This is a genomic window from Halovenus carboxidivorans (genome assembly GCF_009831575.1).
Taxonomy (GTDB): Archaea; Halobacteriota; Halobacteria; order Halobacteriales; family Haloarculaceae; genus Halovenus; species Halovenus carboxidivorans.
Window position 1 is genome coordinate 166,972 of record NZ_WUUT01000001.1, and the last position, 111,037, is coordinate 278,008.

117 protein-coding genes and 1 tRNA gene (2 of these 118 running past the window's edge) are annotated in these 111,037 nt (G+C 63.2%); 56 read left to right on the top strand and 62 right to left on the bottom strand.

The window, feature by feature from the left end:
- On the bottom strand, window positions 1-222 hold the 5' end (the start) of the coding sequence (gene pan1, locus GRX03_RS00815) for a proteasome-activating nucleotidase Pan1 (RefSeq protein ID WP_159762308.1). Its footprint begins 993 nt before the window's first position; 222 of the gene's 1,215 nt are visible here — the first part of the coding sequence; its start codon is at window positions 220-222; the stop codon falls past the left edge of the window.
- A 174-nt stretch (window positions 223-396) separates the two neighbouring features.
- Here pan1 and GRX03_RS00820 point away from each other — a divergent pair, with 174 nt between their 5' ends.
- Window positions 397-675, top strand: a complete 279-nt coding sequence (locus GRX03_RS00820; RefSeq protein ID WP_159762309.1) for a winged helix-turn-helix transcriptional regulator — start codon at window positions 397-399, stop codon at window positions 673-675.
- Here the strand turns inward: GRX03_RS00820 and GRX03_RS00825 are convergent.
- Window positions 669-1,121: a hypothetical protein gene (locus GRX03_RS00825; RefSeq protein WP_159762310.1), complete on the bottom strand. Its 453-nt coding sequence runs from the start codon at window positions 1,119-1,121 to the stop codon at window positions 669-671. The two genes, GRX03_RS00820 and GRX03_RS00825, sit on opposite strands and share 7 nt — an antisense overlap.
- A gap of 113 nt (window positions 1,122-1,234) precedes the next feature.
- On the opposite strand from GRX03_RS00825, the gene GRX03_RS00830 reads away from it, so the two are divergent.
- From GRX03_RS00830 to GRX03_RS00845, 4 genes are read left to right on the top strand one after another with little or no spacing between them, the layout of a single operon-like run.
- Window positions 1,235-1,477, top strand: a complete 243-nt coding sequence (locus GRX03_RS00830; protein ID WP_159762311.1) for a hypothetical protein — start codon at window positions 1,235-1,237, stop codon at window positions 1,475-1,477.
- A gap of 35 nt (window positions 1,478-1,512) precedes the next feature.
- The gene (locus tag GRX03_RS00835) at window positions 1,513-2,637 is read left to right on the top strand and encodes a pyridoxal phosphate-dependent aminotransferase (RefSeq protein ID WP_159762312.1); all 1,125 of its coding nucleotides are present in this window, start codon (window positions 1,513-1,515) and stop codon (window positions 2,635-2,637) included.
- A 54-nt stretch (window positions 2,638-2,691) separates the two neighbouring features.
- Window positions 2,692-3,660 carry an immunoglobulin-like domain-containing protein gene (locus tag GRX03_RS00840; RefSeq protein ID WP_159762313.1) on the top strand — a complete coding sequence of 323 codons (969 nt, stop codon included), beginning with the start codon at window positions 2,692-2,694 and terminating at the stop codon, window positions 3,658-3,660.
- Window positions 3,661-3,707: 47 nt separating this feature from the next.
- Window positions 3,708-6,104 carry an ATP-dependent DNA helicase gene (locus tag GRX03_RS00845; RefSeq protein WP_159762314.1) on the top strand — a complete coding sequence of 799 codons (2,397 nt, stop codon included), beginning with the start codon at window positions 3,708-3,710 and terminating at the stop codon, window positions 6,102-6,104.
- A gap of 1 nt (window position 6,105) precedes the next feature.
- On the opposite strand, the gene GRX03_RS00850 is transcribed toward GRX03_RS00845, so the two are convergent.
- Window positions 6,106-8,331 carry a twin-arginine translocase subunit TatC gene (locus GRX03_RS00850; protein ID WP_159762315.1) on the bottom strand — a complete coding sequence of 742 codons (2,226 nt, stop codon included), beginning with the start codon at window positions 8,329-8,331 and terminating at the stop codon, window positions 6,106-6,108.
- Window positions 8,332-8,431: 100 nt separating this feature from the next.
- Between GRX03_RS00850 and tatC the strand changes: the two genes are divergently transcribed.
- A complete protein-coding gene (gene tatC, locus GRX03_RS00855; RefSeq protein ID WP_159762316.1) occupies window positions 8,432-9,289 on the top strand; it encodes a twin-arginine translocase subunit TatC in 858 nt (285 codons plus the stop codon).
- A gap of 47 nt (window positions 9,290-9,336) precedes the next feature.
- Here the strand turns inward: tatC and GRX03_RS00860 are convergent, their stop codons facing one another.
- The gene (locus GRX03_RS00860; protein ID WP_159762317.1) at window positions 9,337-9,618 is read right to left on the bottom strand and encodes a DUF357 domain-containing protein; all 282 of its coding nucleotides are present in this window, start codon (window positions 9,616-9,618) and stop codon (window positions 9,337-9,339) included.
- 44 nt (window positions 9,619-9,662) lie between these two features.
- On the opposite strand from GRX03_RS00860, the gene GRX03_RS00865 reads away from it, so the two are divergent.
- Window positions 9,663-10,778 (top strand): NAD(P)/FAD-dependent oxidoreductase, encoded by a 1,116-nt coding sequence (locus GRX03_RS00865; RefSeq protein WP_394351726.1) that lies wholly within the window; start codon window positions 9,663-9,665, stop codon window positions 10,776-10,778.
- Window positions 10,779-10,782: 4 nt separating this feature from the next.
- On the opposite strand, the gene GRX03_RS00870 is transcribed toward GRX03_RS00865, so the two are convergent.
- From GRX03_RS00870 to GRX03_RS00885, 4 genes are read right to left on the bottom strand one after another with little or no spacing between them, the layout of a single operon-like run.
- A complete protein-coding gene (locus tag GRX03_RS00870) occupies window positions 10,783-11,790 on the bottom strand; it encodes an amino acid ABC transporter permease (RefSeq protein ID WP_159762319.1) in 1,008 nt (335 codons plus the stop codon).
- Window positions 11,790-12,521: an amino acid ABC transporter ATP-binding protein gene (locus tag GRX03_RS00875; protein ID WP_159762320.1), complete on the bottom strand. Its 732-nt coding sequence runs from the start codon at window positions 12,519-12,521 to the stop codon at window positions 11,790-11,792. Before GRX03_RS00875 ends, GRX03_RS00870 begins: the two co-directional genes overlap by 1 nt.
- Complete coding sequence (locus GRX03_RS00880) at window positions 12,518-13,234, bottom strand: amino acid ABC transporter permease (protein ID WP_159762321.1); 717 nt, start codon at window positions 13,232-13,234, stop codon at window positions 12,518-12,520. The genes GRX03_RS00875 and GRX03_RS00880 overlap by 4 nt, the downstream gene beginning before the upstream one ends.
- Window positions 13,235-13,240: 6 nt before the next feature.
- The gene (locus GRX03_RS00885; protein ID WP_159762322.1) at window positions 13,241-14,026 is read right to left on the bottom strand and encodes a transporter substrate-binding domain-containing protein; all 786 of its coding nucleotides are present in this window, start codon (window positions 14,024-14,026) and stop codon (window positions 13,241-13,243) included.
- Between the two features lie 222 nt (window positions 14,027-14,248).
- Between GRX03_RS00885 and GRX03_RS00890 the strand changes: the two genes are divergently transcribed.
- Complete coding sequence (locus tag GRX03_RS00890; RefSeq protein WP_159762323.1) at window positions 14,249-14,533, top strand: DUF7545 family protein; 285 nt, start codon at window positions 14,249-14,251, stop codon at window positions 14,531-14,533.
- Window positions 14,534-14,549: 16 nt separating this feature from the next.
- Here the strand turns inward: GRX03_RS00890 and GRX03_RS00895 are convergent, their stop codons facing one another.
- Window positions 14,550-15,212, bottom strand: a complete 663-nt coding sequence (locus tag GRX03_RS00895; protein ID WP_159762324.1) for a 2,5-diamino-6-(ribosylamino)-4(3H)-pyrimidinone 5'-phosphate reductase — start codon at window positions 15,210-15,212, stop codon at window positions 14,550-14,552.
- Between the two features lie 50 nt (window positions 15,213-15,262).
- Window positions 15,263-15,712, bottom strand: a complete 450-nt coding sequence (locus GRX03_RS00900) for a hypothetical protein (RefSeq protein ID WP_159762325.1) — start codon at window positions 15,710-15,712, stop codon at window positions 15,263-15,265.
- A 113-nt stretch (window positions 15,713-15,825) separates the two neighbouring features.
- On the opposite strand from GRX03_RS00900, the gene GRX03_RS00905 reads away from it, so the two are divergent.
- A complete protein-coding gene (locus GRX03_RS00905; RefSeq protein WP_368277888.1) occupies window positions 15,826-16,743 on the top strand; it encodes a TIGR03571 family LLM class oxidoreductase in 918 nt (305 codons plus the stop codon).
- A 136-nt stretch (window positions 16,744-16,879) separates the two neighbouring features.
- Here GRX03_RS00905 and GRX03_RS00910 read toward each other — a convergent pair whose 3' ends face one another.
- From GRX03_RS00910 to GRX03_RS00920, 3 genes are all read right to left on the bottom strand, one after another.
- Window positions 16,880-17,149 (bottom strand): hypothetical protein, encoded by a 270-nt coding sequence (locus GRX03_RS00910; RefSeq protein WP_159762326.1) that lies wholly within the window; start codon window positions 17,147-17,149, stop codon window positions 16,880-16,882.
- 86 nt (window positions 17,150-17,235) lie between these two features.
- Window positions 17,236-17,889 (bottom strand): HVO_2922 family protein, encoded by a 654-nt coding sequence (locus tag GRX03_RS00915; RefSeq protein ID WP_159762327.1) that lies wholly within the window; start codon window positions 17,887-17,889, stop codon window positions 17,236-17,238.
- A gap of 53 nt (window positions 17,890-17,942) precedes the next feature.
- Window positions 17,943-18,818, bottom strand: coding sequence for a winged helix-turn-helix domain-containing protein (locus GRX03_RS00920; protein ID WP_159762328.1), 876 nt, complete (start codon window positions 18,816-18,818; stop codon window positions 17,943-17,945).
- Window positions 18,819-18,935: 117 nt separating this feature from the next.
- Between GRX03_RS00920 and GRX03_RS00925 the strand changes: the two genes are divergently transcribed.
- Genes GRX03_RS00925 through GRX03_RS00940 form a run of 4 tightly spaced genes read left to right on the top strand, consistent with a single transcriptional unit; the run spans window position 18,936 to window position 23,207 of the window.
- Window positions 18,936-20,378 (top strand): M23 family metallopeptidase, encoded by a 1,443-nt coding sequence (locus GRX03_RS00925; protein ID WP_159762329.1) that lies wholly within the window; start codon window positions 18,936-18,938, stop codon window positions 20,376-20,378.
- Between the two features lie 26 nt (window positions 20,379-20,404).
- On the top strand, window positions 20,405-20,785 hold the full coding sequence (locus tag GRX03_RS00930; RefSeq protein WP_201289145.1) for a hypothetical protein: 381 nt from the start codon (window positions 20,405-20,407) through the stop codon (window positions 20,783-20,785).
- A 2-nt stretch (window positions 20,786-20,787) separates the two neighbouring features.
- A complete protein-coding gene (locus tag GRX03_RS00935) occupies window positions 20,788-21,645 on the top strand; it encodes a dihydrodipicolinate synthase family protein (protein WP_159762330.1) in 858 nt (285 codons plus the stop codon).
- A 35-nt stretch (window positions 21,646-21,680) separates the two neighbouring features.
- Window positions 21,681-23,207 (top strand): DUF790 family protein, encoded by a 1,527-nt coding sequence (locus GRX03_RS00940; RefSeq protein WP_368277889.1) that lies wholly within the window; start codon window positions 21,681-21,683, stop codon window positions 23,205-23,207.
- Window position 23,208: 1 nt separating this feature from the next.
- On the opposite strand, the gene GRX03_RS00945 is transcribed toward GRX03_RS00940, so the two are convergent.
- The 5 genes from GRX03_RS00945 to GRX03_RS00965 all read right to left on the bottom strand — a co-directional run bounded on the left by GRX03_RS00945 (window position 23,209) and on the right by GRX03_RS00965 (window position 28,176).
- Window positions 23,209-24,246 (bottom strand): M48 family metalloprotease, encoded by a 1,038-nt coding sequence (locus GRX03_RS00945; RefSeq protein ID WP_159762331.1) that lies wholly within the window; start codon window positions 24,244-24,246, stop codon window positions 23,209-23,211.
- A gap of 75 nt (window positions 24,247-24,321) precedes the next feature.
- Window positions 24,322-25,086, bottom strand: coding sequence for an SDR family NAD(P)-dependent oxidoreductase (locus GRX03_RS00950; RefSeq protein WP_159762332.1), 765 nt, complete (start codon window positions 25,084-25,086; stop codon window positions 24,322-24,324).
- Window positions 25,087-25,198: 112 nt separating this feature from the next.
- Window positions 25,199-25,702 (bottom strand): DUF7122 family protein, encoded by a 504-nt coding sequence (locus GRX03_RS00955; RefSeq protein WP_159762333.1) that lies wholly within the window; start codon window positions 25,700-25,702, stop codon window positions 25,199-25,201.
- Window positions 25,699-26,607, bottom strand: coding sequence for an RsmB/NOP family class I SAM-dependent RNA methyltransferase (locus GRX03_RS00960; RefSeq protein ID WP_159762334.1), 909 nt, complete (start codon window positions 26,605-26,607; stop codon window positions 25,699-25,701). The genes GRX03_RS00955 and GRX03_RS00960 overlap by 4 nt, the downstream gene beginning before the upstream one ends.
- Before the next feature lie 39 nt (window positions 26,608-26,646).
- Window positions 26,647-28,176: a threonyl-tRNA synthetase editing domain-containing protein gene (locus GRX03_RS00965; RefSeq protein ID WP_159762335.1), complete on the bottom strand. Its 1,530-nt coding sequence runs from the start codon at window positions 28,174-28,176 to the stop codon at window positions 26,647-26,649.
- 89 nt (window positions 28,177-28,265) lie between these two features.
- Here GRX03_RS00965 and GRX03_RS00970 point away from each other — a divergent pair, with 89 nt between their 5' ends.
- Both GRX03_RS00970 and GRX03_RS00975 read left to right on the top strand, forming a co-directional pair.
- The gene (locus GRX03_RS00970; protein WP_159762336.1) at window positions 28,266-28,700 is read left to right on the top strand and encodes a universal stress protein; all 435 of its coding nucleotides are present in this window, start codon (window positions 28,266-28,268) and stop codon (window positions 28,698-28,700) included.
- Between the two features lie 62 nt (window positions 28,701-28,762).
- A complete protein-coding gene (locus GRX03_RS00975; protein WP_159762337.1) occupies window positions 28,763-29,617 on the top strand; it encodes a hypothetical protein in 855 nt (284 codons plus the stop codon).
- Here GRX03_RS00975 and GRX03_RS00980 read toward each other — a convergent pair.
- Complete coding sequence (locus GRX03_RS00980) at window positions 29,588-30,325, bottom strand: SOS response-associated peptidase (RefSeq protein ID WP_159762338.1); 738 nt, start codon at window positions 30,323-30,325, stop codon at window positions 29,588-29,590. The two genes, GRX03_RS00975 and GRX03_RS00980, sit on opposite strands and share 30 nt — an antisense overlap.
- Window positions 30,326-30,410: 85 nt before the next feature.
- Here GRX03_RS00980 and GRX03_RS00985 point away from each other — a divergent pair, with 85 nt between their 5' ends.
- Complete coding sequence (locus GRX03_RS00985; RefSeq protein WP_159762339.1) at window positions 30,411-30,950, top strand: Mov34/MPN/PAD-1 family protein; 540 nt, start codon at window positions 30,411-30,413, stop codon at window positions 30,948-30,950.
- Here GRX03_RS00985 and GRX03_RS00990 read toward each other — a convergent pair.
- Window positions 30,947-31,483, bottom strand: coding sequence for an NfeD family protein (locus GRX03_RS00990; protein ID WP_159762340.1), 537 nt, complete (start codon window positions 31,481-31,483; stop codon window positions 30,947-30,949). The genes GRX03_RS00985 and GRX03_RS00990 overlap by 4 nt on opposite strands.
- A gap of 130 nt (window positions 31,484-31,613) precedes the next feature.
- Between GRX03_RS00990 and GRX03_RS00995 the strand changes: the two genes are divergently transcribed.
- Both GRX03_RS00995 and GRX03_RS01000 read left to right on the top strand, forming a co-directional pair.
- Window positions 31,614-32,102, top strand: a complete 489-nt coding sequence (locus tag GRX03_RS00995; protein ID WP_159762341.1) for an RNA-binding protein — start codon at window positions 31,614-31,616, stop codon at window positions 32,100-32,102.
- 65 nt (window positions 32,103-32,167) lie between these two features.
- Window positions 32,168-32,527 carry a cell division protein SepF gene (locus tag GRX03_RS01000; protein WP_159762342.1) on the top strand — a complete coding sequence of 120 codons (360 nt, stop codon included), beginning with the start codon at window positions 32,168-32,170 and terminating at the stop codon, window positions 32,525-32,527.
- 40 nt (window positions 32,528-32,567) lie between these two features.
- Here GRX03_RS01000 and GRX03_RS01005 read toward each other — a convergent pair whose 3' ends face one another.
- The 3 genes from GRX03_RS01005 to pheT all read right to left on the bottom strand — a co-directional run bounded on the left by GRX03_RS01005 (window position 32,568) and on the right by pheT (window position 36,235).
- Window positions 32,568-33,074 (bottom strand): Tfx family DNA-binding protein, encoded by a 507-nt coding sequence (locus GRX03_RS01005; protein WP_159762343.1) that lies wholly within the window; start codon window positions 33,072-33,074, stop codon window positions 32,568-32,570.
- Window positions 33,075-33,105: 31 nt separating this feature from the next.
- Window positions 33,106-34,197, bottom strand: a complete 1,092-nt coding sequence (locus GRX03_RS01010) for a putative sulfate/molybdate transporter (RefSeq protein ID WP_159762344.1) — start codon at window positions 34,195-34,197, stop codon at window positions 33,106-33,108.
- A gap of 313 nt (window positions 34,198-34,510) precedes the next feature.
- On the bottom strand, window positions 34,511-36,235 hold the full coding sequence (gene pheT / locus GRX03_RS01015) for a phenylalanine--tRNA ligase subunit beta (protein ID WP_159762345.1): 1,725 nt from the start codon (window positions 36,233-36,235) through the stop codon (window positions 34,511-34,513).
- A gap of 70 nt (window positions 36,236-36,305) precedes the next feature.
- Here pheT and GRX03_RS01020 point away from each other — a divergent pair, with 70 nt between their 5' ends.
- The 3 genes from GRX03_RS01020 (at window position 36,306) to GRX03_RS01030 (ending at window position 38,136) form a co-directional block, all read left to right on the top strand.
- Window positions 36,306-36,635: a hypothetical protein gene (locus GRX03_RS01020; protein WP_159762346.1), complete on the top strand. Its 330-nt coding sequence runs from the start codon at window positions 36,306-36,308 to the stop codon at window positions 36,633-36,635.
- Window positions 36,619-37,566: a tyrosine-type recombinase/integrase gene (locus GRX03_RS01025; RefSeq protein ID WP_159762347.1), complete on the top strand. Its 948-nt coding sequence runs from the start codon at window positions 36,619-36,621 to the stop codon at window positions 37,564-37,566. The genes GRX03_RS01020 and GRX03_RS01025 overlap by 17 nt, the downstream gene beginning before the upstream one ends.
- A gap of 111 nt (window positions 37,567-37,677) precedes the next feature.
- Window positions 37,678-38,136 carry a hypothetical protein gene (locus GRX03_RS01030; protein ID WP_159762348.1) on the top strand — a complete coding sequence of 153 codons (459 nt, stop codon included), beginning with the start codon at window positions 37,678-37,680 and terminating at the stop codon, window positions 38,134-38,136.
- On the opposite strand, the gene GRX03_RS16990 is transcribed toward GRX03_RS01030, so the two are convergent.
- Window positions 38,126-38,380, bottom strand: coding sequence for a helix-turn-helix domain-containing protein (locus tag GRX03_RS16990; protein ID WP_159762349.1), 255 nt, complete (start codon window positions 38,378-38,380; stop codon window positions 38,126-38,128). The genes GRX03_RS01030 and GRX03_RS16990 overlap by 11 nt on opposite strands.
- Complete coding sequence (locus tag GRX03_RS01040; RefSeq protein ID WP_159762350.1) at window positions 38,373-38,669, bottom strand: hypothetical protein; 297 nt, start codon at window positions 38,667-38,669, stop codon at window positions 38,373-38,375. The genes GRX03_RS16990 and GRX03_RS01040 overlap by 8 nt, the downstream gene beginning before the upstream one ends.
- 149 nt (window positions 38,670-38,818) lie before the next feature.
- Between GRX03_RS01040 and GRX03_RS01045 the strand changes: the two genes are divergently transcribed.
- Complete coding sequence (locus GRX03_RS01045; protein WP_159762351.1) at window positions 38,819-39,370, top strand: hypothetical protein; 552 nt, start codon at window positions 38,819-38,821, stop codon at window positions 39,368-39,370.
- Here the strand turns inward: GRX03_RS01045 and GRX03_RS01050 are convergent.
- Window positions 39,367-39,957 (bottom strand): site-specific integrase, encoded by a 591-nt coding sequence (locus GRX03_RS01050; RefSeq protein WP_159762352.1) that lies wholly within the window; start codon window positions 39,955-39,957, stop codon window positions 39,367-39,369. The genes GRX03_RS01045 and GRX03_RS01050 overlap by 4 nt on opposite strands.
- Before the next feature lie 501 nt (window positions 39,958-40,458).
- Here GRX03_RS01050 and GRX03_RS01055 point away from each other — a divergent pair.
- On the top strand, window positions 40,459-40,896 hold the full coding sequence (locus GRX03_RS01055; RefSeq protein WP_159762353.1) for a hypothetical protein: 438 nt from the start codon (window positions 40,459-40,461) through the stop codon (window positions 40,894-40,896).
- Between the two features lies 1 nt (window position 40,897).
- Here GRX03_RS01055 and GRX03_RS01060 read toward each other — a convergent pair whose 3' ends face one another.
- Window positions 40,898-41,164, bottom strand: coding sequence for a hypothetical protein (locus GRX03_RS01060; protein ID WP_159762354.1), 267 nt, complete (start codon window positions 41,162-41,164; stop codon window positions 40,898-40,900).
- Between the two features lie 103 nt (window positions 41,165-41,267).
- On the opposite strand from GRX03_RS01060, the gene GRX03_RS01065 reads away from it, so the two are divergent.
- Entirely contained in the window at window positions 41,268-41,630 is a 363-nt protein-coding gene (locus tag GRX03_RS01065) for a zinc-ribbon domain-containing protein (RefSeq protein ID WP_159762355.1), read from the top strand.
- Between the two features lie 69 nt (window positions 41,631-41,699).
- Here the strand turns inward: GRX03_RS01065 and GRX03_RS01070 are convergent, their stop codons facing one another.
- From GRX03_RS01070 to GRX03_RS01090, 5 genes are read right to left on the bottom strand one after another with little or no spacing between them, the layout of a single operon-like run.
- On the bottom strand, window positions 41,700-42,803 hold the full coding sequence (locus tag GRX03_RS01070; RefSeq protein WP_159762356.1) for a hypothetical protein: 1,104 nt from the start codon (window positions 42,801-42,803) through the stop codon (window positions 41,700-41,702).
- Window positions 42,796-44,349 (bottom strand): hypothetical protein, encoded by a 1,554-nt coding sequence (locus tag GRX03_RS01075; protein ID WP_159762357.1) that lies wholly within the window; start codon window positions 44,347-44,349, stop codon window positions 42,796-42,798. Before GRX03_RS01075 ends, GRX03_RS01070 begins: the two co-directional genes overlap by 8 nt.
- A 42-nt stretch (window positions 44,350-44,391) precedes the next feature.
- Window positions 44,392-46,479, bottom strand: coding sequence for a hypothetical protein (locus tag GRX03_RS01080; protein ID WP_159762358.1), 2,088 nt, complete (start codon window positions 46,477-46,479; stop codon window positions 44,392-44,394).
- Between the two features lie 10 nt (window positions 46,480-46,489).
- Window positions 46,490-46,981 (bottom strand): hypothetical protein, encoded by a 492-nt coding sequence (locus GRX03_RS01085; protein WP_159762359.1) that lies wholly within the window; start codon window positions 46,979-46,981, stop codon window positions 46,490-46,492.
- A gap of 56 nt (window positions 46,982-47,037) precedes the next feature.
- Window positions 47,038-47,217 carry a hypothetical protein gene (locus GRX03_RS01090; RefSeq protein WP_159762360.1) on the bottom strand — a complete coding sequence of 60 codons (180 nt, stop codon included), beginning with the start codon at window positions 47,215-47,217 and terminating at the stop codon, window positions 47,038-47,040.
- Between the two features lie 113 nt (window positions 47,218-47,330).
- Between GRX03_RS01090 and GRX03_RS01095 the strand changes: the two genes are divergently transcribed.
- From GRX03_RS01095 to GRX03_RS01105, 3 genes are all read left to right on the top strand, one after another.
- On the top strand, window positions 47,331-47,561 hold the full coding sequence (locus GRX03_RS01095) for a hypothetical protein (protein ID WP_159762361.1): 231 nt from the start codon (window positions 47,331-47,333) through the stop codon (window positions 47,559-47,561).
- Entirely contained in the window at window positions 47,558-47,788 is a 231-nt protein-coding gene (locus tag GRX03_RS01100) for a hypothetical protein (protein WP_159762362.1), read from the top strand. The genes GRX03_RS01095 and GRX03_RS01100 overlap by 4 nt, the downstream gene beginning before the upstream one ends.
- A 578-nt stretch (window positions 47,789-48,366) precedes the next feature.
- Window positions 48,367-49,521 carry a hypothetical protein gene (locus GRX03_RS01105; RefSeq protein ID WP_159762363.1) on the top strand — a complete coding sequence of 385 codons (1,155 nt, stop codon included), beginning with the start codon at window positions 48,367-48,369 and terminating at the stop codon, window positions 49,519-49,521.
- 205 nt (window positions 49,522-49,726) lie between these two features.
- On the opposite strand, the gene pheS is transcribed toward GRX03_RS01105, so the two are convergent.
- Entirely contained in the window at window positions 49,727-51,235 is a 1,509-nt protein-coding gene (gene pheS, locus GRX03_RS01110) for a phenylalanine--tRNA ligase subunit alpha (RefSeq protein ID WP_159762364.1), read from the bottom strand.
- Between the two features lie 297 nt (window positions 51,236-51,532).
- On the opposite strand from pheS, the gene GRX03_RS01115 reads away from it, so the two are divergent.
- Window positions 51,533-54,088, top strand: a complete 2,556-nt coding sequence (locus GRX03_RS01115) for an outer membrane protein assembly factor BamB family protein (RefSeq protein WP_159762365.1) — start codon at window positions 51,533-51,535, stop codon at window positions 54,086-54,088.
- Window positions 54,089-54,090: 2 nt separating this feature from the next.
- Here the strand turns inward: GRX03_RS01115 and GRX03_RS01120 are convergent, their stop codons facing one another.
- Window positions 54,091-56,430, bottom strand: coding sequence for an alkaline phosphatase PhoX (locus tag GRX03_RS01120; protein WP_159762366.1), 2,340 nt, complete (start codon window positions 56,428-56,430; stop codon window positions 54,091-54,093).
- 290 nt (window positions 56,431-56,720) lie between these two features.
- Here GRX03_RS01120 and GRX03_RS01125 point away from each other — a divergent pair, with 290 nt between their 5' ends.
- On the top strand, window positions 56,721-57,146 hold the full coding sequence (locus GRX03_RS01125; RefSeq protein ID WP_159762367.1) for a hypothetical protein: 426 nt from the start codon (window positions 56,721-56,723) through the stop codon (window positions 57,144-57,146).
- Between the two features lies 1 nt (window position 57,147).
- Here the strand turns inward: GRX03_RS01125 and glmM are convergent, their stop codons facing one another.
- The gene (gene glmM / locus GRX03_RS01130; RefSeq protein WP_159762368.1) at window positions 57,148-58,503 is read right to left on the bottom strand and encodes a phosphoglucosamine mutase; all 1,356 of its coding nucleotides are present in this window, start codon (window positions 58,501-58,503) and stop codon (window positions 57,148-57,150) included.
- Between the two features lie 208 nt (window positions 58,504-58,711).
- Here glmM and pyrE point away from each other — a divergent pair, with 208 nt between their 5' ends.
- Genes pyrE through GRX03_RS01145 form a run of 3 tightly spaced genes read left to right on the top strand, consistent with a single transcriptional unit; the run spans window position 58,712 to window position 60,728 of the window.
- Window positions 58,712-59,245, top strand: a complete 534-nt coding sequence (pyrE, locus tag GRX03_RS01135) for an orotate phosphoribosyltransferase (RefSeq protein ID WP_159762369.1) — start codon at window positions 58,712-58,714, stop codon at window positions 59,243-59,245.
- A 42-nt stretch (window positions 59,246-59,287) separates the two neighbouring features.
- Entirely contained in the window at window positions 59,288-59,602 is a 315-nt protein-coding gene (locus tag GRX03_RS01140; RefSeq protein WP_159762370.1) for a DUF5798 family protein, read from the top strand.
- 10 nt (window positions 59,603-59,612) lie between these two features.
- Entirely contained in the window at window positions 59,613-60,728 is a 1,116-nt protein-coding gene (locus GRX03_RS01145) for a THUMP domain-containing class I SAM-dependent RNA methyltransferase (protein WP_159762371.1), read from the top strand.
- Here GRX03_RS01145 and GRX03_RS01150 read toward each other — a convergent pair.
- Both GRX03_RS01150 and GRX03_RS01155 read right to left on the bottom strand, forming a co-directional pair.
- Window positions 60,725-61,249: a redoxin domain-containing protein gene (locus GRX03_RS01150; protein WP_159762372.1), complete on the bottom strand. Its 525-nt coding sequence runs from the start codon at window positions 61,247-61,249 to the stop codon at window positions 60,725-60,727. The two genes, GRX03_RS01145 and GRX03_RS01150, sit on opposite strands and share 4 nt — an antisense overlap.
- Window positions 61,250-61,867, bottom strand: a complete 618-nt coding sequence (locus GRX03_RS01155) for an RAD55 family ATPase (RefSeq protein ID WP_159762373.1) — start codon at window positions 61,865-61,867, stop codon at window positions 61,250-61,252.
- A 160-nt stretch (window positions 61,868-62,027) separates the two neighbouring features.
- On the opposite strand from GRX03_RS01155, the gene GRX03_RS01160 reads away from it, so the two are divergent.
- Window positions 62,028-62,102: transfer RNA gene (locus tag GRX03_RS01160), tRNA-Arg, on the top strand.
- Window positions 62,103-62,281: 179 nt separating this feature from the next.
- Here the strand turns inward: GRX03_RS01160 and GRX03_RS16450 are convergent.
- Together GRX03_RS16450 and GRX03_RS01165 are read right to left on the bottom strand one after the other, a co-directional pair.
- Window positions 62,282-62,422 carry a hypothetical protein gene (locus GRX03_RS16450; RefSeq protein WP_201289146.1) on the bottom strand — a complete coding sequence of 47 codons (141 nt, stop codon included), beginning with the start codon at window positions 62,420-62,422 and terminating at the stop codon, window positions 62,282-62,284.
- 25 nt (window positions 62,423-62,447) lie between these two features.
- On the bottom strand, window positions 62,448-62,936 hold the full coding sequence (locus GRX03_RS01165) for a type II toxin-antitoxin system death-on-curing family toxin (RefSeq protein WP_159762374.1): 489 nt from the start codon (window positions 62,934-62,936) through the stop codon (window positions 62,448-62,450).
- Window positions 62,937-63,369: 433 nt separating this feature from the next.
- Between GRX03_RS01165 and GRX03_RS01170 the strand changes: the two genes are divergently transcribed.
- A complete protein-coding gene (locus GRX03_RS01170; protein WP_159762375.1) occupies window positions 63,370-63,888 on the top strand; it encodes a hypothetical protein in 519 nt (172 codons plus the stop codon).
- A gap of 502 nt (window positions 63,889-64,390) precedes the next feature.
- On the opposite strand, the gene GRX03_RS01175 is transcribed toward GRX03_RS01170, so the two are convergent.
- The 8 genes from GRX03_RS01175 to GRX03_RS01210 form a co-directional block, all read right to left on the bottom strand.
- Complete coding sequence (locus GRX03_RS01175) at window positions 64,391-64,672, bottom strand: DUF5615 family PIN-like protein (protein ID WP_159762376.1); 282 nt, start codon at window positions 64,670-64,672, stop codon at window positions 64,391-64,393.
- Between the two features lies 1 nt (window position 64,673).
- Window positions 64,674-64,967: a DUF433 domain-containing protein gene (locus tag GRX03_RS01180; RefSeq protein WP_159762377.1), complete on the bottom strand. Its 294-nt coding sequence runs from the start codon at window positions 64,965-64,967 to the stop codon at window positions 64,674-64,676.
- A gap of 184 nt (window positions 64,968-65,151) precedes the next feature.
- The gene (locus GRX03_RS01185; protein ID WP_159762378.1) at window positions 65,152-65,433 is read right to left on the bottom strand and encodes a hypothetical protein; all 282 of its coding nucleotides are present in this window, start codon (window positions 65,431-65,433) and stop codon (window positions 65,152-65,154) included.
- A 46-nt stretch (window positions 65,434-65,479) separates the two neighbouring features.
- A complete protein-coding gene (locus GRX03_RS01190) occupies window positions 65,480-65,755 on the bottom strand; it encodes an ArsR/SmtB family transcription factor (protein WP_159762379.1) in 276 nt (91 codons plus the stop codon).
- 97 nt (window positions 65,756-65,852) lie between these two features.
- Window positions 65,853-66,347 (bottom strand): fasciclin domain-containing protein, encoded by a 495-nt coding sequence (locus GRX03_RS01195; RefSeq protein ID WP_159762380.1) that lies wholly within the window; start codon window positions 66,345-66,347, stop codon window positions 65,853-65,855.
- Between the two features lie 622 nt (window positions 66,348-66,969).
- On the bottom strand, window positions 66,970-67,674 hold the full coding sequence (locus GRX03_RS01200; protein ID WP_159762381.1) for a cytochrome c biogenesis CcdA family protein: 705 nt from the start codon (window positions 67,672-67,674) through the stop codon (window positions 66,970-66,972).
- A complete protein-coding gene (locus tag GRX03_RS01205; RefSeq protein WP_159762382.1) occupies window positions 67,671-68,270 on the bottom strand; it encodes a TlpA family protein disulfide reductase in 600 nt (199 codons plus the stop codon). The genes GRX03_RS01200 and GRX03_RS01205 overlap by 4 nt, the downstream gene beginning before the upstream one ends.
- Window positions 68,257-69,414, bottom strand: a complete 1,158-nt coding sequence (locus GRX03_RS01210; protein WP_159762383.1) for a DUF3179 domain-containing protein — start codon at window positions 69,412-69,414, stop codon at window positions 68,257-68,259. Before GRX03_RS01210 ends, GRX03_RS01205 begins: the two co-directional genes overlap by 14 nt.
- 343 nt (window positions 69,415-69,757) lie before the next feature.
- Here GRX03_RS01210 and GRX03_RS01215 point away from each other — a divergent pair, with 343 nt between their 5' ends.
- From GRX03_RS01215 to GRX03_RS01250, 8 genes are all read left to right on the top strand, one after another.
- Window positions 69,758-71,929 (top strand): hydantoinase/oxoprolinase family protein, encoded by a 2,172-nt coding sequence (locus GRX03_RS01215; RefSeq protein ID WP_159762384.1) that lies wholly within the window; start codon window positions 69,758-69,760, stop codon window positions 71,927-71,929.
- 126 nt (window positions 71,930-72,055) lie between these two features.
- A complete protein-coding gene (locus GRX03_RS01220; RefSeq protein ID WP_159762385.1) occupies window positions 72,056-74,578 on the top strand; it encodes a hydantoinase B/oxoprolinase family protein in 2,523 nt (840 codons plus the stop codon).
- A gap of 14 nt (window positions 74,579-74,592) precedes the next feature.
- Window positions 74,593-75,102: an acetone carboxylase subunit gamma gene (locus GRX03_RS01225; RefSeq protein ID WP_159762386.1), complete on the top strand. Its 510-nt coding sequence runs from the start codon at window positions 74,593-74,595 to the stop codon at window positions 75,100-75,102.
- Between the two features lie 38 nt (window positions 75,103-75,140).
- Window positions 75,141-76,718 carry a class I adenylate-forming enzyme family protein gene (locus tag GRX03_RS01230; protein WP_159762387.1) on the top strand — a complete coding sequence of 526 codons (1,578 nt, stop codon included), beginning with the start codon at window positions 75,141-75,143 and terminating at the stop codon, window positions 76,716-76,718.
- A 2-nt stretch (window positions 76,719-76,720) separates the two neighbouring features.
- Window positions 76,721-77,146 carry a VOC family protein gene (locus tag GRX03_RS01235; protein ID WP_159762388.1) on the top strand — a complete coding sequence of 142 codons (426 nt, stop codon included), beginning with the start codon at window positions 76,721-76,723 and terminating at the stop codon, window positions 77,144-77,146.
- A gap of 213 nt (window positions 77,147-77,359) precedes the next feature.
- Window positions 77,360-78,040, top strand: a complete 681-nt coding sequence (locus GRX03_RS01240; protein ID WP_159762389.1) for a helix-turn-helix domain-containing protein — start codon at window positions 77,360-77,362, stop codon at window positions 78,038-78,040.
- On the top strand, window positions 78,037-78,435 hold the full coding sequence (locus GRX03_RS01245; RefSeq protein ID WP_159762390.1) for a hypothetical protein: 399 nt from the start codon (window positions 78,037-78,039) through the stop codon (window positions 78,433-78,435). The genes GRX03_RS01240 and GRX03_RS01245 overlap by 4 nt, the downstream gene beginning before the upstream one ends.
- Before the next feature lie 60 nt (window positions 78,436-78,495).
- Window positions 78,496-81,009 (top strand): hydantoinase B/oxoprolinase family protein, encoded by a 2,514-nt coding sequence (locus GRX03_RS01250; protein ID WP_159762391.1) that lies wholly within the window; start codon window positions 78,496-78,498, stop codon window positions 81,007-81,009.
- Window positions 81,010-81,038: 29 nt separating this feature from the next.
- Here GRX03_RS01250 and GRX03_RS01255 read toward each other — a convergent pair whose 3' ends face one another.
- The 5 genes from GRX03_RS01255 to GRX03_RS01275 all read right to left on the bottom strand — a co-directional run bounded on the left by GRX03_RS01255 (window position 81,039) and on the right by GRX03_RS01275 (window position 85,188).
- Window positions 81,039-81,314 carry a hypothetical protein gene (locus tag GRX03_RS01255; protein ID WP_159762392.1) on the bottom strand — a complete coding sequence of 92 codons (276 nt, stop codon included), beginning with the start codon at window positions 81,312-81,314 and terminating at the stop codon, window positions 81,039-81,041.
- A 27-nt stretch (window positions 81,315-81,341) separates the two neighbouring features.
- Window positions 81,342-81,833, bottom strand: a complete 492-nt coding sequence (locus GRX03_RS01260; RefSeq protein ID WP_159762393.1) for a metal-dependent hydrolase — start codon at window positions 81,831-81,833, stop codon at window positions 81,342-81,344.
- A 25-nt stretch (window positions 81,834-81,858) separates the two neighbouring features.
- Window positions 81,859-82,629 (bottom strand): CDP-alcohol phosphatidyltransferase family protein, encoded by a 771-nt coding sequence (locus GRX03_RS01265; protein WP_368277890.1) that lies wholly within the window; start codon window positions 82,627-82,629, stop codon window positions 81,859-81,861.
- A 115-nt stretch (window positions 82,630-82,744) separates the two neighbouring features.
- Window positions 82,745-83,125: a DUF7475 family protein gene (locus GRX03_RS01270; RefSeq protein ID WP_159762394.1), complete on the bottom strand. Its 381-nt coding sequence runs from the start codon at window positions 83,123-83,125 to the stop codon at window positions 82,745-82,747.
- Between the two features lie 89 nt (window positions 83,126-83,214).
- Entirely contained in the window at window positions 83,215-85,188 is a 1,974-nt protein-coding gene (locus GRX03_RS01275; protein ID WP_159762395.1) for an aldo/keto reductase, read from the bottom strand.
- Between the two features lie 159 nt (window positions 85,189-85,347).
- Between GRX03_RS01275 and GRX03_RS01280 the strand changes: the two genes are divergently transcribed.
- The 7 genes from GRX03_RS01280 (at window position 85,348) to GRX03_RS01310 (ending at window position 91,388) form a co-directional block, all read left to right on the top strand.
- A complete protein-coding gene (locus tag GRX03_RS01280; RefSeq protein ID WP_159763148.1) occupies window positions 85,348-86,217 on the top strand; it encodes a hypothetical protein in 870 nt (289 codons plus the stop codon).
- A 181-nt stretch (window positions 86,218-86,398) separates the two neighbouring features.
- Window positions 86,399-87,385 carry a zinc-binding dehydrogenase gene (locus tag GRX03_RS01285; RefSeq protein ID WP_159762396.1) on the top strand — a complete coding sequence of 329 codons (987 nt, stop codon included), beginning with the start codon at window positions 86,399-86,401 and terminating at the stop codon, window positions 87,383-87,385.
- A gap of 44 nt (window positions 87,386-87,429) precedes the next feature.
- Entirely contained in the window at window positions 87,430-87,807 is a 378-nt protein-coding gene (locus GRX03_RS01290) for a 6-pyruvoyl trahydropterin synthase family protein (protein WP_159762397.1), read from the top strand.
- Window positions 87,804-88,868, top strand: coding sequence for a glycosyltransferase family 4 protein (locus tag GRX03_RS01295; RefSeq protein WP_159762398.1), 1,065 nt, complete (start codon window positions 87,804-87,806; stop codon window positions 88,866-88,868). Before GRX03_RS01290 ends, GRX03_RS01295 begins: the two co-directional genes overlap by 4 nt.
- Complete coding sequence (locus GRX03_RS01300; protein WP_368277891.1) at window positions 88,865-89,791, top strand: hypothetical protein; 927 nt, start codon at window positions 88,865-88,867, stop codon at window positions 89,789-89,791. The genes GRX03_RS01295 and GRX03_RS01300 overlap by 4 nt, the downstream gene beginning before the upstream one ends.
- 57 nt (window positions 89,792-89,848) lie before the next feature.
- Window positions 89,849-90,610: a GTP cyclohydrolase III gene (locus GRX03_RS01305; RefSeq protein WP_368277892.1), complete on the top strand. Its 762-nt coding sequence runs from the start codon at window positions 89,849-89,851 to the stop codon at window positions 90,608-90,610.
- Between the two features lie 73 nt (window positions 90,611-90,683).
- On the top strand, window positions 90,684-91,388 hold the full coding sequence (locus GRX03_RS01310) for a TIGR00266 family protein (RefSeq protein ID WP_159762400.1): 705 nt from the start codon (window positions 90,684-90,686) through the stop codon (window positions 91,386-91,388).
- Between the two features lie 4 nt (window positions 91,389-91,392).
- On the opposite strand, the gene GRX03_RS01315 is transcribed toward GRX03_RS01310, so the two are convergent.
- Window positions 91,393-92,217, bottom strand: coding sequence for an alpha/beta fold hydrolase (locus tag GRX03_RS01315; protein ID WP_159762401.1), 825 nt, complete (start codon window positions 92,215-92,217; stop codon window positions 91,393-91,395).
- A gap of 128 nt (window positions 92,218-92,345) precedes the next feature.
- Here GRX03_RS01315 and GRX03_RS01320 point away from each other — a divergent pair, with 128 nt between their 5' ends.
- Window positions 92,346-94,865 (top strand): PAS domain-containing protein, encoded by a 2,520-nt coding sequence (locus GRX03_RS01320; RefSeq protein ID WP_159762402.1) that lies wholly within the window; start codon window positions 92,346-92,348, stop codon window positions 94,863-94,865.
- Here GRX03_RS01320 and GRX03_RS01325 read toward each other — a convergent pair whose 3' ends face one another.
- Entirely contained in the window at window positions 94,866-96,131 is a 1,266-nt protein-coding gene (locus tag GRX03_RS01325) for an MFS transporter (protein ID WP_201289147.1), read from the bottom strand.
- 185 nt (window positions 96,132-96,316) lie between these two features.
- Between GRX03_RS01325 and GRX03_RS01330 the strand changes: the two genes are divergently transcribed.
- A complete protein-coding gene (locus GRX03_RS01330) occupies window positions 96,317-98,593 on the top strand; it encodes a PAS domain S-box protein (RefSeq protein WP_159762403.1) in 2,277 nt (758 codons plus the stop codon).
- A 100-nt stretch (window positions 98,594-98,693) separates the two neighbouring features.
- The gene (locus tag GRX03_RS01335) at window positions 98,694-98,843 is read left to right on the top strand and encodes a hypothetical protein (protein ID WP_159762404.1); all 150 of its coding nucleotides are present in this window, start codon (window positions 98,694-98,696) and stop codon (window positions 98,841-98,843) included.
- A gap of 7 nt (window positions 98,844-98,850) precedes the next feature.
- Here the strand turns inward: GRX03_RS01335 and GRX03_RS01340 are convergent, their stop codons facing one another.
- A complete protein-coding gene (locus GRX03_RS01340; RefSeq protein ID WP_159762405.1) occupies window positions 98,851-101,256 on the bottom strand; it encodes a DUF2309 domain-containing protein in 2,406 nt (801 codons plus the stop codon).
- Window positions 101,246-102,733, bottom strand: a complete 1,488-nt coding sequence (locus GRX03_RS01345; protein WP_159762406.1) for a proton-conducting transporter transmembrane domain-containing protein — start codon at window positions 102,731-102,733, stop codon at window positions 101,246-101,248. The genes GRX03_RS01340 and GRX03_RS01345 overlap by 11 nt, the downstream gene beginning before the upstream one ends.
- A gap of 348 nt (window positions 102,734-103,081) precedes the next feature.
- On the opposite strand from GRX03_RS01345, the gene GRX03_RS01350 reads away from it, so the two are divergent.
- Window positions 103,082-104,098 (top strand): amidohydrolase family protein, encoded by a 1,017-nt coding sequence (locus GRX03_RS01350; RefSeq protein ID WP_159762407.1) that lies wholly within the window; start codon window positions 103,082-103,084, stop codon window positions 104,096-104,098.
- On the opposite strand, the gene GRX03_RS01355 is transcribed toward GRX03_RS01350, so the two are convergent.
- Window positions 104,095-104,574: an Lrp/AsnC family transcriptional regulator gene (locus tag GRX03_RS01355; protein WP_159762408.1), complete on the bottom strand. Its 480-nt coding sequence runs from the start codon at window positions 104,572-104,574 to the stop codon at window positions 104,095-104,097. The genes GRX03_RS01350 and GRX03_RS01355 overlap by 4 nt on opposite strands.
- Before the next feature lie 68 nt (window positions 104,575-104,642).
- The gene (locus GRX03_RS01360) at window positions 104,643-105,950 is read right to left on the bottom strand and encodes an MFS transporter (protein ID WP_159762409.1); all 1,308 of its coding nucleotides are present in this window, start codon (window positions 105,948-105,950) and stop codon (window positions 104,643-104,645) included.
- A 147-nt stretch (window positions 105,951-106,097) separates the two neighbouring features.
- Between GRX03_RS01360 and GRX03_RS01365 the strand changes: the two genes are divergently transcribed.
- Window positions 106,098-106,520: a hypothetical protein gene (locus tag GRX03_RS01365; protein ID WP_159762410.1), complete on the top strand. Its 423-nt coding sequence runs from the start codon at window positions 106,098-106,100 to the stop codon at window positions 106,518-106,520.
- Window position 106,521: 1 nt separating this feature from the next.
- Here GRX03_RS01365 and GRX03_RS01370 read toward each other — a convergent pair whose 3' ends face one another.
- The 4 genes from GRX03_RS01370 to GRX03_RS01380 all read right to left on the bottom strand — a co-directional run bounded on the left by GRX03_RS01370 (window position 106,522) and on the right by GRX03_RS01380 (window position 109,957).
- Window positions 106,522-107,499 carry a calcium/sodium antiporter gene (locus GRX03_RS01370; RefSeq protein ID WP_159762411.1) on the bottom strand — a complete coding sequence of 326 codons (978 nt, stop codon included), beginning with the start codon at window positions 107,497-107,499 and terminating at the stop codon, window positions 106,522-106,524.
- Window positions 107,500-107,594: 95 nt separating this feature from the next.
- Window positions 107,595-107,837, bottom strand: a complete 243-nt coding sequence (locus GRX03_RS16655; protein WP_233739759.1) for a hypothetical protein — start codon at window positions 107,835-107,837, stop codon at window positions 107,595-107,597.
- Between the two features lie 110 nt (window positions 107,838-107,947).
- Complete coding sequence (locus GRX03_RS16660; RefSeq protein ID WP_233739760.1) at window positions 107,948-108,508, bottom strand: SDR family NAD(P)-dependent oxidoreductase; 561 nt, start codon at window positions 108,506-108,508, stop codon at window positions 107,948-107,950.
- 45 nt (window positions 108,509-108,553) lie between these two features.
- Entirely contained in the window at window positions 108,554-109,957 is a 1,404-nt protein-coding gene (locus GRX03_RS01380; protein WP_368277893.1) for an MATE family efflux transporter, read from the bottom strand.
- Between the two features lie 90 nt (window positions 109,958-110,047).
- Here GRX03_RS01380 and GRX03_RS01385 point away from each other — a divergent pair, with 90 nt between their 5' ends.
- Complete coding sequence (locus GRX03_RS01385; protein WP_159762412.1) at window positions 110,048-110,818, top strand: endonuclease/exonuclease/phosphatase family protein; 771 nt, start codon at window positions 110,048-110,050, stop codon at window positions 110,816-110,818.
- 53 nt (window positions 110,819-110,871) lie between these two features.
- Window positions 110,872-111,037, top strand: partial view of a hypothetical protein gene (locus GRX03_RS01390; RefSeq protein ID WP_159762413.1) — the 5' portion only. Its footprint extends 1,259 nt past the window's final position; only the first 166 of its 1,425 coding nucleotides appear in the window; the start codon lies at window positions 110,872-110,874; its stop codon lies beyond the right edge, outside the window.

Consider the following 111,037-nt stretch of genomic DNA (forward strand, 5'->3'; position numbering starts at 1 on the left):
GACGAACAGCGGCGACTGTTTGAGCTTCTTGTTCTCGTGGGTCAGCCGCTCCAGTTTCTGCTGGTACTTGTTGTTCTCCGCGTTGGCGTCGAGCAGTTTGTCCCGCATCTCCTCGTTCTGGGACTCCAGCACTTCGAGACGCTCCTGTAGCGATTCGATCTTCTCCTGTTTGGACGCGTCTTCGTCGTACGGCAGATCGACGTCGTCCACCATGTCGGTCATTACCATTAATAAGGGCTCTCGGCAATAAGAGGCTTCGGGTCGGCCCCAAATTCTGAAATCACACTGGGCTGGCTGACAGTCGCTGTCACGGGTGCCGGTTTCCCGGTCTGCTATTCCCGTTGGTAATATATCGGAGTAAAAAGTATTATTTCCCTGCATCCCGAACCCGGAGATATGAGCACGTCAGAGTCAGCAGGATCCGCGGAGGTATCGGCCACCGGCTGGGACGCAGTGTCGGAGCTGCCCCCCAGTGCGAAACTGGTGGCGAAAGTTCTCGAATACCAGGGGCCGCTCACCCAGAGCCAGCTCGCCGAGGAGACGCTGTTGCCCGCCCGAACGGTCCGGTACGCCCTGAGCCGACTCGAAGAGATCGATGTCGTCGACTCGCGGTTCTCGTTCAACGACGCCCGCAAGCGGGTCTACACGCTCGCGGTCGACCCGGACGATCAGTAATCGGCTTCGTCTTCGTCGCGTTCCGCGGCCGCCGTCCCGGCGTTCGTGAGGATTTCGGCACCCTCCTCCGAGAGCCTCGGTACCACGTTTTTGTCCGTGACCCTGTTGATCTCGTTGATGTTCCCCGAGAGCACCTTCAGCGCGTCCTGTGGGTTCGGATAGACCATCATGTACCCGTTCTCGCCCATCGTGACGAGCTGGGTGTCCGAGACCATGATCTGTTCGTTCTGGATGGTCGCGGCGACTGCGGGAATCGCCTCGGGGCGCCCGTCGTCGTCCTCGTCCTCCGTGACCCACCGGATGTGGATGTCGTCGAGTTCGGTGTGCTGGACGTTCTCCTCGATGATCTCGGCACAGGCGACCAGATCACGCGTGATCTTCGTCTTGTGTTCGTTCTCGTGTTCGCCCTCGTAACAGTGTCGACAGACCCGGAGTTCGATCCGCATTTACCGAGGATAGGCCGCTCGGACTCAAAAGGCCACGGCTTCCCGATGACAGCCGCGTTTCTCGGCGTGAACCGCTCCGCCAGAGCTATCAACGCGGCGGAATCAGCGGTGGTATGGTCGGGATCCAGATCTCCGGCGGGCTCGCAGTCGCCCTCGGGGTGATCGGTGGCGACTGGATCTACCTCGACGGCCGAAAGCGCGGGCTGGATACCGCGGATATGTGGGCCGTCGGCTTCTTCGTCGGGATGTTCATTCCGCCGATCATCGGCGCCGTTGTCGTCGCAATGCTGTACCTTCAACGGCGAAACCGCCGCGGCGGTAACGCCCGCCCGGTCCGCCGGGTCGAGCGGAAGTGAAAACGGCAAAGTTCGACGAACACCGACCCGTCGGTATGGATTACGAGACGCCGCAGTTCTTCCGCGTGATGCAGTACGCCCAGCGGGCCGACCGCGACGTCGTCGACATGGTCAGCGGCAACCCCGACTGGGAACCGCCCCAGGCGCTCCGCGAGGGCCTGCGGACCTACGCCGACGGCGAGCCAGCGGAGTTTCAGTACCCCGACAGCGTCGGCCTCCGGGAACTCCGTGAAGAGATTGCTACCCGCCGCGGCGTCGACATCGAACAGGTGATCGTGACCAACGGTGCGGGCGAGGCGAACCACCTCGCGATGGCCGAGAGTCTCGAACAGATGTCCGGCGACGAAGTGCTGCTCGTCGATCCGGTGTATCCGTACTACGCCGGCCGCGCGGAGATGCTCCACGCCGACATCCGGTTCGTCCCCGCCACCGACCGCGGCGGTCTCGACCCGGCGGACGTGTACGAACAGATCAGCGAGGACACCGCCGCCGTCGTGATCAACTCCCCGAACAATCCGCTGGGCGTGACCTACGACGCCGAGACGGTTCACGAACTCGTCGCTGCCGCCGAGGAGCACGACGCGATGCTGGTGAGCGACGAAGTCTACGACCACTTCGACTACTCGGGGCGGTTCGAGTCCGCGCTTTCGGTCGACTCCCCCAACCGGATCGTCACCAACTCCTTCTCGAAATCGATGGCGATTACCGGCTTTCGCGTCGGCTATGCCATCTTTCCCCACCCCGACGGTCCGAACGGCGGCCTGATGGACGGAGCACGCTCGCGGCACATGCTGACGAACGTGACGAGTTCCCGGCCCGCACAGGCCGCGGTCCTCCACGCCCTGCGCAACACCGACCCGAGTTACTACGAGGCGAACCGCGACCTGCTCCGCGAGCGCATCGACGCCTTCACCGATGCGCTCGACGCCGCCGGCGCCGAGTACACCGAACCCGAGGGGGCCTTCTACGTGATGGCCCGGTTCCCCGGGTTCGAGGGGACGATGGACAACGTCGAGCGCCTGATCGACGAGGCCGGCATCGCCGGTATGCCCGGTGAGGCGTTCAGTGACACGCGACGGGAGTGGATGCGATTCGCCCTCGTCACGCCGCGGGTCGGGGAAGCGGCGGATCGGCTGGCGGCGTTTTTCGACGCTCGATAAATCGCTGTTTGAGCCGACAGAAGCCGTTTATCCGTCTTCGACGGACCGGTTCATATGGCCCGAACCCGTCGAGACCTGCTCGCGGCCCTCGCGGGAGGTGGGGTCGTCCTCGCAGGCTGTGTCGGCGATGGATCTAGCACCGACTCCGGAGACGAGACCGATACGACCAGTCCTGACTCCGCTGCCGGTGCGCCGGCCTCCCTCCCCGAAGATAGCTATCCCGGGGACTGTCCGGCGTACGAGACGGCCCGCGTGATCTGTTACGATCCCGTCGCCGGCAGCGACGATACGCCCGCCGTCGAGAACGTTCCCGCAGTGCTCGAACCCTCGACGCGGTCGCTCTCCGGAGGCGAGTCTATCGAGTTCGTGCTGTCGAACCAGAGTGACGTGCCGTTGTCGACGAACTTCTACAACTGGCGGCTGGACAAGCGAGTCGACGGCGAGTGGTACCACGTCGCGCCTCTTGCGGTCAACCAGCCGTTGATGTCGATCCCGCCGGGTGAGCGCCACACGTGGTCCGTGACAATCGACAACAGCGCGGTCGAAGGCGGGGAGACGCTTCCTCGCGCATCCGGAACGGACGATCTGACGCTCGCGGGGATCGGCGGCGGGCGGTACGCATTTCGCGCTCGCGGCTGGTTCGGAGACGACCACGAGACCGACATCGCCTTCGCCGCGACCTTCGCGTACGAAGCCGACCCGGTCGAACTCACCACGACCCCGCGGATCGACCGCACCGAGTTCGACGGCGACACTCTCGTCGCCGAGGCCGGTGACGCGAACCGGACGTACCTCCTCGAATCCGCCCCGTCCGGCGGCGAACGACGTATCACCGAGCAACTTCTGCGCAGTCCGCCACACCGGGACGCCGTCGCGCTCGCACGCCGGCACGACGCCGACCGCGTTCGACTCGACGGCTACGACACGCCCGCCCCCCTGAGGGACGGCCTCGGCCGCTTCCGATACGACGGCGACCACTACGAACTGACAACGCAGGGCGACGACTGTGGCTGCCGGCAGTGAGTCGGGATCCGTAGGTTCAAACCCGAGGACGCCCCAGTCACGCCCGAATGACTGACGCCGCGTGGGGGGAGTATTTCGCCTTCGACCGCCCCTACGACAACCAGGCCGACGCTATCGAGACCGCGATCGAGGTCGGTGAGTCCCGCGGCTATCTCGCCATGGAGGGGCCCTGCGGGACCGGCAAGACGATGGCCTCGCTGACCGCGGCGACGACGCTCATCGAGGACGGCACCTTCGAGCGGGCGCTCGTCGTCACGCCGGTCAAACAGCAACGGCTCCAGTTCATCGAGGATCTCCGGGCGCTCAACGACGGCCTCGACGAGCCGATGGATTCGATTGCTCTCGTTGGCAAGCAAGATCTCTGTCCGTACGGCCGAGAGGGGGTCTTTCCGGAGGATGTCGGCGTCCACGAGCGCTGTGAGGACCTTCGAGAGAACACCGCCCGTCTCGTCGAAAGCGACGGCGACGCCGACGACCTCCCGGCGGCCGATGCCGCCGTTGGCGTCCAGACGGAGGATATCTGGTGGGACCCACAGCGGGCGAGCGATCTGGTGAAAGCCGCCAGACCGGGCGGTGCCGGCCAGCAACGGATCGGCCAGGACACCCTCCAGACGGCCGGCGCGACGAGCCCGTACGTCCGGAGCCAGCCGAGCGCGCCGGACTCGACCACCGACGGCGACGACGAACCGCTGTACTGCCCGTTCGAGGCCGACTGGTACGCCCGAAACAAGGGCTCGCCGTTCGACTTCTCCGCCGGCGAGAACCACGTCCTGACCGCGGAGGAGTACCTGCCGCAGGCGACCGAACGCGGGATCTGTCCCCACCGCGCGATGGGCGTCCTCCTGGAGTCGGCGGATATCGTCGTCGGCAACTACAACCACCTCTTCGACCCGAACTCTCGGCCGCTGGTCGAGGCGATCCTCGACGAAGACACGTTCCTGATCGTCGACGAGGCGCACCGATTGGAGGAGCGGGTCCGGGATCTGCTCTCGGATCGCGTCGGTCGCTCGACGCTGACCCGCGCTCGCAACGACCTCAACACGCTGCTCACGCAGGCCCGCGAGAGCGACAGCAACGAGTCTCAACTCCGAGACGAACTGTCGAGCCACGACGTGCCGCTCGAAGCGGTCCAGCGCGCCCACGACTTCTACGACGATCTGCTGGCGTGGCTGGACGACCGCATCGCGTCGCATCTCGACGAGGAGGTCGGAACGGGGTGGCGGGCCGGCGCCCCCGACAACCTCCCGGAGCGGTCGATGGAGATACCGTTGCGTGATCCCGAGACCGTCGAGCAGGACGACCTGACGGCGTGGGCCGAGCAGCAGGGCTACACAGGCGATCTCTGGCGTGCGTTGCCGACGATCGGGCTGGCCGTCGAGGAGGCAATCGACGCGGCGGGGCTGACCCGGACCCCGGTCTGTACGGCCGTGGGCGCGGTGTTCGCCCGGTGGTGGGAGACCGACCACGCCAGCTACCTCCGCGAGATCGAACTCGAACACGCCCCGAAAGACCCCCGCTCCGTCGGTGAGCCCTGGCAAGCCGCCTACACCGCCGGACTCGTCCTCTTCGAGTGCATGCCCGGCGAGACCCTGCAGGAGATCTTCGACGGCCTCGGCGGCGGGATGCTCATGAGCGCGACGCTCGAACCGCTCGACGTGTTCACGGAGGTCTCGGGGCTGGAGGCGCTGCGGGAGTCGAACCGACCGGTCGTCGAACGGACCTACGATCTCCCCTTTCCCGAGCGCAACCGCGCGAGCTTCCTGGTGGATACCACACCGTTCACGGCACACAACCGCGGTGACCCCGACGAGAACAGCGATCCGGAGACGTGGAACCGAACCCGCGACGAGTACGCCCACGTCTTGCGGACGCTCGCGCGCTCTCCGGGCAACGTCCTGATCGCGATGCCGAACTACCGCGAGGCGGCGTGGGCGGGTTCGTATCTGGATCGCGTCGTCGACAAGCCGGTTCTCGTCGACGAGAGCTCCTCGAACGAGGACACCGAAGCGCTGAAACAGGCGTTTTTCGCCGGCGGCGGGAAGGTGCTCGTCACGAGCACGCGCGGGACGCTTACCGAAGGCGTCGATTACGACGGCGAGAAGCTGAGTACGTGCGCTGTCGTCGGCGTGCCGCTGGTCAACATCGGCTCGCCGCGGGTGCGTGCGATCCAGCGAGCCTACGGCGACGCCTTCGGCGAGGACAACGCCTTCGAGTACGCGCTGACTGTGCCCGCGGTGCGTCGGGCGCGCCAGACCCTGGGCCGGGTGATCCGCGGCGTCGACGAGGTGGGCGTGCGGGCGCTGGTCGGTCGGCGGTACGTTCCGGATGCCCGCCACTCCGTGTTCCCGTATCTCTCACCCGGCGAGCAGTCGGAGTTCGTCCGGCTCACCCCGGAGTTTCTGGGTCAAAAGATCGACGCCTTCTGGGCCGACCGCGGCGAGTAGCTCAGTCCGCGGCTTCGCTCTCGCCGCGGCGGGTCGCAGAGATCCGCCGGTCGACGCCGTCGTAGATCCACAGCAGGCCGAGGCCGAAGCCGTACGCCAGACTCGCCGGGATCGCGACGATGAACATCGTGAAGATACCCGACGGCGAGAGGAAGCCGGCGGCGGCGAAGAAGGCCAGCACGACCCCGCGCCAGCTCTCGCGCATCCGCCGGTAGGGGACGATGTTCCCGTGGTGGAACAGGATCATCGTCACCGGGATCATCGTCAGGAAGCCGATCCCGACGGTGAGATAGATGACCAGCCAGCCGAAACTGTTGATCCGGTAGGCGATGATCATGTTCGAGGAGATCACGTCCAACGCGAGGATCGAGATGACCGTCGGGGCGATGTAGACGAACCCGAGTGCGCTCCCCCCGATCAGCGCGGCGAACAGCGTTCCGCCCCAGACCAGGAGGATGTTCCGGTCGCCCTCGGTCCCGAACCGGTCTTCGATGGCCGGCCACGCGAAGTACAGCACGACCGGGAGGATCGAGACGGCGGCCAGCAGCGTCGAGAACTTGATCATGAAGATCAGCGCCTCGACGGGGTGGAGCACGACGATTTCGACCTCCTGGAAGAGTTCGTCCGGGATGTTCCGGAAGAACACTCCCTGCACCCGTTCGATGCCCCCGTAAAACAGGAACATGAACGTCCCCGCGAGGACGGTCATGAAGACCGCGACGATCCAGATCGCCTTCGAGGTCAGCGAGTCGAGGATGAACGCGAGGTCGTAGTAGTACCCGCCGATGTCGTCCTCGTCGGTGTCCTCGCCGGTGAACGCGTCGAGCATCCCGGTCGTCGTCGAGGTGACGACGTCGTCGGGTTCGTCGTCCAAGTCGAGTTCCTGCGCGGCCTCGAACCGATCCATGATGACCCGAGCCTTCTCGGCGTCGTCGTCGTCGGCGGCCGCCTGTGCGTACTCGAGTACCTGCTCCTGATCCAGCCGCGCGAACTCCTCGAGGGGAATCTGCCGGAGCGCACCGGCGCTCGCAGCGCCGATGTTGACCGTCGCGGGATCGCCGGGGTCGGGCGTGGACTCTTCTTCCTCCTCGTCCGCTTCGCCTAGCTCGCCCGCGAGCGCCGCCTGGCGCTCCTCCTCGGTGGTGAGCCGTTCGAGTTCGACGATCCGGTAATAAAACAGCGCGATCCCGACGGCGATCAGACCGACGAACACGCCGACTCCCACCGCGGTCGCGACCGGCGGCCCGCCGAGGACGCCGAGATCACCGGCAGTCGGGAACCGGTAGGCGGACCCGACCGTTTCGAGCAGGCTGTTGGTCGCCGACAGCCCCCCCTCGAGGAGATAGGCGTACATCGCCGCGAACGCGACCAGGAAGACCCCGGCGAGGACGTTGACTCGCTTGCGGGCGATTGCCGTCGTCGAGACCTGCTCGCCGGCCTGTTTCGAGAGGACGGCGACCTTGGTGATTCCGAGGCTGATGAAATACAGCGAGACCAGCGGCACGCCCCACATGATCTGTGTGAACGGATCCGGCGGGGAGAACACGGCACCGAAGACGAAGATGGCGACGACGGCGTAGCGCCACTTATCGCGGAAGGTCTCGTAGCCGACGATGTTCAGCCGGGCCAGCGAACTCATCAGAAGCGGTAGCTGAGCGGCGATCCCGAACGACAGCGCGAGGAAGAAGATGAACTCCGTCCACTTCGCGATCGACCACGTCGGGGTAAATCCCGACTGGACGGCGTTGGCCGCGAGAAAGTTGAACATGATCGGGAAAAACAGGAGATACGCGTAGGCGACACCGCCGAGAAACAGCAGGATGACGGCCACGATGAATCCCCAGATCTTCCAGCGGGGGATGTACGAGTCCGGCCAGTAACCCCGGCGTTTGAGCGAGTCACGACTGTAGTAGAGCAAGACGGGAACCGTGCCGACGATACCGACCGCGACCCCGATTTTGACCTGTAGGAGGATCACCTCGAAGGGGTTGGTGGTGACGATCTCCGTCGCCTCTCGGACCTCCGGGGTCATCCGGTTGTAGACGAGATCGCGGCGGAGCCGATCCCAGATGAACAGCCGCAGCGCGTAGAACGAACCGAGCCAGAAGATCAGAAACACGACGAACGCGCGCTTGAGGTTCTGCTGTGCGGCCGACAGCATCGCACCGATAGTCTGGCGGCCGCTCGCGAGCGTCTTGGCAGTATCTTCATCAAGCGCGCCAGACATCTGTTCGCCACTTACTGACTTGTCGTTATCAATCTATTCCTCTCGCCCGCGTCCCGTTCGAGAAGAAGGCTTACAAGAACAGCAACACAACCAGCGAGCAATGGCGGAGGGCAACTCCGAGCGCGACAGCCGCCCGGTCAGCGACGGCGGCGTCTCCCCGGAATCCGATACCTTCAGCGGCGCGCCCGACGACGAGGAGATGCCCCTGACCGAACACATCAGAGAGATGATCCAGCGCCTGCTGGTCGTCCTGTTCGTGATGGGGGCTGTCAGCGCGGTCATGTTCATCATCCCGAACCCCTCCCGTCCGTTCGCCGACCAGGCCGTCGAGTTCCTCTGGTACTCCTTTCTCGACGTCGGGGGCAACGATCCCTCCGCGTGTGTGAACTCCCCGCAGGAGGCGGTCGCCTGTCCGCGCGTTTACCACCCGCTCGGGCTGATTCTCACCCGACTGAAGGTGGCCTCTCTCGCCGGATTCATCGTCGCACTGCCGGTGTTCGTCTACGAGACCTACCTGTTCATGCGGCCGGGACTGTACCCGAAAGAGCGGCGGTACTACCTCGCCTCGGTGCCGACGAGTCTGGTGCTCGCGCTGGTCGGCGTCGCCTTCGCGTACTTCCTGGTCCTCCCGATCATCTTCTCGTATTTCCTCTATTACTCCCAGGACGTGGCGACGATTGCCTTCGGCCTGCAGGAGACCTTCGACATGATCCTGCTGATGATGGGGCTGTTCGCCGCGGTCTTCCAGATTCCGCTTTTCATCATGCTGGCGATCATGATGGGGCTGGTGACTCGCCGCTGGCTCGAACAGCGCCGTCTGCTGTTCTGGGCCTCTTTCGGCGGCGTTGCCTTCCTCTTCAGCCCCGACCCAACCGGGATGGCACCCGTGTTGGTCGCGGTGACGATGATCGGCCTCTTCGAGTCGACGCTGCTTCTGCTCAGGTGGACCGGTCGGTAGCGACAGCGTTCCGCCGCGTGGTGGCCCGTGCGTCCTCAGATGTGAGACTACACCGTGAACAGATGGCCTTCCGTCGGCACGTCCAGCAGGCCGATCCGAGCGCCGCAGTCAAGCCAGGCGTGGCCGTAGGAAAAGGCCGCCAGCGCGTTGACCGCGTCGTCGTGCTCCCGGAAGTGCCGGCCGTCTTCGAGATAGGAGCGGGCCATCTCCTCGCAGTCGGCGGCCGCCTCGGCGAGCGGCGTCTCCGCCGGCGCGGCGATCTCGGCGGCGTCGACGGCCTCCGCGAGCAACTGCTCGTACTTGTCGGTCTTGTCGTCGAGATGGGTCATGGTGGTCGTTCGGTCCCAGCGGTGTAGAGCCTTCGGCATACGGTCTGGCGAGGCGGGATCACGACAGCGCAACGTACAAACGGCCGGTTACCGTAACTCTTGATATGACAACAGAGCCAGTCGAGCACCGGCGACTGATCATCGCCGGGACGGGAATCGCAGGGCTGTCGGCCGCAATCTACGCCGGGCGGGCCAACAACGACCCCCTCGTCTTCGAGGGCGACGAACCCGGCGGACAGCTGACGCTGACGACCGACGTCGCCAACTATCCGGGCTTTCCCGAGGGGATCGGCGGCACCGAACTCGTCCAGCAGATGAAAGAGCAGGCCACGCAGTTCGGGGCCGATATCACCCACGGCGTCGTCGAAGACGCCCAGAAACGCGAGGACGGCACGATTCGCGTCGAGCTGTCGAACGGTGACGTCTACACCGCCGACGCCTTCCTCGCCGCCTCCGGTGCCAGCGCCCGGACGCTCGGCGTCCCCGGCGAGGACGAACTCATGGGCTACGGCATCTCGACGTGTGCCACCTGTGACGGCGCCTTCTTCCGCGGCGAGGATATGCTCGTCGTCGGCGGCGGCGACGCCGCGATGGAGGAGGCCAGCTTTCTGACGAAGTTCGCCGACACCGTCTATCTCGCCCACCGCCGGGAGAACTTCCGAGCGGAGCAGTACTGGGTCGACCGCGTCCAGGAACACGCCGACGACGGCGAGATCGAGATCATGCGCAACACCGAACTGCTGGAGGTCCACGGCTCCCAGGAGGACGGCGTCGACCACGTCACTCTCGCCCGTAACGAGGACGGCTATCCGAAGGACAACCTCGACGACGAGGACACCGAGCAGTTCGACCTCGACGTGGGCGCGGTGTTCATCGCCATCGGCCACACGCCGAACACCGAGTATCTCGAAGACACCGGCGTCGAACTCGACGAGACGGGCTACGTCGAGACCCAAGGCGGCGACGGCGGCGGCCAGACCAAGACCGATGTCGAGGGCATCTTCGCCGCCGGCGACGTGGTCGATCACCACTACCAGCAGGCGATCACCGCCGGCGGGATGGGGACCAAAGCCGCGCTGGACATCGACGACTATCTCGAAGATCTCCCCGAGGCAGAGACGGCGACGGCGGGCACGCAGGCGGCCGAAGGCGACGACTGACGGCTCAGTTCTGATCCGCTGGCTGTCCGACGCCAGGCAGCGCAACCGTCCGTTCGAGCAGCCCCATCGCCAGCGCAATCGTCAACACGAGCAGCAGATAGAACACGCCGACGATGATGTAGATCTCCTGATACCGGAAGGTATCGGAGGCGATGTTCCGGGCCTGACGGAACAGCTCCGGCACGGTGATGAACGCGGCCAGCGAGGAGTATTTGACCAGGTAGATGAACTCGTTGGTCCAACCGGGAATCGCGTACCGGAGCCCCTGCGGGAGGATGACGTGTCGGATCGCCTGGCCCTTGCTCAGTCCGACTGCCCGTGCGGCCGCGAGTTGCCCCTCGTCGACAGATTCCAGTGCCGTCCTGATGTACTCCGACTGGTAGGCCGAGGAGTTGATCGTGAAGGCGACGACGGCGACCATCACGGCCGCCCGAGGGATCCCGTTTCGGCCGACGAACCCGGCGGCGTCGAAATAGCCCGCCAGCGGCAGCGCGAAGTACCAGAAAAACAGCTGTGCGAGCAGCGGCGTCCCCCGGATTAGCTCCGTGTAGACCAGCGCGGCCGTGCTGGCGATTCGCCCTCCGTAGACCCGCGCGACCGACAGCGGGACGGCGATGACGAGGCCGAACAGCATCCCGAGCACCGTCATGTAGACCGTAATGAACGCACCGGCGGCGAGTTCCGGGCCGGCGGTCGTCGCGAAGGCCGCGAGTTCGAAGACGCCGGCGATCCGGTCGAAGACGAATCCCGGCGGTACGCTCCCGATACTGTCGGCCGCCGACTGGAACGGCTCGGCGGGGAGCCACGGCTCACGTCGGCGGACGCCGTACTCCGAGCGGATCAGATCCGGGAGGCCGAGCGCGGTACAGATCCGGTCGAGCAGCGTGTTGTGATACGCCCACCGGGCCAACAGCCACAGCCAGAACAGCCCGCCGACCAGCGCGACGACGAGCCGTCCGCTGCCGGAGACGCGACCGACCGCCGTCCCGCGTGTCTCGACAGTGTCCGCCATCAGTAGATATCCGCGAGTTCGCCGAGGAACTGTTCTGTTCGGTCCTCGCGCGGGTCCTCGAAGAGCTGTTCGGGAGGGCCGCGCTCGACGATTCGACCGTCGTCTAGGAACATGAGCCGGGTCGCGACCGACCGGGCGAAATCCATCTCGTGGGTCACGACGAGCATCGTCATCCCCTCCTCGGCGAGGTCGCGCATCACCGTCAGTACCTCCCCGATCAGCTCGGGATCGAGCGCCGAGGTCGGCTCGTCGAAGAGGATGAGTTCGGGCTCCATCGCCAGCGCGCGAGCGATCCCGACCCGCTGTTTCTGACCGCCGGAGAGCTCTGCGGGATACGACTCCGCCTGATCCTCGAGGCCGACCTGTCTGAGATACTCCATCGCCTTCGCCTGTGCCTCCGCTGCGGGCATACCGAGCACCTCGCGCAGGCCCAGTGTGATGTTCTTCTGGGCGGTCAGATGCGCGAAGAGGTTCGAGCCCTGGAAGACCATCCCGACGCGCCGGCGGAGTTCGTTCTCGTCGAGGTCGTGGATCTCGTCGTCGTTGAGGTAGATCTCGCCGCTATCGATCTCGGTGAGCCGGTTCATACACCGCAACAGCGTCGACTTACCGGAGCCACTCGGGCCGACGATCACCTCGACGTCCTGCTGGTCGAGCCCGAAACTCACGTCTTCGAGTACCTCTTCCTCGTCGTAGGACTTGTATATCGAATCGACATCTAACAGTGTCATCCTGATCCCTCCGGAACGGCGTATCGCTGTTCGAGACGGTCGAGCGCGCGGTTCGTCGCGAACGTGAGCACGAAGTAGATCACCGAAATCGTCACGATCACCTCGACGACCGCCGTGTCGTGTCCGGGCTGGAGATAGAGCTGTTCCGCCCGGGTGAGCAACTCCGCCAGCCCGATGGCGAAAGCGATGCTCGTGTCCTTCAGCACGATGGTGAACTCGTTTTGAAAGCCGGGCACCGAGCGGCGGATCGCCTGCGGGAAGATCACGTGTCGGATCGCCTGGAACTTCGAGAGCCCGACCGACCGCGCGGCCTCCATCTGCCCCTCGTCGATTGACTGGATGGCCCCGCGGAACACCTGTGCCTGGTAGGCCGCCGACCGCAGGCCGAGGGCAATCGTCGCGACGATGAAGGCGTCGACCTTCGCGTCGATGATGATGAACGTCCCGAGTTGCGGGATCGGCAACGCGAAAAAGAACAGGACGATCAACACGACGATCGGCGTCCCGCGGAGGATCACGCCTGCAGCGCTGACGGGCTTGCGGAGCCACCCGGGGGCGTACACCTCGATCGCTCCGGCCGGGAAGCCGGCCACGAACCCGACGACGAGACTGGTGATCGTCAACAGGATCGTCACGGCGGTACCGAGGGCGAACTGTTCCCAGTTCGCGAGGATGAACGCCCAGTCGTTGCTCTGCAAGACGATCGCTTCCATCGCTGCTTAGCCGAAGTACTCGCTGACGAGTTCGTCGTAGGTGCCGCTCTCTTGGACCGCACTCAGCCCCTCGTTGATGTCTTCGATCCGGTCGTCGTCCTGGCGCATCCCGAAGCCGAAGTTCTCGTTGGTCTGGATGGTGAAGGCGATCTCGACGTCCCGGGACGCCGCGAAGTTCTCCGCGACGGGGACATCCGCCACAACCGCGTCGACGTCGCCGCTTTCCAGCGCGTCGACCGCGAGCGGGTAGTTCTCGAACTGCCGGAAATTCTCCCCGCTGAGCGTCCCCTCTTCGATCATCCGTTCGACCTCTCCTTCCCCGGTCGTCCCGGACTGCGCGCCGACGCGGTTGCCCGAGAGGTCGTCCTCCGACTCGGGCTGGAAACTGCCGCCCTCGCGGACGAGCACCGACTGGTTGGATTCGAAGTAGGGGTCCGAGAAGGCAATCTGCTGGGATCGCTCGTCGGTGATCGTCATCCCCGCCGCGATGATATCGATATCGCCCTCCGTCAGCGACGGAATGAGCGTCTCGAAGTCGAGTTCACTCCACTCGGCGAGTTCGTAGCCGGCCTCCTCCGCGACCGCCGCGAGTAGATCGATATCGAAGCCGGTCAGTTCGCCGCCTTCCTTGAACTCGAACGGCGCGAACCCGGGTGCGGTGCCGGGAACCAGCGTCTCTGCATCCGACCCGCTGCTGCCCTCCTGCGTACAGCCGGCGAGCAGCGCGGTCGCCCCTGCTGCCCCAATCGTCGTGAGGTATGCTCGTCTGTCCATATCGTACTGGCGTGCCATACCGGGTGGTCGTCTGTGCCGCTGTTCAATGTTACGACCCCGGATCGAACGAACCCACAGAAAATTCCCGACTCACTGTCGAACTGTTCTCCCCTGACTAACAGATCGACCGATACTCCAGCTCCGCATCGCGGGGCTGGCTGTCGATCGTCGCCGCCCGACGGACCCGGAATCCGGGAATCGACCCGGAGATGTTTATGTCCGCCACCCCCTATCCGAGATATGGCAACTGAAACAGTTACGGTCACTATCGAAACGGAAGACGCACAGGACGAACTCGAAGTACCGGTCGACGCGATCGATCTCCTCAACGAGAGCGACGAGGGCGTTCCGACGGTGCTCGGTGACCTGGCGCTTCTGGGCGTCGCACAACAGGTCCACGGCATCATCCACCACACCCAGGAGGAGGTCGGCGAGGACGTCGAAGCCGCCGAGGAGAAGACGATGGAACTGTTCGAGGAGCGGTTCGGCCAGTCCTTCGCCGACATGGTCGGCCACGACCACTGAGCGGCCGACAGCCCGATTACTCCGTCGTGTAGGTGAGCACTACGCCCTCCCCGATCCGTTCGACGTTCTCCAGCGTCAGCGCCGGGAACTCGTCGGTGAACCCGTCGCCGTCGGCCAGCGTCGGGGCCTCTCTCCCGCCGATGACCATCGGGCCGACGAACACCGAGAGTCGGTCCACGAGGTCGGCCTCGAACAGCGAGTAGATGATCTCGCCGCCGCCCTCGACCATGAGCTGATCGACCCCGTGGTCGGCCAACTCCTCGAAGGCCGCGGCCAGGTCGACGCGGGACTCGCCGGCCCGGATGACGGTCGCGCCCGACTCCTCCATCTGCGCGACGAAATCCGTCGGCGCGGCCTCGCTGACCAGCAGATAGCTCTCGGCGCGGTCGTCGAGCACCGCCGCGTCCGGCGGGGTTCGGATCCGGGAGTCCGCGACGACCCGGGCGGGGTGGCCGGGTTCGCCTCGCTCGGTCCGCTCGTCGATCAGATCCTCGTCGTCGAGCGTGAGCGAGGGGTCGTCGGCCAGCACCGTGCCGACGCCGACCATCACCGCATCGCTGTCGGCCCGCAGTCGGTCGACCCGCTCGAAGTCCGCCCGATTGCTGATGTCGACCTGCTCGCGCTCGCGCGAGGAGAGCTTCCCGTCCACGCTGGTCGCCGCGTTCACGACTACTCGCATATCCGCTCAGGCGACCTGCTCCAAGTTACCGGTTTCGGTCCCGCGGGCGCTCATCCCGCCGTCTCGTTGCCGGTCCCCTCGTCCGAGTCGGGCGGCTCGCCTTCCCGCACGACGAGTTCGTAGCCGCCGATTTCGCTCTCGGCCTCGTCGACGTTGAACCGGATCTCCGCGATCTCGTCGGGCGCGATCGGACCGTGCTGTCTGGTGTACTCCGACCCCAGGTCGTTTCCCTCCCGGTCGCGCATCTGTAGCGAGATGTCGGCGTACTCCGGCTCCGTCCCGATGTTTTTGAGTCTGAGGATGATTGAGACCTGTCCGTTTTCGACGATACGGTTGTCCGCCTGCCGCGTGAGGTTGTCCGCCCGTATCCGCACCTCCCGGTGATCGCCGCTGGCGGACGGTCCGTCGTCGGGAGTCTCCTCGTCGTCGGATCCGAGACAGCCCGCGACGCCTCCCGCGAACGCACAGCACAGCCCCGAGACGAACGTCCGTCGGTCCATGCATGCATGTCGCACCGAGACCGGGATAAACGTACCCATCCCGGTGATCGGTAACGGGTCCGGCGGCTCCGGACAACGGTGCTCATTTCAGCCTCGCGGCCCCATCGACTGACGTGACTCGGGACCACGACGCGCCTGCTACCCGCCCCTCGTTCCGGTCAGACGGGCTCTCGGTCGGCGTCGGCTTTCCGCTAACCGGAGTGAACGACTCCCGACCCTCGATCTCCCGGGAACTCGCGCTCGCGGAACACGCCGAGGAGGTCGGTTTCGACGCGCTGTGGGCGCGGGACGTGCCGCTGTACTGGCCGAAGTTCGGCGACGCGGGCCAGACCTTCGACACCTGGCCCTGGCTCGCGACCGTCGCCGCCCGGACCGACGAGATCGCTCTCGGGACGGCGAGTGTCGTCCTCCCGATCCGACACCCCATTCACGTCGCAAAGAGCGCCGCGACCGTCGACCGACTCTCCGACGGCAGACTCGTGTTGGGGGTCGCGACCGGGGACCGCGACCCGGAGTACGACGCCTTCGATGTCGATCCCGAGAGCCGTGGCGAACTGTTCCGCGAGAGCGTCCGGTGGCTCCGAACCCTGTGGTCGGAGCCGTTTCCCGAACTGGACGGCCCCTGGGGCCGTCTCGACGGGCGCTTGGATCTCCGCCCGAAACCGGCCGGAGAGATTCCGCTGTTTCCGACCGGCCACGCCAGACAGGAGCTGTCGTGGATCGGCGCACACGGCGACGGCTGGCTGTTCTATCACCTCCCGGAGGAGACGCTGGACTCGTTTCTCTCCGACTGGCGCGATGTCGGCGGCGACAAGCCGTATCTCATGGCACTGCAGGCCGAACTCGCGGCGGATCCGACCGCGGACCCGGAACCGATCCACCAGGGCTACCGCGCCGGGATCGAGTGGTTCCGCGAGTATTTCGGCCGACTGGAGGCCGCGGGCGTCGATCACGTGATCGTCGGTATCAGCGGCCGAGAACCCGAGGCGGGGCTGACGGCCTTCGCTGATGGCGTTCTGGCCTACCGCTGAGCCGAATCACTGCGTTTCTGAGTCAGAAACAGGCGGAGCTACTTATTCATGCGCTCGCGAAAGGAAGGCCGGGGGAAGTCGGTTCCCCGTCCTCTGACATCGGCCCTCCGACGGCCGACGCCCTGCGGTCGGTTTTCTACGCGCTCACAGAGTCCGCTCCGGGCTCGTTCTGGACCTCGCTGGCGAGCTTGAACATCCCGTAGCTACCCCAGAACGCGAACAACAGACCGATCGTGATCCCGACTCCGTAGCCGATTCCCGTCGTCGGGAACCCGCCCGGTGCGAAGATCTGATCGGACAGGATGATCGCGAAGGCTCCGGTGATGTACGCGAACGGCAGCGAGACGATCACCAGTGCCGGGAACGACAGTGCCGCGCTGACCTTCGGATCGAGTTTGTCGAACATTCTCTCTATCGGATCTAAGACGAACCCTAATATAGAACTGTCGACTCGGCCCAGTAGTTCGGGCCGTCGACTCGGTGCCCCCGCGATCAGGCTTCGGTCTCGACGGGCGCACCGGGGGCGTTCGACCTGACCGAGTTCAGCCCCTGTTTGCACTTCTGTTTCGAGGAGTAGCCGCGACCGCAGTCCGCGATGATGTTGCCGTTGTCGTGGACGAGTCGCCAGCGCCACTTCTCCTGTTTGTCCTCGTAGAGTTCGAAGGTCGCCTTGCTGGTCCCCTCCTGTGGCTCCTCCTGCTCGTCCTTCGAGAGGTCGTCGATGGGGGCGCCGGCGACGTTTTTCTTGACGCTCTCCAGTCCCTGTTCGGCTTTCTGCTTCGAGGAATACCCCTCCGAGCCGTCGGCGATGATGTTGCCGTTGTCGTGGCGGAGCCGCCAGCGGTGCTCGCCGCCGTCGTCCTCGTACAGCACGAACGTCGCCTTGCTCGCCTGCGTCTCCGTTTCGATCTCTCCGCCCTCCTCCTCGGGCCACTCGACCTCGATTTCGAGGCTTACGTCGCCGCCTTCGCGCTCGACTTCGACTTCCAGTTCGGCCTCCTCCGCCGGCTCGACGGTGACGGTCTGTTCCTCGTCGACGGGAACTGGCTCGCCTCGCCGGAGTCGGTTCGAGATCCGCCGCAGGAACGACGAGATGCCGCGTCGGCTTCGCTTCTCCTCGGTCTCGTGGACTGTCTCCTCTGTCATACGACTAACAGACGACCGCCTCCCATATAATGGTACTCCCGACGTACCCCGAATTAGCCGACCGCTACCCGCTCGACCGCCAGACGCTCTGTCGCGGTGATCGTAACCGTTCCCTGCTCGGTCGCGACGGCGATTTCCAGCCGTACCGGATCGCGGCTGACCGACACCTCTTCGTCCGGCCGCTCCCAGCCGTGGCCGGTCGGGTCGATACCGATCTCTCGCAGCGCCGACCCGACGCGGTCGTCGGTCAACAGCGTCGATAGCGGCTCGACCCCGACGACGAACGTACAGCTCTCACAGCCGAGTTCGATCCAGTGGTCGTCCCCGTCGACTGACTCGATCCTGGGATCGACCGCGATCTGTCCGGCACAGGCCGGACACTGCCCCGTCCGGGCGAGACCGATCTCGTGTCGGACGCGGTCCTGTACCGCTTCGAGCAGGCTCTCCTCGTGCTGCTCGAACCCGTTCTGTGGAAACGGGTACGTGAACCCGTCCCAGGAGTCACACGCCTGGCAAGCGACGGCCACGAACCCCCGCTCGTACTCCAGTACCGGCTGTCCGCCACAGTCCGGACAGGCGGCCTCGGTCACCGGCTGCTCGAACTCGACGGTCTCGGTCGGACGGGTCGCGAGTACGGTCCGATACAGCGCCGTCGCGCTCGCCGTCGGCACGTACCCGTCGTCGACTTTCTCGACGTAGACGCCCTGGAGTTTGCTCAGGTGGTAGTTGAACTTGCCACTGTCTTCCAGTCCGACGGCCGCCATCAACTCCGCGTAGGACTTCGGCTCGGTGTAGACCGCCATCCAGTCCTCGAGCAGCGCGAAGAGAATATCCAGTCGGATCTCGTGTCCGAGCAGGGCGAACGCGTCCCGCGCGTCGACAGTCGAGCCGCTGTTGGCGTCCGGCGGGTGATCCTCTCCCCGATCCATACGTCCTGTTATTCGACCGGGACAAAGATCGTTCCGCTCCCCGTGACAGGTGTTCACACCCTGTGTGAAATCGAGTTCGCAAAATGACTAATTACCAACAGCCCGTCCAATCAGTCGATGTCCGAACAACGAGCGTCGACCGACCTTCCGACGCGGCTGCGGCGGCTGCTCCGCAGGGCCGATCCGACGCGGCTCTGGCTGCTCGGGCTGGTTGCACTGCCCAGCTACGTCGTCGAGTCCCTGGCGTTTCTCCGGATCTTCAACGTCTTCTTCCTGGCGTTTCTCTGGATCTTTCTCGAACCGGTCGTCGACGCGGTGCTGGCACGCGGCGCAGCGGAGCAGACGGAACCGACCGACTGGATCGGCACGGGCGACTGGCGGGAGTGGGTGGTCAGCTACGCCACGCTCCCGCTGACGTTCGTGAACCCGATTCTGCTGGTGCAGGACGCGTTTCAGTTCCTCGGCTCGGCCGTCGCCGCCGTCCGTCACCGCGGCTCGTTGCCCGCTCGCGGCGACGACCGCGCGGTCGAGTACCGCCTCCCGGTCGACGGCGAGTGGACCGTCGTCAACGGCAGTCTCGACCGGGAGTTCTCTCACTCCTGGTTCCCGGCCACGCAGCGGTACGCCTACGATTTCGTCATCACCGACGAGGACGGCCGGACCCGTCCGGAGGGAACCGCGGCGGCCGTCGAGAACTACTACTGCCACGACGAACCCGTCCTCGCGCCGGCCGACGGCGTCGTCGTCGACGTTTTCGAGACGGATCTCGAACCGGGCCGCGGGGGCGGATTCTCCCACCCGCTGAAACGGGATATCCGGGGCAATTACGTCACGATCCAGCACGCCCCGGGGGAGTTCTCCTGCCTCGCGCATCTCCGGCCCGGTAGTCTCACCGTCGAACCCGGGACGACGGTCGAACGCGGCGAGGTGATCGGCCGCTGTGGTCACACTGGCAACTCCTCGGAACCGCACCTGCACTTCCAACTCCAGGACAGCCCGGTCTTCGAGATGGCCGCCGGCCTCCCCGTCGAGTTCACGGGAGCGACGACGACATCACCGTGGCGCGAGGAGACCGCGACACCGTCGACCCGAAGGGCGGACTCGACGGCGGTATCCGACGGCGGGACGACGGCGATTACGGCCGGACAGCGCGTCTCGCAGGAGCGGGTGGCCGATTCCGCCTCCACCGAGTACACCGTTCCCGACCGTCGGCTCACCGCGGCCCTCGAACGGACGGCACTCGGGTTCGCGGTCGGCCTCCTCCTCGCGGTGTTCGGCGGATTCGTCCTCGAACAACCACTGCTCTCTGCCGCGCTCGGCGCGCTCGGTGTCGCCGGCGTCGGTGGATGGGCGGTGCTTCGGCGCGTCCGAACCGCACGTCCCGGCGGTGTCGGCCTCCCGCTGGGTCTCGCTATCGCGGCGACAGTGTGGTGGATCGACCCCCCTGTCAGCGCGCTTGTCCTCGCCCTCTCGGCCGGCCTCGTCTACGCCGCCGTCGCCGAGTTCGACCGGGTCCGCTCTCGCCGCGGGTTCGGTTCCGGTGAGCACCGAATACATTGATAACCGAGGCTCCGTTACAGTTGACTGTGACAGACGTTCAAGACGAGTTTCAGATCCCGGTCTACAGCGGGAAAGCGGCTGTCGAAGCCGGCTACGCACAGGCCCAGCAGGAGGGGGTGCCCTTTTTCGGTATCGAGGAGTACGAGGAGGGGTATGCGGTCACCTACGACCTGCTGCCCGCCGACGAGCAGCTCGCGCCGACCGCTCGCAAGGAAGTCCAGACGAGACTGACCGCCGAAGTAGAGGATATCGTCGGTGACAGCGAGTTGGCGACGGTCGAGGTGAGCAAGTCGGTCAACGACTCGCTGGGCAACGTCTCCCTGCTCGAAACCGAAGCCAGCGCTCGCCGGATCGCCCGGGCAATCGCGCCGATTGTCCTCGATGCGGCAAACTGGGACGACCGCTGACCATGCAGGGGATCGGCCCACCGCTCGTGACGCCGTTCGACGAGCACGGCGACGTCGACTACGACCGACTGACCGACCTCGTCGGCCGCCTCGAACGCGAGGGCGTCGACTTCCTGGTTCCCTGCGGGTCGACCAGCGAAGCGCCGCTGCTCACTCCCGAGGAGCGCACCCGAGTTATCGAGACGACCGCCGAGGTCGCGTCGGTCCCGGTGCTCGCGGGGACGGGGGCTCCCGGCCTCCGTCAGACCCGAGCGTGGACCGAGGCCGCCGCCGAGGCCGGCGCTGTCGGCGCGCTCGTCGTGACGCCGTTTTACTACAACCACAGCCAGGACGACCTCGCGGGGTACTATCGGGATCTGGCCGACGGCGCCTCGATCCCGATCTACCTGTACTCCGTTCCGGTCTTCGCGAAGACGCGCCTCGATCCGGAGACTGCCGGTTCGCTCGCGGAGCACCCGAACATCGTCGGGATGAAAGACTCCGCTGGCGACCTCGGCGCGTTCGTGCGGACGCTGGACCGGGTCGAGGAGTCGTTCGATCTGCTCGTCGGCGACGCGAGCGTCCTCGCACAGGCGCTCGATGCGGGCGCGAGCGGCGGGATCGCCGCCCTCGCGAACCTCTATCCCGACCGCCTCTCTGCGCTGGTCGAGACGCACTCGGACGACCCGGAATTCGCCCGGGAGCGCAACCGCTCGCTCGTCTCGATCAACAGGGCCGTCACCACGGAACACGGGATTCCGGGACTGAAATACGCGATGCGTCAGCGGGGATTCCCGGCCGGCTACGCCCGTCGGCCCCATACCGAGCCGAGCGAGTCGGCCAGGGCCGACATCACCGACCGCATGGAGCAACTCCCGTAGGTACTGTTTTGGCCGGGTAGCTGTACGTTCGAACTGTGCTGCGCAAAGACCTCCTCCGGGTCTCCAGACGGGGCGGCGGCTACCAGCCCGAGTTCGTCGACGAGGAGCGGGAGCCGCTGGCGGGCCGTGTCATCGGCTGTTACCAGGGCCACGTGGGGAGCCAGCGCCGCGAACTAGAGGCGGCTCTGACCGACATCGAACGCGAGAGCGACGATTTCAAGCTCGTTCGGGGTTTCGCGAAACTGATCGACGACGACGCGAGTTGGGCGGTGCAGTCGCCGCTCGATCCCGCCCGAACCCGCGAGGTGGTCTTCGCCGCGAGCGAGGCCGTCGGCGTCGTGACCGACGCCGAACGGGAGCAGGCGCTCGCCCGTGCCGCCGACCGTCTCGATGCCGATCCCGAGGCGGTCGAGCGGTCGCTGTACGCCGACCGCGACCAGCGCGAGGTGCTCACCGACCTCGACCGCCGCTGGACGCCAGCGGCGCTGATCGAGCAGTACAACCTCTCGCTGGCGCAGACGGCGCTGTTCGACGCCCGCGAGGTTCGGGTGCGAACGGACGACCCCAAACGCGTCATCTCCGCGACCAAGCGGCTCGGACTGCTCTACGAGATCCGCCGACTCCCGGCGGACCAGCGCCGGACGGTCGCCGGCACGGATCGGGAACTCGTCGTCACCGGCCCGGACGGGCTGTTCAAGCGCACGCGCCGCTACGGGACGGCGTTCGCACGGCTGTTGCGGACCGTCGCCGGCACCGCCGAGTGGCACCTCACCGCGACGGTCGACGACCGCGGCACGGACCGCGAACTGGAACTGAGCCAGGCGGATCTCACGGTCCCCGACACCGAACCAGTGACGGAGGTCACCTACGACAGCGGGGTCGAACGGGAGTTTGCGACCCGGTTTTCCTCGCTGGATCTCGACTGGGACCTGCTCCGGGAACCGGACCCCATCGAGGCGGGAGAGTACGTCGTCATCCCGGACTTCGCTTTCGACTGGAAACACGGGGAGTTCCGTGTTTACTTCGAGATCATGGGCTTTTGGACCCCCGAGTACGTCGAGAAGAAACTCGACCGACTCGCGGCCGTCGACGACGTGGAGATGCTCGTCGCCGTCGACGAGAGCCTCGGCGTCGGCGAGGAGATCGAAACCCGCGATCACCGCGCGATCCCCTACTCGGGACAGGTCAGCGTCAAAGACGTGCGAAACGCTCTCCGCCGGTACGAGGACGACCTGGTCGCGGCAGCCGCCGCGGACGTGCCCGACGAACTCCGGCCCGAAGAGTCGGTCGTGACTCTCGCAGATCTGGCCGAGCAGTTCGGCGTGAGCGAGGCCGCCATCGAGGACAAGTCCTTCCCCGACCACGACCGGATCGGCCGGACGCTCGTCGACCCGGCGGTGCTCGACTCCCTCGACGACCGGATCGACGAGGGGATGTCCTTCGAGGCGGTCGAGCGGGTCCTCGCCGACGCGGGGATCGACGACGCGAGTTCGGCGCTCGACGCGCTCGGCTACCGGGTCGAGTGGGAAGGACTCGGCGGTGGGACGGTACGGGCGAAGTGAGTCAGGTTTCGAGATCGCCCGCGAGTTCCTGGAGCCGTTCGATGCGCTCGTCTGTCGGCGGATGAGAGGCCGGAAACAGTTCCTGGCTCAGCAGATCGTCAGCAATCGTGTCGTCCTCGTCGTCGAAAAGCGGCGTGTCGATAGAGTAGATGTACAGCGCCTCGGCACCGCCGTCGAGGTCGCGCAGATCCTGGCCGGGCATGGCCGCCATCTCGCCGTCGATGACCGCGAGCGCGCTGGCCAGCGCCGCCGGATCGCCGGTGATCGCCGCCGATCCGCGGTCGGCCGCGTACTCGCGGTACTGCGAGAGAATTCGGAAGAGGACGTTGCTCGCGAGCCAGAACACCGCCGAGACGGTGATCGTCACGACCGCAGCCGCGACGACGACCAGAATCGCCCGGCCGCCGCTGTCCCGGTCCCGGCCGCCGCCGTGTCCCGGCGTGAAGATCAGCACCCGACTGAGGACGTGCAACAGCCCGAACATCGTCTTCGAGACCAGGTACGTCAGCGTCGGCAGCAGGTACGCGATAGACATCACGGTCGCGTCGCGGTTGTGGACGTGTGAGAGTTCGTGGGCTAACACCGCGTCGAGTTCGTCGCCGTCGAGGCTGTCGAGCAGGCCGGTCGTCACCGCGACGGTGTGGCCGCCGCGGAGGCTCCCCGTGGCGAAGGCGTTCGGTGCGTCGGAGTCGATCACGGCGACTTCCGGCTTCGGGAGGTCGGCCGTCGCGGCGAGTCGCTGCAGGCGGGCATGGAGATTCGGATACTCCTCCGCCGAGACCGTCTGTGCGCCGGTCGAGTTCAGCGCCAGTCGGTCGCCGCTGACCGCCGCCAGTCCGATCCCGATACCCGTGAGCGCGAGCACGAGTAACGGGTCGTAACCGATCTGCGGGGTCGATCCGCCCTCGCTGGCCATCGGGAGCACGACGTAGTTGAGCGCGGCCGTCAGCGTGAACGTGAACGCCAGCGGCAGCACTGCGATCAGTCCGAGCGTGGCGGCCATCCGCAGTTGCAGGGATCGGTCGGTCTCCCACTCCATCGGTCGAAATTTCGAAGTACCAACACTTGTGTGCACCGGTGTCCGGCGGAGCGCCGACGACGTGGGGCCGGTCGGTTATCGCTGCTGGTCCGTCGGCCGGATGAGCATCTCGTTGACGTTGACGTGCTGTGGCTGGCTCACGGCGTAGGTGATCGCACGCGCGATATCTTCGCTTTCCAGCGGTTGCATCGACTCCAGCAGCCCCTCCTCGACGCGCTGTTTGATCTTCTCGTCGGGGATGTGTTCCTGCAGTTCGGTGTCGACCGCGCCGGGTTCGATGATCGTCGTCCGGACGCCGTCGGTCGTCACCTCCTGGCGGAGGGCCTCGGTGAAGGCGTTGACGCCGAACTTCGTCGCGTTGTAGCCCGAACTGTTCGCGTTCGCGCGTCGACCGGCCGTCGAAGAGACGTTGACGATGTGCCCGCTGCCCTGCTCCTGCATCGTCGGCAGTGCCGCGTGTGTGAGGTTCATCAGGCCGAGCAGGTTCACCTCGACCATCTGCCGGAAGTTCTCGCGGTCGGCGCGCTCGACGGGTTCGAGCAGCATCACCCCCGCGTTGTTGACGAGGATGTCGATCGCGCCGTACTCGTCGAGGGTCGCTTCGACGAGGGCGTCGATATCCTCTTCTTCGGTCACGTCGGTCGGCACCACGAGCGCGTCGCCCTCTTGGGCTTCGATCCGGTCGGCGAGCGCTTCGAGTTCGGTCTCGCGTCGGGCGGCGAGGACGACGCTCGCTCCGCGCGCGGCGAGCGCCTCCGCTGTCGCCTCCCCGATTCCCGAGGACGCGCCGGTCACGATTGCTACCTCTCCGTCGAGTTCGGAACCGAGTTCTACGGACATCGTGTCTTAGGTGGGCGCCGACGACAATGAGTCCGCCGTTACCCTCAAAATCCGTCTCTGCCCGCCAGCCCTACAGGTGATTCGGAGGACAACCGCTGGCCCGCGAGTACGCTCACAGCTCTCGGCGTCGCCCCTTCGGCACCATCGATTTCAGTTCGTCGTAGGTGTACAGGCCGACTCCGAGCGGTTCGGGTTCGCCCGCGAGGTCGTGAGTGACGATCAGATACCCCCAGTCGCCGTCCCACTCCATCTCCTGATCCTCGCCGGCCATGAACGCCGCCGCCTGCTCCCGAGAGAGGTGGATCCGGTTTCGAGTGGCGTGGTGGCCGAACCGCTGGACCGCTTCGAGGGTCGGCTTCCAGTGCTCCTGTCGCGTCCGCAGGACAGTCATCCCCAACCCCTCGATGTCGACGGGTGATTCGAGGTCGCCGCGGAAGGCCCAGACCTTCCCCGCGCCGCGCTCCCAGAAACTGTGCTCCGCGAACACCGCTGGGTCGATCCCGAACCGCTCGTCCCACCAGTCCAGCACCTCCTCGCGGGTTGCCCGCTCCCCGACGGTCCGTTCAGCGGCCGTCGCGGGGAGTCTGTCGAACCGGGTGCTAACGTCGTCGCTCATCCCGTCACCTCCAGTTTCGCACAGAAGAACCCGCCGGTGTCGTTGTGGTGGGGGTAGATCCGTTTCGCCCGGGCGACGCTGTCGTCGAACTGCTCGCCCTCGAACTCCGTCACGCCGGGGCGGGACTCCAGGTCCAGGTCGAACTCGACGAGTTCGCAGGGCTCCTCTGCGAGCGCGTGGTCCAGCACGGCCTCGTTTTCCTCCGGCGCGAAGGTACAGGTGGAGTAGACGACCGTGCCGCCCTCTTTTGTCGCCTGGATCGCCCGCCGGAGAATCCCCTTCTGGACGCCGGCAGTCCCCTCGACGTGTTCGTAGCTCCACTCCTCCAGCACGTCGGGGTTCTTGCGGATCGTCCCCTCGCAGGAGCAGGGCACGTCGACGAGCGTCCGGTCGTACTCCTCGCCGCCGAACGGCTTCAGCGAGTGATTGCGCGAGTCCTCGATGGTGATGGCGAGGTTCGTCACGCCGAGGCGTTCGGCGTTCGAGCGCAACGCCGACACTCGGCCCATGTTGTTGTCAGTCGCGACGAGGCGACCGGAATCGCCCATCAGCGCCGCGAGTTGGGTCGTCTTGCTTCCGGGTGCGGCACAGCAGTCCCAGACTCGCTCGCCGGGCTGTGGGTCGAGCACGCGGGCGGGGACGGCCGACACCTCCTCCTGGCCGTGGAGCCAGCCGTGAACGTACGGCCAGTTGCCGCCGGCCTGGGCCTCCGGGAGGACGAACAGCCCCGGATGCCAGTCGGTCTGTTCGGCCTCGATGCCGGCCTCGGCGAGCGCCTCGCGGGCACGCTCGACGGTCGTCTTGATCGTGTTGACCCGCACGGCCGCGGGCAGTGGCCGCTCACAGGCCGCGTAGAAGGCCTCGGGATCGTCGATGAGCGGCTCGTACCGTTCCAGTACGGACATTGGGCTGGTTTCGTCAGGGGTGAGTTTGTGCGTTTCGACTCACCGGAGCACGCGGTCGCTGTACCGCCGCTCAACGGGCCGTGTCCCGGTCGGCCAGCCGGCGGTCTCCTCGCGGATCTGATCGGCAATCTCGGCCGGCGTGACCGTTCGCTCGGTCTGCTCGACCCGGCTCGTGACCCGCAGCGTCTCGCCGTCTCCCTCGCTGACGACGGCGTCGTACGGAACCCACTGTTCGCTCGCGGCCTGGAGCCGTTCGCTGACCGGCAGATCACGGTCGTCGATGTCGGCCCGTACGCCCGCCGCGTCGAGGTCGTCGACGACGCGCTCGCAGGCGTCGATGTCGTCGGGTTCGATGGGGATCAGCCGGAACTGAACTGGTGCGAGCCAGACCGGGAGCGTCGGCCGCTCACCCGTTCTGGTCCGGCGGAGCGCGGCGACGAACCGCAGCGGCTCATCCAGCGGGTTCGACCGCACGACCAGTCTGTCACCGTCCGTCCTCGTCGGGTCTTCCTCGATCCAGACAGTCGGCGTCGCCAGCCGAGCGTGCTCGCCCAGCACGGCGAACTCGAAGGCGAACGGGCGTCCGCTCTCGCTACCCTGGTCGATCACGAGCGGCTGATCGAGCAGATCCCCGAGGCCGGCGAGCCAGTCCCGGTGTTCGTCGACGAACCCATCGCTACACCGACAGACCGGCTCGAACGGGACCGAGAGGTCCCCGAGCAGTCCAGCCACGAGTGCGATCTGCTCGCGGGCCTCGCGTCGTCCGTCGTCAAGCGACCGCACCGCGGTCGTGAGCGTCGGCCCCGGCCGGCCGGTCTCGTCCGCACCCGCGGTCGACTCGAACACCGATGCCGGGCCGTCCCCGCCGAAGACGAGTTCCGACACCGGATCGGATCGCGTCGGTCGTTCCGCCGGAACCGCGCCGTGGATCCGCAGTCGCTCGGTCGCGAGGTCGACGAGCAGATCGCGCACGAACACCCCTTCGGGAAGCACTGTTCCCCCCGCGTCGAACAGCACGGGGCCGCCTTCGGACGGCTTCAGTAGCTGGGCCAACGACACTTCCTCCACCCGCCCGTCGTCGAGAACCGGACCGTCCGCGTCGTCCGCAATCTCGGTGAGCGAGCCGTCAGATGCGAGTCGAAACCACTCCCCGGCGGTCGGTCGTCCGGCCTCGACCTCGAACCGCTGGTTGGCGAAGGGGTGGCCCCGCGCGTCGAGTTCGAAACTGATCGACTCGCCGAGCGGCACGGTGTGTGTCTCGTATTCCAGGCGGTCGGCGAGCGCGCTGATCGCGTCGTCCGCGACGGCGTTCGCGGCCGGGGCGTCGGTCAACTGCGCGCAGGGGACGAGCGCGACGACTCGTTCGTCGAGTCGGTCGGCCATCTCGGAGATCCGGTCGGCAGCGGCGGCGACGAGACCCGGTCGTTCGGCGTCGGAGCGTTCGACAGCGACGAAGACGACGACCGACCCGCCGAGGTCGGCGCTCGCACCCGAGCGCGTCTCGCTGTCGGGGTCGTGATTTCGCACCTCGAAGGAGAACCCATCCGCGTGCAGACAGCGCAGTTGCATTGTCCGAACGGACCGGACCGCGAGCAAAAAGCGTGCCGCCGGCGGGAACCGGGGAAACCTACAACTGTGTGCCCGTCACAGAGGGTGACATGTACGACGACATCCTGCTTCCGACCGACGGCAGTTCCGCGACGACGGAGGCGCTCGATCACGCGCTGACGATTGCGGCCGACAAGGACGCGACCGTTCACCCGCTGTATATCGTCGACAAACGCCACCTCCGCGCGGCGGACGACGACACCACCGAAGAGGTACGGCGCTCGCTCGAGGAAGAGGCCACCCACGCGCTCGACGACGCGAGAGTCCGCATCGAAGACGAGGGTGTCACCCCCGAAACCGCCCGGCGGGAGGGGATCCCGCACCGCGCGATTCTCGGCTACGCCGAGGAGGCGGACATCGACCTGATCGTGATGGGAACCCACGGCAAAAACGGCCGTGAGCGGCTCGCACAGCTCGGGAGCACCACCGAACGCGTCGTCAAAAACGCCGACCTTCCCGTGCTGGTCGTCGAGATTGGCGATTGACACGCGTATGCCTGGCGTCTGACGCGGTTTTAATTGGATCGGGTGGCAGGTTCAGCACACGCATGCCACGCCTGACGGTGACAATCAGCGACGAACACGAGCGGATTCTGGAGCGCCAATCGGACGTCGGGGAGGCATATCGCTCGAAATCCGAGGTGATTCGGGAGTGTATCGAGGCCCACGAACGGGTCGAGGAACTCTCCGAGCAGTTGGCCTGTCTGGAGGCCGAAGTCGAGTTGCTGCGCGACCAGCGGGCCAAACTCAAGGAGAAAGCCGCCCGCGTCGACGAACTCGAATCCCAACTTCGACAGCTCCAGGCCGCCTACCACCGTGCGATCAGCGAGGGGCGGTCCCCCCAGGAGCTGGAACCGATGGCCGAGCTGTCGGTCGACTCAGGTCCCTCTGCACAGGCGCTGATCGAGGAAGCGGAGTCTCCGAGCGAGACGCCGACAATCGAGGAGTCCGACGCCGCCGCCGACGCCGAACCCGTGGCGGCCACGACAACAGCCACCCGGGAAGCGGCGGATTCACCCGACCCGGAGACGGCCGACCCGCCCGCACAGACGGCGGTCGGTCAGTCCGGGGCGGAGACGGCTACCTCCGAGGGCTCTCCCCAGTCGGTCGAGGAGACGCCCGACCGGTCCGATGGGGAGGGTGCGATCGGGTGGGGAGAGTCGCCGGCTGCACACCGGGGTGAATCTCCCTCGCCGGCGGCCACGCAGTCGGAGAGCAGCCGATCCGCACAGCCAGCCACGACAGACACGGGAGCAACCGCAGGCTCCAGGTCGACTGACGCCGAGGCGGAGTCAGCGACAGACGGCGGCGTCGAAATCGACGAGGAGCTGTTGTACCAGTCCCCGAGCGTCGGTTCGCGCCTCAAATCCGCGCTATTCGGTGGACCCGGTGGCAGCCGGTGAGTCGACGGCATCGACGAGTTCGGCGTGGTCGTTCGCGGGGTCGTTGACCGCCGTCGAGACGGGATAGGCGTGCATCGATTCGGCGGGATGCGGTTCGAGCAGTTTTTCGGCGCTGTCCGGTGACGCCGAGAGCCATCGCTCGCGCTGGTCGTCGGGGAGGATCACCGCCATCCGATGGTGGAGATCCGAGACGAGGTCGTTCGGCTCGGTCGTCACGATGGTGAACGTCTCGACCGGCTCCGCCTCCGGGCTCGCGGCTCCGTCACCGAACGCGTCGAGACCGGTCTGTGTCGTCGGCGGCTGCCAGCGCGTCCACAGCCCCGCCATCAGGAAGGGTCGCCCGTCGGTGAAGGTGACGCGATACGGCTGGCTCCCCTGGTCGGTCTCGACCCACTCGTAGAAGCCGTCGGCGGGGACGAGACACCGGCCAGCCCCCTCGATCTCTCCCTCGAAGGCGTCTGCGAAGCTCGATTTCTCCGCGAGCGTCTCGGCGCGGGCGTTGATGTGTCCCCCGTCAGTTTTCGCCTCGGCCCACTGTGGGACGAGTCCCCATTCGAGTCGTCGGAGCCGTCCCGGTTCGTCGTCGGTGATGACCGGCAACTGCTGGCCCGGCGCGGCGTTGTACGTCGGTTCGTAGGCCTCGACGTCGATGCCGAACCGGTCAGACAGCGTCTCCGGGGCGACAAAGAGCGTGTATCGACCGCACATATCGGTACGTGGGGCCGATAGCTCAAAAAGGCGTCCGGTCGGTCGAGCAGAATACTTAGGGGTCGACGACCCCGAGTACGGGGTAATGGGACTGTTCCGGTCGGACGAACTGCTCGGCATCGCCGCGGAGACACTGGAGTTCATCCTCTCGGCCTCCGAGCAGACTCACCCGAACGAGTACATGGGGTTTCTCCGGGCCGACGACGCCGGTCGGCTCGACCTCGACCGCGACGGGAACGTCATCACCGACGTGTTGGTCATCCCCGGAACCGAGTCAGGCCCGACGAGCGCCTCGGTCAAGGAGATGATGCGACCGAACGATATCCGTTCTGTTGGCTCCGTCCACTCCCACCCGAACGGCGTGCTCCGGCCCAGCGACGCCGATCTCCGGACGTTCTCCAGCGGCCGGGTGCACATCATCGTCGGCGCACCGTACGGCCGCAGCGACTGGCAGGCCTTCGACAATCAGGGTGAGCCGACCGATCTCGACGTGATCGACGTCTCCCTACCCGACGAGGAGTTCTTCGAGTTGACCCAGGAGAGTCTCGGCGACGAACACCTCGACCAGCCCCGCGAGAAATCCGAGGACGACGACAGCGGCGGTCTGTTCTCGTGGTTCCGCTAGGCCTGTTCGGCCTCAGCCTCGCGTTCGAGTTCGCGGTCTATCTCGTCTTTGACGTTGTCGACCGACTCGACGGTGAGGACGTTTCCGCCGCCGGGGTCGACGACGATCACTTCGGTTCCCTCCGGGAGTTCGTCGTCGAAACTGCGGGCTTCGTAGTACGGATTGAAGCCGCCCTCGTCGAGTTTGACCTGACCGTCGGTCGGCGTGACCCGCTCGGTGACGCGGCCTGATTTCCCTCGAAGCGAGTCGGAATCGCTCGTCTTGCCTTGCCCCTGACCGCCGTAGAGGTCGAGTTCGCGGTAGGCGTACAGCGTCCCGACGGATGTCGCCAGGACGACCACCGCCATGATCGTGAGAATGAGCGGCGCGGGAATCGCCGCGGGAAGTAACACGCCGACGATTCCCGCGGCGAGAATCCCCGTTCCGGCGACGAAGAAGTGCGCTCCGGGCGCGAACGCCTCGGCGATGATCAGCCCCGCACCGGCGACCAACATGAACACCGCGATGTTGCCCATGAGCGACTCCAGGACCATACCAAAAGTTGTGTTGGAACGCAGATAACAGTTCGGGCTCGTTTCCTCCCGGGAAACGAGGGGCGGACAGCGGTGCGCTCACCCACGACGAAGCCGAGATGTTTATGCACGCGCCCGCTGAGTCACACGTATGGACGTGAAGTCGCGTCACCATCTCCGGTCGGACGAAATCGGGGCGATTCAGGAGGCCATCGAGTCCAAACTCGGCGTCACCGTCGACGCCGATTCCTTCGAGAAAGTCGAGTTCGACGACAGCGAGTGGAACGTCGTCCTCGTCGACGGCGAGCCACTGGTCCTCTACGTCGGAGACGACGACCGGGAGCCATTTCTGACGGTGCGAGGCGCGAACGAGTACCCGCCGACAAAACGGATCGTCACCGTCGATGCCGGCGCGATCCAGTTCGTCTCCGACGGCGCGGACGTGATGCGTCCGGGCATCGTCGAGGCCGACGAGGTGATCGCGGAGGGCGATCTCGTCGTCATCAACGAGGAGGGCCACGGGAAGTTCCTGGCCATCGGCCGCGCGCTCGTCGACGGCACGGAGATGGTCGGCGAGGAGGGTCGTGTCGTCGAGTCGATCCACCACGTCGGCGACGACCTCTACGAGATGACGATCTGATCTCGCGTGCGTGATACGTTCCGTCTGACGTAAAGCCTAAACAGCCGGCGGCCGCCCCTACACGTATGGGACTCATGAGCAAGATACTCGGTGGGTCGGGAGGCACCCGACAGACCGAGGATTACGTCGAACTCAGCGCCGACGACCTGGCCGGCGAAGACGTCGAGGCCGACACCGAGGTCAAAATCGCCAAAATCGCGGACAAATCCGACGTGATCGATATCAAAGACGAGGTGTACGACGGCAACATCGTCATCGCCGATATCACCCGCCACAGCACGCAGGACCGGACGATGGAACACATCACGGACGAGCTCAAGCAGGTCGCCAAGGAGGTTCGAGGCGACATCGTCCAGAAGGACGACGACCAACTCATTATCACGCCGACGGGCGCGCGAATCAGCCGCGAACGGATCGGCCGCTGAGTGTCCCGGCACACGGCGACTCAGGGCGCGGGTTCTTCTGTCACGGCTTCCGAACGCGCACCCGTCCGTCGCTGGTCACGTTGACCGACAGCGTCGTTCGGATCTGTCGCCCGTCGACCGCGCTACCCGCCGCGTCGCTGATCCGTTTCATCAGTTCGGGGGCGTTGTGGGTCACCGTGATATCGGCATCGTCACAGGCGTCGAAGACGAGATCAGGCGTCTCGTAGAGATCGGTCCCCGCGGGAATCTCGACGCGGACCGGCGCGGACAGTAACTCCGAGAACTCGACCGTCTCGCGGGCCTTCTCGACGTTCTCGCGCGCTCGGTTCTCGATCCCGGTGATGTTCTCGCGGGTGGTGCCGAGGCGGTCAGCGATATCGGCCTGCCTGAGGCCGTGTTCGCGCATCACGAGCACCTCCGCCTGCCGCCGAGTAAGGAGTGTTCGTTCCTCCTCGAAACCGATCTCCTCGAGCAGTTCCGCGGCGTCCTGCTGGTTGCGAAGGTCGGTCCCGCCGGTACCCCCATCGTCGTCCGGTTCGTCGCCCATACCAATTCCTATGTGCCGTAAGTAGTAGAAGTTACGTCCGCCGACGTACCGCCAGGTGGACGACGATCCCGGCGACGAACGCGATCCCGAGGTTCGTGAGCACCGCGAGTAGCCCGATTCCGACCGATAGCGGGAGGTTCGAGGACTTGCGGACGCTTTTGCCCAGCGACAGCGCGATAATCGCGAGCAACACGCCGAGCATCGCCAGCGGGAACGCGCCGAGCACCGCCGCCGTCGCGAAGACCGCGGCCCCGAGATAACCGACTCCGAGCAGCACGTTCGCTCCGCCGGTGCGCGCCCCGAACTCGTACTTGCCCGCGACGCCGTCACAGCCGTGACACATCGGGATCCCTCCGGCGGGCACGGCGAGCAGGTTCGTCACCCCCATGCTCGTCGACAGTTCGTCCGGGGAGACCTCGGCGTCGAACAGGTCCGCGAACAGAAGCGAGGTCGCCAGCGCGGCGTTGCCGATGGTCATCGCCAGTTGCGCGAAGACGCCGTCGAGAGTGGGTCGCAGTCCGGCCTCCGCGACCGGCGGGACCGGCGGCGCACCCGGCCACTGCGGCGTCGGCACGCCAGCGCCTGTAAGTGCCAGCCCGACCCCGACGGTCAGCACGGCCAGCGCGCTCAGATTCCGGTAGCCCGCGAGCACCACGACCGTCGCGATGGCCAGGCCCGCGCCCGCGAGCAGTAGGTCCCCGGCGGCGAGGCGAACCCCGGTTCCGAGTAACACCAGCCCCACCGCGAACTGGACGCCGCGGATGACTGGCTCGCCGATCCACCGTTCGATCTTCCCGAGCGTGCCCGTCAGCCCGACGACGAGGAGGACGACACCGAGGATCAGCCCCGCCAGGGCGAGTTCCGCGTACGTGATCGCGCCGGCGATAGCCAGCGCCGTGAGCGCCTTCATCGGTTCGACGGAGATCGGCAGGCCGTATCTGACCCCCCAGACGATCTGGAAGACGCCGAACACGAGCAACACGTGCGGGAGCGAGATTGTCGTCAGCAGCGACAGCGCGACGACTAGCGGGAGCACTGTAATCGAATCCCCTACCGCCCCCGTGAGTTCGTTGAACTCGAACTTGAGCCGGCGCCCTGCGACAGATCGGGGCTCGTACGCCATCTATTCACTACTACGGGCGGATACACTTATCTCTATCCAGTTGCCGAAACGCGTTACACTCGAAATCGGAGTAATTAATAGTGGTTCCTACTTCTCGGTCGGGTGATCCGCTTCGCTTACCACCGCTCCTCGAAACACCCGGGCGAACACGGCCGTGCTCCCGGTTACTCCAGGGCGTCGAGACGGAACTCGAAGGCCGCAACAGGCAGTTCCAGGTCGTGTCGCGACCACCTTTTTTCGACTCGGGTACAGGGACCCCTCGTCCAAAAAATCTGGACCAAAAAAGCCGCTCGCTCACTCCGCTCGCTCCCGGTTACTCCAGGGCGTCGAGGCGGAACTCGAAGGCCGCAACAGGCAGTTCCAGGTCGTGTTCGACGAGCACCTTCGGGTGGATCTCACCGATCACGCCGACGGATTCGCCGTCGAGGACGACTTCGGCGGTCCGGCCCGGGATGAACGTCGGGTGCTCGGTCGGTGGCGTCGCCAGGTCTGCGTCGAAGGCCTTGGCGAGCGCCTGCAGGCGGCCGCGGGCGTCCTCGTAGGAGGCCTCGGTGTCGGCGAGGACGGCCGCCACGGTCCGGCGCTCGGCGACGCCCGTGTTCTCGCTGTCGTCGAGTTCCGCCGCGAGCCCGATTTCGGAGAGGTGTTGCGGGTACTCGCGGTGGGTGTTGTTCTCTAAGACGAGCAACAGCGAGGGCAGCGCCCACGTCCGCAGGATCTCGTAGGCTTCGCTGTACGGCTCGCGGATCGTCACCGGCTGGCCGCCGCCGAGTACGTCCGACCCGGGTTCGATCCCCAGGCGGTCGAAGTTCTCCTCCGTCGAGATCATGTGGAAGTTCAGGAGGTCCTCGAAGCCGAGACCGACCAGCGTGTCCCGGGCGGCGTCTTCCAGTCGCGAGCGCTCGTGGCGACCCCCGACGGTCGACACGTCCGGATACCGGGGTTCGAGGTCGTTGAACCCGTATGCGCGGCCGATGTCGTCGATCACGTCGAGCGGGTGCAACACGTCGACGCGGTAGGGCGGGATCTCCACCTCGTAGGTGACCTCCTCGTCGTCGTCGACCGTCCCGTCGAGGCCGGCCCGTTCGAGACAGTCGAGCACCGTGCCGCTGTCGAACTCGACGCCGACGATGCTCTCGATGCGGTCGTGAGCGACGGTCTTGGTCTTGACCGAGAAGTCCGGTCGGTCGAGGCTCCGGCCGGCGTACTCGCCGGGCGTGTCGTCGGTGTACTCGACGGTGACGCGCTCGACGGTGCCGCCGCGGGCCGACAGCGCGTAGCAGACGATGTTGCACATGTGATCGACCGTCCACTGGTCGGTGCCGGTCATCTCGATCAGCAGGTCGCGGGAGTCCTCGGTGACCTCGGTCCGGCGGCCGTTGATCACCGGCGGGAACGAGAACAGCCCGATGTCGTCGTAGATCGCGGGGTACTCCTCGAAGCCGTCGACGAGGTCGGCGTACTGCGAGCCCATGTGGTGGGAGTCGGTCACCTCGCGGGGGGTCATGCCCTCCTCGCTCTCCAGCGGGACGAACCGCTCCTCGTCGGGGTCCATCGAGGTGTACCGGATCGTCTTCTCGCCGCCGGTGCCGGCCGCGCCCTTCAGTGCCACGAGGTCGTGGACGCCGATCGCGCCCTTGGCGCGCTGGCGACCCATCGTCGCGTGGAGTTTCTCCTGGATCTGGATGAGCGACTCCAGCGATTCCTCGTCGAACTCCAGTCCGCGGACGACCGCACCCGTCACGTACGGGCGCTCGGCGGGCGGGCCGTCGACCTCGATTGTCCACTCGGGGTCGTTCGTGTTCGGCACGTAGACGCCGCGGTCGGTGCCGTACTGATACCGCAGCGAGCGGGCGATCCCCTCGACAGAGAGGCGGTCGAGGCGGTCGGGGGCGAACTCCAGTTGGAACTCGTCCTCGTCGGTCCAACCCTCGAACTCCAGGCCGAGCGCGAACAGGTCCTCGCGGAGTTCGTCGTCGTCTTTGTCCGTGCCGACGAGTTGGCGGAGTTCGTCGGGATCGACGTCGACGACGGGCATCAGTACACCACCTCACGAATAGCGTATACAAATCGTAGCGTTTTTCGTCTCATATCTCAAATTACTCTCTATGGGCTCAAATAAGGTTATGGTTGGATGTAGAGTGTCCGAAAACCGCAAGGAAGAGTGGGATGAGTTTGTAGAAGGCTCGGATGAGTTCAACACGCTCGCACAGCTTGTCAGGGTGGGCGTAGAGCGGATTATTTCGGATGCGGAGTCAGACGATGAGGAACAGTTAGAAATGATTAGAGACGACTTACAGGGCGTTCTGAGAGAAATCAAACAGACACGGTTAGACATCGAAGAATTAGAGGAGAATATAGACGACGCAGAGGATATTTCAGACGAACTGATGTTCGAACTGGAGGAATTCTTCCACGGTGATGAAAATGAACAGTAAAGATGAACGATTTTTCGAATCTTGGTTGGAAAGACGAAAATCGAGATTAGCAGAAGGTACGTATTCGTCTGAACAATCAGCTACTACGGCGTTAAAGGAGTTTTTAGAGGTAGAAGGTGTAGGGTTAGCGGACATAGATTTCCTTCTCGCAGACAATTTTATTTCGTATCTCACCAACGAGAAAGGCTTAGCGGACAATACGACGGTAAACTACTATTCTAAGGTAAAGCAACTCTACGAGTATTATATCAAGGTCAACAAACTGGATAAGACAAATCCATTTCCCGAAGTGGATGTTTCACATCTGGACTACGAGAGCCCAGACAATGAGAAGATAACTCTGGAAGAAGAGGAAGTCCGTGCCTTAGTTGAGTCAATGACGGAAGCAAGGTCTAAAGCCTTGTTTGGATTTATGGCAACAACAGGGGCGAGGATTGGTGAAGCAATACGATTGGAAATGGACGATTTGGACTTACAGGAACGCTCTGCGACGATTATAACGCTCAAGAACGACAATCAGGACGAGAGGACTGTATACTTTGACAGACGAGCGAGACGGTATCTCAATGAGTATGTGAACAATGGATACCGTTCACAGTACCCGAACGATGATTCTGAGTATGTTTTTATCACCCGCGTAGCCGAGCGTATGAGTAGGGATAGGGGGCGTGTACTGTTTAATGATGGAGTCGAGAATTGCGAAGAGATAGAAGATAAAGTCGATACGAATGAGAAGGCTGGAGGCAATGAACGGAGTACAATTACCAGTCATATTCTTAGGAGGTCATACGCTCAGAACTGGATAGATAGCGGAGGCGATATTATGACATTAAAAAATGTAATGGGTTGGTCTGATTTGGAGACAGCAAAACAATATCTCAATGATGAGGTGGACAAGGACAAGGTAGACAGGTACGGTATGACTCTGTAGTATATCTGTGTAAATGAAGGTAGTATAGTATATAATACGTCGGAACCTTGGGAATTCCTTGGTATTTTGCCAAGGATAACAGTTTTAGCACCGTCTTGATTACGTCTAGATATGTCATTAAATCTAAACAAATCTGAACAGAAGACACTAAAATATCTGTACTGGAATCACGAGGACTGGCACGCCCGCCGTGATATTCTGAGGAAAACGGACCTCACATATAATCAGGTCCGTAGGGCGACGAGAAAGCTATCTGAGAAAGGGTTTCTCTGGCAAGAGGAAGAGAACACAAAGGGAGGTATAGACGCTCGTAAGACATATATGATAAACTCGAAGGGAATTGAATACGTCAAGAACAACGATTTGCGAAAGTCCGAAGAAGCCGAGATACGGGAAGAGTTCGAGAAGGTCAAAGAGCGGGTGGCGTTTATGAAACAGACAGATATTCAGACGGATAGCATACACACCCGTCTGGATGCAATGGAATTTTACTTAAAACAGATACTCCCCGCTATTGAGGATATGGGGTATGAAATAGAACAGTGGGAAGAAAAAGAGCCTAACAATTGAGTCTGTAATATGGAATTGGTTTTCCGAGCGTCTTTTTTTCATCTACCTGTTCAATGAATCCGACTGTCTGGAGTTGTCCTACAATCCGTCGTGTCGTCCGCTCAGGGACGCCCGTAACGTCCATAATGTCTCGCACCGTCCATACGTCGTCCATCGTCTTAATCGCCGTCAGCACCCGCATATAGTTAGCTGTCTGCCCGTATTGTTCCTCAACCTGCGTGATTTTCTCACCGTATTCATTCATTCCGAATCACCCCGAAGTTCGAGAACTCAGACGCTCCGTCATAATCTTCCAATTCTCCACTAGAATTTGACATTATATAAACATCCATAACTAAATTGTCCAGATTCTCTGGACTTACTTTATTCTGCCAATTTTTTCCGAACGTCCGTGCTAATACTATTTTGATGTTGTGCCTAACTTCTTCCAAATCCTCGCACAGAGAAGCCCACTTACTGCCTGAGGTCTCGAAGAATACCCGTCGCCCATCTTCATCCATCTCGATTTCTGCGAACTTCTCTTCTTCCGTCATCATAATTATTCGCTGTTCGTCGTCGTATTTGTAGTAGTTCGTGTATGTTTTAGACATACACGTATTATTTTGGACTAATATCCTATAAACTTAATGTCTATTTTGGCATTAATCTAATAGGGTTGTGGGGTAGTTATATATGTGCTGATATGTCAGGCAAACAAGTAGACACTGCGACTACATCCCTCCGTATAACTGATTCAATTAGACGCGATTATGAGGTTAAATTTGGCAATACAGACATTAAGTGGGGCGATTATTACCGTTCTGAAGATGAGCGAAATAGCCACAGACGGGACGGGTTTCTGGCGGAAGCGACGCTGGTTGATATGTTTGAAAAGATGATTGGTGAAGAAAATGTCAACTGGCTAGGAAATGAAGGCGAGGTCGATATAAGATTGTTCGGAAGTGTGGGTGTTGAAGTCAAATCGAGACAAGATTCCACGGAATATCGGTCTATGATACTACACAGCGATTTGGATAATAGCGATGCTGATATGTTCATTAACACGGTTGTTCACCACGACCACTTTTCAGATGAGCCGATAAGTGTCGAGGTCATCGGCTGGATGAAAAAAGAAGAAGCATACGATAAAGCTGAAGAAGTCCAGTTTTTCGGAGATGACTCGGTTAAGTACGAGGTCTACGCGAAGGATATGAACGATATAGATGAGATTACCAACGTACTCAACCTATTTTAGACCCACGAGACTTTTTCCAGTTCTTCGCTCTGGTGTTGTTCTGAGAAATCCTGTAAGTAATGGTCTCTAAACGTTCGCCAGTCATCCCACGACCCCCACTCCATCACTTGGAGCGGACTCACGCCATCGTCTAAAAGAGCATTAGCCCACGTGCGTCGACCGTCGTGGAGAGTGAGGTGTTGGTATCCTCTCTCATCTTCTTCCTCTCTCAGCCTATCGCAAACGTCTCTGAACCGTCGCCTAACAGTCCGCATAGTACATCCAATGATATCGTCTTCTGGGTCTGATTCTGTAGTCTCGTATAGCGTATTAATTCGAGTTTCTACGGTGTCGGGTAATGGCGTCTCTCGATACTCGTCTCCCTTACCTTCCCAGACTCTCAGAAACCAGTCATCTGTACTCTTCCGAAGGTTCACATCTCGATACTCAGCGTCTCCAACTTCTCCTTGCCTCAGACCGCAATACGATGCTAACTGCCAAGCTGTCTTTGTCTCTTGGTGGTCTATCTCTCTGGCTACTAATCTACGCTCCCATTTGTTGAGAACTACTCGGTATCCTTCCTCGGTGTCGTATGCTTCCATTCTCATATGTCCAATATACAAGATTCAAGGACAAAAAGTTGTCGGATTACTTATATTTTGGAGTGATATCGGCCACATATTGGCCTACAATAGGCCAACCGATGGTCCAACGTGTCCAACAATACAGGATTCTCGGACACAAAAGTAGACGGGTGGGATTCGAACCCACGATTGCCAGCTTTGTATTCCGTGTCTCTGTATGGTTGCCCGAACAGAGTAGTCTTGGAACAGGATATCCATAGCTGACTACTGAGCCAGATAGTCCGTCCATTTATTTGATTATCCTAGAAACCTAAATATTCTGTTATATATGACTGATAATTAGATAACCGACTATGATTACAATGGCCCACTCCACTATGCCGAATCCTTGAATCGTCTGAACTATATCGAATCCGCTGAGCAGATTATTTATCATATAATATATACTAAACTACAACCGTAAAATATCATTGCTTCTTTAAGTCACGTCGGCACTGTTATTTGCTGACAGTGTAATGTACGTGTATGAACAGAAGGAAGTACCTAACCGCTCTCGGGGTCGCATCCGCTCCACTCATCGCAGGTTGTAGTAGTGAGGAGTTGAGCGGTGATAACGGTTCTAATGGAGATTGGGACTTTGAGGAAACGTATAGTACCACAGGAGATATTGAAGAGGAACTTATCGGAGAGCTTGAGGAAGGCGACGAGGTAGAATTCGAGATCGAAGTTAACCAAGGTCGGTTTGTCCGCGCGAGTATCATAAACAGAGATACGGCAGAGGGAATATTGACGCGGTACGTCTATCGGTCAGACCAGATGGAGTCGTACAACGCGTCCAGCCAAGAGGATGTTGCCAGCGTCTATAATACAACCGTAGAGATCGAGGAGTTTGGTGAATACTACGCTCGCTTGGCTTTGATACCGCAGAATCTTGAAGTCGTGATGAGATTCCGCACGTTGTAACCTACATCCCGTCGTCTACAAGAACAACCGAGTACACAATATCGAACCCTGATTTGTACCAGCGGATAGGACCAACAAAATCAAACCCGTTAATATCAGAGTCTCGGTCAGGAAAGAACCGTTCTCGCCTGTGAAGTTCACCGTGAATGTAGGCCATATTGCTGGACGTAACAACATCCGTAATCCTGTTCGAACTGACAGGATAGTTACTAAGGTACTGTTCAACTGTCTCGATAGCATCTTTGGCGTTTACGTCCTGATTCGCCATACATACAGATAATAGACCGAGATAAATAAATGTAGATATACCTATAGTTCACTATAACTTACTATAGTACCACTTTTTTATAGACAAGAGATAACAACAGAATATGTACTGTCCTGCGTGTGGAGAGGAAATACCAGACGGTTCGAATTTCTGCGCTGAATGTGGAACCGATATTCAGGAATATACTGGACAGGATACTCGTCAGAATACGAGAGAGTATAACCAGAAGGACACAGGCGCGGTTGAACGTGGTACGGACTACGATTTCGTGATGTCTATACAAGATGGATTCAAACGCACCAAGTTCGCACGTGGAGTTATTGACTTCACTTTAGCTATCGCCACTGCTGGTTTTTGGCTCGGGATAGTAGCTGTCGAGTTCGTCCGCCATCATTATCACCTCAGGAAAGGAAAAGTTGAGCCATATCAAGAAGGACAAAGGAAACAGTGGCACCTATTCGAGTAAGCACCTAATTCAAAAAATAAAAATATAACACATAGTGTTATATTTTTGAACTCAAAATCAAAATCTCGCTCACTTCTGAAGGTGGTACGAAACAGTCTGCTCGGACTCTTCTAAGTAGTCCGCGATTTCCTTGTTTTTCATCCCACATACCTCACTCAAATACTTGATTTTGTCTGTTTTAGAGTTCACAGTTTCGGGAAACTGGATTTTGGAACTCCGTGGGGTAGGGTTTGACTGATTATTTTCCGAGGTCTCGTCGTCATCGAAGTATATTTCATACCCTTGGTCGTCTTCTGACTCGTAGTTAATATCGGTCTCTGGGATATTTGCTATGCTCATCTGTATATTTGACACCTCCAGACGGTCTTGTCCTTCCATCTCGGTAATACCATACCCAAACTCTGCTTCCGTCTCTGAGAGCTTATTAATCATAAAAACCTGCCGTCTGATGTCCTTGGGTACGTCCATACCCGTGTGTGCGATAATGATGATATGGGTATTGTTCTTGCGTAGTAATTTTAACTCTCTAGACATTTGAACGCCTTTGGTCTGGTCTGCGTATTGGAGGAACACAGACGCGTCATCCAGTAAAATCAGACCCTCTCCATCGTGATTTCGGATTGTATTCTTTATATCTGACCACTGCTCTGGGAGGTCTTCAAACGGGTCGCTCTTCGAATTCGTCCAGACTTTCATTTCTGGGTTTACCGATTGGCCCATATCTATCAGCGTATATCCTGTATTGGTCTTACCTCGTCCTGTTGGTGGAACCTGATTCGAGAATATAATCGCTTGGAATATGTTGTTGGTATAGTCCGTGTATTGCGGTTCTGAACGGAATAAGTCCTTAATCTTCTCGTACTGCTTCCAGTCTGCTATATCCGTCTCTCCGTCTCTCTGATGACCCACACCGTAGGCAATCCGTGATATGTTGCCAGACCCAACTGCCTTGTTGAACTCCCGTGTGCTTGCTCTCTCGACCAGCTTAGCGTACTTCTCATCCTCATCCCCGACGGGATCGACACCGTGATATTGCTCGTACGTCTGCCAGTAGTCGGCTATGTAATCAGCGTCTTCGTAGGACATCATACCAGCCTCAGCAATCCCGTACACATCGCCCGAACGTATCGCCTCCACGAGGTCACGGGGAGACCAGTTTTCTGCTTCACTCATCTCCATCACCTCCGTTATTATCGGAATCTGTGGAGTCTGTTGAACCGTCTGAGTCGTCCGAACCTACTCGATCCGCATAATCCTCGTCCAGAATTTCACCTTCAGCGAGTTTCTTGTATCCTGGTAGTTTGTCCTTGATAATCTCGTTTAATCGTCCTCCTTTGTACTGCTCCACGTCGTTTTCTTTCTCGATGAGGTCATTATGATGAACGACCGAAACCTCGTCTATGACATTGTTTATTTCTCTCCGCGTTTTGATGGCGTAATTCTTCAGAGCATTGTTCCGTCTCCGAGATTCGTATGCGGTTTGTCGGATTCTGAACCACATTTCTTCGGGTACGCTGGTATAATCGCCCGCAATAGCTGTTCCTTCTTCTGGGTTGAACTCATTCACTATGTGAACCGTCGTACTACCCATAGTGAACGTCCGTTTCTCTCCCTCTACGTCGATATGTTCACTACCGTCGTCGTTAGTTTGCCACGCACGGAATGGCATATCGCTCCCGAGATTACCATCTCCGTCGTCCATCTCTGGATTGCTCTCTAAGTAAATTTGATACGACGGTCTGAATATCGGGGCTATCTTATTCACGAACGGAGCCAGAATGTAGGCTATGGGTAGAGCAAGGACAGACGTAGCCAATCCTATCCAGACCCAAACAGGGATTTCGAAGGTGAAGTACCAGAAGATGAATCCAATTGGTATTAGTGCGATTACGATGTTTCTGATGGTGAACAGACCTTTTACCGTACGGACGAGCTTCTGCCACTTAGAATCGCTTTCATCTATCTTATAGGATTCTTGTTTGTAGATAATCTCCCGTACCTGAGTCGACATTTTGTCCTTCTTCCTCAGTATCCAGACTATGATGGATATAACGGCTGAGAGCATCGCAAACCCTCCGACGACGTAAAAGTCCCCGAAGGTCGCATTATCCTTTATCAGACTGAAATATCCTGTAGATTTAACCTTCCGCGAAATGGTGTTCCCACGCTGATTCGTCGCGTCTGTGATGGCAATTTTTTGCGTGTAGTTTCCGTTATAGTCCGCTTCGGTAGCATTAATCGAAAAGCGATGTGTCCCCTTTCTCAAAACCTCAGAGCGGTATGTATAGCTACTATCAGACTGGATTAGATTCCCCACGTCTTGAAGCGTAACAGTGGTACGCTCATCGACCTCCAGTGCAAATTCGACGGTCTCATTTTCGCGGTCAAACTCGTACCCTACAACCCTAACAGATTCAGAAATACGCTTTGACCCGTTCAATCCTTCCGTTGCATTCTGGTTTTGCTGTTCTATTTCATCAACAAATTGTTGAGCATCAGACCGTAGGTCTGGAAAATTCTCGGAACGGTTTGACTCCAGCCACGCGCGTACTTCGTCTACCTGAGATGTGAAATCATTGGTTACGATACGTAGAACCTCGTCCTCTGAAGGAACATCTTCTGTCGAGATATTTCCAGTCGACTCCTGAGCGACGGCGACAGGCGATACAACAGAGGCTATCAGTAGTATAGAAACTACCATAACTAACCGATATGACATACTAGATATATGTTATTTATACGATAAAAGAGTGCCGTCGGATTAGCTCTGTCTTCTACGTCGTCGCTGGTAAGCTACTGTCCCACCCCCACCGCCGAGGACTGCGACTGCGACAATTGCGACGATGGCAATCAGGAGAGTCTGCTGTCCACTACCACTACCAGAGTCTGGGACGAACTGTCCTGGATTATCCACGATTCTTCGTGTCTGATTCGCTTGGTCTTCGAGCCTTTGGGCTTGACCAGCCAAATCCGTCCGTTCAATACCGTATTCACGCACGTCTGCGGACTCCTTATCTTCGATCAACGTTACTGTTACGTTGCCCTCTAACTCGTTTGTCGCACCGTTTTCATCGCTCACGATGAACGTCCGATTTGTAACGCTCACGTCGAACGTGTCGCCTTCTTCGACTTTATCGCTACTATTCGTCTGGTTCATTAGGGCCGACATATCCGTCGAGAACAACGCCCCTGCGTACGTATCTCCATCTTCTTCCTCGATATGAATCACGTCGCTTGCTGGCAACGTCGTACCTTCATAGATCCCCGTGTATGCGATGGTTGCTTCGTCTGCATTTGTCGGGGCAGGGGTCGTCAGTTGACCGAGGTCTTTGCTGAGGTTCGGCACATCTGAGATGGACTTATTCTCGTCGCTCGCTACGTCTTGGATGTACTTCGTCCATTGCTGGCTGGCGTAGCTACTGACACTGCTGTACGTCTGATTTGCGAGGTTATCTGTCGTTGTCAGTAGGTCATATGACCTTTGGAAATCAACTGGTTCGGCGTAGCTTGACGTGCCAGATGTCGGAGTCTTTACGATAACGGTCTTATTTTGCACATCGAGAGGCTCACCAGTAGACGCATTGTACGGAACAGCAAACTGTACTGTGTTGTTTGCACCGTAGTACGTGCTATCCAGAGTTATGTTAATTGCAGGTAAGGTAACTGTGCTGTTGCTCTTTTCAAATTCGGCAGTAGGAACCTGAGATGCGTTGTCGTACGCCGTATTGGCGTTGGCTATCTGGGTTCGGTTGAACGTTATGTTCTGTAGTGCACCGAATATATCCTGTACAGAGCTATTTTGCACAGCTACGCCTCCAGTTGTGGTGTAGTCAGTACTATTGAGCGACGTGTAGAATGCGGAATCGTCGCTGTTTATGGATTCTATCGTAATGCTGTGGTTAAACTGTACATTTATTATGTCTAATTGTTTATTACCTGAATTCCCGATTCTGAAGGTGGATACATTAGGGGTATTGATTTTACCATTTTTCACCACTTGGTTATTACCACCTTTTATTAGATATTCTAAATCGGAAAATGATGCGTTGTCTGCTTCCCTTATCTCATAGCCATTTAGATTTACTACTATATCTGCATTCGTGGTAATCAGATTTTGACTGGTAGATGTTGAGCCATCCAGAACAATATCGTTCTGTAGTGTATATATAGTAGGTACAGATGGTTGCGAATTTAGGTCCGTATCAGATGTTACCTCTACCTTCTTCACAGCACCTATATCATCAGGATATCCAGCAACATCCAACGAGTCATTATAATTTCGAACGCTCAACGTTTGGAAATTGTGCGTTTCTATGAGGTTCGACTGTCTCGTTTTGAGATATTCGGACGCCTCCTGCTCCGCGATATTGATTAGCTCAGTTTCTGAAGTTACGTTGTCTCCCTCTCTAAGCATCGCTTGGGATGCTTTTTGTTCGACTTGAGCTTCGATTGTTATTTGGTCGTTGTCGACGTTGTCGAGATATCCTTGGTTTGTGCCTTCCGAATTGATTGCCTCAGTATGCATAGAGGACCGAAGCGTGCTATTGCTTGAGTTGTTCGCTATCTCTATAGCTTCGTCTTCAGTGTACCCGCCATCAGAACCGTTATCGGAGAAGTATCTTGTTTCAACATAATTACCTGCCGTAATGACAGCAGTGCCAGCCAATGCAGCAGCAGCTGGAGCGAGCGGTACTAACGCCTCTGCCTCGCCCGAGTGTTCGGGTTCAGGCGTAACGTGTTTCGCGGGCGTCTGGCTGGATATATATCCGACAGGGACGGCTGTAACGAGCATTACAACCATCGCCAGTATGCCGATTCGTTTGCCGATTGATTTGATTGTTCCATACATAGTAATCACCTTAGCCCTGACTGGATATTCCGAAGTAGCTTATCGTCATCAATACGACCGCCCCAAACTGATACCAGTAGTTCGATTCTACGAAGCTAATCACAGACGCTACGTCGAACAGATACGCACCGTTTAAGGCGACTGTAAGGGCGACTGCGATAGTCAGACCAGCAGGAATGGAGTTAATCCAGTCCATCACCGAGAAGCTATTACTACGCCCATACGAGCGTGCTGAGTCGAGTATCTGTATCACCATCAATAGAAGTGCCAGAGTCAATCCGAGGGTAAACGTCGCTGTCCCAAGAATCGGGAAATTGAACGATGCGAGAACGTCTGCCATCGTTTTTACAGTTCCATCTGGCATCGGAATCTGTACGTCAAAATTTGTTACAAAGGACGATGCGCCAACGAAAAACGCCGTACTGGAAGCCGCTTCGAGTATTGAAACGTTTCCGAGGTCTACAACATCAACATTGCCACGGGAATCAGATAATAGTCCCATACAACTATAATTCTACTTATATGTTAAATGTATTGTGCGTGAATGGGTTATGACTGCTAGTCATCAATATGATGATGATACCGAGACATCAGAGCCAGCACCAGACCCACACCGCTGATTATTTCGATATTATTGACGACGACTGAGTCCGTAACTACTCCAATATTGTTGAGTGCCAACAGTATCAGTGTGAGGTCGACGAACAGCCATACGATTTTGATTGTTCTGTCATCCATACTATCAAAATAAAACCGTAATGTCAAATAAGTTATGTGTATGTGCGTGCGTGTTTAATGCTACCGAGACGCAGATCGGAGCACTCTTATTTCGAACTCAGATAGATCGGCGTATGAACGAAGAAGAGAGGCTAAGACGAGAGATTCGGGCTGTAAAGGAAGCCATTGACATCCACCGTAAAGAGGAAGAAGTATATGGTAACGATTTTGTGGAACTGCGGGCAGAAGAGTTCAGACGGGAATTTTCAGGGTTTCAGCATCTGCTTAATGTGAACCCCGAAAAACTGGAGGAACACAGAGAGAGACTACAGAGAGATTTGGAGGTTCTTCGAGGTGAACGATGAGCGTCGAGACCGTCGGGACGGGGATAGGGCGGGTCATCGGTGTCATTATTATGATCTATCTTATCGGAACGTTCGGTTTAGGTGCTGTTGCTCAAGGATTTGTCTATCTCTCGCTTGCAATTGCAGTCGGGATGATAGTACTGTTCGTCGCACCTTTTGGATTCATATTCCCTTCCATATTCGTGATTCTAATCGCGTTCCTTGCGAGTCTATACAACAGCTTATAAAATCTAGATTACACTTTTACCCTCTTTTTGCGTACGTTATTATGTGAAACTAAGTAACAAAGACGAACGATTGTACCGAGCAGTCAAGCAATCTAACCGAGTAGTTTACCAATCTCCGATAGTATATCCAGAGCCTGCTGAACAAGAATTTGGAATCTATGTGAAAGACCGACTCAGTAACAGAGTCTATCGCATAGATAAGACCGAACTCGGTTATACCGTGGTGAGAGAGTCTGAAGAGAAGGTCATAACCGAAGGTAGTTCTCCGAAGGATGCGGTTCAGGTGTGCTATTACAACCAGTGATGATGAAGATTGGATAAAATTTTATTTTTTGACCGAGGTTCAGGGATAGAGTATGAACCGAGTAGATGGAGAGATGTAATATCATACCGAGAGGGTTTCTAAGGGTGGTTTCGAATTAAACTCTAATGTTTCTAACCTACTATTGCTACTGACTACTACATTACTACTATCCTGAATTAACACTTATACACACTAAAACACACCTACTTTTCTCAACTCTTAACATCATTTTGTATAAAGTTATATAGGATGTCAGTGTATAGATATAACTAGGATGATACGAGAAACAGCAATCCACACAAACGAACCGTCTCAACGAAAGAACAATCTCACGGTAAAGCAACCAACATACGAGTTCCTACGTGATACGGCGAACTCAGGTAACGATATGCTCACCAAAGGCGTCATCGCGTACGAAGTATTACTACTTATAGAGTGTGAACGCGACGGTATTGACCTTATTGACGATTTGGAGCAGGAAGTTAATACACGTCTCTCTCATTGTACGAGTACAGCTTTCGTTGACTCACTCGAAAAAATAAAATTTTCATCTGATTCGGTTTCAGACGATATGGATGTCTTCGATTCGTACTACGAGAACTTGTCTCAGAACGAATCGACTATCTCTTTACACATACCCGTAAAGTTGGACGACTCTGAAGTGGTCGACGGATGGGGTTTTAACAGACAACTGGATAGAGTGGTAGATTCGTACACAGAGATAGCGTACAGAGACCGTAAGGACAGAATCCAGTGCAAGAAAGAGTTGATTGCGTATATCGAGGACGAGTCTGAACCAAACCACAGAGTTGCCAAGGATATTGTAGATGGGACAAACAAACGGTTCGACGTACTCGATATCCACCACTCAATTCAGAAGTACATAGGCAATTGGTGGGAGTCGGAAGAATTGACCTTCGAGGATATTGAGAGCCGACAACAGAGTGATGACGAACGGTTAACCACTCACGACCGAGACAAACGGATCGAGGCACTATATCACGCGTATGAGAATCAGGAGTATATGACCGAAGACAGTATGAAGGAGAAAATATCGGAGGTCTTTGACGTAGATTCTGAGCCGACTGTTAACTCATACATTGCCGACCTGAAGGTCGAATATGACGTAGGGTTCGAAGAAGACGTAGATGAAGTTATATTACCGATGGATGAGGTTGTTATCGGTGATTTGCCGAAGATAGAGCAAGGTGACTTCACAGAGAAGCACATCGCATATGCGATAGATGAAGCACTGTCCAACATCGAAGATAATGACACGTTCTCACTGTCGAATATGGCAAAGTTGCTCGGAGCCGCTGGGTGGGCGGATAACCCTCGTGAGGCAAACAATCTCTTGAAGGAATTGGATGAAGAGTATGGTATCGACTCTCTCCAGCGAACCAACAAAGGTCGAATATACATCAACTAATCGACGGTACTTTTTTACCATTCTAGGACAGTAAAACAAACGGGCGAAAGCCCCAGAATGACACTGGCGATACAACAGGGTCAGTTTGTTTGCCTGACTACTGTTTTTCGCATCATATACTCGCGGTTCTTTTCATTCCAACAACAAGACAGGCAGTTTCAAATACGCCTGAAATATTTACAAAATGTATACGCTAGTTTCGAGGTCAGTACACCACCTCCACGTCCCGCAGCAGTTCCAGATCACACAGCGTCCCGTGCACGTCGCGGATGTCCTCGAATCCGTACATGAGCATGAGTAGTCGTTCCAGCGAGAGCCCCCACGCCATCACGTCGGCCTCGACGCCCAGCGGCTCCAGCACTTCGGCGCGGAAGATGCCCGAGTTACCGACTTCGACGATTTCGCCGGTCTCCGGGTGGGTGCCGAACAGCTCGAAGCTCGGTTCGGTGTAGGGGTTGTAGTGCGGTTTGAAGTCGAGATCGGTGATCCCGAACTGTTCGTAGAACTCGGTGAAGGTGCCCATCAGGTCCCGCGCGGAGAGATCCTCGGCGAGTACCCACCCCTCGATCTGGAAGAACTCGAGCAGGTGAGTCGGATCGAGGGTGTCGTTGCGGTAGACCTTCTCGACGCTGAAGTACCGCTCCGGCGGTTCGAGGTCGCCTTTCGCGAATCCCGAGAGGTGGCGCATCGACAGCGAGGTGGTGTGTCCGCGCAGATCCAGCGATCTCGCGACGCTTTCCTCCCACGGCGAGTGATACCCCTCGCTGTCTTCCCCGACGCCTTCCAGATGTGCCGAGCGGACCCGCTCGACGAGTTCGTCCGGCAGGTCCTGAATCTCCTCGGGGGACTCCAGATCGAACTGGTCCCAGTGGGTCCGTGCGGGGTGGTCCTGGGGCATGAACAGGCAGTCGTTGATCCAGAACTGCGCGTCGACGTGGGGGCCGTCCATCTCCTTGAAGCCCATCCCGACGAGCACGTCTTTCACGCGGTTTGCGGTCTGCCGGAGGATGTGCTCTCTGCCGTGTGCCGGCTCCTCGGCCTCGGCTTCGACGTTGTACTCCGCAAACTCCACGTCGCGCCACTCGCCGCTGGTGATGAGTTCCGGGCTCACCTGGCCGACGGTCTCGGCCACTTCCACCCCTTCCATCAGCGCCGTCACGCCGTCGTCGGAGACAGAGACCAGCCGCGTCGTCGACTCCTGGCGCTCGATCAGCCCTCGACTCTCCAGTTGATCGAGCAACTCGGTGTCCTCGACCGTCTCGCCGGCGTCGAGGGCGTCGAGTGCCCGCCGTTCGTCGTCGGCGTCCGGGTCGGCGTCCGCCGTCGCGGACACCTCGCCGCTGTCGACGGTGCCGTAGCCTTTCCGTGCGAAGTTCGCGAGCGCGATGTCGACGGCCGGGCCGTCGAGGCCGGCCTCACCGAGCAACTGCCCGAGCGAGACGGGTTCGTCGTCGGCTCCGGCTTCGAGTGCGGCCTCGTACAGTCGGAGTTCGGGCAAGCCCTGCTCGACGTACTCCCGGCCCTCCTCGGTGAGCGTCGTCGTCGCCTCCTCGCGCTCGGTGACCGAGAGCAGTCCCTCCTCGGCGAGGGCGAGCGCCGCGCCGGTTGCGGTCTCGACTTTGAGATCCGCCTCCTCGGCGAGTTCGGTTATCGGGCGATCCGTGTCGGCGTCAGCGGTCTTCAAAACCGCGACCTGTGCTTCGGGAAGTTGCATGACTCGTTGGTGGATACACCGCGGGTTAGTCAGTTAACGGTTCTCACTCGCACACGGACGGTTTCCCCGACCACTCCGGATTTCACCCGGCCCCCGGTCGGCTCCACCGCCCATCACCGCCGGCAGAAAGCGAACCCCCACAGCAGCGGCTGTTCGCGGGCGAACTGTCGCCTGTGGGGTCGAGTAGCCACGTCCGAGTGGTTGTCGCTCGCTCACAAAAATATTCTGGGTCGACGCCCCGGAGTATCCGGTCCAGGCGCACACAGAGGATTTGTCGGTTCGGCACGAACCTAACTCATGGACGGTCCGACCCGTCGGGAGATCGAAGCCCTCAGTTCCGTCGACGCCGTCGGGGAGCGTCTGGTCGACGCTCCCGGACTCCGCCGGTCGTCGCTGACGGTCCACCGGGTTACCTTCCCCGACGGAACCACGGGACGCGCGTTCACACCGACCGAAGCGGCGGACAGAGAGCGGTTCGTTCGCCTCTCCGGGGAGTGGGAGGGGGTCAGCGAGGTCCCCGGGATCACGCCGGTCGTGGCACGTAGCGCGGGGGAGACCCCGTGGATCGTCGTCCGCCACGCCGGCGATAGCCTCCGAGCCGCCGACTGGTCGACCGAGACGACCGAGGGGCTTCTGGGCCGTCTCGCCGAGGCGCTGTACCGGGCCGACAGCGTCCACGGGTCGCTGACTCCCGGCCACGTCCGACTCCCCTCCGGAACGGAGCCGTGTCTCGACTGGGCGCTCTCCCGACCTGCAGACACTGCACCGGTGGCGTATCTCGCGCCCGAAACGCGGGGATCCGAGCGCGACCCGGATGCACGAACAGATGTCTACGGACTCGGAGCGATTGCACACTACCTGCTCACGGGAGAGCCGCCCGGTGCGGATGTCGGCCTCTCCCGACTGGACGGCCGCTGCGACGGAATCGCGAGCCTCTGTCGCCGGGCACTCGCACCTCGTCCCGCCGACCGGCACCGCTCGCCGTACGAGTTCAAACAGGATCTGCTGTTCGCGGGCGCGACGCGTCGACCCCGAACCGGTCCCGCCGCGTCCGGATCGGCCCCCGACGCTTCCGGGGAGGAACCGGACACGGCCGGGGAGCGGCGGTCCTGGCGTCCGACGCGTCGACAACTCCTCGGGGCTGGCGGGGCGGCGGTCGCCGGCGTCGGACTCGGGGCTCGGTACCTCGGAACGGCTGCTCGGTCCGGCGGTGCCGAACCGCCCCTCTTCGAGACGACATACGTCTCCGGGCTGTTGGTCATCCGGTACACGGGCGAGGGGGCTGTCGACCCGTCAGCGGTCACCATCTCGGGGCGAGGGATCGGAGCCGGCCGGTCGACCGAACTCTCGTGGGCGGACATTCGACCGGGGACGGCAGTGGAGGCGGGCGCGACGGTTTCGCTCGCGGCCGACCCGGCCTACCGGATCGATATCGAGACGCCGACTGAACGCGTCACTGCGGCCGGGCCGACCGCGGAGGAACGGGTTCCCGATCCCGCACAACTCCCGGCTCCGTCGCTCCCGTTCGAGTTCACACACCGCGGCGGCGCGGTCCGGATCCGCCCGGCGTTCGATGCCCCGGCCCGAGCGGACCACGTACGCCTCACGACGCGCGAGGGCGGCCGGACCAGACGGTGGCGGTGGCACGAACTCGCCGGCACGGCCCCCTCTCGCCCGCTCCCCGAGAGCGGACCGCTCGCGTACCCGGCACCCGAGACGGTCGTGCTGTCGCTGGCCTGGGCACCGCCGTACTTCGAGCGCGAGCGACTGCTGACACAGTACACCGGCCCCGGCCGCCCGAAAAGCGCCATCGGCGGCGTCCGATACCCGCAGTACGACAGACAGAACACGGGATACGAGCCGTCGTTCAGCGCCCTCTCCGCCCCCGAGTTGGCCTGGGAGGCGCAACTCCCGACGGAGCCGGTCGGGTTCGGCTCGCTCGCGGTCGGAGACGGTCGCGTGATCGTCAGCGGCAGACAGCAGATCTACTGTCTCGACGCCGTCGACGGCGAACGGCTGTGGCGGACGACTGTCGACGCCAACGGCCTGTTTCAGCCGATTCTCTGGAACGACTTCGTCTTCGCCGGGAGCGTCGACGGGTCGGGCGGGGCCGCGGCCGTCGCGCTCGCGCTCTCCGACGGTTCGATCCGCTGGCAGTTCCGGATCGGGTATCAGGTCATGTGGCCGCCGTTCCCCGTCGGAGACCGTCTCGTCACCGGCGGGACGGGGCTCACCAACCCTGGCCTCTACTGGCTCGATCCCGAAGACGGGAGCCGCCAGGCCGTCGTCCCGGACAGAGCACAGCAGTCTCTCCCCGCGACCGACGGCGAGACGGTCTATCTCACCGGCGCTGACGGGCTGTACGCGCTCACGCCGAACGGTAGCGCGTGGGCGTTCGAGCAGCCAGTACGCGGCCAGCCGACGCTCGTCGGCGACTCCGTGTTCGTCTTCACCAATCCGCAATCCGACACCCCGGAGATGTCCGTGACCGAACTCGCCGCCGCCGACGGCTCGGTCCGCTGGCAGAGCGAGCCGTTTCCGACCCGAGGGATTCCGGCGCTCGCCGCCACGAGCGAGTCAATCTTCGTCGGCGGCGCGCGTGCGGTGCGCGCTCTCGCCCTCGGCGGTGGCACCCGCTGGACGGCCGAGACTGGGGCGATCACCGGCGGTCCGCTCGTCGCCGGCGATCAACTTCACGTGACGACGACCGACGGACAACTCCACGCGCTGGATCGACAGACCGGCCGGAACCGCTGGACCGTCTCCTACGGCGAGCAGCTCCTGGCACCGGCCGTCACCGACGAATTGGCGGTTCTCCGGCGAAACAGTGGTCCCGTCGCCGGGTTCCGGTAGACTTACTCTTCCTCGTCGTCGAGATGTTCTTTCAACAGGTAACTCGCGCCGGCGAGGCCAGCGATCCCGCTGCCGACACCGAGACCGGGGCCGGTCCCGTCGCTGCTCTCGTCGCCTGTCTCGTCGGACTCGGAGGAACTGCTCGTGCTCCCCTCCGTCTCGGTGTTCGTCTCACCGCTCGTCTCGCCGCCGTCCGAGCCGTCGCTGCTCTCAGTTCCGCCTGAGCCGTTTCGGCTCTCACTGTCGTCCGAGCCGCTGTTCGTTTCCCCGCTCTCGACGTTCGAGGCGTTCTCCTCGGACTCCTGTGGCGGTTCGTAGACGTACATCCCGTCGTTCGGGTAGCTCCGGTTGGCTCCTCGCCAGCCGTCCTCACAGCAGAGTACGCGGCCGTCCCGCATCGTGTAGACGTTGTCGACGTTCCGGAGGGAGTTGTCGACATCTTCCATCGCTTGCTCTTCGGTGAAGTCCGGGCCGACGATGACGGGTTCGAGCGTCGAGATATTGTACTCGGAGTCGAGTTCGGCGCGGTAGACGACACCGCCATCGACGCGGTCGAGCGCGATGTCGCCGCCGTCGGTCAGGCCCTGGTTGTCGAGGTCGTCGTTGAACTCGGAGATGCCGAGGTACATGTAATCGCCCGGTTCGGCGTCGTCCTTGCTGTCGATGCCCTCGGCTTTGTTGAACTCGACCGACGCGCCGATCTCTTTCGCGGCCGCTCGGGTTTCGAGGAACGGAACCCGTCGGAGTTCCTCGTCGACGCCGTCTGGACCGTTCTGTTCGTACTGCCGCGCCCACTCGACGATCTCCTCGTCGCTGATGTAATCCTGGTTGCCGTTCTCGATGACTTCGAGGTCGGCCTGTTTGAGCACCTCTGCGGTGACCTCGTCGCCTTCGCTCCAGCCGTCGACGTGGCTTTCGAGGTACTCGACCTGCGTGATGCCGTCGTACTCCGCGATCCAGGATTCGACCTCGCCGTTGCTGGCGTGGCCGAGTTCGAGCCACTCGACTTCGAGCGGCACTTTCGCCGGCGACTGGCCCGAGGAGGCCTCGCTGTTGGTGACTTTCGACACGTACAGCGTCCCTTCGATCTCCATCGGATCGTCGTAGCTCGGGATCGGTTCGTCCGCGACGAACTTGTAGATCCCCTTGCTGTCGCCGTCCGGGGAGCCGTAGACGGTCCGCTCGTCCGGCAGGATGTTGGGCGATTCCCAGGCGGACCGACCCATGACGTAGTACTTGACCGGCTGTGGCGGGTCGGCGGTCGGCTCGCGGATGTCGACGTGGTAGCCGTACCGGTAGGGGTTGGGGTAAGTGTCGCCGATCGGTTCGATCGGGTTGCCGTTACCCGCCGGGACGGGCTCCGCGCCGAGATAGTACGCGAGGTGTTCGACGCCGCTCATCGCCCAGTAGCCCTGGATGTTCCAACTTTCGACTTCGCTGTAGTTGCTGACTGCGCTCGCAATCTCGGTCGGGTTCGGTCGGTTCCAGAAGTGGTTGGCGCCGTACACCCCCTGTCCGGTGCCCGCGTCGACGGCGTCGCTGACTGTCGACCCGAGGCTCACGCGCGGGTGAGCGTAGTTCTCCTCCGAAGAGATCATCGTCCCCCACGGGCTGAGGTCGCCGTAGCAGTTGATCCGCGTGCCACCGATCTCTCGGAACGGCTCGGTGTTGACCGTGTTGATCGCGTTCGCTCGGTCGGCTTCCCACTCCCCGTCCTCGGTTTTCGAGATCGGCGTCCGCATGATATTTCCGGGGCTGTTCTCGTCGTTGGTGAACAGATACCCTTCGGTGCCCTCCTCGTTCGTGGGGATGAACTGGTTACAGTCGGGGTTGTATCCCGAGGCACCGTAGGTCGTTCCGGCGAAGTTCTCCGTCGTCACGTCGATCCCGTCGGGCGTCTGTGTGATCCCCCATCGCTCGGTGCCGCCGTTGATCGGATCGCCTTCGTGGATGAGGAACTCGAACTCCGCGTTCGCCGCCCGGGCGTAGTCCTGCTCGGTCCCCTCCGGCGGGGTCGGCTCCTCGAAGTCGTCGTTGGTTCCGTCGAACTCGAACTGGAACTCCTCGTAGTAACCGACGCCGGCCGTGTCCCACGGAGTCGGGTTGTCCCGACTCGGGTGCTGAATGCTGTGCAGCAGCGTCCCGTCGTCGAAGACGAACGGACCGGTCATCTCCGCACCGAAGGCCGTCGTCGAGAAGCGTTTCATCTCCCCGAGCACCGTCCCCGGAGCGCTCTCGGTCAGCGTATCGTCCGAATCTGTCTCCCTGCTCTGTCGATCCTTCTGTGCTGCAGCAACGTTGGTTGCGCCTGCACCGACCGCGGCCGCTACTGATGTTTTCATCAGGGTGCGTCGTGACAAATCCATGCGTGTGCCCGATTCGCGTATCCGAAAAAAAGCGCTTATAATAGGTGTACAGAGTGGTTCCACGAGCACGTGACGCGGAGTTCTCTCTCGTGTCTCACGTACCCGCTCGTTTCTTTCGGTACCACTCTGTCCACCGCCCTATCGACCTCTCCCGGGACCCGCCGACTCGGATCTATTCGTACCGCTATTGATCGACATACCTGCGTCTACACCCGAACGTACCACTCATACGTAGATTCATGTGGGTCGCCGACCGACGCCGGAGTATGCCGGGTTCTGAACCGAATGCGGACGCGGAGATTCACCGAGCGTATCTGATGGACGTCCGGATCGTCGAACTCACCGAGGGCGGGGAGACCCGCTATCGGTTCGAGGCTCCTCGACACGAGGGGATCACGTTTCCCGACGCCGACGACGCGGAGCTGTACGCCGACATCTACTTCGATGTCAACGGCTTCCAGGAGCAGGGAACGGGCGAGCGCGGCGTTCCCCCGGAGATCATTCAGGCCGGCCGGGACACGCTGGCCGCGTACTTCCTGACACAGGAGTCGGTCGACGAACAGTGGGTCGCCTCGTTCATGGGCGTCAAACCGGAGAAGGTCGTCCGGTACTCCTCGCGAGTCCAGAGCCGCGCTGAAAATATCCGCCGTCGGCTTCGAGACGGCGACTTCCAGTCGGAATCGACCGCCTGAGTCAGCCGTGGGTGATCGCTTCGACCATCTCTTCGAGCAGCGACCGCGCGCGCTCGTGTTCCCGGGCCTCCGCGTAAACACGGACCACAGGTTCGGTTCCACTCGGCCGCGCGAGCACCCACGCGTCCCCGTAATCGAGCCGCCAGCCGTCGATAGTATCCGCTTCGACCGCGGCTTCGCGGGCGTACCCCTCGATGGCCTCGATCATCGCTTCTCGCTCCGCTTCGGTGTCGTACTCCAGGTCTCTCCGGAGCTGGTGATACCCGCCGTACGGTTCCAGCACCGCGCTTGCGGGTCGATCTGCGAGCAGTTCGCAGAACTTCGCGGCCGTGTACGCCCCGTCGCGGGCGACCCGATACGACGGGAACATGATGCCGCCGTTGCCCTCGCCGGCGACCGAGACCCGCTCGCCGTCCGCCTGGAGTTCGGTGATCGCGGTGATGAGATAGGTGCTTCCGATCGGCGTGAGATGCAGATCCGCACCGGCTTCCTCGACGACGTCGACGAGCCGTTGCGAGCAGTTGACCGCCGAAACGACGGTGTCTCCGGCGTCGAGTTGCGTGGCCGCCAGCGCGGCCAGCAGCGCGTCGCCCTCGACGAACGATCCGGTCTCGTCGACGACCATCGCCCGGTCGGCGTCCCCGTCGTGAGCGATTCCGATGTCGGCGTCGGTCGCCTCGACGAGCGCTTCCAGGTCGCCGAGATGCTCTCTGACCGGTTCGGGATCCCGACCGGGGAACCGACCGTCGGGCTGGCCGTTGACCGTCAGCACGCGACAGCCGAGATCCCGGAACAGTTCCGGACTCGTCAGCGCTCCCGCCCCGTGAGCGGGATCGAGCGCGACGGTCAACTCGGCCGCCTCGATTCGCTCGCGGTCGACCGCTTCGAGCACCTCCTCCCGGTAGGCTCGGTTCGCCCCATCGACGCGGCGGGATTGCCCGCTCGCTCGCCAGTCGACGGTCTCGTAGCCGTCGTGAAAGCGGCCCTCGATCTCTTCGAGCACGTCTCTGGTCAGTTCGACCCCGTCGGCACCGCAGAGCTTGATCCCGTTGAACTCCGGCGGATTGTGCGAGGCCGTAACCATCACGCCCGGTACGCCTTCGCGCTCGCAGTACGCCTGCAGACTCGGCGTCGGAACGACTCCGATCCGATCGACGGCACAGCCGACGCTCGCGAGCCCGCTCGCGACGGCGTCGGCGAACATCCCGCCGGTCTCTCGGGTGTCCCGACCGAGCGCGACGCGGTCGTGGTCGGCGGCGAAGACACTCCCCGCCGCCCCGGCGAGAGCGAGCGCGTACTCCGGCGTGAGCGTCTCCAGCGCGACGCCGCGCACCCCGCTCGATCCGAATTCCTCCATTCAGATGTGGATCCGTGCCCGGAGGCATTAGTGGTTGTGTTCGGTCCTGACGGCCCACCGCTGGCAGACGGGACCGGATGGTCCCCTCGCCGTGCTCGATCTCTCGACCAGTCCGGCCCCCTCCGCGTGCCGGCGGATCTCCAGCGGGTCGACGGGGCCGGAAACCGTAATCGGCAGAGCCAAGGAATCGCGGAGCCACCGCCGCAATATGGACACTCAGTCGCTGATCGATCTACTCCGGGACGCCGACGCGGTACGGTTCGGTGAGTTCGAACTCTCACACGGCGGCACGAGCAACTACTACGTCGACAAGTACATCTTCGAGACTGATCCGGCCTGTCTCGACGCGATTGCCGAGGCGTTCGCCGAGCGGGTCGACGGCAAACTGGCGGGAGTCGCGCTCGGGGCCGTCCCGCTGGCGGCCGCCACCAGCGTCGCCGCCGATCAGCCGTACGTGATCGTCCGCAAATCCGCGAAGGAGTACGGCACCGGCAACCGGATCGAAGGCGAGTTCGAGGAAGGCGAGAAACTGGTCGTGTTAGAAGATATCGCGACGACGGGACAGAGTGCGATCGATGCGGTCGAGGCGCTCCGCGACGCCGGTGCCGTCGTCGACCGCGTACTGGTCGTCGTCGACCGCGAGGAGGGCGCCCGCGAGAACCTCGCGGAACACGACATCGAACTGGAGTCACTGTTGACGGCCTCGGAACTGCTCGCGGACACCGAGTACGACGCCGAGTGAGGCTCCGAAACACCCACAAGCCCGCCCGTCGTATCGATCCGTATGGACATCGCCGGAACGAAAAAGAAGATCCAGCGGGTCGTCAAGGTCGGAGAGGAAACCTACAAGAAGATCAACGAGGTCATCGAACAGGTCGAGCAGCTCCAGGACGACCTCGCGAAGACCAGCGAGCAGGTCGATCACATCGAGCGCGAGCAGGCCGAACAGCGCGCACTGCTCGAAGCGCTGGCCGAGGAACGGGGCCTCGACGTGGCGGAGATCATCGACTCCGTCGAGTACCCCGAGCGATTGACCGAAGACGACTCGCCTGACGCCACAGAGGTGGCGACCAGCCGCCCGTCCACACCGGAGGAGTGACGGTCCCTCTGTGAGCACTCACGACTTGACTGCCGACCGGTGGCGATTCCTCGCGACGACGAACCGCGGACTCGAGGACATCGCTGCTGCTGAGCTTACCGAACTCGGCGGGAGCGACGCCGAGACGCTGTATCCCGGGATGATAGAGTTCGCGGCCCCTCCAGCCGTCGTCTCCCGGGTCCACGCGTACTGTCGTCAGATCCACCGCCTCCTGCTCGAACTCGCGCGCGGGCGCTGCTCGTCGCTCGCTGACATCACCGCTCTCGTCGACTCGCTCGACATCTCCCGGATCCTCGGCCCGGAGCAGTCTTTCGCCGTCCGCGCACAGCGCCGCGGCGACCACTCCTTCGAGAGCCCCGACGTCGAGTCGGCCGTCGGCCAAGCGATCGTCGACGCCTCCCGAGCACAGCGCGGCACTCGCCCTCCAGTCGATCTCGACGACCCGGACCTGATCGTCCGCGTGTTCGTCCGCGAGAGACGAGCTATCGTCACAGTCGACACGACGGGACAGTACTCGCTTCACCGTCGCCGGTACCGAGTCGCCGAACACGCCGCGCCCATCCGTCCGACCATGGCCGCCTCCATGTACCGACTGGCCGATCCCGACCCGGACGAGCGCGTCGTCGATCCGCTGTGTGGCTGCGGGACCGTTCCCATCGAGGCGGCGGCGACCGCGCTCGACCGCCGGATCGAACCCGTCCACGAACCCGCGTTTCGCCGGTTGCGGGCTCTCGACGCCGACGAGTCGGCAATCAGCGATCACCGCCGCCAGCGCGACGGCGCTCCCCCGGACATCCGCGGGTTCGATATCGATCCGGAGGCGGTCGCAGACGCGCGCGAGAACGCCCGCCACGCCGGTGTCGCCGATACGCTCTCTTTCGAGACTGCCGACGCTCGCCAGCGACCGATCGCGGCCGATGTCGTCGTCACGGATCTTCCGTTCGGCGTGCGGACCGACGACGACATCCGCCCGCTGTATGCCGACTTCGCGGAGCGTCTGGCCGAATCTGACTGCCGGCGTGCCGTGATCCACACCGCACGCGGGGATCTCCTCGGCCTCGAACCGACGCGGCGAATCGAGATGCGTCGCGGGCGGCTCGAAACGGCGATTCTCGTGATCGACTAGCCGAACGCGCCGTACTCGACCTCGGGCCGCGGCAGGTCGAAGCCGAGTTCGTCGAGTTCTCGCGTCGCGCGTTCGACCGGCGCTGGCGAGGCGTCAGCCAGCGGGTCGGCGCGCTCGACGGCCCTGATCTCCCAGTCGCCGTCGATGACGACTGTCGCCCTCGCGGGAATGTGCCGGTGCCCTTCCCACTCCCCGAGCAGGAGGTCGTACTGTTCTGCGATACCCGCGTGGAAGTCGGAGACGATCGGCAGCGGCACGTCGTAGTGGTCGGCGTAGGCCGCGTGGCTAAACAGGCTGTCCCCACTCAGTCCGATCACTGAGAGGCCGCGGGCGTCGTCCCAACCGGCATCTCGGACGCCAGCCCACTCGGCGGTGCAGGGACCGACGAAATCCGCTGGCGCGAACAGCAACACGACCGCCTCGTGTGCGTCGATCTCTGCCACTAACTCGACGACGTCACCGCCGTCGCCGACGAACGCGGGCGCGCGGAAGTCCGGCGCCTGCTGTCCGATCTCCACCATTCAGGCGGTCCCTGGGAGCTGCATCGAGAGGCTGCGGTCCTCCTCGATGGTGACGATTCCGTCGAACAGCTGTTTGAGCGTGTTCAGCGTCTCGGCGTCGTGGGCGGTCGATTCGAGCACGTGGATGCCGATTGCATCGGCGTCCTCGATCCTGCTCGTGAGGACGTGGAGGAACCGGAACACCGTCTGCAGATCCGAGTACATCAGAAGCGTCGACAGCGAATCGACGACCACGCGGTTACGCTTGATGTCACGTCCCGTGTAAAACTCCTCGATGAACTCCGAGAACTTGATCCCGATTCCCGTCATATCGACCGGCGAGGAGGTGTACTTGACGGTCTCGCTGTCGGTTCCGGACCGCCCCTGGTGTTTCGTGACGCAGTCGACGATTCCCAGTTGCGTCTGCTCGGGATCGGTCAACAGTGACTCGAAGTCGGTTCGGACCCGGTCGGCGCTGTCCCGTGTGGTGACGATCACACAGCCGTCCCCGTTGTTTCCCCCATGTGCGAGCGCCTCGAACGCCAGCCGGCGTTTCCCGCTCAGTGCCGGCCCCGAGATCAGGAGATTCGTCCCCGGTTCGAGCGTCCTGTTGTCGAATTCTGGTCCAAGTTCGTACATTGTGAATGTCTGACACACACGGTCGGATCTCACTCCAACCCTGTCAGTTATCTTGTTTTTTCTCTGGTCCAGCGTCTATATATGCGTTTTCGTTACAGCAATGGCCGCGCGGATTCGAACCGGGGGGTTTTTATTCCGAGGTCGGTTTGTACCTGATACCGGGCGCTTAGCTCAGCTTGGACAGAGCACTTGGCTTCGGACCAAGATGTCGCGGGTTCAAATCCTGCAGCGCCCATGTTAGGTTCGTCCTCCGAAACAATCGTTTTTAGCGTCTGATCTTGGCGCTCAGATCTTTCCTATTGCAATGCGTCTGCTTTCGTTCGATAGTGCCCGGACGGGTGTGTACCTAAGGAGTTCGTGTCTGTCTACCTGGCACCAAAAGGAGACCCAATCGTCGATTGCAGCGTTGGTGAGTCACTCGTCTTCGAGAGCGTCGTAGATGTCCCGGTTCGCGTTTCTGTCTTCAGCTGCGACCCGTTGCACCAGCTCCCGACGGATGTCCGCCATCACCTCGTCAAGTGGAGAGTCCGTTTCCGTTCCTTCCTCGGTAGCCATATCTGAATAGATGCTTCCAACGCGGTTAATCGTTCGGGTCCGACGAATCCCCGGTTAACTGCTCAATGCCAAGCTCGATTAGATCGTCTCGCCACGCCTCGATTTCACCGGCCAGATCTAGCTCCTCTGTATGAGATCGGAGGTATTCGATAGTTTCTCCGGTCTCGATGGCTGCTTCGTCGGTCCCGAACTGTTTCAATATCGTCCTGATTTCGTCGTCGTACGTGAACCGATGGCCGTTGAGGAAGTAGAAGACGACCGTTGCGTTGAGAGCAGTACGCTTGTTCGCATCGACGAAAGGATGATTGGCAACGAGGAGTCGGAGAAGGTGATACGATTTCTCGTGGATCGTCTCCGGCGTCGAACCGAAACTCCCCTCTTTGATGTAGTTCAGCGCGAACTCAATGTCACCACGATTCTGGACACCAGAAGGCGTATCAGGGTACTCCGAAACAATATCGTCGTGGATCGCGATAATATCCTCAGCAGACGGGTACCACAACGAGTCAGCCATTCAGTCGTATGTTGATGTCGGAGGAGTGTAGGTTTTGTCATAGGGGGGAGGGATGAACGAGGCCGGAATCAATCGGTTTCAGCCCACAAATTCGTCCGTTTCACACCTGAGAAGATGATTCGTTCGACAGTCGAGCCAGCGCCTGCAGCGCCCATATTGATTTTTCCGTCCGAAATTTGGATTTGAGCGCCTGAACCTGGCGTTCAGTTCTTTTCTGTCGCAGTACGTTTGCGTTCGTTCGATGGGCAACGGGGATAGTGATGTCCACGAGAGTTCGCGTCCATCCAGACTGGAGGCATCAGAGAAAATCAATGGCCGAGCGATATGAAAGTTCTATCTTTTGTCAGAAAGCGCCTGCTGAATATATAGGGTACAGTCACCACGGCATCCTGGTCGCCGAAGAGTTTTGAGCAGCCGCTCCAATGAGCCGGATGTGTCAGAGGACACACCTGTCTCAGCTTCCCGCCACCTCTCTCCGTGGGTCGTGATTGTCGTCAGCTTCCACCTGTGGTTGCTACCGGTCGCCGTCCTCGACGTAACCCTCGTGACACAGGCCAGGGCTGGACACCTCTGGGCTCCGTGGCGGTTGCTCGTGAGTTTCGCTGGGGCCGGCGTCGGGGCACTTGTTGGACTCGTTCCGGCGACCGTGTTCGCCGTGGGGTTCTGGGTCTGCTGGGTGCGATTCGGAGTCATCAACATCGCGCATGGCTGGCTCTCCGCGATCCTCACCGCCCTCTCAGTTCTCGTGGTGGTCGCCGTGGCGGTAGACGCGGGGCTCGTCGGGGCCGCCAGGAGCATCGCCCGCGGAGTCGGGGCGATTCCCGGCCAGCGAGCGTACCTCGGGCTAGCCCTGGTCGCGGGGCTCGCACCCTTCGGACTCCTCGTCCCGGTCGTTGAGGCGGCTTTGCTCAGACTGACGGGTAAGCCCGTCGGTGATGAGGCCGACCCGTGACCGACTCGCGCCCTGTCTCTTGCACAGGATGTGTAGAAAAATAAAGCATCTGTTAGATAGACTGTTCTGAACGGCCGATTTTGGACGCCTCACGTCCTAAAAGTGAATTCGTTCGACAGGCGGGCCAGCGCCTGCAGCGCCCATGATTTTCCGACGAACGACGTGAGGAGTGAAATCTGGACCGCGAAGGATTTGAACTACGCGAGACGAGTACAACGAGTCTCGCAGTCTGGTTCAAATCCTGCAGCGCCCATATCGGGTCCGCCCCTCGAAATCCTCGCTTTCAGGGCCTGATCTCAGCGTTTAACTCTTTCCTGTTGCAACGCATTTGCTTTCGTTCGATGTGCATCCAGATTAGTGATGTCCACGGGAGTTCGCGTACGTCTAAACTGGTGGCAACAGACAAAATCAATCGCCGATTGACTGATTACCCACCTAATCCGAGTCGTCCCGCCCGTCCAGTTTTTCACGGCCCGCAAAGTCGTCTCGGCTTGGATAGGTATCAACGTATCAGAGCGGACGCGACGCGGTAGGCAGGCATCGTATCGTCGTAGAGAAGAATTATACCAGAGTGGGTATCAACCGGGAGCGCTCCGAAATCTTTCACATCACTCGTGGCGATGATGAGGTCATGCTCACGAGCGTAGGGGAGGATATCGTCTTCGTCATCCGCCCCCTGTCCGAGCGTAGCTCGAACGTGCTCGGCTACCAATTCCCCCTTTTCGAGGTACGTCGCTACTTTTGGATCGATATTTTCGTCGAGAAGGAACTGCCACGCCGCCATGTCAGACGGTATCCGGTTCGACACCCTCGGGTCGCCCAATGGACTCCCGGAACGTTTCCATTGCGCCCTCTCGTTCGGCTTCGATGTCGCTCATCTCGCGTGGGTGGTCGTGGTAGTACGCGAGTGCGTGGTAGACATCTGCCACGTCCAAGTCGTATCGATCCGCAACGGCTTCGGGATCGATATCACGCTCTTCGACAAGCGCGTACACTTGGCGGACGTTGACACGATGTCCAGCGATGTGGGGTTCACCCATGAGATCGTGGGCGATACGGCGAGTTTCCCGTTCAGCCATACCTTTTAGTACCGCGTGGTGTCTCAAAACTGCTCGTTCGCACCTCCTCGCCATTCAACGAGGCTGAAGCCTCGAACGCGGTCGCGAAATCGCTAATCTCTCGCCGCCGAATACAGCAGTCTCACGCCTCGAAAGTGGATTCGTTCGACGGGCGGGCCAGGCCTGCAGCGACCGTCGATCCGGATCAGTCGACAGTCACATAGACGAGAAATGCGATGCCGGCGACTTCCAGCACTTGGAGATACATCATCGCCCGAACCGCCGGCACTGACATCGGCGGCGGATTGAGATAATAAAACAGCGCCAGCCCGTTCTCGGCCAGGAGGAACAGCGCGAAGACAGCCGAGCCGAAGGTGTGTTTCGAGCGGATTTTGCGGTAGTTCTGCCCCCAGACGGCGACGAGGACCAGCAACAGTAAGATGTTCACCCCGGCAGCGATCCGCGCCACGTTGAGCATCAGGTCCATCTCCCACTCCCTCCGTCTGTCAGGACATCCAGTATGCGAGTCATAATTAGTCTACCTGTTCGATGATATCTTCGATGGTCTCCCAGTGGTTCAGGGTGCGATCTGTGGGCAAGTAGATCGCGCCGTACTCCCGATCAGTGCTCTCGATTACGTCGTTTTCCTCCAGCACGTCGAGGTGGTGTCTGACAGTCTTGTACGCGAGATCGAGATCCTCGGCGAGTTGGTTCGCGTTGCGCGGTCGATCGTCGAGCGCCCGGAGAATCCGGGCTCGGTTCGGACCGCCACGCGTTCCAGCCAGCACCTGCCATAACACCGCCTCCATCGGCTGTAACCATCGGATAGGCAGTATATAAAAATCCGGCTGGGGAGACCCCGCGGTTGGTCGTTGCGGTGCGGCGGCGGAAGCCATCGGATCCTCTCTACGGCTGCAACACGCCGTCGATGACGTGAATAATACCGTTAGAGGCTTCGATGTTGGTGGCGATGATATCGGCCTGGTCACCGTTGAGATTGGTTCCGTTCACATCGATCAGCGCGCCGTTCAGAGTCGGGATTTCGTCCGATGTCGTGACCGATTCCGCGTCCCGGCGGCCGGGGGCGACGTGGTAGGTGAGAATGCTGCGTAGCGTCGCCTCGTCGACTTCGCTCACGTTGTCGACAGTGATGCCGAGTTCTTCGAAGGCGGCGTCTGTCGGCGCGAACACTGTCAGTTGTCGATTCCCGCTGAGGGTCCCGACCAGACCCGCTTCCCGAACCGCGGCGACCAGTACGTCGAAGCCGTCGGCGGCGACGGCCACGTCGACGATCGTGTCGCCCTTACTCGGCGGCCTAGCTGTTGCCGTGCCGGCACCGCCGAGAAGCGCTGCTGTTCCTGCACCGACGCCTTTGAGGATCGTTCGTCTGTTAGTCTGCATGGGTGACACCCGAGCGTGAGATGCGTTCGATTTGCAATTAATTATTTGTGTATTTTGACAAGACTCTCCCCAGAAAGAGACCCAATTCTTTGCCAGTAGTCCCGGTTTCTGTGTGCCTCCCAGTCTCCGCGACTCCCTCAAGGACATGCAGGCCATCGGGGAATGGGACTTTTCGTCTCCAGCAGGGGAAAAAGTGGAGCACCTCAGCATCGAACACGCCCGCTCCGGGTGTGAGTTCGGTGAGGCCGAACGGTCGATGTCGAACCCGTGTCTCGGCGGGGGTGACCCCCGATCATCTTGCGGCTTTGATTCGGGAATCTATAATCCATCAATTCACTCGTAAATATTATTACGCTATCGGCTGACCGTTCGTGGTTGTCGGCAATTATACAATCTCGCGGACGGTGCAGCTATATTCACGGTCGCAGAAATAGCTCCGCTGGTCTTCTCTGCACACAATTTGTTATATTGATGATGGTATCATGGTACCGAGGGTCGTCCCAGCACCTCCAGCGCCCATCCCGTTCCAACGAACGAAGCGAGAAATGAAGCCCGAACCGCGAAGGACGCGTGGCCCCAACGCCCGGTCGACACGGCGTCGTCCGTTAGGCTTCTCCTGCCGTCACCGGAGGCCGAACAGTTCGAGGCCACCGAACTCGAAGAGATACAGATAGATCTGTGCGACACCAGCAAGCACGATCAACACGCCCGCAATTCGCGTGACCAGTTCCGTGTCCGGCGAGAACCGTCGGACAGCGCCGCTGTATCCGAGCGCAACGAGCGCCGTGAGTCCGATCATCACGGCGCTCATCCCACTCGCGTACGCGAGGAAAGTGAGAGCAGCACCGACCGGTCCGGCGGTGAGAGCAACGCCGGTAATCGCCACGAAAAGCGGTGCCGTACAGCCCGCAGCGGCGACGGCGTAGACGAGCCCGAAGATAACAAAGCCGCTTTTGGACCGTTCTCGTCGTGGAAGCCGGACGTGGACGACTCCGGTTCCGATCCGGCCGCTCGCCATCCCCCCGCCGACGAGGACGAGTAACCCGCCGACACCGAGTCCGAGCAACGCCAGATTCCCGAGCAGTCTCGACCCGACCGCGGCGACAGTTCCCGCGAGGACGGCGTAGACGAAAAGAAACCCAATCGCCGCCATGCCGCCGGCAGTTCCAGCATGGCTCAATCGGGTCGACAGCGAGTTCGTCTCGTCGAGGTCGCCGAGAAAGAACGCGACGTATCCCGGAAGCATCGGATAGGCACACGGAGCGAAAAACGTCGCGAGGCCCGCCGAGAAGGCAAAGCCGAGCCGGAGCGGTCCCGTTTCGATCATCGTGTACTCTCGATTGCCTCCGCGATGTCTGAAGCGCTCGACAGCCCCGTATGTCGCCACACTTCCTTCCCCGCCTCGTCGAGGACCAGTAGCGTCGGGATTCGCGTCACCCCGAAGGTTTCGTTCGTCTCGGCGTCTGGATCCATCGCGACCGTCCAGGTGCCGTCGTACTTCCGCCAGAACGACCGGATTGCCTCCTCGTCGCTCTCGTTCGTGATCGAAACCATGTGAATGTCGGGGAACTCCTCGCGGATGGTCCCCAGTTCCTCCATCTGCGGCTTGCACGGGGTACACCACGTCGCCCAGAAGTCCAACAGGGTGATCCTGCCTCGGGGCAGGACCTCGACGGTCCCGCCGTCCGAACCGCCGACATCCAGCGCCGTGAGTGTCGTTTCCCCGACGCTCTCACTGTCTGCGGTATCGAGCGGAGCGAGCGCCCGGTCGAGACAGCCAGCGAGTGCGACCGATCCTGTCCCCGCGAGCGCACCGAGGAACCGACGGCGACCGCCCGCCGGTCCCTCTCTGTTCGCTCGTCTGTCTCCTCGAACGGAATCGCTTGCCGACTCCTCTCCGGTGGGGGTGTTATTTCGGGTCAAGACCGTACACGTCCGTATCCGGGTTGAAATTCGACCAGCCGGTCCAGAACAGCGGCGGGTGTTCGTTGGCCCTGTCCAGACGCTGTCCCCTGTGGGGGCCATCAATCGCCTCACCGGTCCGGCGCAGCCACCGGGAACCTCCTCCGCGGAACGTCTCTCGGTCACTCGCCTCGAACACTAGCGTTTCGCCGCCGACCCGTCTATCGTACGCCGTCAACGTGTCGTCCGCTGCGATAGAGACGACCACCGGAAGCGACCCGACCCTGTCGTTGATGACGCCTTCTTTCTCGACGACGTGGAACGGATAGGCTCTCGCCTCATCATCTGCCTCGACGCCGACGACCATCGTCTTTCCGTAGAGTCCGTTGCCGCGGTTGTCTCGTCCGATGAGTTGGTCCTCGCGTTCGTAGGAGTACTTCGAGTCGAAGTAATCGAACGACAGCGGCGACTCGGCGATCAGCCCCGACTTCGGCGGGGGTAACAGCACCGCCGTCCCCGGATGTGTCTCCTGCCAACTGCCCCAGTCGGTCAGCGTCACGGGGACGAGGTCGAGTCGCTCACCGACCCGCGGACCGCGGATCGCGGTGGCGAGTAACTGACTCCAGAGGCTCTCTGTCGCCTCGTCGTACATCACGAGATCGTTCCGCCAGAGCTTCCCGGAGACGCCGAATCTCGTCTCCTCGCCGTCCACAGTGCGCTCGACGACGACCCCACTGCCGCAGAGCACGCAGTAGGTCACGGCGATCGGACCGCCGAACTCGTCGTTGACGATCTCGTGACGGTTGAGGATCCGCAACGGGTACGCGCGTGCTTCCCCGTCGCGTTCGACGCCCAGAACCGGCGACTCCGCCGGCAGCCTCGGATCGTCGACTCCGTCCGGATCGAGTCCACTCCAGTCCTCCGCGAAGGCCGGATCGACGATTGCAGGGATCCCGTCCGTCGGAAGCGGCCGGCGGATCTCCTCTCCCGGGACCGGTAACTCGACACCGTCGACGACGGTTTCGACGCCGCCCGGTGTTCGCACCGGTATGCGCTCGCGCACCTCGTCAGTCTCCTCGTCGTCCTCCCGCGTGACGCCGGTACAACCCGCTGTGGCGATGGCTCCGCCGGCAACGAGCGAGCGAAGGAGTCGGCGCCGTTCCATGTGTCATCCTATCGCTCCAAGAGTATGTACCGCATGCGCTTTGGTACCACTGCTGCAAGAGCGCTCGACCGCCAAGAAACAGGCTGTCTCCGACCGCCGCCGAACCCGCTCGACTCCGACGACCGCATCGGCGGTGCTGATTCCCCTCTCAGAGGCCAGGCCAGTGACACAGAATTCCCGTGAAATTGCGTAGCTGCGGCCGTGACGGTGCGGATTATCTGTCGAGCTACGGCCGGATGGTAAAAGTGGTACACATATGTCACGTCTGCGTTCCGGGGTGTCTCCAGTCGTTTTCTGTGGTTCGTGATAACGACTAACTCTTATTGGATAATCTACCTATTTGATGGCGAGTTCAGAAGACGATCCCTCAGAGCACCACAACGCAGAGATACTGTCCATCGACGCCGGCGGGACGATGACAGATACCTTCCTCATGGACTCCAACGGCGAGTTCACGGTCGGCAAGGCGAAGACGACCCCGGACGACGAGTCCCGAGGCTTCATTCGGTCTTCACAGGACGCCCTCGAAGACTGGGACCTGAGCGTCGAGGAGGGGTTCCCCAATCTGGTGTCGACAGTGTACTCCGGGACAGCCATGCTGAACCGTCTCGTCGAGCGAGAGAGCGAGGTCGACGTCGGCATCCTCATCACCGGCGGGATGGAGGACACCCTCCGGATGGGGCGGGGCCGGCAGTCCTACACCGGCTACTCCTACTCCGACCGGCTGCACGTCAACACCCACAAACACCCCGAGCCGCTGATCCCCCGAAACCAGATCCGCGGCGTGCGCGAACGGATCGACGTCAAGGGGAACACGCTCGTCCCGCTGTACGAGGACGACGTCCGCGAGGGGGTCAACGATCTCCTCGATCAGGAGGTCGACCACATCGTCGTCATGTATCTCCACTCGTACAAGAACGGCGAACACGAACACCGCACCCAGGAGATCGCCGAGGAGATCATCGACGAGCGCGGGATGGACACGTCGGTGATGCTGTCGAGCGAGTACTACCCGACGCTGAAGGAGTCCGAGCGGCTGAACACCGTCACGGCGGAGGCGTTCGCGGCCGAGCCCTCGCGCGACCAACTCACGAACATCCAGGAGTCCGTCGACGAACAGGGCGGCAACGTCGGCGTGCGGGTCATGGCGAGCCACGGCGGCACCATCGACATCCACGCGAACGAGTTGGCGCGGACGCTGATTTCCGGCCCGATCGGGGGGATGATCGGCGCCAACTACTTCGGCGAAAAACTCGGCTACGAGAACCTGGTCTGTACCGACATCGGCGGGACCAGTTTCGACATGGGGATCATCATCGACAACGACTGGCAGATCGATTACAGCCCGGAGATGGCCCGGCTGTTGCTCTCGTTGCCGATGGTCAACATGGAGAGCGTCGGCGCGGGGACCGGCAGTTACGTCCGGGTCAACCCCACCTTCGACAAGATCGAACTCGGCCCCGAGAGCGCGGGTGACCAGGTCGGAGTCAGCGCCGTCGAGACCGACGTCGACACGGTCACTGTGACAGACTGTCACGTCGCGATGGGGTGGATCAACCCCGAGAACTTCCTCGGTGGGGACATGCCGATCGATCGCGACGTGGCCGAACAGGAGATCACAGAGCAGGTCGCGGAACCGCTCGGCATGGGGGTCTACGAGGCGGCCCAGGGCGTGATCGACATCCTCGAAAGCAAACTCCGAAACGATCTCGAAGCGGTCGTCACAGGCGAGGGATACGCCCCGTCGAACTTCAAGTGTCTCTCCTACGGCGGCGGCGGCCCAGTCCACACCGCGGGATACACCAAGGATCTCGGCTTCGACGAGGTGCTCATCCCCGAGTGGGCCGCCGGCTTCTCGGCGTTTGGCTGCGGTGCGGCCGACTACGAGTACCGCTACGACCAGACGACCAGCATCGACATCGATCCCGACCTCTCGATGGAAGAGGCCGCTGCGACCGCCGGCGAGGAACTCACCGAGGTCTGGAAGAACCTCGAACGGAAGGTCGAAAACGAGTTCGAGAACAGCAATATCGGCCGCAGCGAGATCGACTTCCAGTACAACATTCTCGGCCAGTACCAGGGCCAACTGAACAGCATCGACATCGAGTCACCGGTCGCCCGCGTCGACACGCCGGAGAAACTCGAACGGCTGATCGACACCTTCGAGGAGGAGTACCGGCGGACCTACTCCGAGGAGGCCCGGTCGCCGGAACTCGGTCACACCGTCACTCAGGCCTCCGTTCGCGGCGTCCGCGACGTGGTCAAACCCGAGATTCCGACCGAACCGACCCAGGGACCGGAGCCGCCCGAAGACGCGTTCAAGGAGACCCGGGAAGCGTACTGGGACGGCGAGTGGCTGGAGACGCAGATCTACGACCTCCACGCGCTCCAGCCGGGCAACGAACTCACCGGCCCCGCGATCATGGAGGGCGCTGCGACGACCTACGCGCTCCCGCCGGACTGTGAGACCTACCTCGACGAGCACCGCGTCCACCACCTGAGCAGAATCGAGTGAGAGCGGTTACCCGCTCTCGTACAGCGATGCATCTATTCCGACGCTCGGTTCGCTGGCGGCGGGGTAGGTGCACTGTACGAGCCCGCATCTGGCTCCGAGCAGATGCACTAACCACGACACCACACTATGAGTTCAGAACACGAATCAGGGGAGAGCTTCCCCCACATGCGACGCGAGCAGGAACGAGTTCGCGAAAAGAAACAGCAGGGTGACGGAGTCGGCTGGGACGGCAAAACACTCCGCGAGCAACTCGAAGAACTCGAAGCCAAAACCGAGGAAACGGATCACTACGCGGGCTTCGAGCGACTCGAGTTCAAAAGCGAGGAGCCGATCGAGTACGAGCAGATGTTCGCTCAACTGCGCGGCGACCTCGTGACCGCCCGCGAAACCTCCAAAGAGGTCGCGGCGACCCCGATCGTCGAACAGGAAGGGGAGCTTTGCTACGGGCTCTTTACGCCGGAGGGCGACTCTATCGCCGTCTCGACCGGAATCATCGTGCACATCCACACGATGAGCGAGGCGATCAAGTACATGATCAACCACGACTACGAGGAGAGTCCCGGTATCGAGCCCGGCGATATCTTCGTCAACAACGACCCCCACGTCGGCGACGTCCACCCGTGCGACATCATGACACTCATCCCCATCTTCCACGAGGGGGAACTCGTCGCCTGGGCCGGCGGGGTGACCCACGTCATCGACACGGGAGCGATCGGGCCGGGCAGTATGAACGTCTCCCAGGCCTCCCGTTTCGGCGACGGGGCGCAGTACACCGCTCGCAAGATCGGCGAGGACCTCGAAATCTACAACTCCTGGAAGAACGACTTCCCCGACAAGACCCGCACGCCGGATTTCCTGAAACTCGACGAGAAGACCCGGATGACCGGCTGTCTGATGATCCGGGACGCGGTGTTCGACATCATCGACGAGTACGGCGTCGAGAAGTTCAAACAGCTCTCCAGAGAGGCCGTCGAGGACGGCCGCCGCGGGTTCGGCAACCGGATCCGGAAGACGATGCTGCCGGGCACGTACCGCGGGGCTTCCTTCGTCGACGCGCTCTACGAAGGCCAGGGCAACCTCACCCGGGAGTACGCCAACGAGAACCACATCATGCACGCGCCCTCGGAGCTACACGTCCGGGAGGACGGATCTTTCCAGGTCTCCTTCGAGGGGGCGAACAAGTGGGGCTGGCACCCCTACAACTGCACGCCGGCGGCCATCCAGGGCGGCATCTGGGTGATGCTCACGCAGACCGTCATTCCAAACGCCAACGTCAACGACGGAGCCTATTACGCCTGTGACTTCCACCTGCCCGTGGGGTCGTGGGCGAACACCCAGAACACCGAGACGGCTCACGCCTACGCCTGGCACTTCCTGGTCTCGGCGTGGGCACCGCTGTGGCAACACCTGTCACGAGGGTACTACGCCCGTGGCTTCTGGGAGGAGATCAACGCCGGCAACGCGAACACCTCGAACTGGCTGCAGGGCGGTGGCATCGACCAGTTCGACAAACTCCACGCCGTCAACTCCTTCGAGTCGGCCTGTGAGGGGGTCGGCGCCCGCTACGTCGAGGACGGGGAACCCCACGCAGCAGCTATCTGGAACCCGGAAGGCGACATGGGTGACGCCGAGGTCTGGGAGATGACCGAACCCCTCCCGTTCCTCGGCCGGGCCGTCAAGCCCAACACCGGCGGTGCGGGCCGAAAGGCCGGCGGCGCGGGCTTCGAGTCGATGCGGACGGTCAAAGATGTCAGCAGGTGGCTGCTCTACGAGATGGGTAACGGCTACATGACCAGCGACGGCGGGCTCTTCGGCGGCTACCCCGCCGCGTCGGGATACATCCTCAACGCCCAGGACACCGACCTGAAAGAACGGTTCGAGAACGGTGAGGAGTACCCCCAGCACGACCTCGACCCCGAAAGCGGGGAGTTCGAGTCGAAAATCGACGGGGAGATCACCCGCCGGCCGGAGGGGATCAGCACGCCCAAGGAGTTCGACGACTACGACATGTACCTGAACTACCTCCGGGGCGGCTCGGGCCTCGGCGATCCTCTGGAGCGTGACCCGGAAGACGTGCTCTCGGACATCCACGACGGCTACGTGCTTCCCCGCCACGCGAAAGACGCCTACGCCGTCGTCGTGAACAAGATCAGCGACGAGGCCAAGCACAACTCCGCCGTCCAGGGAGAGTGGACGGTCGACGAGGAAGCGACCGAGGAACTCCGAGAGGAACGGATGGAAGAGCGCGCCGAGAAGGCCCAGCCGGTCTCGGAGTGGTACGAACAGCAGCGCGAGCGCATCCAGAACGAGGAGGACCTCATCGACGACGTGAAGAAGACCTACGAGAGCAGCATGCGGATGAGCGCGCAGTTCGAGGAGTTCTACCTCGACTTCTGGGACCTCCCGGAGGACTTCGCGTACAGTCTGAGCGAGAAGGCCGAGCGCTCGCTGGAAAACCGGTTCAAGAGCGGAACGAAACAGAAGTGGAAGAACCCGACGACGAGCCACGAGACCTGGCTCGGCGTCGGCCGCGACGACGAGCCGGAGGTGCCGTACACGTGGACCGCAGAGCGCTCGATCCGCGACCTCCCGACCCCCGAAGCATCGTTCGGCGACAACATCGCCGGAACAGCCACCGACGACGACTAACGAGGTGAGTACACATGCCAGATTCATACCCACGCGAACACATCGAAGACCTCGTCGACGACAACTTGGAGTGGAGCCAGTTGCACAACATGATGAGCGACTTCAAGGACGCCGACCGGTTCCAGCAGGTCCGGGACGTGTTACAGGAGCGGGTCGACTGGGACGACCCGATCATCATCCCGTACGCGGAACACCTCTACGTGGTCGCGAAATCCGAGGACCGGTGGGTCATCAAATGTGACTGCGGCCACGAGTTCTGCGAACACGACGAGAACTGGAAAGCGGACGCGCTGATCAACGTCCGCGACTCCGAGGAGGAGTATCTGGAGATCTACCCGGAGGACATGCACCCCCACCCGGAGTACATGGAACTGCGGGAGTTCTTCTGTCCGGGCTGTAAGACCCTGCTCGAAGTGACCAACGTCATGCCGGGCTATCCGCTCATCCACGAGTTCGAGCCCGACATCGAGACCTTCTACAACGACTGGATCGACGAGCCGATTCCGACGCCGGAGACCGCGTAGCCTCTCCGACCCCTACCGCATTCGATCATCCCCAATTCATGGTACCCCAGAGTCCACCGACGCTGAACCACCTCTACGAGTCGGTTCTCCGGCGATACGAGGGCGATCCGGCGCTCACCTTCGAGGGCGAGACGCTCACCTACGGCGACCTCGACGAGCGTTCCTCGCGGCTCGCCAACGCGCTCGTCGACCTCGGACTCCGACCCGAGGAGCGCGTGGGCGTCCTGCTGTCGAACTGCCCGGCGTACGCGGTCACCGACATCGCACTCGCCCGTGCGGCCCTCGCGAAGGTCCCGCTGAACGACATGCTGTCCGCGGACGACATCGAGTACATGCTCGAAAACAGCGACGCGAGCGCGCTCGTCGTCGGTCCACCGTTCGGAGAGACAGTCCAGACAGTCGCACCGAACGTGTCGACGCTCGACACCGTCGTCACCGTCGGGACGACCACCGTCCCCGACCTGACTGACAGCCACGAAGTCGTCTCGCTCGCGTCCCTCCTCGACGGACACGACCCCACGGCCCCCCAGCGTCCGGTCTCGCAATCGACCCTCGCTGCCGTCTTCCACACTGGCGGGACGACCGGCGATCCGAAAGGGGTGAAACACAGCCAACGCAACCTCGCCCTCAACGCCTTCGCCCACGCCATCGAACTGGACATCCAACCGCAGGACCGATTGCTGCTGATGACGCCGCTGCCACACTCGGCGGGGCTGGTCATGGCGGGCGGACTGACCCAGGGCAGCCATCACACGATCACTCAGGGGTTCGACGCCGAGGAGGCGCTTGCGACCATCGAACAGGAATCCATCTCGTGGACGTTCATGGTGCCGACGATGGTGTATCGCATCCTCGATACCCTCGACCGGCAGGAGTACGACACGTCGTCGCTGGAAACGCTCGTCTACGGCGCGGCACCGATGAAGCCGGATCGACTCCGCGAGGGACTGGACAAACTCGGCGACGTGTTTCTCCAACTCTACGGCCAGTACGAGACGCCCGACCTCATCACGGTGTTGCCGAAAGCCGCCCACGATCCGACAGACGAACAACGACTGTCCTCGTGTGGGCTTCCGACGACGCTGTGTGAGGTGAAAATCGTCGACGAGGACGGCACAGAACTCCCACCCGGCGAGGTTGGCGAGATTCTGGCCCGCGGCGCGTACTCCATGGACGGCTACTACGAGATGCCCGAGAAGACGGCCGAAACGATGGAGGACGGCTGGATTCACACCGGCGATATCGGCAGGATGGACGAGGACGGCTACGTCTACATCGTCGACCGGGACTCGGACGTGATCGTCAGCGGCGGGATGAACGTCTACTCGGTCACCGTCGAGGAGGTGATCCAGCGACACGATCAGGTCGCGAACGTCGCGGTCATCGGTGTGCCCGACGACGAGTGGGGCGAGGCAGTGAAAGCCGTCGTCGTCCCGGCCGGCGATACCGTCGACCGGGCGGGGATCCGTTCGTTCTGTCGCGACCGACTCGCCGACTACGAGGTCCCGAAATCGGTCGACGTCGTCGAGGAACTCCCGACGACGCCGTACGGCAAACTCGACAAAAAGCGCCTCCGGGAGCCGTACTGGTCGGATCAGTCCCGGCAGATCAGCTGACCATGGTCTCCAAAATCGACCACCTCGGCGTCCTCGTCGAGGACATCGACGAGAACCGGGAGCTGTTCGAACTCCTCGACGTACCCGTCGGTCGCGTCGAACGCGTCCCCGCCTTCGGCGTCGACATCGCGTTCATCCGGGTCGGTGAGAGCCTCGTGGAACTGGTCGAACCCGTCGACCGGGAGACGGCACTCGCCGACGACCTCGACGCCGCACAGCAGTCCGCGCTGTTGCACCACGTCGCCTTTCGCGTCGACGACATCGAGGCCACGCTGGCGACGCTCCGACGCGCTGGCGTTGCGCTCGCCGACCAGCGCCCTCGCCGGGGCGCCGGCGATGCCGCGGTCGCGTTTCTCGACCAGCGGGCGGGAAACGGCGTCCGCGTCGAACTCGTCGAGCGGGAGACGGACGTACAACTCCGGGACTGATCCTGTCGGAGATATAAAAATAAAACATATACCGACAGTGTTCGTGGTAATTGTTACCTTGGTAAACACCGTGCATACGGTCACCTGCCTCTCGACCCGATAGCCCGGTTCGGACAGCGGTTCACGACGATCTGGAACCCGAGACGCCCGCGCGGCGTGTGACGTGGCGGAGACAGTCTATGACAGACAGAGACACACCGACAGTTTGAATGGATGCTCAGAATCGAATTCCAGATACAGCCGGCCGGCATTTCCTCGAAACTGTTCGGTCTCGAGGAGCAGGTGCGCAGTATCGAGATCGACAACGCACTGCCGGTGACGGGCGACCGCATCTTCCTGTTTCTGACGGCGCAGTTCGACGCCGATGTCTCGGAAGAGCGGCTCGCGAGTCAACTCCCCGAGACGCAGATCGTCGATATGGCGAAAGCGGAGGTGAACCAGCACACGTACTATCTCGGCGTCATCGTCGACATCTCCGAGGCCTCGGTGCTGGCTCTGCTGACCGAGCACAGGGCGATTCCGCACAGAATCGTCGGACGAAACGCCCACCTCGATGTCATCGCCACGGTACGTGACTGGAACCACCTCAAGGATGTCGCCGGCACGATAGAGGACGAGCACGGCTCGCTCGAACTCGTCGGGACGACCCAGACCGAGACGATCGGGTTCCCCCTGGGCGGGAACAAGGTCAAACAGAGCATGTCGGGCAAACTCTCCGACAAGCAGTTGGAGGTGCTGGAGACGGCCTACCGGATGGGATACTTCAGAGTTCCCCAGGAAGTGACCGCCGAAGAGATCGCAAACGAGCTGGATATCAGTCGCTCGACGCTCAGCGAGCGCCTTCGCCGGGTCGAACACAACTTCTGTGAACTCCTGTTCGGGCCACAAGAATGACCACGATTCTCCTCATCAAATCGGCCGACCAGCACCCCTCCGTGCGGGAGACGCTGGACTCGGTCGCCGAACCCGGGGAGACGGTCTACTTCCTCCGGCTGCCGACTGTGCGCTGTCTCGGGGAACTGATTCAGGAGGTGAATCCGATGATCGAGTACGACGTCGAGTACACGATCAGCTGTCTCCCCACGGGGTACGAAGTCGCTGACGTCGTCGACTTCGCCGTCGATGTCGAGGCGGATCGTATCTGTATCGGCATCTTCGAGCGCACGCTGACCGGGAAGGCTCGCATCGACGACCTGACGCAGTCGATCCTGCTCCACGAACACGTCTCCGGCGACCTGGTCGTCGGTGACCACGCAATCATCCTCGAAAACCTCGATTATGACCAGTGAACCGACCCATTCGAGCACGGTACGGAGACCAGTCCTGCAACCACCACGAGGGAGCGAACCATGAGCCAACCCGACGAGAACAAAGCCGAACAGCGCCGATCCGAGGTCCAGCGGGAGAAAGAACTCGTCCGGGAGAAACGACGCCGAAACGAGGGGATCGGCTGGGACGGTCGCACGCTCCGCGAACAGCTAGCCGAACTGGAAGACAAGACGGAAGCGACGGGTCACTACGCGGGTTTCGAGCGTCTCGAATTCAAAGACGAGCAGCCGATCCGCTACGAACAGCTGTACTCCCGGCTCCGCGGTGACCTCGTGACCGCCCGCGAGACCTCGAAGAAGGTCTCTGCGACCCCGATCGTCGAACAGGAGGGAGAGCTGTGTTATGGGCTCTTTACGCCGGAGGGCGACTCCATCGCCGTCTCGACCGGGATCATCGTCCACGTTCACACGATGAGTGAAGCGATCAAGTTCATGATCAACCACGACTACGAGGAGAGTCCCGGTATCGAACCCGGCGATATCTTCGTCAACAACGACCCCCACGTCGGCGACGTTCACCCCTGTGATCTGATGACGATCATTCCGATCTTCCACGAGGGCGAACTCATCGCCTGGGCGGGGGGCGTCAACCACGTCATCGACACGGGAGCGATCGGGCCGGGCAGTATGAACGTCTCCCAGGCCTCCCGTTTCGGCGACGGGGCGTACTACACCGCCCGCAAGATCGGTGAGAACTTCGAGCTGTACAACTCTTGGAAGAAGGAGTATCCCGCCAAGACCCGCACCCCGAACTTCCTGAAACTCGACGAGCGAACCCGCATCACCGGCTGTCTGATGATCCGGGACTCGGTCAAGGAACTGATCGACCGAGCGGGGGTCGAGACGTTCAAACAGCTCTCCAGAGAGGCCGTCGAGGACGGCCGCCGCGGGTTCCGGAGCCGAATCAAGCGGACGCTGCTCCCCGGGACCTACCGCGGAGTCTCCTTCGTCGACGCGCTCTACGAAGACCAGGAGAACGTCACCCGGGAGTACGCCAACGAGAACCACATCATGCACGCGCCCTCGGAGCTACACATCCGAGAAGACGCCTCGTTTCAGGTCTCCTTCGAGGGCGCGAACAAGTGGGGCTGGCACCCCTACAACTGCACGCCGGCGGCCATCCAGGGCGGCATCTGGGTGATGCTCACGCAGACGGTGATCCCGAACGAACTGGTCAACGACGGAGCCTATTACGCCTGTGACTTCCACCTGCCCGTGGGGTCGTGGGCGAACACCCAGAACACCGAGACGGCCCACGCCTACGCGTGGCACTTCCTGGTCTCGGCGTGGGCACCGCTGTGGCAACACCTGTCACGAGGGTACTACGCTCGGGGCTTCTGGGAGGAGATCAACGCCGGCAACGCGAACACCTCGAACTGGCTGCAGGGCGGTGGCATCGACCAGTTCGACAAACTCCACGCCGTCAACTCCTTCGAGGCCGCCTGTGAGGGTGTGGGCGCGCGCTACGTCGAGGATGGAGAGCCACACGCCTCGGCCATCTGGAACCCGGAGGGAGACATGGGTGACGCCGAAGCGTGGGAACAGGTCGAACCGCTGCCGTTTCTCGGTCGAGCAGTCAAACCGAACACGGGCGGGCCGGGCCGCCGTGCGGGGGGCGCGGGCTTCGAGTCGATGCGAACGGTCAAAGACGTCAGCAGGTGGCTGCTGTACGAGATGGGCAACGGCTACATGACCAGCGACGGCGGCCTCTTCGGTGGTTATCCTGCTGCGTCGGGCTACATTCTGAACGCCCAAGAGACCGACCTGAAAGAGCGCTTCGAGAACCGCGAGGAGTACCCCCAGCACGACCTCGACCCCGAGAGCGGGGAGTTCGAGTCGAAAATCGACGGGGAGATCACCCGTCGACCGGAGGGGATCAGCACGCCCAAGGAGTTCGACGATTACGACGTGTACCTGAACTACCTCCGAGGTGGCTCGGGCCTCGGGGATCCACTCGAACGCGATCCGGAGAAAGTCGTGGAGGATATCCACGACGGCTACGTGCTCCCGAGACACGCCAGAGACGCTTACGCCGTCGTGGTGGACAAGGTCAGCGACGAGGCCAAGCACAACTCCGCCGTCCAGGGAGAGTGGGCGGTCGACGAGGCGGCGACCGAACAGTTGCGCGAAAAGCGCATGGCCGAGCGCGCCGAGAAGGCCCAGCCGGTCTCGGAGTGGTACGAACAACAGCGCGAGCGCATCCAAAACGAGCAAGACCTCATCGACGACGTGAAGAAGACCTACGAGAGCAGCATGCGGATGAGCCAGCCGTTTGCCGACTTCTACCGCGAGTTCTGGGATCTCCCCGACGACTTCACCTTCGAGTTGAGCGAGGAGTCCCAGCAGTCGCTCGACAACCGATTCGACTCCGGCATCAGACCGATGTGGGACTCGTTCACGAGACGACACAAGACCTGGCTCGACGTCGACGAGGAACCGTACGTGCCCTACACCTGGTCGAGTCGGTCGATACGCGACCTCCCCGACTCGTCTTCGACGTTCTCGGAGACGGGACAGCCGGCCGGTGAGGACTGAGCGGCCCGACAGCCCCCTCTGGACCGGAGCTACGGGTTCGCTCCGTCGAGTTCGTCGGCGATCGCTTCGAGTTCCGCTTTTCGGAACGACCGATCGACGGGTTCGTCCGCGTCCACGCCGACGCTGGACAGAATACCGGCTCGCAGTTCCCCTTTCGGCGGCAGCGGATCGAGGTCGATTCCGCAGTCGACCGCTTCGCAGATTGCCGCGAGATCCTCCTTGGTGAACGCGGCGGCGATCTCCCGCTCGAACCGGCCGACCGCGACTCTGATCTCGTTTCTGAGGTCGTCGACAGTGTTCGCCATGCGTGGACTGGGAGGGGCGAACGTGTGTCAGTTCTGGTCGCGGGCCGTTCGGTGAGTGGCTTCCTCACCCCCGGCTGCTCGTCTGTCGCGGAGGACGACCGCCGCCGCGAGCAACCAGATCCCGACTTCGAGCACGAACGCCGGTGACCCGAGATAGTAGAGGGCGAACTCCCCGGGCGGGAGACCGAGCGGGTCCGGCGGCGCGACGGCTGGCCACCCGAGAGAGAGGACATCGCTCGGGCGGCCGTTGATGAGTATCTGTCCCGCGTCGAGTGCGAGATGCAACGCCCAGCCGACGACGACCGCACGACCTCGCGGATCGCCGAGCACGAGCGGCGCCAACACCCCTAAGACGAGGACCGAGTGACCGACGGTGTGATAGATGTCTGCGACGCCGACGAGTCCCAGCGGCTTGTCGATCACGTCGGGCAGCGCAGCCCCGACGACCGCCCACGGCGTCGACAGCCGCGACGTGCGGCCGACCATCGCCGCCGCGAGGAGATGCGTCGGAAAGAGCATAGTGTGGATACGGGAGTAGCGCTTTTTACTGCTCCGCACCGATGCGACCGGTCACGACCAGGAAATCGCGAGCGAAGACGAGTAGCGAGGGGAGGAGGACGAACGGGGCGACCTGCCAGACCAGCGATGTCGGGACGGTCGGGGCGAGCGCGGCGGTGAGAAACACCATCTGCGTCCCGGCGAGATACTTCCCGAGGTTGCTGTCGGGGGGATCGAACAGCGGTCGGTTCCGGAAGGCTCGCCAGCCGAGTCCGGCCCGATAGACGTATCGGGCGCTCGAAATCGAGAGATACCACACCGGGAGCTGTCCCCACGCGACGGCGACCAGCGGCGCGGCGACGAAGCCGAAGGTGTCGAAGGCCATGTCGAGTCGCTCTCCCAGAAGCGTCACCTCTCCGACCGTCCGGGCGACGGCACCGTCGAGTCTGTCGAGCACCGCCCCCGCCCCGTAGAACAGCGCCGGCCCCCAGGCGAACATGGTCTCCGGAGCGACGACGACAAAGCCGGCCACGACCGCGTACAGCGAGCCCCGACACAGCGTCAACGCGTTCGCCACGCCGAATAACCCGAACAGCGGCCGCTGCTCGGCGCCGGATCGACGGACGCTGTGGCTGACGTACAGCAACTGACCGGCCAGACAGCCCCCGGCGACGAGCGCGGGGTCGAACACCCGCGTTTCGAGTCCGCCGGGCGGGTACAGCGCCCTGAGCACAACCACGAGGACGACCGCCGTGGCTATCGGGACCCCGACCTGTGCGCCGACAGAGCGTAGCCGCCCGGAACGTTGTTCGGTCACCTGTAATCACCCGCTGCTCGGTCGCCCCCAACCGCGCTCGAGAGCCGAGGTCCGGGGTTCGCCTTGCCTGTCGTCACCTCGGGCCCGCGTCCATCTAAGGGTCCGACCTCACTAGTCAGGACCGCAGGAGGACGACCAACACTCCGAGGAGCACGACCTGCGCGAGTTTGTCGACGGCCCCCAACGTCCCGATGTCGCCCGGGAACGATTTCGGCCCGCCGAGGAAGTTCAGCGCGAACCACAGGACGATCTGGACGAGAACGAACGGCACTCCGACGGCGTACACCGCCCGGCGACGGTAGCCGACGACTACGAGGCCGACCGCCCCGACGAATCCCAGTCCCGCGAGGACGAAACTGATCCCCAACCCGGACGACAGCATCCGGACCCCGAGCAGGAGGTGGACCCCGGCACTGACCAGCGCCGCGCAGATCCCGATCCAGTGTATCCCTGTCAACGCCCCCAGACCGACCGCTGTTCGGTTCCCCGCACTCATACCCCACAGTTGGGCGGTATTCACGTAACGGTGCCGTCGGCCCCCGCTAACGACATCGTGCTCCGCGTATTCTTTCTACCGGGGAGACACTACCGCGAAAAGTCGGGCTGTCGGAGCGAGTCGATCCGCTCGATCTCCGTCGGCGTCAGCCGTTCGGTCCCGGCCGCGAGATTCGAGACGATGTGAGACTCGGTCGTACTCGACGGGATGGGCACGACCCCCCGTGTCACGTTCCACGCCAAGACGACACCCGCCGGAGCGCATCCGTGTCGGTCGCCAATTTCGGCCAGGACTGGCTCGTCGAGGAGTCCGGGCGCGGACAGCGGTGAGTGGGCGACGACCCGGATCCCGCGCTCGTGACAGAACGAGACGAGATCGTTCTGCGGCTTGTACGGGTGGCGTTCGATCTGGACGAGCGCCGGTCGGATCCGCCCCGCGTCGAGGATCCGCTCCAGTTGTGATCTGGTCACGTTCGAGACGCCGAGTGTTCGCGCGTGTCCCTCCTCGTGTACCGCTTCGAGGTTTCGCCAGGCCCGTTCGAGGGGGATGTCGGCGGTCTCGATCTCACCGTGTTCGTCTTCGGGAAAGGTGAGCCGTTCCTGAACGTCGACTGGTTTCTCCGCCAACCGCGTCAGTTCGCCCCGGTGCGCCCAGGCCTCGGGCCAGTGTAGGGCGTAGCAGTCGAAGGCGTCGATGCCCAGCTCGGAGCGGCTCCCCGCCGCCGCGTCGAGCATCTGCTCGCGGCGGTGGTTCGTCCGCCAGACTTTCCCCAGCACGAACACCGCGTCGCGGTCGGGCGCGCCGGGCGCAGCGAGTAACTCCCCGATCCGATGCTCGTTGCCGTACAGTTCCGCGCTGTCCAGAAGTCGATACCCCGCGTCGAGCGCCGTCGCAATCGACTCCCGGCGGTCGACGTACTCGCCGCCGCGGTACCGCGAACAGCCGAATCCGACCGGCGGAAGCCGAATCGCCCGCCGCTCCGGTGGCTCCTGCGGCTTCGCCGTCGGCCCGACTGCCGGTTCGGGGATCGACTCCTGCTCGACGCCGCAGTCTGGAACCTCGACCGGGCCGCCGCCGGTCGCGGCCTCCTCGATTGCGGAACAGACGGCGACGACGTGCGCCCCTCGTCGCCCGGTTTGCCGGCTCGGCGTGTCGTCGCGGACGCTCTCTGCGAGCCGCTGGACTCCGTCGGCGTACTCCAGCGCGGACGGCGGCGACTGCGGCGGAACGGCCGTGTACTCGCGGCCGATCCGGCCGAACTGCACGTGATCGACGGCCGTCTCCATCGCTCCCGTCCCTCGCAGATACAGCGAGCCGTCGTCGCCGTGCAGTTCCAGACCGTAGAACTCCCGACTCCGGTGCGGGGCGTAGAAACTCGCGGTCAGCCGAACCGTCGGACCCGCGGCGAACTCGACCATCGCCTCGACGTGACTCGGCGTCGACGGCCGCGCTTGCGCCCGTTCGGGCCAGCTATCGAGCGCGTCCGCGGTCCTGATCCGCTCGACCGGCCCGAACCACGAGACGAGCAGCGTCAGCGGGTACGCCCCGCCGTCGTACAGCGGCCCGACCGACAGAAACGACTCCGGGCGGTCGTGCCAGTCAGTCACGCGGCCGACGTGGGCGTGGGCGTACCCGAGTTGTACCGGACCGAGCCGCCCGTCCGCCAGCAACCGCGCCGCGCGGCGCTGCGACGGTCCCCGGGGACTCTCCGGCGCACAGCCGAGCGCGAGGTTGCGCTCCCTGGCGAGCGTCACAAGCTCCGCGGCGGTGTCGGCCTCAAGCGCGAGCGGCTTCTGTGAGTAGACGTGTCGACCCGCTCGCAGCGCCGTCCGGGTCACGTCCGCGTGGGCGGCGTGGCTCGTCAGATTCACCACCACTGGGGCGTCGACCGCCGTCAGGGCTCGGTCGAGCGACTCGAACGCCGGGCAGTCGTACGCCCCGGCGAGCGCGTTCGCTCTGTCGCGGTCGAGATCACAGACGCCCGCTACCGAGAGCGACGACGCGGCGATTCCCGAGGCGTACTCCGAGGCGATTGCGCCTGCGCCCACCAGCAGACAGTCCATAGTGGTGTCACGGTCGGCGGAACCATATGACTCCCGCCGGCCACGACGCCTCGCGGTTCCGGTGGCGACCGCTCCCGTCGCGGTCGTGCCGGTCGACCGGTTCGGCCACGGTGGCCATATGTACGGCCGCGTCCAAACAGCAGTATGCGCGAACCGGGAATGGGGCTGCTCGGGACGGCGTATCTGCGCGCGCTGCAGGCGGTCGGCCGCCGACTCCCGTACGGACAGTCGGTCTACGAGAGAGAGTGGGACGTGCTGGTCGTGCTGGATGCCTGCCGCGCGGACCTGTTCCGCTCCGTCGCCCCCGAGACCGATCTCTTCGAGGAGATAACCGCGATGCGGTCGGTTGGTAGTTGCTCTTCAGAGTGGCTCGAACACACCTTTTGCGGCCGTCCAGAGACCGGGCAGACGGTGATGGTCACCGGCAACACCTGGACGGATCGGTATCTCGACGCCGAGGCCTTCGCCGCCCTCGATGAAGTCTGGAAGTACGCCTGGGACGAGGGCCTCGATACCGTCCCGCCGTCGGCGGTGACCGACCGGGCGATTGCAAACGCCCGCGAGCGCGACCCCGAGCGGCTGGTCGTCCACTACATGCAACCTCACCACCCGTTCGTCCCGGAGCCAGTCACCGGCGACGACGGCATGGCGCGCACCGGGGCCCACAGCAGCGAGTCGAACCCGTGGACGCTGCTCCGACGCGGCGAGCTATCGGTCGAGACCGTCTGGGAGGCCTACGAGGCCAATCTGCGGTACGTCCTCCCGGAGGTCGCTTCGCTCGTCGAAAACGTCACCGGAACCGTCGCGGTCACCGCCGACCACGGCAACCTCTTCGGCGAGTGGGGGCTGTACGGCCACCCGATGCAGACGCCCGTTCCGGCGCTGCTCGACGTTCCCTGGGCGACGACGACGGGTGCCGGCCGGCGAACGCGGACGCCGTCGCTCACGCCGCCGGAATCGCTGCCGGTGAGCCGGGTCTACGGCGCGGCGAGCGAGACCGACCGTCTCGACGCGCTCGGTTATCTCTGAGCGCCGGCCACTGCCGACCGAGCGCCCGGTCGACCCACCGCGTACGCTGGTCGGTGCGACGCCGAGCCTAGATTTTAGTCTCAGAAACCCCACCGTACACTGTGTTCCTCAGCACTCGCCCCGCCGGCCCCGCCACGCTGGACAGCAGAGACACGACGACAGCCGACCGTCACTCGGGATCATGACCGGTCGGGCACTGTACTTCACCGGCGAGCGGTCAGTCTCGGTGCGAGACGAACCCGTCCCGGACCCCGGCCCCGACGAAGTGCTCGTCCGGACGGAGCGGTCGGCCGTCAGTCCCGGCACGGAACTGCTCGTGTACAACGACGAGGTCGACGACGGCACGGTAGCCGACGAGACGATCGACTCGCTCGACGGCACCCTGTCGTATCCGCTGCAGTACGGCTACTCGGCGGTCGGTCGGGTCGTCTCCGTCGGCTCCTCGCTCGACGAACAGTGGCTCGACCGCCGGGTGTTCGCCTTCAACCCCCACGAGAGCCACTTCACCGCCGAGCCGGAACGACTGACCCCGACGACGCTCGATCCAGACCAGGCGCTTTTCATCCCGAACGTCGAGGCCGCGGTCAACTTCGTGATGGACGCCCGACCCCGGATCGGCGCCCGCGTCGCCGTCTTCGGTCAGGGCCCGGTCGGGCTGTTGACGACCAGCCTGCTCGCCGAGTTTCCGCTCTCTGAACTCGTCACTGTCGACCGCTACGAGAAACGCCGCTCGCTGTCACGCTCGTTCGGGGCCGACAGAGCCGTCCGGGCGGCAGAGGGGGCCGACGCCGTCGACGATGTCGACATCACCTTCGAGCTGTCCGGGAACCCCTCCGCCCTGGATGCGGCCATCGACGCCACCGGCTACGCCGGGCAGGTCATCGTCGGCTCGTGGTACGGGACCAAAGACGTCTCCCTGGAGCTAGACGGGGAGTACCACCGCAGTCACGTCCGGATGCAGAGCAGCCAGGTGAGCCGGCTCGACCCCGCTCACGCGGACCGCTGGGACAAGGATCGGCGGATGGAGTTCGTCCGGTCGTGGCTCGCGGAGACCGACCTCTCCCCGCTGCTCACCCACGAACTCCCCATCGACCGTGCACCCGACGCGTATCGGCTCCTGTCGGACAACCCAGACGAGGCCGTCCAGGTCGCGTTTCGCTACGACTGATCGCGCGACCTCGGTTTTAGGTGAGCGCCGCCCTTACAGACCCTATGTACTCGACGACAGTGCTGACAGCCTTCGTCGCACAGCACTACCTGACGGTCCCGGACCCGGGGCCGGAAGGGGTCCCACACTCCCATCACTTCGAGGTAGAGTTGACCTTTCGCGGTCCCGAACTCAACGAGTACGACTACCTCGTCGACATCGACGACGCCAGGGCGGCCCTCGAGCACATCGCGGACCGGTACCGCGACCAACTCCTGAACGACCTCCCCGAGTTCGAAGGATACAACCCGAGCGTCGAACGGTTCGCGCGGGTCGTCTTCGACCGGGTGACCGACGTCGTCACCGACGACACCGTCACCGAACTCGCCGTGACGATCTGGGAAGACGAGACGGCCGCGGCGACCTACGACGCAGCCGTATGAGGGTCGGACTGACGCTGTACGGCAGTCTCGACGAACGCTCCGGCGGGTTCCGCTACGACCGCAAACTGGTCGAACAGCTCCGCCGTGCGGGCCACACCGTCGAGACGATCGAACTGCCGTGGCGCGAGTACCACCGCGGGCTTCTCGACAACGCCTCGCCGACACTCCGGGACCGACTCGCTGTCGACGTGGATGTCATGCTACAGGACGAACTCGCACACCCGTCGCTGGTCGCCACGAACCGCCGCCTCCCCTATCCGATCGTCAGCATCGTCCACCACCTCCGGGCGAGCGAGGGGCGCGCGCTCTCCGGGCTCTATCGCGCGGTCGAGCGCCGGTATCTCGACACGGTCGATGGGGTCGTCTGCAACAGCACCGCGACCCGAGATGTCGTGACCGGCCTCGGCGTCGACGCCGAGTCGACCGTCGTTGCGCCGCCCGCGGGCGACCGGTTCGATCCGGACCTATCCGGGAAGACAATTGCCGAACGCGCCCACAGTCGCCCGCTGCAGGTTGTCTTCGTCGGAAACATCGCCCCGCGAAAGGGGCTGGATACGCTCGTCGAGGGGCTGGCCGCCGCCGGGGTCGACGCCGAACTGACCGTCGTCGGACGAACGGTCGACGAAGCGTACGTCGACGAGATCCGGGACTATCTCGCGGACAGCGACGTGGGTGACCGCGTGCACCTGGTCGGCGAACTGTCCGACGAGCAACTGGCCGCGACGCTCCGCGAGAGCCACGTCCTCGCGGTTCCCTCCCGGTACGAGGGATTCGGCATCGTCTATCTCGAAGGCATGAGCTTCGGCCTCCCCGCAATCGCCTCGCGGGCCGGCGGCGCGACGGACGTAGTTACCGACGGCGAGACCGGCGTCCTCGTCGGCCCGGGGGACGTGACCGCCGTCGCCGGGGCGCTGACCCGACTGTCCGATCCCGAGCGGGTGGCGGCGATGGGCCAGGCCGCCAGAGAGCGCTACGAACGACACCCAGGCTGGGAGGAGACGACCGCTCGCGTCGGGCGATTGCTGGCCGATGTCGCGTCGGTGCGGGAGGTGTCAGCGTGACGGAGTCCTTCCAGCGGTATCTCCGGGCCAAGCGAACTGTCGACGACCGCGCCCTCGACGCTCGTCTGATTGCGGACCTGCGCGAGGCGCTGGCGGCCCGAGCCGAAGACAGTGACGGCCCGCTGCGCGTCCTCGAAGTCGGGGCCGGCATCGGCACCATGGTCGCCCGGTTCTTCGAGTGGGAGATCCTCCCGCCGGGAGCGACCGCGTACACCGCCGTCGATCACCAGTCCGAAAACGTCGCCGAACTCCCGCGATATCTCCGGTCGTGGGCGGCGGACCGCGACGTGTCCGTCGACGACGCGGGACGGACGCTTCTCGGACCGGATCGGCGGGTCGACCTCGAAACCGTCGACGGCGACGCACTCGCGCACGCGGAGCGAACCGACGAGGAGTACGACCTCGTCGTCGGGGCGGCGCTGCTCGACATCATCGACCGCTCGAATCTGGACGCGCTACTCGGAACGCTCGCACCCGGCGGAACGTATTACTTCCCGATCACGTTCGACGGCGAGACGCGTTTTTATCCCGCTCACGACGCAGACCGCACGGTCGAACGCCATTACCACGCCCACATGGACGCCAAACCGGGCGGGAGCAGTCGGGCGGGCGGCGAGACGCTCGCTCGCCTTCAGGCCACCCCCGGGGTCAGCGTCGACGCTGCGGGCTCCGACTGGGTCGTGACCCCCGCCGAAGCGGGCTATCCGGCCGACGAAGCCTACGTCCTCCGGCACATCCTGAGCACTGTCGAGGAGGCGGTCACGGAGATAACCGACGGGGAGTTCGAGCAACTCGACCGGTGGATCGACCGCCGCACCGAACAGGTCGACGCCGGCCGGTTGATCTATCTCACTCACCAACTCGACCTGCTCGGGCGCGTCGACGATCCGTCCCGGATCGCTTCCGACTCGGCCCGACAGTAGTCGGCGCTGTCTGTCGCTTCCCGAACATAAATGTCTCGCGGCTCCCTCACATACGCTGTGACGAACACCCAAATCGCGCTGATTCAGATCGACAACTACGGTCCCTGGACCACGACGCCGGAGCCGCGACGCGAGGTCGACCTCCAGACCCTGCAGTCGCGGTTGTACGCCGACGTTTCCCAACTCGTCGGGAACCGCGAAGGGTACGCCTTTTTCGCTCGCTTCGACAACCTCGTCACCGTCACGAACGGTCTCGACCGCGAGGCCCACCGACTCATCCAGACCTCGCTGGCGAACCGGTACCCGGTCACGGCGAGCATCAGCATCGGCGTCGATCCGCTCCCCATCGAGGCCCTCGGCGCGGCGTCCCGGGGACTGCAGGAAGCCGGCAGTGCGCAGGACAGCAAGCGTCGAGAGATTCTCTCCGGGGAACCGCTGTCCGAGGACGACCGGACGGACGAGGATCTTCAGATTGCCCACTTCGACGTCAACAACGCCACCGAGAAGTACACGGACGAACTCAACGAGTTCGATACCTTCATCAACATCGAACAGGGCTACGCCGAGTTGATGCGACACATGCGGATGGCCCACGACTCACTGTCCTTTTTCGTCGGCGGTGACAACGTCATCGCCGTCTGTTCGGGGATGGACAAGTCAGACTACCACGAGACCATCGAACACGTCCGTGACGCCGTCGACGTCGACCTGAAGGTCGGGGTCGGACGTGCGCGGACGGCCCAGCAGGCGGGGATGGAGGCCAAACACGCCCTCGAAGAGTGCCGCGAGAACGGCTCACTCGTCGAACTCGGCTGGTGACCCCTCCGGCGCTCGTTCGACGCCTTGCCCTCCGAACCCTTATACGTGATTCCGAGCACATCCTCGCCGTCTCATGGAATACGAGATCGTGGGCGATTCCGCCTTTCCGGAACTCGAGGTCTCGCTCGCAGCAGACGAACAGATCGTCGCGGAGCCAGGTGCGATGCTTCGGTACTCGCCGGGTATCGAGATGACCACCGATACCGGCAGCGGCGGGCTGGTCGACACGGCCAAGCGGGCGGCGCTCGGCGGCGAATCCGTGTTCGTGAACACCTTCACCGTACAGTCGCCCGGGAGCGTCACGCTGGTCCCACCGGCACCCGGCGACGTGAGCGGGCGGTTTCTGAACCAGGAGACGATATACGCGAAATCCGGTGCCTTCCTCGCCGCCGAACCCGACGTCGACATCGGCACCGAGTTTCGGGGCGCCTCGTCGTTTTTCGGGGGCGGCGACGCGTTTCTGCTACAACTCAGCGGCGTCGGAACCGTCTTCCTCGACAGCTACGGCGCGCTGGGACAGATCGAACTCGACGGGGACGAACAGACGGTCGTCGACACGGACCACGTCGTCGCCTTCGACTCCTCGGTGCAGCACTCGACATCCCGGGCCGGCGGCCTGACGAGCCGTGCGTTCGGCAACGAGGGGAAGACCGCCGAGTTCACGGGTCCGGGCACGGTCTGGGTCCAGAACCGCGACTTCGAGCGCCTCGCCGAGAACGTCATCGCAGAGGAGGGCCCCGGCGGTGACGAGGCCACGAGCGTGACGGATTTCCTCTGATCACTCAGCCACCGAGCGTCCCGAAAAACTCCGCGCAGGCCTCGTTGAACGCCGCGGGGTTGTCCCTGTTGACGAGGTGGGCGGCGTCGGGGAGTTCCAGCCACCGCCCGTGGTGGGCGTCGTCTGCGAGTCTGCGCCCCTGTCGTTTGATCCGGCCGGTCTCGTCCGCTCCGTAGAGGACCAGAAGCGGCGTCTCGACGCCCGAGAGGTCGACCGGTTCGGCGTCGTACATCGCCTCGAAGATCTTCGAATACTCGGATTCCGGCACGGCTCTGGCCGTCGTGACGGTCTCTGCGCGCACGTCGCGGTCCCGGCTCAGCCACCGCCCCCCGTTGGCCGCCCGCATCGCGTTGAGCATCGATCGGAACGCCCCCGCAGAGCCGAGCGTCGCAGCCATCTGTTTGACTCCCTGCACCGGAGAAAACAGCGGGTTCAGGTCGCTAAACGGAACCACCGACGGCATCGACTGGAACGGGCCGGCGACGACCGCCCCGCGGACGGCTTCCGGGTGTCGGCCGAGATAACTGCTCGCGATCAGCCCGCCGACGGATATCCCCACCAGTATCGGCCGTTCGAGACCGAGCGCCGCTACGAGGGCTTCGAGGTCGTCGGTGAACAACTCGATCGAGTACTCCGACGCGGCCGTCGCGCCGGTCTCTCCGTGACCGCGGATGTCGTAGGTAATCACCGTGTACTCCTCGGCGAAGCGTTCGACCTGCTCGGCCCACGAAGTGGAGTCCTGCCAGCCCCCGTGGATGAACACGAGCGGCGGCCCGCTCCCCCGGCGTTCGTAGTACAGCGATCCCGTGTCGAGCGATACTCTCGGCATCTCCCCGAGTTAGGACGGTCCTACCTCTAAATACCTCCGATCGCCCGGCCCGCGTCGACGACTCCGGGATTGTCTCGCCAACCGACTGGTGTATAAAGTTATACTTAGCTGTGAATCTGTCTGTTCACATGGCGATCTCATCGGCGGTCCGGATCCTCCACGTCGACGACGATCCGGGGTTTGCAGACCTCACAGCCGAGATGCTCGAACGGGAGAACGAGGCCTTCTCTGTCGACACGGCGACGACACCAGACGCGGCACTCGAACGGCTCCAGCAGACCGACTTCGACTGTATCGTCTCCGATTACGAGATGCCCCAGACCGACGGAATCGAACTGTTGCGTACGGTCCGGGAGACCCACCCGACGACTCCGTTCATCCTGTTCACCGGCAAGGGTAGCGAGGAGGTCGCGAGCGAAGCGCTCTCGGCCGGCGCGACAGATTATCTCCAGAAACAGCCGGGGGCGGAACAGTACGAACTGCTCGCGAACCAGATCGCAAACGCCGTCTCGGCCCGCGCGGCCGAACGGCGAGCGGAGCGCCAGACGGATCTGATCCGCCAGTCCGAGTTCCTCGGTGACACCGGGGGGTGGGAACTCGACCTCGACACCGGAGCCGTCCGCTGTACGCCCGGAACTCGACGGCTCTGCGGCCGGTCCGAGATACCCGACAGAGCGGCGTTCGTCGGGTGCTTCGCGGCGTCAGACCGCCCCGCTGTCCGGGCGGCCCTCCAGGAGGCGGCCGACGCCGCAGAGCAGGTCCGCGGCGAGTACCGCCTCGACCCCTCCGGGGGGAGCGAACGGACCGTCCAACTTACAATCGATCCCGTTAGCGAGGATAGATCGGTCGTCGCTCTCCGGGGGGCGTTGCGAGACATCACCGACCGGCTCGAACGTGAGAAGGCGCTGAAACGGGCCGAGACGGTGTTCACCCACGCACAGGACATGTTGTTCGTCATCTCCCACCGCGACGGCGAGTTCAGATACCGGCGAGTCAACGAGGCCTACGAGGAGGCTACCGGTCTCCTGAACGAGTACGTCCGGGGAAAGACGCTTCAGGAGGTGTTCGGTGAGCAGCGCGCCGCGGAGATCGCACAGCGGTACCGCGAGTGCATCGAGCGCGGCGACGCCATCAGATACGAGGAGAGCTACGAGCGGGCGGACGTACCGACGGAAGCGCCCGGCCCCGACGAGACAACCTACTGGGAAACCCAGATTGCCCCGGTCGAGATCGACGGCACCGTCGAGTACATTATCGGTGCCACGCGGGACATCAACGACCGCAAGCAGCGAGAGTGGGAGCTACAGCGGTACCAGACCGTGTTCGACGAGGCTCCCGATCCCATCGTCGTCTGCGACGAGACGGGCTGTTACGACCTCCTCAACGACGCCGCGGTCGACCTGCTCGATAACACGCGCGACGCGCTCAGCGGAACCGAAAGTCAGTATCTCGCACAGATCCAGTCCGACCACCCAGAGGAGTACGAGGCGCTCCGCAGCGGCGACCGGGAGAGCCTGCGTGTCGAACTGACCGCGGAGTTTCCCGGTGCTGGCGAACGGACGCTCGATTGCCGGCTAGCCCGTGTCAGATGTTCGGAGGGGCCGGGTGAGATCGCGGTGCTGACGAGGGATATCACCGAGCGTACGCGACGTGAACGGGAGCTTCAAACGCTGACGAGACAGTACCAGACGCTGGTCGAGCACTTCCCCGACGGCGGCGTCTTCCTGTTCGACTGCGACTGTCGGTACGTCCGGGCAGGGGGACAAGAACTCGCCGAGGTCGGACTCGCCAGCGACGAGTTCATCGGACAGACGCCGCACGATCTGTTTCCCGAGCCGATCGCCGCCGAGACGGTGGAGAACTACCGGGCGGTGCTGGACGGCGAGAGCAACACCTTCGAGCAGGAGTACCAGGGCGAACACTACCGGATCCAGACCGTACCGGTCCGAGACGACGACGGCGAGATCACCCACGGGATGGCTGTCTCGGAGAACGTGACAGCACAGCTCCAGCGTCGCCAGCGGCTCGAACGCCAGAACGAGCGGCTAGCGGAGTTCGCGAGCATCGTCAGCCACGACCTGCGCAACCCCCTGCAGGTCGCCAGCAGCCACCTCGCGCTCGTCGAGCCGGACGCGGAGAGTGAACACGTCACGGCCGCCGCAGAGGCGCTGGATCGCTGTGGCGAACTCATCGACGACCTGCTCGCGCTCGCCCGCGACGGTGTGCAGATCGACGCCCTCGATACCGCCGACCTCGGGACCGTCGCGACGGAGGCCTGGGAGACTGTCCGGACCGACAGCGCGGAACTCGTCGTCGCGGCGACGGAGCCAATCCAGGCCGATCCCGGGCGTCTGCGACAGCTGTTCGAGAACCTGTTCAGAAACGCCGCCGAACACGCCGGCCCGGACGTGACCGTCACTGTGGGGCTACTCGACGACGGCTTCTACGTCGAGGACGACGGCGAGGGGATCCCCGCCGACCGCACCGACGAGGTGCTCCAGGCCGGCTACTCGACCGGTGACGGCACCGGCTTCGGCCTCCGAATCGTCGATCAGATCGTCCGGGCCCACGGCTGGGGGATCGAGATCACGGAGAGTGAGGCCGGCGGCGCGCGCTTCGAGATCACGGCCGTTGCGACGGCGGAGTGACTAGCCCGCGGCCCGTTCGGCGGCGGTCTGCGGCGAAAGTTTCGCGACGAACAGGCAGACGACGCCGCCGCCGCTGCCGACGACGGCCGCGCCGATCCCGGACAGCCGCAATGCGGTGGTGAATCCGACACGGGGGGCGGCCGCTCCGATCGCCGCGCCCATCAACACGGGCGTCAGCGTCGCGATCAGCCGGCCGTTGGCCTCAGCCAGGCTGACGATTCCCGCTCTGAGCTTCTGGGGCGCGAGCCCGGTGACGATGCTCCGGTACAGCGACAGCGCCGTCCCGAATCCCGCCCCGCTGAGCACGATGCCCGCCGCGGCGGTCGCGATACCGGGCGCGTACAGCACCACTCCGAACCCGACCGCGAGCGCGGTATGCGCCGCCACCAGCGGGACGAACCGGCTGTCGACCAGCGCCGTGATTCGGCCCGCCTGGCTCGCCGCCGCGGCGTAGGCGAGACTCCCCAGCGCCACCAGCAGCCCCGCCTGCCCCGGCGTGCCGCCCTGGATCTGGACGACGATGATCGAGTTGTAGGTCAGGAAGGCGATCCAGACCACGATCGGTAGCCCGCGGGCGAGCACGAGCGACAGGACCCGCGGTTTCCGCACGAGTCCGAACAGCTCTCTGGCGTAGCTCCGCCCGTCAGTGCCGCCGTCAGTCGCCGGCTCTGTGCCCGGACTGCCGGGTTCCTCGAAGCGGGCGGCGACCAGCAGCGCGACCGGAAACGCCATCGCGTAGATCAGGAATGGCAACTGCCAGGCGACGGTGACGATCAGCCCGGCAAACAGCGGGAACACCGTCTGGGCGAGCCCGGAGCCGGTAAAGCGAAGTCCCTGCGCCGTCGCCTCTCGGGTCCCCGCGTACAGGTCGCCAATACTCGTGATGATCACCGGCGTCAGTCCGCCGAACGCCGCCCCCTGGAGCAGTCGGAGCGCGAGCGCCACCCGGAAATTCGTGGTCAGCGCAATCGCCGTCCCGGCGGCTCCGAACAGAAGCAGCGATCCGACGATGACCGGCTTGCGTCCGTAGCGGTCCGCGAGCATCCCGGCGAGCGGAATGACCAGAATCGGCGGCGCGGTGAAAAACGACATCATCAGTCCGATATCGGCCGCCGTCGTCCCGAACGGCTCGATCAGCGAGTCGAGCACCGGCGAGAGCAGGGCGGTCCCCAGCGGCGGCAACAGATTCGCCAACAGCAGTAGCTGGAAACTCGTCTCGCCGAGAACGGCCGCGTCGTCACCGAACAGCGAATCGAGCGCACTCACGTCGTTTCGGCGTCTGAGTCCCGGCGTGAAAAGCACCCCGACACGACCGCTTTCTTCTCAACTGATTGACTAATACAGCAGTCGCTTCACTCCGGCCCCGACGTGCCGACGTGACGGCACGACCCCCGCGTGCCGGGTCGTAGTTCACGAAGTTTGATATATGACGGGACAAGTACACAGACACGATGAGTGAGGCCATCCGCGTCCTCGTTGTCAGCCCATCCGCAGTGGAGGCGGACGCGGTTGCGACCTCCCTCGAAACCGAGCCGACGGAGTTCGCGGTCACGACCGCGACCAGCGGAGCCGAGAGCATCGAGCACCTGGACTCCGGCCGGTTCGACTGCATCGTTCTGGAGTCCGATCCCCCCGACCAACCCGGGGTCGAACTGCTCGACACCCTTCGGGAACACGACTACCGCCAGCCGGTCGTGCTATACACCGAGACCGAGCGTCCGGAGGTCGTCGCCGCTGCGGCGTCGGCGAACGTCACCCGGCTTCGACAGAGCGATCAGCACTCGCGGCTGGCGCAGACGATCTCGGAGGTAGTCGACGTCTCCAGTCCGCGGATCGACGCGGATCGCGTTCCGGACCGCCTGAAACAGATCCTTAAGACCGTTCCTGCCTGTGTCGTCGAATTGGACGACAACGGGGAGTTTATCTACGCCAATCAGCGCGCCACGGAGGTTCTCGGATTGCAACGGTCGGAGGTGACCGAACGAACGTACAACGACCCGGAGTGGGAGATTCGAGATCTGGACGGCGACCCGATCCCGGACGAACAGCTCCCCTTCCAGCAGGTCTGGCGGACCGGCGAACCGCTGTACGACTCCCAGCACTCGATCCGGTGGCCGGACGGGACGGAGAAGGTCCTCTCGGTGAGCGGTGCGCCACTGCGGGACGAACACGGGGACATCGAGAGCGTCGTCTTTTCGATCACCGACGTTACCGAGCGACAGAGACGGGCGGCGGACCTCCGGCGGTACCAGCGGATCGTCGAACATCTCGACGACATTGCGACGATTATCGAGCCCGACGGGACGATCACCTACGTGAGCCCCGCTGTCGAGCGGATCCTCGGATACGACCCCGACGAACTGATCGGCGAAAACGGCTTCGGCTACCAGCCGCCGGCGACGAGGGGGGCCGTCGAGGAGGCAATCGAGACGGTGCTGGCCCACCCCGACGAGCCACAGACGGTCCAGACGGAGTTTCGCCGGGCGGACGGGTCGATGACCTGGATCGAATCGACGCTACGGAACCGACTGGACGACGACGTGATCAGCGGGATCCTCGTCAGCAGTCGAGAGATCAACGAGCGCCGGACACAGAAACAGCGGCTCAGGGACCGGGAGCGGCAGTTGAGCCAGCTACACGAGGCGACGCGCGATCTTCTGGGTGCCGAGACGCCACACGAGGTGGCCGAACTGGCGAGTCAGGCCGCCGTCGAGATCCTCGACCTCCCGCTGAACGGGATCCACTTCTACGACGAGGCTGTCGACGGACTCGCCCCGGCCGCGGTCTCGGACCGGAGTCGAGAGCTGTTCGGCGAGATCCCGACGATCGACGAAGGAATCGCCTGGGGCGTCTACGAGACCGGCGAGGAACAGATATACGGCGACCTCAGCAGAGCCGAGGATCTGTACAACAGCGAAACCCCCGTCGAGAGCGAACTCTACCTGCCGCTGGTCGACCGCGGAGTGTTTATCATCTCGGCGACGGAGACGGAGGCGTTCACCGAGACCGATATCGAACTCGCGCGGGTGCTGGCCGCGAACACCGAGGCGGCGCTCGAACGGATCAGCACGGAACAACAGCTCCGGGACCGGGAGACCGAACTCGAAACCCAAAACGAGCGGCTGGCGGAGTTCGCGAGCATCGTTAGCCACGACCTCCGCAATCCCCTGAACGTCGCACAGTTACGGGTGGACTTGCTCGCCGAGGAATCCGACAGCGAACACCTCCCGGCAATCGACCGGGCGCTCGACCGGATGGCAGACCTCGTTTCGGACACGCTCACGCTCGCTCGACAGGGCGACGCCGTCACCGAGACGGAGGAGATCGACCTGGCTGCCCTCGTCGACACCTGCTGGCAGACAGTCGCGACCGGGGGCGCTACGGTCGCGGTCGTCGACGAGGCGACGATCCGCGGGGATCGGAGCCGACTCCAGCACGTCTTCGAGAATCTGTTCAGAAACGCCGTCGAGCACGGCGGACCGGACGTGACGGTTCGGGTCGGACGCATCGACGACGGATTCTACGTCGAAGACACCGGCCCGGGGATTCCGGACCACGCCAAAGAGCGGGTGTTCGACCCGGGCCACACCTCCGAGGACGGCGGCACGGGATTCGGGCTGACGATTGTCAACCGGATCGCCGAGGCACACGGCTGGGCGGTGGCCGTCGTCGACGGTACCGACGGCGGTGCCCGTTTCGAGTTCACCGGCGTCGAGATTGTCGACTGACGGTACCTCTCCTCCCACTCGATCAACACGCTGGCCTCGTGTGAGACATCTCGACAGCCCCGTTCGAAATCGTTTTTTCCGTCTCCGCCGAACAACCTGTATGTGGGTTCTCCTACACAGCGGTCACAACCACTCCGAGTCGGCGGAAGCCTCCTCGGCGGCGCTCGGTCCCGAAGTGACGATTCTCGGCGTCGTCGTCCTGCTCGTCGTCGGTCTCGTCGCCGCGTACGTCGGGCGACGGTACCTGTAGGGTATCGTCAGTCGTCGGCGGCCAGCGGTTCGGTCTCCTCGGGAGTCGAGAGTTCCTCGTCGGAGACCGGCGTCCACTCGAGGTCCTCCTCGTAGCGGAGCGCGCGGTGGCCCTGGGTCGGGTCGACGACCGTCAGCGAGAGCCAGTTGTTGTCGAGTAGTTCCTGTAGCTCCTCGTGCTCGGCCAGAATCTCGGTCACCCGGTCGACCGGCGCGTGGACGACCGTCGAGAGGCGGAGCGGCTGGTGGTACGGCTCCTCGTCCGCGCTCATCAGCGACTGCAGCGGGAGGCCGGTCATGATATCGCCGCCGTTGCCCTGGTAGACGCCGACGTTACCGACCGGGTTGTGCGTCACCTTCGAGCCGCTGCCGTAGGCGGCGTTGTCGACGGTCGCGAAGTAGTACTGCGTGTTGATCCACTGTGTGACGACCATCGGTCCGGTCATGATCGCCGCCAGCGCCTCGCCGTCGGCGTCGGTCGTCCAGTCGTAGGAGTGCAGGAACGCCCGCCCGTCGAGGTCGATGTCGTCGGTCAGTTCGCGCGGGCCGACGACGAACCCGGCGTTGCCGGCCAGCCCCCACTCGGGGCGGGTCTCCGCCCAGTCGGCGGCGCGGCGCTCGGTCTCGCGGACCGCAGCGTCGCTCCCCGTGGCGCTCTCGCCGGTCCGTTCGGCCGCCGCCGCTGTCCGCGCCGCCTCCAGATCGGCCCGGAGTTGGCCGATGTCGGCCTCGTGGCTCTCGGGCACGTCTCCGTACAGCTCGATTTCGTCGGTCGTGGTGTTGTGCTCGCCGGCCAGAAAGAGGGTGTCCTCGGGAATCTCGATCCCGCGCTCGCGGAGCCGCTCCCGGACCGCGCTGTCGTTGCAGATCGCCGCGAGGACGCGGGCGTTCGGCCCGCCGGGGTTGCCGGCACAGGCCCCACAGTCCAGGCTGGAGTCGAACGGATTGTTCGCCGTCTCGCTTCTGTGTCCGGCGAAGACGACGACCCGTGCGAACTGCTCCCAGCCCATGAGTTCGAAGGCCGTCGCGGCGTACTCGACTTTCTCCTCCAGGGTCAGTCCCGCCGGCAGGTCGTGGCCGGCATCGGGGTCGTGATCGATCGCCGGCTCGCAGAACTCGTGGCTGTCGGGGGTCTTCTCTGCGCTGTCGCGCAGACCGCGAACCCGGGCGGGCAACAGCGTCCGGGCGGCCAGCGCGGCCCCGTAGCCCGCGCCGGTGCTCTCGACGAAACTGAACGCGGTCGCGACGTTCGACCTGAGACGACTGATCGCGCCCGTGGCGCTCTCCCGGAGGGACTGCCAGCGCTCGTACTCTTCGCGGCCGTCCTCGCTCACCGGCCGCTCGGTGATCCGGTGTTCGGCGTCGAGGATCGGCGGACAGGCGTCGACGGTCGTCTCGCCGTCGACATCGCTGTACCGCATCGGCACGCCGAAGAAGCCGGCGTAGCCGTGTGTCTCGTACTCGCCGGTCGCCTCGATGTGTCGGCGGATGATCTCCGAGCGCGTGTCGATACAGAACACCAGTTGCGCGTCGGGGCGTTCGGTCGTCTCCGCCGCTTCGAGGGACTCGCTCGCGTCGGTGAGCGAATCGGTCAACTCGGCGCGGTAGCTCTGCTCCCACGCCCGCAGCCACACCTCGGCCAGCGGGGGCTCACTTTCGGTCCCCGCGGTGTCTGCGTCCGTCTCCGTCGGTGACAGCGGGGCGTCGAACTGCTCGACCAGCGCCAACCGGGCCGCCAGATAGCCGCTGAGCGTGATCGGATAGGCGGACTGCCAGGCCCCGCCGTCGTCGGCGCGCTGTTTGAGCAGCCCGGTCCAGCCGGGTAGCGCGGCCAACTGGAACTCGAAGATATCCGCCCAGTGGTCCGTCGGGTACTCGGCGAGGTGGTCCCGAATCGCATCGACCGGCTCGTCGGGCAACGCCGCGATGGCGTCGCCGTCGGGAATCTCCCCGTCGTGGCGGGCGACGCTCCGGAAGGCCCCGTAGAACCCCTGCTCGCGGTTCGGCATCGGCCACTTGGCCTGTCCCTGATCGAGAAAGGCCGCCAGCCACTTCGACAGCACCGTATCGACCCGATCCATCGCCGTCTCCCGCTCGGCCGACCCCGCCGACTCCGTCTCTTCGAGTTGTTCGAGCGAGCGCTCGATGTCGTCGTCGAAGCCGTGCTCGGACAGCGCCGAGCGCAGCAGTTCGGGGTCGATCTGACCCGTCTCGTAGGCCCGACGGAACACCCCGGCGTCCGGGTAGCCGTCGCCGCCGAGCAGCCGTTCCGCCTCGGAGACAGCCTCGTGGAAGGGTCGGTCCTCGAACCCGGCGAGCGGGTTCGCGGTGACGAACGAGTGCAGCGGCCAGACCGATCCGACCGATTCTGCCGCCGAGTCGATACAGTCCTCGATTGGGGATTCAGTATTCATTGTATTCCTCCGTCGCAGTCAACTGCGTCTCGGCAGGTGGTTGCGTCGCGTTCAACAACAGCACGTACAGCCGCGTGCTGTGCTTGTACACGCCGCTGTCGACGGCGAGATACGCCGCGAAGAAGGCCGCCACGACGACGCCGTGAACGACCGTCAGATCCGCCGTGTATCCGACGGCCGGCAGCCCCGACAGGGCCGCCGTGATCCCGCGGTAGACGGCGGCGTAGATACCGATTGCCGGCAGCGCCACCAGCGGCACGGCGCCGTACCGCACCGCCGTCGGGAGCTCACCGCGGGGAACGATTTCGCGTGCGGCGTGCAGGACCGTCAGCACGACGATCAGGGTGAGGACGAGCCCGCCACCCAGTTTCGTCCCCTTGCCGGTCAGCACGCCGAACAACACCCCGCCGACGACGGCCGTGAGACCGATCACGAGGGCGTCGACCGGGCCGGTGGTCTTCGCGGCGTTCGTCTTCGCCGGGCTCTCGTGGCTCACCGCCGCCCCCGCGCTCAGGAACTGATAGGCCTTGTAGAAGCCGTGGAGGATGAGATGCGTGATCGCGGCGCCGAACAGCCCCAGCCCGGCCTGCATAATCATAAAACCCATCTGGCCGGTCGTCGAGCAGGCCAGCGTGCTCTTGATGTCCGTCTGGACTGTCTTCAGCAGTTTGCCCAGCAGCGCGCTCGCCGCGCCGACGAGCACGATGGCGAACATCACCGCGGTCTCGACGGTCACGACCGGGGCGAACCGGACGAGCAAGACCCCGCCCGCGTTGACGAACCCCGCGTGCATCAGCGCCGACGCCGGCGTGGGTGCGGTCATCGACGACAGCAGCCAGGTCTGAAACGGCACCAGCGCGGACTGGATCATCGCCGCGAGCACAAGCGCCCCCGCCGCCGCGAGGACGACCGGCGTCGGGACGGTCCCGACGGCGGACGCGACGCCGGAGACGGTCGTCGCTCCCGTCTGGCTCCACAGCAGTCCGACCCCGACCGCGAGCGCCGCGGTGCTCCCGAGGAAGTACCGACGGGCGAGCGCGCCCGCGGCCTGTGCTTGGGGCCAGCTCTCGACGTGCCCGATCAGCGAGGCCATCGCCAGCCCCATCGCGAGCCAGGCGGCCACGAACAGGACCAGCGCGTCCGCCGCGACCAGCACCATCACCGACAGCGTGAACGCGAACACCCGTCCGAAGAACCGGTCGATGGTCTCGCTGCCGGCCATGTACCGCCGGGAGTAGCTGTGGACGATTCCGCTGAAGAAGGTGACAGCCGTCCACATCACGACCGTCAGGCCGTCGACGACCGCCACCCCCGGAAGCTCCCAGGGACTGCCCCCCAGCACGGTCGCCGCCAGCACGCCGACGCTCGCGAGCCACAGCGCCCAGACCAGCCGGCTCAGCACGACCGGGACGTGCCCGTCGTCGCTGCTCGGTGATGGAACCTGTCCGACCGTCGTCCGCTGCTGTTGTCCTGACATCGTTTTTCCATCCTGATCGACTGCGCATCACTCCGTCTCCCAGCCGATCGACTCTACCTCATGTACGAACAGATTGACTATTAAATCTGTCTATATTACCAGATCGTTCATAGAGTGGTGGTAACGGTAACATATTGATTATATTACGCTCCTAATATGGGTTGTGTTGTCGTGACGTACTTCCTCCACGACCGCCGCCGCATCGGTCGTTGCGAGAAAATCAGCCCACAGGCGCTCTCAGACCGCTGTTCTGTTGCTCCCCTCCCGCCGATCTGGTTCAGCCCGTCGACGCGACGGGCCGTTCGGCACATAGAAAGACCATTTTGTGACCGTCACCACGGTACCCGCATGGAAGAACTCACAGGGACAGTACTCGCTGGCGAGTCGTTCGAGCCGATCTCCGGCAGGGTGGTCGTCGACGACGGCCGTATCACGGCCGTCGAAGAAACGGAGACCGCCTCGACGGACATCATCGTCCCGGCGTTCGTCAACGCTCACACACATCTCGGCGACTCCGTCGCGAAGGACGCGGCCGTCGGACTCTCGCTCGAGGAGGCGGTCGCCCCGCCGGACAGTCTGAAACACCGCAAACTGGCCGAGGCCGACCGAGCGGACCTCGTGGACGCGATGCGCCGGACACTGCAGTACATGAGCGAGACGGGAACGGTCTCCTGTCTCGATTTCCGCGAGTCGGGCGTCGAGGGGGCACGCGCGCTCCGGGAGGCCGGCGAGTCCGCCGGCGCCGAGCCGTTCATCTTCGGCAGCGGCGATCCGTCCGTGCTGGCGGTGGCCGACGGGTACGGCGCGAGCGGCGCGAACGACGACGACTTCGCGGACGAGCGCGCGGCGGCGCGGGAGGCGGGGGTTCCCTTCGCGATCCACGCCGGCGAACCCGATCCGACCGATATCCACCCGGCGCTGGATCTGGAGCCGGATCTCCTGATCCACATGGTTCACGCGGAGCAGGAGCATCTCGACCGCGTCGCCGAGCAGTCGGTCCCTGTCGCGGCCTGTCCGCGGACAAACTCCGTTCTGGGCGTCGGACGACCGCCGATCCGTGACCTCCTGGATCACACCACCGTCGCGCTTGGCACGGACAACGTGATGCTCAACCCGCCGTCGATGTTTCGAGAGATGGCGTATACGGAGCGGGAGTTCGACGTGAGTGCACGAGAAGTGCTGCGGATGGCGACGACCGCGGGAGCGGAGATTGCCGGGCTGGACTGCGGCGTAATCGAACCGGGGCGGCGAGCGGCCCTCACCGTCCTCGACGGCGATTCACACAACCTCGCCGGCACGGACAACCCCGTCGAGTCCGTGGTCCGGCGTGCGACCGGCCGGGACGTGAAACGCGTTCTCCGTTAGCTCTCGCTGTCGGCCTCCGGGTCGAACATGCCGAACGGCGTCGTCTTGTGGCTCCGGACGAGCACCTCGTCGGCGACGGTCAGCCCCATATCGAGCAGTTCCTGTGCGACCGGCGTGATGTCGTCGTCGGACTCGCCCACGGCAGTGACGAGCAGGTTCTGTTCGCCGGTGACTAGCTCCTGGACGGAGACGACACCGTTGATCTCCAGTATCTCGTCGATCAGTTCGCCGCGCTCGGGAATCGGCGCGGTACAGAACAGCAGCATCCGGAGCGGATAGCCGGACTGCTGGTAGTCGACCTCGGCGCTGTACCCCTTGATGACACCTTCCTCCTCCAGGCGCTGGATCCGCTTGCGGACGGTGCTGTCCGAGGTCCCGGTCCGCTCCGCGATGTCCCCCGAAGAGAGGTTCCGGGCGTCCTCCTGCAGCGCGTACAGGATGGCTGTGTCTACCTCGTCGATGTCGTCGCTACCCATGTTCGTTGTTCCGGAGCAGAGCTACTTTACTTTTCGACGTCACAGCCGAAAGCGACCCGGTCGCTCCCTCAGGCGGACTCGGGAGTGGGTGTCGCCGCTGTCGTCGCACGTTGTGAGAGGACTACGACGAGGGCGGCCGCAGAGCCGATCAGCCCGCCGGCGACACCGAAGGCGACGAGATACCCGAAGGCGGCGAGCCAGCCGCCGAGCAGCCCCCCGAGACCGCCGCCGACGGCGACGAGCGCGCTGTACGCTCCGAGTGCCTCGCCGCGGATCGCCGGCGGGGCGAGTTTCGTCACCAGCGTCGCCGCAGTCACGGCGATGACCGCCCACGTCGTGCCGACGACGAACAACAGTCCCCCGACCGCCCACAACTCCGCGACCGGATTCCGAAGCACCACCCCGACCGGGACGAGAAGCGCCATCATCGCCGCCCGGAGGAGCAGTCCCCCGGCGTGTACGGTCGTCACGTCGAATCTCTCCCCGAGGCTCGCGGCCTGCCCGAAAAAGACCGCCGCGCCGACGTTGAGCAACAGATACAGGCCGAACGTCTCGCTCGACCCGTAGCCGGCCTCGGCGAGGTGGGCGGGAAGCGGGGCGAAGAAGACGCCGAAACCGGTGAACGCGACGAGTACAGCCAGAAAGTACAGCCCCAACTGCGGGGAGAACCGCCGGAGGAGCACGCGGGGGTGTAGCCCGCGTGGATCGAACCGGGCCGGCGCGAACGGAAACGCCGCGCCGCGGACGTTGAACCGACCCGCCCGCCGGACCTGCCGGCGGAGTCGCCCGGGCGAGGGCTCCGTTCCGGCGGCCGGGTCCGCCGGGAGCGTCCGGACCCCGAGCACCAGCCCCGCCCCGGCACTGGCCGCCGAGGCGAAACAGACCCACCGCTGTGCGGTCACGGTATCGACGGCTCCCGACGATCCGGCGACGATTGCGAACCCGACCCCGAGTCCTGCCGCCCAGCCGATCCCCTGAATCCTGTTGAGTCGAGCGATGAGCAGGCTCCAGCGGTCCTCCGGTTCGCCGGCGACGACCAGCAGGGTCAACACCGGGGTCGCGGCCGCGAACCCGAACCACAGGGCCGCGTTCGCGAAGACGACCTGCGGGATCCTGTCGAGCAGCGGAATCGCGGCCATCGCCGCGGCCGTGATCCCCATCGCCGCGAGGACGAACACGCGCCGTTTCCCCGTCCGGTCGGCCAGGTTACCGAACACGAGCGCGCCGGGGACTCCGATGAACGAGCCAGTCGCAAAGAGGACTCCCAGATCGAAGGCGTCGCCGCCGAGTTCGACCAGATACAGCGGGACGATCAGCGACGCACTGCCGAACGCCAGCGCGGTCAACCCCCAGGCCGCCAGCCATCGGTCGGACATACGTAGGCTGGTGAGCGCGGGGATAAATATCTGGTTTCCGCTCGCCGGCCGCTCGACAGCCTCGCTATCGCCGTGCGACGATCCTGACCGACGCGCCGCGTAGCCGGCGTACCCGGGGTTTTTCAGCGCCCCGAGAGACAGTCACGTATGCAACGGCGTCGAATTCTCGTGGCCGCTGGCGCGGCGCTTACGACGGGTCTAGCCGGCTGTTCCGGCGGCGACGAGGAACCCGACCGACGGCCCGAACCGGCGGCGTCGGAGCTTCAGATCTCCGTGACGAACGACGACTCTCGCGCCCACTCCGTGCGGTTCGTCCTCGACACGACGCGAGAGGATCTCACCGTGATCACGGGGTTCGACGCCGGAGAGATCGACCCGGGGACGACGTGGACCCGCGAGTCGGCGGACCTGGAGCCGGGAAGCTACGACCTTACCGTCGATATGTCGACGCTGAACACCGAGAGCACGCTGTCGTGGATCGGCCACGAGTGTCCGATCAAAGCAGTCGAGATCACTCTCCGCACGGACGGCTTCCGGATCCGGGATCGCTGTCCGGACGAGCGCAGTTGACTCACCCGAAGAGCCGCAGGATACCCGCGGCCCAGCGAGCCATCTCGGAGAGGGCAAAGACCAGTCCTTCGGGTCGAGTCAGTTTCCGGCCGGTCCACAGCGCCCCGACCATGAGCACCGTGACGACGGTCAACCAGACCGCGCTCTCGATCGCCGCGAACCCGACCGACAGCGGCTGAACGACCGACGCGATGCCGAGGATCCCGAGGATGTTGAAGATGTTGCTGCCGACGACGTTACCGACGGACATCCCGATGTGTCCTCGCCGGATCGCGACCAGCGAGACGGCGAACTCGGGCGTCGACGTCCCGGCAGCGACGATCGTTCCGCCGATCACCCAGTCGGAGATGCCGGCGTCCCGCGCGAGCGAGGAGGCGGCTTCGACCATGAAGTGACCGCTGACTAACACCAGCGCGAGCCCGCCGACCAGCAAGAGCAGATCCCGCGCTCCGAACGACTCGGACGTGGAGACCGCTCTGCTCACCTGTGACTCCGGATACTCGGTATCCGTCGGCTGTGCCCGCTCGTCTCGAATCATGTAGGCCGTGTACGCGACGAACAACCCGATGAGAACGACGCCTTCGACGCTGGTCACGAGTTGGTCGAACAGAACGGCGAACCCGGACAGCGTCGCGAGGATCAGCGCGACCCCGTCCCGGTGGAGCAACGACCGTTCGACCGGGACGACCTGCACGAGCGAGACGACGCCGAGAATGAACGCGAGGTTGTAGATGTTCGACCCGACGACGTTCCCGACGGCGATATCCCCCAGGCCGGCGAGCGCGGCGTCGATCGAGACGACAATCTCCGGCGTCGAGGTGCCGATCGCGACGATTGTCAGCCCGATCGTGAGTTCGGACACGCCGAACTGGTGTGCCAGTTTGACCACCGCGTCGACGAGCGTCCGGGCGCCGAGCCACAGCCCCAGTACGGTCCCGACGATGACTGCGATCTGCACGCCGACTCCTCCCTGCACCATGTGTTGAGTTCTCCGCTGGGGAGGTATTAAAAACCGAGTGTCCCGGACGCCTGTTTCGCACGCGCAGGACCGTCATAACAGCCCGACCTGCGCGGTTACGTCGATTCGGGACCGTACTCCGCCAGCGGCTCGTCGATACCGAGCATCGCCGCGCTCTCCTCCCACAGCCGTCTCCCCGCCTCGCGGTCGCTCGCGGCCGCCGAGGGGGGCCGTGGCTGCTGGCTCGCGAAGTACCGGCCGGTGACATCCGCAGTCCGCGGCGAGATACCGGCGAACAGCAGTTCTGCGGCCCCGTCCGCGACGGAGGTGACTCCCGGAACTCCCTCGAGTTTCCGCACCAGCCACGGCAGCGGACCGGGGAGAAACCGGCTGAACCCGGTCCCCGGAATCGCGCCGGGGTGGATGCTGTTCGAGGGGACCCCCCGCCCGGCCGATTCGAGCCGTCGAGCTAGCTCCGACGCGAAGAGGAGTTCGCGAGCTTCGAGTGCGAGTACGCCTCCATCCCGGTCTTCGGAGACGGCCCGCGGACCCCGTCGATATCGAGGACGGCCCCCTGATGGGCGGCCGACGCGGTCGTGACGATCCGGCCCTCGACGTGATCCAGCAACTCCGCGGTCAACAGGTACGGCGAGAGGTGGTTGACGTGGAAGGTGATCCCGACGCCGAGATCGGTCACCGTTTCGTCTCGAAAGAAGCCGCCAGCGTTGTTGATCAACAGATCCAGACCGTCTGTCTCCTCACGGACCCTCCTTGCGAGCCGACGGACGGCCTCGGTAGAAGTAAAATCTGCCTGTACGAACGTCGCAGTCGCACCGATCTCGGTGAGTCGGTCGACGACTTCGCCCCCGGCAGCAGCGTCGCGGCCGTGCACGATCACGTCCGCCCCCAGTCGCCCGAGCGCCAGCGCCGCGGCGCGGCCGATCCCGCTCGTCGAGCCGGTTATCACCACCTGTTTGCCCGTGCAGTCGACTCCCTCGACACCTGCGAGTTGCTCCGGACGTGAACTCATTGCCACGGATACGGCCTGGACGGTGAAAACTCCCGATCCCGGGGGTCAGTGTCCGCTCGGTCGGTACTCCCGACTGACGACCTTCCAGCGGCCGCTCCGGTAGCGCCACGCGTTGATGAGAATCGGCACGCCCGCGCCGAGCACGAGCGCGCCGTACAGGCCGGCGACGCCCAGCGGCGTGACGAGACCGACGGCGGCGACCGGCAGCGCGACTCCGTACTGGCCGACGACCGTCGCCACGAACGGCCAGTTCGTGTCACCAGCGCCGCGAAGCGCGCCGACGATGGCACCGTTCGCGCCGAGCAGTACCGCCGCGACCGCGCTGACGCGGACGAAGACGGTGGCCTGGGCGAGCTCGGCCGGCCTGGAGACGAACAGTTCGGCCACCCACGGGGCAGCCAGCACGACCACCGCCGCGGCCAGCGCGTGGACGACCAGCGACAGCCGGGTAATCGCGCCGCCGTAGGCCGCGGCCTCGGTCTCGTCACCCCCGCCGAGTTCCTGGCCGACGAGCGTGCTGGAGGCCGTCGAGAACCCCCAGCTGAAACTGATCAACAGATCGCGGACCCGCCGTCCGATCTCGAAGGCAGCGACGACGACCGGTCCGAAGACGCCGGCGATCCACAGAAGCGGGAAGATGATCGCCATCTCACCGATTCCGCGAGCGATCAGCGGCGCGGAGACGGTGAGGAGTTGCCGGCCGAGTTCGGTGTCGATCTGCGGGCCGCCGACCTCGAAGGTGACCGGGCTGGCCTGCATCCCCGGCACGGGGTAGGAGCCGCCGAGCACCCCCCAGCCGAGCACGACGGTGACCACGGCCGTCGAGACGAGCGTCCCGAGCGCGACGCCGACGACACCCATCCCGGCGACGACGAAGGCGACGCTCAGGAGGATATTGAGCACGCCGCCGGTCGCCCGGACCACCATCGGCGTGAACGTATCGCTGACGCCGGCGTAGGTCCGGCTCATCAGCAGATTCAGATACTCGAAGGCGAGCGCGGGCGCGACGATGACGAGGTACGTCACGCCGTGGCCGATCGGCCCCGGTTCCGAGCCGAGCACGCCGATCAGCGGCTCCGCGAACAGCGCGTAGACGGCCACCACGGGGAGGACGATGGCCAGCGCGATCCAGACGCCCTGCTTGACGACCAGCGAGGCCCGGCCCGTCTCGTCGCCGCCGTAGTTCTGTGAGACCAGCGCGACGGCTCCGCCCGCGAGCCCGATTCCGACGAACTTCGCGAGCGTCCAGTAGGCGTAGGCGTACGCGAGGCCGGCGACGGCGGCCGACCCGACCGCCCAGCCGACCAGCGCGAGGTCGACGGTCTGTTTGGACATGATGGCGAAGCCGGTGACGATCCGCGGCCACGACAGTTCGACAGTCCGGTCGAGCCGCTGTCGGTCGATGATACCGGCCCAGGCCAGCAGTGCGGCGACGCGCTCGTAGACCACACTCGTCCAACGGCTGGGACCGCCTTTTCGGTGTCGGTCGCGCCCGCCTCAGGTCGAACAGCAAAGTGCGTGCAGTCCTACGACAAGACGATGGATCCAGTCACGGTGCTGAGCTACAACGTCCGCCACGCGGTACTGGACGACGACGAACACGCCTGGCGGCTCCGTCGAGACGGCGTCGCGGAGCGCGTTCGGGCCGCCGAGCCGGACATTCTCGGCGTTCAGGAGTGTACCGGCGAGCAGCACGAGCAACTGGCCGCCGACCTCCCGGGCTACGAGTGGGTCGGCGTCGCCGCCGAGCCCGGTTCCGGCGAACACACGCCCATCGGATACGCCGATTCGTGGAAGTGCGAGCGGACGGAGACGATCTGGCTCTCGGAATCCGGCGACCCCGGAAGCGTCGGCTGGGACGCGGAGTACCCCCGCGTGCTGACGACGGCGACGCTCCGTCGGCCCGCCAACGGTGCGGTCCTGACGGTGGTCAACACGCATTTCGATCACGTCGGCGAGCGGGCGCGACTCGAAAGCGCCCGCCTCGCCCGCGAACGGATCGACGCGCTCCCGGCCGACCGCCCGGCAGTCCTGCTCGGCGATTTCAACGCCGAACCCGGAAGCGAACCGTACGAGAGCCTGATCGGTGACGGGTTCGACCGCGCGCTACGGGACGCTCGCATCGCCGCCCGGGAGCGTGCCGGGCCGGCGACGACGCTGACGGATTTCGAGTCCTCGCGCGAGCGCATCGTCGACCACGTCTTCGTCACCGCGGAGTGGCAGGTCGACCGCTACGCGGTCGACGACACGAGACACGAGGGCGCGTACCCGTCGGACCACCTGCCGGTGGTCGTCTCCCTGAAGCGTTAAATGAACGACGTACCTTCCAGAAAATATTTGCCAGTACCGCCGGTCCTCCGGGTATGCGCCGACGTGCCCTCCTCACCTCGCTCGCGGCCGCGACGGCCGCCGTCGCCGGCTGTCAGTCGACGAACGACGACCCGTCCGGAGCGGCCGAACCCGGGTCGGGCCAGACCAGTCCGCCGGTCGAAGAGCCCGGCGAGCGGACAGCCGTCATCGACCTCGAAA

Bases quoted from the DNA above. Each gene is read 5' to 3' on its own strand.
- GRX03_RS01260 (WP_159762393.1), bottom strand. From the start codon at position 81,833: ATGCTCTTTCCGACGCATCTCCTCGCGGCGGCGATGGTCGGCCGCACG.
- GRX03_RS01185 (WP_159762378.1), bottom strand. From the start codon at position 65,433: ATGGACCTGATGCTCAACGTGGCGCGGATCGCTGCCGGGGTGAACATC.
- GRX03_RS01295 (WP_159762398.1), top strand. From the start codon at position 87,804: ATGAGGGTCGGACTGACGCTGTACGGCAGTCTCGACGAACGCTCCGGC.
- GRX03_RS01085 (WP_159762359.1), bottom strand. From the start codon at position 46,981: ATGGGACTATTATCTGATTCCCGTGGCAATGTTGATGTTGTAGACCTC.
- GRX03_RS01315 (WP_159762401.1), bottom strand. From the start codon at position 92,217: ATGCCGAGAGTATCGCTCGACACGGGATCGCTGTACTACGAACGCCGG.
- GRX03_RS01335 (WP_159762404.1), top strand. From the start codon at position 98,694: ATGTGGGTTCTCCTACACAGCGGTCACAACCACTCCGAGTCGGCGGAA.
- GRX03_RS16660 (WP_233739760.1), bottom strand. From the start codon at position 108,508: ATGAGTTCACGTCCGGAGCAACTCGCAGGTGTCGAGGGAGTCGACTGC.
- GRX03_RS01350 (WP_159762407.1), top strand. From the start codon at position 103,082: ATGGAAGAACTCACAGGGACAGTACTCGCTGGCGAGTCGTTCGAGCCG.
- GRX03_RS00935 (WP_159762330.1), top strand. From the start codon at position 20,788: ATGCAGGGGATCGGCCCACCGCTCGTGACGCCGTTCGACGAGCACGGC.
- GRX03_RS01125 (WP_159762367.1), top strand. From the start codon at position 56,721: ATGCCGGGTTCTGAACCGAATGCGGACGCGGAGATTCACCGAGCGTAT.
- GRX03_RS01005 (WP_159762343.1), bottom strand. From the start codon at position 33,074: ATGGGCGACGAACCGGACGACGATGGGGGTACCGGCGGGACCGACCTT.
- GRX03_RS01210 (WP_159762383.1), bottom strand. From the start codon at position 69,414: ATGGAACGGCGCCGACTCCTTCGCTCGCTCGTTGCCGGCGGAGCCATC.
- GRX03_RS01080 (WP_159762358.1), bottom strand. From the start codon at position 46,479: ATGTATGGAACAATCAAATCAATCGGCAAACGAATCGGCATACTGGCG.
- GRX03_RS01150 (WP_159762372.1), bottom strand. From the start codon at position 61,249: ATGGTGGAGATCGGACAGCAGGCGCCGGACTTCCGCGCGCCCGCGTTC.
- GRX03_RS01385 (WP_159762412.1), top strand. From the start codon at position 110,048: ATGGATCCAGTCACGGTGCTGAGCTACAACGTCCGCCACGCGGTACTG.
- GRX03_RS01045 (WP_159762351.1), top strand. From the start codon at position 38,819: ATGTCAGGCAAACAAGTAGACACTGCGACTACATCCCTCCGTATAACT.
- GRX03_RS00835 (WP_159762312.1), top strand. From the start codon at position 1,513: ATGGATTACGAGACGCCGCAGTTCTTCCGCGTGATGCAGTACGCCCAG.
- GRX03_RS00945 (WP_159762331.1), bottom strand. From the start codon at position 24,246: ATGGAGTGGGAGACCGACCGATCCCTGCAACTGCGGATGGCCGCCACG.
- GRX03_RS01290 (WP_159762397.1), top strand. From the start codon at position 87,430: ATGTACTCGACGACAGTGCTGACAGCCTTCGTCGCACAGCACTACCTG.
- GRX03_RS01105 (WP_159762363.1), top strand. From the start codon at position 48,367: ATGATACGAGAAACAGCAATCCACACAAACGAACCGTCTCAACGAAAG.
- GRX03_RS00820 (WP_159762309.1), top strand. From the start codon at position 397: ATGAGCACGTCAGAGTCAGCAGGATCCGCGGAGGTATCGGCCACCGGC.
- GRX03_RS01320 (WP_159762402.1), top strand. From the start codon at position 92,346: ATGGCGATCTCATCGGCGGTCCGGATCCTCCACGTCGACGACGATCCG.
- GRX03_RS01040 (WP_159762350.1), bottom strand. From the start codon at position 38,669: ATGACGGAAGAAGAGAAGTTCGCAGAAATCGAGATGGATGAAGATGGG.
- GRX03_RS01060 (WP_159762354.1), bottom strand. From the start codon at position 41,164: ATGGCGAATCAGGACGTAAACGCCAAAGATGCTATCGAGACAGTTGAA.
- GRX03_RS01360 (WP_159762409.1), bottom strand. From the start codon at position 105,950: ATGTCCGACCGATGGCTGGCGGCCTGGGGGTTGACCGCGCTGGCGTTC.
- GRX03_RS01050 (WP_159762352.1), bottom strand. From the start codon at position 39,957: ATGAGAATGGAAGCATACGACACCGAGGAAGGATACCGAGTAGTTCTC.
- GRX03_RS01090 (WP_159762360.1), bottom strand. From the start codon at position 47,217: ATGGATGACAGAACAATCAAAATCGTATGGCTGTTCGTCGACCTCACA.
- GRX03_RS01230 (WP_159762387.1), top strand. From the start codon at position 75,141: ATGGTACCCCAGAGTCCACCGACGCTGAACCACCTCTACGAGTCGGTT.
- GRX03_RS00900 (WP_159762325.1), bottom strand. From the start codon at position 15,712: ATGGACCGACGGACGTTCGTCTCGGGGCTGTGCTGTGCGTTCGCGGGA.
- GRX03_RS01245 (WP_159762390.1), top strand. From the start codon at position 78,037: ATGACCACGATTCTCCTCATCAAATCGGCCGACCAGCACCCCTCCGTG.
- GRX03_RS00875 (WP_159762320.1), bottom strand. From the start codon at position 12,521: ATGACACTGTTAGATGTCGATTCGATATACAAGTCCTACGACGAGGAA.
- glmM (WP_159762368.1), bottom strand. From the start codon at position 58,503: ATGGAGGAATTCGGATCGAGCGGGGTGCGCGGCGTCGCGCTGGAGACG.
- GRX03_RS00880 (WP_159762321.1), bottom strand. From the start codon at position 13,234: ATGGAAGCGATCGTCTTGCAGAGCAACGACTGGGCGTTCATCCTCGCG.
- GRX03_RS01195 (WP_159762380.1), bottom strand. From the start codon at position 66,347: ATGCAGACTAACAGACGAACGATCCTCAAAGGCGTCGGTGCAGGAACA.
- GRX03_RS01165 (WP_159762374.1), bottom strand. From the start codon at position 62,936: ATGGCTGACTCGTTGTGGTACCCGTCTGCTGAGGATATTATCGCGATC.
- GRX03_RS00950 (WP_159762332.1), bottom strand. From the start codon at position 25,086: ATGTCCGTAGAACTCGGTTCCGAACTCGACGGAGAGGTAGCAATCGTG.
- GRX03_RS00920 (WP_159762328.1), bottom strand. From the start codon at position 18,818: ATGGATCGGGGAGAGGATCACCCGCCGGACGCCAACAGCGGCTCGACT.
- GRX03_RS01285 (WP_159762396.1), top strand. From the start codon at position 86,399: ATGACCGGTCGGGCACTGTACTTCACCGGCGAGCGGTCAGTCTCGGTG.
- GRX03_RS00980 (WP_159762338.1), bottom strand. From the start codon at position 30,325: ATGTGCGGTCGATACACGCTCTTTGTCGCCCCGGAGACGCTGTCTGAC.
- GRX03_RS01355 (WP_159762408.1), bottom strand. From the start codon at position 104,574: ATGGGTAGCGACGACATCGACGAGGTAGACACAGCCATCCTGTACGCG.
- GRX03_RS00975 (WP_159762337.1), top strand. From the start codon at position 28,763: ATGCCACGCCTGACGGTGACAATCAGCGACGAACACGAGCGGATTCTG.
- GRX03_RS00910 (WP_159762326.1), bottom strand. From the start codon at position 17,149: ATGTTCGACAAACTCGATCCGAAGGTCAGCGCGGCACTGTCGTTCCCG.
- GRX03_RS01255 (WP_159762392.1), bottom strand. From the start codon at position 81,314: ATGGCGAACACTGTCGACGACCTCAGAAACGAGATCAGAGTCGCGGTC.
- GRX03_RS00985 (WP_159762339.1), top strand. From the start codon at position 30,411: ATGGGACTGTTCCGGTCGGACGAACTGCTCGGCATCGCCGCGGAGACA.
- GRX03_RS01330 (WP_159762403.1), top strand. From the start codon at position 96,317: ATGAGTGAGGCCATCCGCGTCCTCGTTGTCAGCCCATCCGCAGTGGAG.
- GRX03_RS01025 (WP_159762347.1), top strand. From the start codon at position 36,619: ATGAAAATGAACAGTAAAGATGAACGATTTTTCGAATCTTGGTTGGAA.
- GRX03_RS00970 (WP_159762336.1), top strand. From the start codon at position 28,266: ATGTACGACGACATCCTGCTTCCGACCGACGGCAGTTCCGCGACGACG.
- tatC (WP_159762316.1), top strand. From the start codon at position 8,432: ATGGCGGAGGGCAACTCCGAGCGCGACAGCCGCCCGGTCAGCGACGGC.
- pyrE (WP_159762369.1), top strand. From the start codon at position 58,712: ATGGACACTCAGTCGCTGATCGATCTACTCCGGGACGCCGACGCGGTA.
- GRX03_RS01010 (WP_159762344.1), bottom strand. From the start codon at position 34,197: ATGGCGTACGAGCCCCGATCTGTCGCAGGGCGCCGGCTCAAGTTCGAG.
- GRX03_RS00965 (WP_159762335.1), bottom strand. From the start codon at position 28,176: ATGCAACTGCGCTGTCTGCACGCGGATGGGTTCTCCTTCGAGGTGCGA.
- GRX03_RS00995 (WP_159762341.1), top strand. From the start codon at position 31,614: ATGGACGTGAAGTCGCGTCACCATCTCCGGTCGGACGAAATCGGGGCG.
- GRX03_RS00955 (WP_159762333.1), bottom strand. From the start codon at position 25,702: ATGAGCGACGACGTTAGCACCCGGTTCGACAGACTCCCCGCGACGGCC.
- GRX03_RS01365 (WP_159762410.1), top strand. From the start codon at position 106,098: ATGCAACGGCGTCGAATTCTCGTGGCCGCTGGCGCGGCGCTTACGACG.
- GRX03_RS01215 (WP_159762384.1), top strand. From the start codon at position 69,758: ATGGCGAGTTCAGAAGACGATCCCTCAGAGCACCACAACGCAGAGATA.
- GRX03_RS01370 (WP_159762411.1), bottom strand. From the start codon at position 107,499: ATGGTGCAGGGAGGAGTCGGCGTGCAGATCGCAGTCATCGTCGGGACC.
- GRX03_RS01095 (WP_159762361.1), top strand. From the start codon at position 47,331: ATGAACGAAGAAGAGAGGCTAAGACGAGAGATTCGGGCTGTAAAGGAA.
- GRX03_RS00850 (WP_159762315.1), bottom strand. From the start codon at position 8,331: ATGTCTGGCGCGCTTGATGAAGATACTGCCAAGACGCTCGCGAGCGGC.
- GRX03_RS01140 (WP_159762370.1), top strand. From the start codon at position 59,288: ATGGACATCGCCGGAACGAAAAAGAAGATCCAGCGGGTCGTCAAGGTC.
- GRX03_RS01000 (WP_159762342.1), top strand. From the start codon at position 32,168: ATGGGACTCATGAGCAAGATACTCGGTGGGTCGGGAGGCACCCGACAG.
- GRX03_RS01065 (WP_159762355.1), top strand. From the start codon at position 41,268: ATGTACTGTCCTGCGTGTGGAGAGGAAATACCAGACGGTTCGAATTTC.
- GRX03_RS00885 (WP_159762322.1), bottom strand. From the start codon at position 14,026: ATGGCACGCCAGTACGATATGGACAGACGAGCATACCTCACGACGATT.
- GRX03_RS00840 (WP_159762313.1), top strand. From the start codon at position 2,692: ATGGCCCGAACCCGTCGAGACCTGCTCGCGGCCCTCGCGGGAGGTGGG.
- GRX03_RS01155 (WP_159762373.1), bottom strand. From the start codon at position 61,867: ATGTACGAACTTGGACCAGAATTCGACAACAGGACGCTCGAACCGGGG.
- GRX03_RS01275 (WP_159762395.1), bottom strand. From the start codon at position 85,188: ATGGACTGTCTGCTGGTGGGCGCAGGCGCAATCGCCTCGGAGTACGCC.
- GRX03_RS01100 (WP_159762362.1), top strand. From the start codon at position 47,558: ATGAGCGTCGAGACCGTCGGGACGGGGATAGGGCGGGTCATCGGTGTC.
- GRX03_RS00870 (WP_159762319.1), bottom strand. From the start codon at position 11,790: ATGGCGGACACTGTCGAGACACGCGGGACGGCGGTCGGTCGCGTCTCC.
- GRX03_RS01220 (WP_159762385.1), top strand. From the start codon at position 72,056: ATGAGTTCAGAACACGAATCAGGGGAGAGCTTCCCCCACATGCGACGC.
- GRX03_RS00960 (WP_159762334.1), bottom strand. From the start codon at position 26,607: ATGTCCGTACTGGAACGGTACGAGCCGCTCATCGACGATCCCGAGGCC.
- GRX03_RS01340 (WP_159762405.1), bottom strand. From the start codon at position 101,256: ATGAATACTGAATCCCCAATCGAGGACTGTATCGACTCGGCGGCAGAA.
- GRX03_RS01200 (WP_159762381.1), bottom strand. From the start codon at position 67,674: ATGATCGAAACGGGACCGCTCCGGCTCGGCTTTGCCTTCTCGGCGGGC.
- GRX03_RS01020 (WP_159762346.1), top strand. From the start codon at position 36,306: ATGGGCTCAAATAAGGTTATGGTTGGATGTAGAGTGTCCGAAAACCGC.
- GRX03_RS01055 (WP_159762353.1), top strand. From the start codon at position 40,459: ATGAACAGAAGGAAGTACCTAACCGCTCTCGGGGTCGCATCCGCTCCA.
- GRX03_RS01115 (WP_159762365.1), top strand. From the start codon at position 51,533: ATGGACGGTCCGACCCGTCGGGAGATCGAAGCCCTCAGTTCCGTCGAC.
- GRX03_RS16450 (WP_201289146.1), bottom strand. From the start codon at position 62,422: ATGGCTACCGAGGAAGGAACGGAAACGGACTCTCCACTTGACGAGGTG.
- GRX03_RS01280 (WP_159763148.1), top strand. From the start codon at position 85,348: ATGGGGCTGCTCGGGACGGCGTATCTGCGCGCGCTGCAGGCGGTCGGC.
- GRX03_RS16990 (WP_159762349.1), bottom strand. From the start codon at position 38,380: ATGAATGAATACGGTGAGAAAATCACGCAGGTTGAGGAACAATACGGG.
- GRX03_RS00915 (WP_159762327.1), bottom strand. From the start codon at position 17,889: ATGACAGAGGAGACAGTCCACGAGACCGAGGAGAAGCGAAGCCGACGC.
- GRX03_RS00825 (WP_159762310.1), bottom strand. From the start codon at position 1,121: ATGCGGATCGAACTCCGGGTCTGTCGACACTGTTACGAGGGCGAACAC.
- GRX03_RS01120 (WP_159762366.1), bottom strand. From the start codon at position 56,430: ATGAAAACATCAGTAGCGGCCGCGGTCGGTGCAGGCGCAACCAACGTT.
- GRX03_RS01180 (WP_159762377.1), bottom strand. From the start codon at position 64,967: ATGGCTGAACGGGAAACTCGCCGTATCGCCCACGATCTCATGGGTGAA.
- GRX03_RS00830 (WP_159762311.1), top strand. From the start codon at position 1,235: ATGGTCGGGATCCAGATCTCCGGCGGGCTCGCAGTCGCCCTCGGGGTG.
- GRX03_RS01030 (WP_159762348.1), top strand. From the start codon at position 37,678: ATGTCATTAAATCTAAACAAATCTGAACAGAAGACACTAAAATATCTG.
- GRX03_RS00925 (WP_159762329.1), top strand. From the start codon at position 18,936: ATGTCCGAACAACGAGCGTCGACCGACCTTCCGACGCGGCTGCGGCGG.
- GRX03_RS01075 (WP_159762357.1), bottom strand. From the start codon at position 44,349: ATGTCATATCGGTTAGTTATGGTAGTTTCTATACTACTGATAGCCTCT.
- GRX03_RS01345 (WP_159762406.1), bottom strand. From the start codon at position 102,733: ATGTCAGGACAACAGCAGCGGACGACGGTCGGACAGGTTCCATCACCG.
- GRX03_RS00845 (WP_159762314.1), top strand. From the start codon at position 3,708: ATGACTGACGCCGCGTGGGGGGAGTATTTCGCCTTCGACCGCCCCTAC.
- GRX03_RS00860 (WP_159762317.1), bottom strand. From the start codon at position 9,618: ATGACCCATCTCGACGACAAGACCGACAAGTACGAGCAGTTGCTCGCG.
- GRX03_RS01310 (WP_159762400.1), top strand. From the start codon at position 90,684: ATGGAATACGAGATCGTGGGCGATTCCGCCTTTCCGGAACTCGAGGTC.
- pheT (WP_159762345.1), bottom strand. From the start codon at position 36,235: ATGCCCGTCGTCGACGTCGATCCCGACGAACTCCGCCAACTCGTCGGC.
- GRX03_RS00990 (WP_159762340.1), bottom strand. From the start codon at position 31,483: ATGGTCCTGGAGTCGCTCATGGGCAACATCGCGGTGTTCATGTTGGTC.
- GRX03_RS01070 (WP_159762356.1), bottom strand. From the start codon at position 42,803: ATGAGTGAAGCAGAAAACTGGTCTCCCCGTGACCTCGTGGAGGCGATA.
- GRX03_RS01190 (WP_159762379.1), bottom strand. From the start codon at position 65,755: ATGGAGGCGGTGTTATGGCAGGTGCTGGCTGGAACGCGTGGCGGTCCG.
- GRX03_RS00895 (WP_159762324.1), bottom strand. From the start codon at position 15,212: ATGCGAGTAGTCGTGAACGCGGCGACCAGCGTGGACGGGAAGCTCTCC.
- GRX03_RS01225 (WP_159762386.1), top strand. From the start codon at position 74,593: ATGCCAGATTCATACCCACGCGAACACATCGAAGACCTCGTCGACGAC.
- GRX03_RS01175 (WP_159762376.1), bottom strand. From the start codon at position 64,672: ATGGCGGCGTGGCAGTTCCTTCTCGACGAAAATATCGATCCAAAAGTA.
- GRX03_RS01240 (WP_159762389.1), top strand. From the start codon at position 77,360: ATGCTCAGAATCGAATTCCAGATACAGCCGGCCGGCATTTCCTCGAAA.
- pheS (WP_159762364.1), bottom strand. From the start codon at position 51,235: ATGCAACTTCCCGAAGCACAGGTCGCGGTTTTGAAGACCGCTGACGCC.
- GRX03_RS01250 (WP_159762391.1), top strand. From the start codon at position 78,496: ATGAGCCAACCCGACGAGAACAAAGCCGAACAGCGCCGATCCGAGGTC.
- GRX03_RS00890 (WP_159762323.1), top strand. From the start codon at position 14,249: ATGGCAACTGAAACAGTTACGGTCACTATCGAAACGGAAGACGCACAG.
- GRX03_RS01270 (WP_159762394.1), bottom strand. From the start codon at position 83,125: ATGAGTGCGGGGAACCGAACAGCGGTCGGTCTGGGGGCGTTGACAGGG.
- GRX03_RS01235 (WP_159762388.1), top strand. From the start codon at position 76,721: ATGGTCTCCAAAATCGACCACCTCGGCGTCCTCGTCGAGGACATCGAC.